The sequence below is a fragment of the Acidobacteriota bacterium genome (genome assembly GCA_028874215.1).
Lineage (GTDB): Bacteria > Acidobacteriota > UBA6911 > RPQK01 > JAJDTT01 > JAJDTT01.
In genome coordinates, this window is record JAPPLF010000016.1 from 1 (window position 1) to 104,684 (window position 104,684).

At 63.2% G+C, this 104,684-nt stretch carries 78 protein-coding genes, 1 tRNA gene and 1 rRNA gene; 43 read left to right on the forward strand and 37 right to left on the reverse strand.

What is annotated here, in order from left to right; genetic code table 11:
• Positions 1 to 358: ribosomal RNA gene (locus OXT71_02790) — 16S ribosomal RNA — on the reverse strand; the annotation flags it as partial.
• Between the two features lie 330 nt (positions 359 to 688).
• Between OXT71_02790 and OXT71_02795 the strand changes: the two genes are divergently transcribed.
• Entirely contained in the window at positions 689 to 1,000 is a 312-nt protein-coding gene (locus OXT71_02795) for a hypothetical protein (protein MDE2925305.1), read from the forward strand.
• A 97-nt stretch (positions 1,001 to 1,097) separates the two neighbouring features.
• On the opposite strand, the gene nadE is transcribed toward OXT71_02795, so the two are convergent.
• The gene (gene nadE, locus OXT71_02800; GenBank protein ID MDE2925306.1) at positions 1,098 to 2,867 is read right to left on the reverse strand and encodes an NAD(+) synthase; all 1,770 of its coding nucleotides are present in this window, start codon (positions 2,865 to 2,867) and stop codon (positions 1,098 to 1,100) included.
• 218 nt (positions 2,868 to 3,085) lie between these two features.
• On the opposite strand from nadE, the gene OXT71_02805 reads away from it, so the two are divergent.
• The 4 genes from OXT71_02805 to OXT71_02820 all read left to right on the forward strand — a co-directional run bounded on the left by OXT71_02805 (position 3,086) and on the right by OXT71_02820 (position 7,049).
• The gene (locus tag OXT71_02805; protein ID MDE2925307.1) at positions 3,086 to 4,762 is read left to right on the forward strand and encodes a family 10 glycosylhydrolase; all 1,677 of its coding nucleotides are present in this window, start codon (positions 3,086 to 3,088) and stop codon (positions 4,760 to 4,762) included.
• A 30-nt stretch (positions 4,763 to 4,792) separates the two neighbouring features.
• Positions 4,793 to 6,298 carry a sialidase family protein gene (locus OXT71_02810; GenBank protein MDE2925308.1) on the forward strand — a complete coding sequence of 502 codons (1,506 nt, stop codon included), beginning with the start codon at positions 4,793 to 4,795 and terminating at the stop codon, positions 6,296 to 6,298.
• Between the two features lie 81 nt (positions 6,299 to 6,379).
• A complete protein-coding gene (locus OXT71_02815; protein ID MDE2925309.1) occupies positions 6,380 to 6,916 on the forward strand; it encodes a cupin domain-containing protein in 537 nt (178 codons plus the stop codon).
• 59 nt (positions 6,917 to 6,975) lie between these two features.
• Positions 6,976 to 7,049: transfer RNA gene (locus OXT71_02820), tRNA-Arg, on the forward strand.
• 58 nt (positions 7,050 to 7,107) lie between these two features.
• On the opposite strand, the gene OXT71_02825 is transcribed toward OXT71_02820, so the two are convergent.
• Positions 7,108 to 8,682, reverse strand: coding sequence for a hypothetical protein (locus OXT71_02825; GenBank protein ID MDE2925310.1), 1,575 nt, complete (start codon positions 8,680 to 8,682; stop codon positions 7,108 to 7,110).
• A gap of 70 nt (positions 8,683 to 8,752) precedes the next feature.
• Between OXT71_02825 and OXT71_02830 the strand changes: the two genes are divergently transcribed.
• Positions 8,753 to 10,255, forward strand: a complete 1,503-nt coding sequence (locus OXT71_02830; GenBank protein MDE2925311.1) for an Nramp family divalent metal transporter — start codon at positions 8,753 to 8,755, stop codon at positions 10,253 to 10,255.
• On the opposite strand, the gene iolD is transcribed toward OXT71_02830, so the two are convergent.
• The gene (gene iolD, locus OXT71_02835) at positions 10,249 to 12,138 is read right to left on the reverse strand and encodes a 3D-(3,5/4)-trihydroxycyclohexane-1,2-dione acylhydrolase (decyclizing) (protein MDE2925312.1); all 1,890 of its coding nucleotides are present in this window, start codon (positions 12,136 to 12,138) and stop codon (positions 10,249 to 10,251) included. The genes OXT71_02830 and iolD overlap by 7 nt on opposite strands.
• Positions 12,139 to 12,250: 112 nt before the next feature.
• Here iolD and OXT71_02840 point away from each other — a divergent pair, with 112 nt between their 5' ends.
• Genes OXT71_02840 through OXT71_02850 form a run of 3 tightly spaced genes read left to right on the forward strand, consistent with a single transcriptional unit; the run spans position 12,251 to position 16,116 of the window.
• Positions 12,251 to 13,336 (forward strand): SGNH/GDSL hydrolase family protein, encoded by a 1,086-nt coding sequence (locus tag OXT71_02840; protein ID MDE2925313.1) that lies wholly within the window; start codon positions 12,251 to 12,253, stop codon positions 13,334 to 13,336.
• Positions 13,293 to 14,534, forward strand: coding sequence for an amidohydrolase family protein (locus OXT71_02845; protein ID MDE2925314.1), 1,242 nt, complete (start codon positions 13,293 to 13,295; stop codon positions 14,532 to 14,534). Before OXT71_02840 ends, OXT71_02845 begins: the two co-directional genes overlap by 44 nt.
• Before the next feature lie 13 nt (positions 14,535 to 14,547).
• Complete coding sequence (locus tag OXT71_02850; GenBank protein ID MDE2925315.1) at positions 14,548 to 16,116, forward strand: hypothetical protein; 1,569 nt, start codon at positions 14,548 to 14,550, stop codon at positions 16,114 to 16,116.
• A gap of 18 nt (positions 16,117 to 16,134) precedes the next feature.
• Here OXT71_02850 and OXT71_02855 read toward each other — a convergent pair whose 3' ends face one another.
• The 4 genes from OXT71_02855 to OXT71_02870 all read right to left on the reverse strand — a co-directional run bounded on the left by OXT71_02855 (position 16,135) and on the right by OXT71_02870 (position 22,167).
• Entirely contained in the window at positions 16,135 to 17,856 is a 1,722-nt protein-coding gene (locus tag OXT71_02855) for a hypothetical protein (GenBank protein MDE2925316.1), read from the reverse strand.
• Positions 17,857 to 17,934: 78 nt separating this feature from the next.
• Entirely contained in the window at positions 17,935 to 19,197 is a 1,263-nt protein-coding gene (locus tag OXT71_02860; GenBank protein MDE2925317.1) for a tetratricopeptide repeat protein, read from the reverse strand.
• A gap of 423 nt (positions 19,198 to 19,620) precedes the next feature.
• Positions 19,621 to 20,880 (reverse strand): TlpA disulfide reductase family protein, encoded by a 1,260-nt coding sequence (locus OXT71_02865; protein MDE2925318.1) that lies wholly within the window; start codon positions 20,878 to 20,880, stop codon positions 19,621 to 19,623.
• A gap of 21 nt (positions 20,881 to 20,901) precedes the next feature.
• Complete coding sequence (locus OXT71_02870; GenBank protein MDE2925319.1) at positions 20,902 to 22,167, reverse strand: sialidase family protein; 1,266 nt, start codon at positions 22,165 to 22,167, stop codon at positions 20,902 to 20,904.
• 159 nt (positions 22,168 to 22,326) lie between these two features.
• Here OXT71_02870 and OXT71_02875 point away from each other — a divergent pair, with 159 nt between their 5' ends.
• The 4 genes from OXT71_02875 to OXT71_02890 are packed head-to-tail and all read left to right on the forward strand — an operon-like array spanning position 22,327 to position 27,373.
• A complete protein-coding gene (locus tag OXT71_02875) occupies positions 22,327 to 23,724 on the forward strand; it encodes a DUF839 domain-containing protein (GenBank protein ID MDE2925320.1) in 1,398 nt (465 codons plus the stop codon).
• A gap of 12 nt (positions 23,725 to 23,736) precedes the next feature.
• Positions 23,737 to 24,963 carry a glycosyltransferase family 4 protein gene (locus OXT71_02880; protein ID MDE2925321.1) on the forward strand — a complete coding sequence of 409 codons (1,227 nt, stop codon included), beginning with the start codon at positions 23,737 to 23,739 and terminating at the stop codon, positions 24,961 to 24,963.
• Positions 24,960 to 26,177 carry a glycosyltransferase family 4 protein gene (locus OXT71_02885; protein ID MDE2925322.1) on the forward strand — a complete coding sequence of 406 codons (1,218 nt, stop codon included), beginning with the start codon at positions 24,960 to 24,962 and terminating at the stop codon, positions 26,175 to 26,177. The genes OXT71_02880 and OXT71_02885 overlap by 4 nt, the downstream gene beginning before the upstream one ends.
• 53 nt (positions 26,178 to 26,230) lie before the next feature.
• Entirely contained in the window at positions 26,231 to 27,373 is a 1,143-nt protein-coding gene (locus tag OXT71_02890; GenBank protein ID MDE2925323.1) for an MFS transporter, read from the forward strand.
• Positions 27,374 to 27,380: 7 nt separating this feature from the next.
• Here OXT71_02890 and OXT71_02895 read toward each other — a convergent pair whose 3' ends face one another.
• Positions 27,381 to 28,283 (reverse strand): class I SAM-dependent methyltransferase, encoded by a 903-nt coding sequence (locus OXT71_02895; protein MDE2925324.1) that lies wholly within the window; start codon positions 28,281 to 28,283, stop codon positions 27,381 to 27,383.
• Between the two features lie 285 nt (positions 28,284 to 28,568).
• Between OXT71_02895 and OXT71_02900 the strand changes: the two genes are divergently transcribed.
• The gene (locus tag OXT71_02900) at positions 28,569 to 29,354 is read left to right on the forward strand and encodes a 3-oxoacyl-ACP reductase FabG (protein ID MDE2925325.1); all 786 of its coding nucleotides are present in this window, start codon (positions 28,569 to 28,571) and stop codon (positions 29,352 to 29,354) included.
• A 13-nt stretch (positions 29,355 to 29,367) separates the two neighbouring features.
• Here OXT71_02900 and OXT71_02905 read toward each other — a convergent pair whose 3' ends face one another.
• Complete coding sequence (locus OXT71_02905) at positions 29,368 to 30,438, reverse strand: hypothetical protein (GenBank protein ID MDE2925326.1); 1,071 nt, start codon at positions 30,436 to 30,438, stop codon at positions 29,368 to 29,370.
• Between the two features lie 71 nt (positions 30,439 to 30,509).
• On the opposite strand from OXT71_02905, the gene OXT71_02910 reads away from it, so the two are divergent.
• Positions 30,510 to 30,767, forward strand: coding sequence for a DUF2191 domain-containing protein (locus OXT71_02910; GenBank protein ID MDE2925327.1), 258 nt, complete (start codon positions 30,510 to 30,512; stop codon positions 30,765 to 30,767).
• Positions 30,768 to 30,856: 89 nt separating this feature from the next.
• On the opposite strand, the gene OXT71_02915 is transcribed toward OXT71_02910, so the two are convergent.
• The 3 genes from OXT71_02915 to OXT71_02925 are packed head-to-tail and all read right to left on the reverse strand — an operon-like array spanning position 30,857 to position 33,946.
• Entirely contained in the window at positions 30,857 to 31,102 is a 246-nt protein-coding gene (locus tag OXT71_02915; GenBank protein ID MDE2925328.1) for a DUF433 domain-containing protein, read from the reverse strand.
• Between the two features lie 10 nt (positions 31,103 to 31,112).
• Positions 31,113 to 32,771 carry a CRTAC1 family protein gene (locus tag OXT71_02920; GenBank protein ID MDE2925329.1) on the reverse strand — a complete coding sequence of 553 codons (1,659 nt, stop codon included), beginning with the start codon at positions 32,769 to 32,771 and terminating at the stop codon, positions 31,113 to 31,115.
• Positions 32,768 to 33,946: a tetratricopeptide repeat protein gene (locus tag OXT71_02925; GenBank protein ID MDE2925330.1), complete on the reverse strand. Its 1,179-nt coding sequence runs from the start codon at positions 33,944 to 33,946 to the stop codon at positions 32,768 to 32,770. Before OXT71_02925 ends, OXT71_02920 begins: the two co-directional genes overlap by 4 nt.
• Before the next feature lie 352 nt (positions 33,947 to 34,298).
• Here OXT71_02925 and OXT71_02930 point away from each other — a divergent pair, with 352 nt between their 5' ends.
• On the forward strand, positions 34,299 to 36,389 hold the full coding sequence (locus tag OXT71_02930) for a hydantoinase/oxoprolinase family protein (protein ID MDE2925331.1): 2,091 nt from the start codon (positions 34,299 to 34,301) through the stop codon (positions 36,387 to 36,389).
• On the forward strand, positions 36,386 to 38,161 hold the full coding sequence (locus OXT71_02935; GenBank protein ID MDE2925332.1) for a hydantoinase B/oxoprolinase family protein: 1,776 nt from the start codon (positions 36,386 to 36,388) through the stop codon (positions 38,159 to 38,161). The genes OXT71_02930 and OXT71_02935 overlap by 4 nt, the downstream gene beginning before the upstream one ends.
• Positions 38,162 to 38,177: 16 nt before the next feature.
• Here OXT71_02935 and OXT71_02940 read toward each other — a convergent pair whose 3' ends face one another.
• The 14 genes from OXT71_02940 to OXT71_03005 all read right to left on the reverse strand — a co-directional run bounded on the left by OXT71_02940 (position 38,178) and on the right by OXT71_03005 (position 58,647).
• Positions 38,178 to 40,028 carry a right-handed parallel beta-helix repeat-containing protein gene (locus OXT71_02940; GenBank protein MDE2925333.1) on the reverse strand — a complete coding sequence of 617 codons (1,851 nt, stop codon included), beginning with the start codon at positions 40,026 to 40,028 and terminating at the stop codon, positions 38,178 to 38,180.
• Positions 40,029 to 40,074: 46 nt separating this feature from the next.
• Positions 40,075 to 41,205, reverse strand: a complete 1,131-nt coding sequence (locus OXT71_02945) for an aminotransferase class I/II-fold pyridoxal phosphate-dependent enzyme (protein ID MDE2925334.1) — start codon at positions 41,203 to 41,205, stop codon at positions 40,075 to 40,077.
• A gap of 98 nt (positions 41,206 to 41,303) precedes the next feature.
• Positions 41,304 to 42,557, reverse strand: coding sequence for a sialidase family protein (locus OXT71_02950; GenBank protein ID MDE2925335.1), 1,254 nt, complete (start codon positions 42,555 to 42,557; stop codon positions 41,304 to 41,306).
• Between the two features lie 54 nt (positions 42,558 to 42,611).
• On the reverse strand, positions 42,612 to 44,057 hold the full coding sequence (locus tag OXT71_02955) for a sodium:solute symporter family protein (GenBank protein ID MDE2925336.1): 1,446 nt from the start codon (positions 44,055 to 44,057) through the stop codon (positions 42,612 to 42,614).
• A 3-nt stretch (positions 44,058 to 44,060) separates the two neighbouring features.
• Positions 44,061 to 44,243 carry a hypothetical protein gene (locus tag OXT71_02960; protein ID MDE2925337.1) on the reverse strand — a complete coding sequence of 61 codons (183 nt, stop codon included), beginning with the start codon at positions 44,241 to 44,243 and terminating at the stop codon, positions 44,061 to 44,063.
• A 27-nt stretch (positions 44,244 to 44,270) separates the two neighbouring features.
• Positions 44,271 to 45,440 carry an FAD-binding oxidoreductase gene (locus tag OXT71_02965; protein ID MDE2925338.1) on the reverse strand — a complete coding sequence of 390 codons (1,170 nt, stop codon included), beginning with the start codon at positions 45,438 to 45,440 and terminating at the stop codon, positions 44,271 to 44,273.
• Positions 45,441 to 45,493: 53 nt separating this feature from the next.
• Positions 45,494 to 47,374: a CocE/NonD family hydrolase gene (locus tag OXT71_02970; GenBank protein ID MDE2925339.1), complete on the reverse strand. Its 1,881-nt coding sequence runs from the start codon at positions 47,372 to 47,374 to the stop codon at positions 45,494 to 45,496.
• A gap of 45 nt (positions 47,375 to 47,419) precedes the next feature.
• Positions 47,420 to 49,522 carry a CocE/NonD family hydrolase gene (locus OXT71_02975; GenBank protein ID MDE2925340.1) on the reverse strand — a complete coding sequence of 701 codons (2,103 nt, stop codon included), beginning with the start codon at positions 49,520 to 49,522 and terminating at the stop codon, positions 47,420 to 47,422.
• 72 nt (positions 49,523 to 49,594) lie between these two features.
• Entirely contained in the window at positions 49,595 to 51,616 is a 2,022-nt protein-coding gene (locus OXT71_02980) for a CocE/NonD family hydrolase (protein MDE2925341.1), read from the reverse strand.
• 165 nt (positions 51,617 to 51,781) lie between these two features.
• The gene (locus OXT71_02985) at positions 51,782 to 52,867 is read right to left on the reverse strand and encodes an SUMF1/EgtB/PvdO family nonheme iron enzyme (protein ID MDE2925342.1); all 1,086 of its coding nucleotides are present in this window, start codon (positions 52,865 to 52,867) and stop codon (positions 51,782 to 51,784) included.
• A gap of 71 nt (positions 52,868 to 52,938) precedes the next feature.
• Positions 52,939 to 56,133, reverse strand: coding sequence for a TonB-dependent receptor (locus OXT71_02990; GenBank protein MDE2925343.1), 3,195 nt, complete (start codon positions 56,131 to 56,133; stop codon positions 52,939 to 52,941).
• A 53-nt stretch (positions 56,134 to 56,186) separates the two neighbouring features.
• Positions 56,187 to 57,209 (reverse strand): serine hydrolase, encoded by a 1,023-nt coding sequence (locus OXT71_02995; GenBank protein ID MDE2925344.1) that lies wholly within the window; start codon positions 57,207 to 57,209, stop codon positions 56,187 to 56,189.
• 272 nt (positions 57,210 to 57,481) lie between these two features.
• A complete protein-coding gene (locus OXT71_03000; GenBank protein ID MDE2925345.1) occupies positions 57,482 to 58,183 on the reverse strand; it encodes a carbonic anhydrase family protein in 702 nt (233 codons plus the stop codon).
• Positions 58,184 to 58,335: 152 nt separating this feature from the next.
• A complete protein-coding gene (locus tag OXT71_03005; GenBank protein ID MDE2925346.1) occupies positions 58,336 to 58,647 on the reverse strand; it encodes a hypothetical protein in 312 nt (103 codons plus the stop codon).
• 39 nt (positions 58,648 to 58,686) lie between these two features.
• Between OXT71_03005 and OXT71_03010 the strand changes: the two genes are divergently transcribed.
• From OXT71_03010 to OXT71_03040, 7 genes are all read left to right on the forward strand, one after another.
• Positions 58,687 to 59,925: an FAD-binding oxidoreductase gene (locus OXT71_03010; GenBank protein MDE2925347.1), complete on the forward strand. Its 1,239-nt coding sequence runs from the start codon at positions 58,687 to 58,689 to the stop codon at positions 59,923 to 59,925.
• Positions 59,926 to 60,061: 136 nt separating this feature from the next.
• Positions 60,062 to 60,805 carry an acyltransferase gene (locus tag OXT71_03015; protein ID MDE2925348.1) on the forward strand — a complete coding sequence of 248 codons (744 nt, stop codon included), beginning with the start codon at positions 60,062 to 60,064 and terminating at the stop codon, positions 60,803 to 60,805.
• Between the two features lie 45 nt (positions 60,806 to 60,850).
• Positions 60,851 to 62,119 (forward strand): PQQ-binding-like beta-propeller repeat protein, encoded by a 1,269-nt coding sequence (locus tag OXT71_03020; GenBank protein MDE2925349.1) that lies wholly within the window; start codon positions 60,851 to 60,853, stop codon positions 62,117 to 62,119.
• Positions 62,120 to 62,214: 95 nt separating this feature from the next.
• The gene (locus OXT71_03025) at positions 62,215 to 63,483 is read left to right on the forward strand and encodes a PQQ-binding-like beta-propeller repeat protein (GenBank protein MDE2925350.1); all 1,269 of its coding nucleotides are present in this window, start codon (positions 62,215 to 62,217) and stop codon (positions 63,481 to 63,483) included.
• A gap of 154 nt (positions 63,484 to 63,637) precedes the next feature.
• Positions 63,638 to 65,041: an aminomethyl-transferring glycine dehydrogenase subunit GcvPA gene (gcvPA, locus tag OXT71_03030; protein MDE2925351.1), complete on the forward strand. Its 1,404-nt coding sequence runs from the start codon at positions 63,638 to 63,640 to the stop codon at positions 65,039 to 65,041.
• 51 nt (positions 65,042 to 65,092) lie between these two features.
• Positions 65,093 to 66,667: an aminomethyl-transferring glycine dehydrogenase subunit GcvPB gene (gene gcvPB, locus OXT71_03035; GenBank protein ID MDE2925352.1), complete on the forward strand. Its 1,575-nt coding sequence runs from the start codon at positions 65,093 to 65,095 to the stop codon at positions 66,665 to 66,667.
• Positions 66,667 to 67,791, forward strand: a complete 1,125-nt coding sequence (locus tag OXT71_03040; GenBank protein ID MDE2925353.1) for an ATP-NAD kinase family protein — start codon at positions 66,667 to 66,669, stop codon at positions 67,789 to 67,791. Before gcvPB ends, OXT71_03040 begins: the two co-directional genes overlap by 1 nt.
• 57 nt (positions 67,792 to 67,848) lie before the next feature.
• Here OXT71_03040 and OXT71_03045 read toward each other — a convergent pair whose 3' ends face one another.
• Positions 67,849 to 68,253: a hypothetical protein gene (locus OXT71_03045; protein MDE2925354.1), complete on the reverse strand. Its 405-nt coding sequence runs from the start codon at positions 68,251 to 68,253 to the stop codon at positions 67,849 to 67,851.
• Positions 68,254 to 68,563: 310 nt separating this feature from the next.
• Here OXT71_03045 and OXT71_03050 point away from each other — a divergent pair, with 310 nt between their 5' ends.
• From OXT71_03050 to OXT71_03085, 8 genes are all read left to right on the forward strand, one after another.
• On the forward strand, positions 68,564 to 70,261 hold the full coding sequence (locus tag OXT71_03050) for a hypothetical protein (GenBank protein MDE2925355.1): 1,698 nt from the start codon (positions 68,564 to 68,566) through the stop codon (positions 70,259 to 70,261).
• Positions 70,258 to 71,061, forward strand: coding sequence for an SDR family oxidoreductase (locus tag OXT71_03055; protein ID MDE2925356.1), 804 nt, complete (start codon positions 70,258 to 70,260; stop codon positions 71,059 to 71,061). Before OXT71_03050 ends, OXT71_03055 begins: the two co-directional genes overlap by 4 nt.
• A gap of 44 nt (positions 71,062 to 71,105) precedes the next feature.
• Positions 71,106 to 72,089, forward strand: a complete 984-nt coding sequence (locus OXT71_03060) for a thiamine pyrophosphate-dependent dehydrogenase E1 component subunit alpha (GenBank protein ID MDE2925357.1) — start codon at positions 71,106 to 71,108, stop codon at positions 72,087 to 72,089.
• 34 nt (positions 72,090 to 72,123) lie between these two features.
• Positions 72,124 to 73,095, forward strand: coding sequence for an alpha-ketoacid dehydrogenase subunit beta (locus tag OXT71_03065; GenBank protein ID MDE2925358.1), 972 nt, complete (start codon positions 72,124 to 72,126; stop codon positions 73,093 to 73,095).
• 12 nt (positions 73,096 to 73,107) lie between these two features.
• Complete coding sequence (locus tag OXT71_03070) at positions 73,108 to 74,340, forward strand: dihydrolipoamide acetyltransferase family protein (protein MDE2925359.1); 1,233 nt, start codon at positions 73,108 to 73,110, stop codon at positions 74,338 to 74,340.
• 81 nt (positions 74,341 to 74,421) lie between these two features.
• A complete protein-coding gene (locus OXT71_03075; protein ID MDE2925360.1) occupies positions 74,422 to 75,465 on the forward strand; it encodes a cobalamin-independent methionine synthase II family protein in 1,044 nt (347 codons plus the stop codon).
• 25 nt (positions 75,466 to 75,490) lie between these two features.
• Positions 75,491 to 75,898, forward strand: a complete 408-nt coding sequence (locus tag OXT71_03080; GenBank protein ID MDE2925361.1) for a thioesterase family protein — start codon at positions 75,491 to 75,493, stop codon at positions 75,896 to 75,898.
• A complete protein-coding gene (locus OXT71_03085) occupies positions 75,885 to 76,643 on the forward strand; it encodes an enoyl-CoA hydratase/isomerase family protein (protein MDE2925362.1) in 759 nt (252 codons plus the stop codon). The genes OXT71_03080 and OXT71_03085 overlap by 14 nt, the downstream gene beginning before the upstream one ends.
• 196 nt (positions 76,644 to 76,839) lie before the next feature.
• Here OXT71_03085 and OXT71_03090 read toward each other — a convergent pair whose 3' ends face one another.
• The 5 genes from OXT71_03090 to OXT71_03110 all read right to left on the reverse strand — a co-directional run bounded on the left by OXT71_03090 (position 76,840) and on the right by OXT71_03110 (position 83,792).
• Positions 76,840 to 77,979 (reverse strand): acyl-CoA dehydrogenase family protein, encoded by a 1,140-nt coding sequence (locus tag OXT71_03090; GenBank protein MDE2925363.1) that lies wholly within the window; start codon positions 77,977 to 77,979, stop codon positions 76,840 to 76,842.
• A gap of 31 nt (positions 77,980 to 78,010) precedes the next feature.
• Entirely contained in the window at positions 78,011 to 79,645 is a 1,635-nt protein-coding gene (locus tag OXT71_03095) for an AMP-binding protein (protein MDE2925364.1), read from the reverse strand.
• 247 nt (positions 79,646 to 79,892) lie between these two features.
• Complete coding sequence (locus OXT71_03100; GenBank protein MDE2925365.1) at positions 79,893 to 80,588, reverse strand: TIGR02466 family protein; 696 nt, start codon at positions 80,586 to 80,588, stop codon at positions 79,893 to 79,895.
• Positions 80,589 to 80,791: 203 nt separating this feature from the next.
• Positions 80,792 to 83,242 carry a fibronectin type III domain-containing protein gene (locus tag OXT71_03105; GenBank protein MDE2925366.1) on the reverse strand — a complete coding sequence of 817 codons (2,451 nt, stop codon included), beginning with the start codon at positions 83,240 to 83,242 and terminating at the stop codon, positions 80,792 to 80,794.
• A gap of 64 nt (positions 83,243 to 83,306) precedes the next feature.
• Positions 83,307 to 83,792 carry a ferritin gene (locus OXT71_03110; GenBank protein ID MDE2925367.1) on the reverse strand — a complete coding sequence of 162 codons (486 nt, stop codon included), beginning with the start codon at positions 83,790 to 83,792 and terminating at the stop codon, positions 83,307 to 83,309.
• Between the two features lie 248 nt (positions 83,793 to 84,040).
• Between OXT71_03110 and OXT71_03115 the strand changes: the two genes are divergently transcribed.
• The 4 genes from OXT71_03115 to OXT71_03130 are packed head-to-tail and all read left to right on the forward strand — an operon-like array spanning position 84,041 to position 90,037.
• Positions 84,041 to 84,721 (forward strand): ABC transporter ATP-binding protein, encoded by a 681-nt coding sequence (locus OXT71_03115; protein MDE2925368.1) that lies wholly within the window; start codon positions 84,041 to 84,043, stop codon positions 84,719 to 84,721.
• Entirely contained in the window at positions 84,718 to 87,240 is a 2,523-nt protein-coding gene (locus OXT71_03120) for an FtsX-like permease family protein (GenBank protein ID MDE2925369.1), read from the forward strand. Before OXT71_03115 ends, OXT71_03120 begins: the two co-directional genes overlap by 4 nt.
• 4 nt (positions 87,241 to 87,244) lie before the next feature.
• Complete coding sequence (locus OXT71_03125) at positions 87,245 to 88,357, forward strand: carotenoid 1,2-hydratase (protein MDE2925370.1); 1,113 nt, start codon at positions 87,245 to 87,247, stop codon at positions 88,355 to 88,357.
• Between the two features lie 39 nt (positions 88,358 to 88,396).
• Positions 88,397 to 90,037 carry a hypothetical protein gene (locus OXT71_03130; GenBank protein ID MDE2925371.1) on the forward strand — a complete coding sequence of 547 codons (1,641 nt, stop codon included), beginning with the start codon at positions 88,397 to 88,399 and terminating at the stop codon, positions 90,035 to 90,037.
• A 13-nt stretch (positions 90,038 to 90,050) separates the two neighbouring features.
• Here the strand turns inward: OXT71_03130 and OXT71_03135 are convergent, their stop codons facing one another.
• Positions 90,051 to 90,881 carry a phytanoyl-CoA dioxygenase family protein gene (locus OXT71_03135; GenBank protein MDE2925372.1) on the reverse strand — a complete coding sequence of 277 codons (831 nt, stop codon included), beginning with the start codon at positions 90,879 to 90,881 and terminating at the stop codon, positions 90,051 to 90,053.
• A gap of 215 nt (positions 90,882 to 91,096) precedes the next feature.
• On the opposite strand from OXT71_03135, the gene OXT71_03140 reads away from it, so the two are divergent.
• From OXT71_03140 to OXT71_03165, 6 genes are all read left to right on the forward strand, one after another.
• A complete protein-coding gene (locus OXT71_03140) occupies positions 91,097 to 91,651 on the forward strand; it encodes a hypothetical protein (GenBank protein ID MDE2925373.1) in 555 nt (184 codons plus the stop codon).
• A 324-nt stretch (positions 91,652 to 91,975) separates the two neighbouring features.
• Positions 91,976 to 92,494, forward strand: coding sequence for a hypothetical protein (locus OXT71_03145; GenBank protein ID MDE2925374.1), 519 nt, complete (start codon positions 91,976 to 91,978; stop codon positions 92,492 to 92,494).
• A gap of 180 nt (positions 92,495 to 92,674) precedes the next feature.
• A complete protein-coding gene (locus OXT71_03150) occupies positions 92,675 to 93,394 on the forward strand; it encodes an SDR family oxidoreductase (protein MDE2925375.1) in 720 nt (239 codons plus the stop codon).
• Between the two features lie 14 nt (positions 93,395 to 93,408).
• Positions 93,409 to 94,086, forward strand: a complete 678-nt coding sequence (locus OXT71_03155; protein ID MDE2925376.1) for a short chain dehydrogenase — start codon at positions 93,409 to 93,411, stop codon at positions 94,084 to 94,086.
• 111 nt (positions 94,087 to 94,197) lie between these two features.
• A complete protein-coding gene (locus OXT71_03160; GenBank protein ID MDE2925377.1) occupies positions 94,198 to 97,026 on the forward strand; it encodes a VCBS repeat-containing protein in 2,829 nt (942 codons plus the stop codon).
• Positions 97,027 to 97,164: 138 nt separating this feature from the next.
• Positions 97,165 to 98,478, forward strand: a complete 1,314-nt coding sequence (locus OXT71_03165) for an NCS2 family permease (protein MDE2925378.1) — start codon at positions 97,165 to 97,167, stop codon at positions 98,476 to 98,478.
• On the opposite strand, the gene OXT71_03170 is transcribed toward OXT71_03165, so the two are convergent.
• The 3 genes from OXT71_03170 to OXT71_03180 all read right to left on the reverse strand — a co-directional run bounded on the left by OXT71_03170 (position 98,468) and on the right by OXT71_03180 (position 104,392).
• Positions 98,468 to 101,593, reverse strand: a complete 3,126-nt coding sequence (locus OXT71_03170; protein ID MDE2925379.1) for an MFS transporter — start codon at positions 101,591 to 101,593, stop codon at positions 98,468 to 98,470. The two genes, OXT71_03165 and OXT71_03170, sit on opposite strands and share 11 nt — an antisense overlap.
• Positions 101,594 to 101,733: 140 nt before the next feature.
• Complete coding sequence (locus tag OXT71_03175; protein MDE2925380.1) at positions 101,734 to 103,311, reverse strand: hypothetical protein; 1,578 nt, start codon at positions 103,309 to 103,311, stop codon at positions 101,734 to 101,736.
• A 25-nt stretch (positions 103,312 to 103,336) separates the two neighbouring features.
• Positions 103,337 to 104,392, reverse strand: coding sequence for a cyclase family protein (locus tag OXT71_03180; GenBank protein ID MDE2925381.1), 1,056 nt, complete (start codon positions 104,390 to 104,392; stop codon positions 103,337 to 103,339).
• 144 nt (positions 104,393 to 104,536) lie between these two features.
• On the opposite strand from OXT71_03180, the gene OXT71_03185 reads away from it, so the two are divergent.
• On the forward strand, positions 104,537 to 104,684 hold a 148-nt coding region (locus OXT71_03185; GenBank protein MDE2925382.1), incomplete at its 3' end, for an AbrB/MazE/SpoVT family DNA-binding domain-containing protein.

Consider the following 104,684-nt stretch of genomic DNA (forward strand, 5'->3'; position numbering starts at 1 on the left):
TCCCCACTGCTGCCTCCCGTAGGAGTCTGGGCCGTGTCTCAGTCCCAGTGTGGCCGTTCATCCTCTCAGACCGGCTACCGATCGTAGCCTTGGTGAGCCCTTACCTCACCAACTAGCTAATCGGACGCGGGCTACTCCATCGGCGACCGAAGCCTTTCCCCGCAAGGCATCCCTTGCGGCCTTATGCGGTATTCCCCCGCGTTTCCACGAGTTATCCCCCACCAAAGGGCATATCACCCACGCGTTACTCACCCGTCCGCCACGTTACTCAGAGTCCGAAGACCCTGAGTCGTTCGACTTGCATGTGTTAGGCGCGCCGCCAGCGTTCATTCTGAGCCAGGATCAAACTCTCAGGTTTTTCTCCAAAGAGCCCTATCTACCTGGTTGTCAAAGATCACGGCCTCCCCAGTCGGGGTCGCCAGAGCGGCTCACTATACTCCTACACACCGACTCATGGCAACCCCTGCCGCCCGGGCAGGTCATAGAAATTTGTGCCCCAGCTGGAGAGAAATCGAATTGAGTCGACTTAAGATATTGAAAACATTAGACAAAGGAGGTACGGATGCATGGACCGTCCGAAAGAACCATGCAACGCGCACATCGGGGGGCTATCGCAAAAAACCCGCAGCGTGCGCAGATTCCCTCCAACATCGTGGCGGCTTCAACCCGAGGCTGCTAATCTGATACCATGGTGTTCGATGCTTCACGGACCAAGATCCGGCCAGGACAACTTCTCTATCAGGACCGTTACAGAGAAATCGAAATGGGCATCGCCTTCAAGAAGATCGTCTGCCGCCACTGCGATTTTCCTGGATTCTACAAGTACCGGGTCCAGCAGTTGAGACGGCGGCCCAGGATCCTGGTGGAGGAGGACCAAGAAGTTCGCCTGGACCATGAGGAGATCTGGGAAACGATTCCCCGCTTCGCTGAAATACCCCAAACCCTCAAGTGCAAGCGGTGCCGTGAAGTACTGGGGTCGTACGTGCTCTGCGTCTATTGAGAATCGTCGAGGCGGACCGCCCGGATTCCGTGTCGACGCGTCATCGGCCGGTTCCGTTTCCCGTAGCGGTGGGCCTTTCGAACCAAACCCGATCGGACTAGCCGTTCCCTCCCCTCCATCCGTTGATGATGGTCTCCCTCAGGTCGAAGCCGAACGCCCGTGCGGAGACGACGACGATGGGAGCGCCCTGGAGCCTTTTGTAGACCGATGAGTTCAAGCTCCGATAGATATTTCCTGAGAGCTTGCTGAATTCAGGTTCGCCGTATCTCTCATAGATCCCGCCTGCCTGCGTGGGATATCTGGCCGGGTCCAATTCCTGGTGCCGGAACCTGATATTCAACTCAGAGGGACTGCTGCCCCGCTCCACGAGATCGTTGACCAATGGTCCCACCACGTCGTAGTCGAACGGGTCCTCCTGATCCTCCTTCAACTCTGCGGAAGGAGCGATCGAGAAGATCTCCTCGGGAATCATGGTGCGGCCCCACCTTCGATTGACGTGTCTGGCCAGGGCGTAGACATCCGGCTTCGACAGGTCACCGATGACTGAGAGGCCTCCGACCATGTCGCCGTAAAGGGTTGCGTAGCCCAGGGCGATTTCTGTTTGGTTCCCGTTGGTGAGGAGCAGGGCCCTCCGGTCGTTGGACTCGGCCATCATGATCAATCCCCGAACCCTGGCCTGAAGGTTCTCGAGGGTCACCGACAGGTTCATGGGATGAAGGTGCTCTTCGAACGCTTCCGTGATGGTGTCCACCATCTTCTGTATAGGCACTTCGTGATAGTCCAACTCGAAGTTTCGGGCCAGCTTTCGGGCCGCTCCCAGAGTTGTTGCCGAGTTGTATCGAGAGGGAAGACTGTAAACCGACAGCAGGTCTCTTCCCATGGCCTCGTAGGCGATGGCGGCCCCCAACGCCGAATCGATGCCCCCGGAAATGGCCTCCAGGACTCGCGTGAAGATCCCGATCTTGTCGTAGTAATCGCGGACGCTCATGACCAGCGCCTGATAGATCTCCTCTTCCCGGCTGAAGGGCGGGACAGGCACCGGAGTGGATTCTCCGTCCTCGAAGACGACTTCCTCCTGAGCTTCCCTGAACTGCGGGAGAGCGCCCACGAGTTGTCCACTCCGGTCGTAGGCCACACTGAAACCATCGAAGGGAATGATGTTTTTCCCGTTGTCGCCGACTCCGACCGTATTGACGTAGATCACAGGCAGGGCGTGATGCCGGATCTGCTTTCGGATCACCGAATCTCGAATGAAACGCTTGCCGTCCCGGCTTCCCGGATTGCTGCCCACGAAGGGGCTCGCGTTGATGCAGAATAGGTAACGGGCCCCCTTTTCCCGATACAGGGCAGATGGCTTGAGAGCATAGGACTCGTCCCAAAGGTCCTCGCAGATCAGCACACCGATGGGAACGCTTCCCTGACCTGCGGGAATGGTCACCGGCTCTACTACCTCGCCCGGGACGAAATAGCGTTTGTCGTCGAAGTAACGATACGCGGGAAGCAGTCTTTTCCGGACGACCTGCAGAAGCCTTCCGTGGCTCAGTACAGCCGCCGCGTTGTGCCGAACGACTCTCCCGTCGGGGCCCAACTTCGCGTCGTCGAAATCGATGAAGCCGACGATGGCGGAAATGTCCTGGCACGCGGGCAGGATCTCTTCGATCAGGCACCTTTGGTTGGCCCGCAGGAACTCCAGGTTGATCAGGAGCTTCTCGTCGAGGCAGTAACCCGTGAGGCACATCTCCGGCAGCACGACCAGGTCCGCACCCCGCTCCCGGGCCGTCCGGATCGCCTCTAAGATCTTCCTGCTGTTGCCCCTGAGGTCACCGGTCTTCGGGTTGATCTGGGCCAGGGAAACCTTGAACCTCATGATCGTCAAGTCTCGGCAGGCTCGCACGCTGATCCTGACTCATCCATCCATGCGAGCTCAAGGCTCCTACAGCATATCGCCCTTTTTCAGCCAATGTGGAAACGGGAGGCATACGAATTGCTGTGATATTCTCCGCTCGGCCAATGGTCACCCAGCGTCCCCCCGAACACTCGTTTCGCGAATTCTGTAAGCAGGAGGAAAGATAAGTGCCACAAAGGATGAACAGGCGGAGTTTCGTTGCCACCACGGCTGCCGGAGTGGCTGCGGGAGGGGTCTCTGGCGGATCGGTAACCCGGCCCTCCAGTGCCGGCTCACCGTTGAAAGACTACGCACCCAGAGGTTCTCGACGGATCATCTATGTCAGCGATCCGTCCAGCGTCGCGATGAACTATCTTCCCGATCCGGCGCCGGAGGAGTCGATTCGGGCTTGGGTGGATCAGCTTTCCGAGGCCCGGGTCGATGTCTTTATTCAGGAAGCCTACACTCAAGGTTGGACCACCTATTGGCGGGAGGACGGGCTGGAATATGACGCCCGGCCTCAGCACCGCCGGTTCCTTCCCCTTCTGGAGCGTGGGGTTCAGCCCCTGGAGGTCCTGCTGGACCAGTGCCACAGGCGGGGAATGGAGTTTCTGGCGGGGATCCGGATCAACGACAACCATGGCCACATCTCCGTCGAGCAAGGCGTCGGCGCGGGATCCAGTTTTCTCGTCGACCACCCCGAATGGCAGATCCGGGAGCTGCCGCCAGGACCCTACTATAAGCTCAGCACTCCGTTGGACTTCACGTTTCCCCAGGTTCGGAACTACGTCGTCGACGTCATGGGCCGGTTGGTCGATCGCTTTCCCGTCGACGGATTGGAACTCTGCTTCCGGGACCATCGCTATTTCCCGCCGGGCAAGGGTCCCGAGCGAAAGCATCTGATGACCGACCTGGTAGCGCGGACCCGGGCCATTCTGGATGAAAGGGGACGGCTGAGGAGGAAGAAACTGCTCTTGGGGGCGCGCGTCTTCCAGACCCTGGACGAATGCCGGTCCCTCGGGTTGGATGTGGAGACCTGGATTTCGCGGGGACTCATCGACTTCGTCGCCCCCAACGACACCATGCACACCGAACCCAACGTGCAATACGAGGAGTTCCGCCGTTTGACTGACAACGGCAACTGCCTCCTCTATCCCGGAATGCTTCCCTGGACCAGCCAGCGCATGCGGAGGCGCCTGGGCAATAGACACATGTCCCTGGATCAGCAGCGGGCGGCGGCTGCCAATCTGTACGCGGCGGGAGGGGACGGGATCAGCTTCTACAATCACTTCGTTACCCTGACCTGGGCCCCCTTCTATCCCCAGCGGCTTCGGGAAATGGCCGCCGTGCGGCAACCCGAGTTGGTGATGACGGGTGACCGGCACTACGTCTTCGAGCCGTCATGGGGGGGCAGCCTCGGGTTCGGCAAGGACCGGGCCTCCACCGGCGCGGTCAAGGCGGATCGTCTTCTGCTCCAAAGGAAACCGGGGTCGACGGGCGCTTTCCGTTTTCGAGTCTGCGAACACCTCGGCCAGTCTCGAGGCGCAACACTCCTCTTCCGTGCCTATGGAGCTGATGAGGACGACCGGATGGAGATCCGAATCAACGGCAACCGAATCGACGACGGGTCGATCCGTGCTCGCTCCAATGAATCGCGGACCGACCTGCGAGGCGTAGTGGATCCATCCTCCACCAAGTCTTCCGGTCTACCGCCGGTGCCCGAACTGCCGGGTGACTGGCGGACCTTCTGGTTTGACCTGACGGAACCGCCCGCCGTATTCGGGGACAACCATTTGGAAGTGACGTTGACGGAGGTGTCGTCGTCCTCCGGCGAAGATATCCTCATCGATGAGTTGGAGGTGTTCGTCAAAGCGTAGATTCACCCTGTCCCCCGAAGGAGAGTCCCCATGACAAGACGCCACGAAGTCTCGGCTTGGATCAAACCGCTCAGTCTCGTCGTCCTATGGTCTCTGGCCGCTTGCGGCTCCCCGCCGCCGCCGGCAGAAACGCCGCCGCCTCCTGATAGTGGGATCATCGATGTGACGCGGAGTTTCCCGGATTTGCGTTTTCCCGTAAAAACCCCGGAAGGAGAGACCTGGATCTATCAGTTGGGATTGCCCATCCAGTTGGGCCCCAACACCGGCGGGTATATCTGCAACATCCGGGTTTCGGGATGGAAAGGAACCGACTTCGAAAACGGCTCCGATCTGATCCCGTTCGACGACATCACCGGCCTGAACCCGGAACGCGCCGTCCCCATTACCCGCAACCACAACGAGCTCAACCCCAATTCCAAGCCGCCCAACCAGGAAGCCATCATGGTGAAGTACCCGGTCATGGGAGGCTTCGTTCCCTTCGGCGCGAAACGGCCGGACGGCTCGCCCCATCCCCACGCCGGCACCGGCTTCGGCCTCAACCAGTCCATCGCCTGGAGGACCACCGTCGAAGGTCCCCCGCCCTATGGGGTGAACATGTTCGGCCGGAATCCCAAGACCTCGGTGTTCGAAGATTTGAGTCAGATGTACTCCTACCTGGAGCTTCATCAACTGGCCTATGACGGCGAGACCTTCAGTGTGGCCAATACCGAGCGGGTTTCGCAGGAATCCATGCTTGCAGGCTGGCGTCTGACCGCAAGCCTGATGACGGCGATTCCCGACGGCGACGATCTTCTCTTTGCCATGAAGGGCAACCGGCCGGGAATGACGGGCGGTTCGGGGTTGGCGCGGTGGAGGCGCGTGGACGGCTCATGGCGCCCCGTCTCCTTCGTTCCCGTCACCGGCCAGGACAACAGCTTCGAGGCCAGCGCGGTCCGCGATCAGGACGGGTCCATCCTCTTCTCTGCCCGCGGAAGCAGGAGTCCCGAGCACTTCGAAGCTTCCGAGACGCGGACGGCCGACCATGACATCCGAGTCTGGCGCTCCCGCGACAATGGTGAGACCTGGACCAAAATCATCCATGTCCGGGGCCTGATCTCATCGGCCCCCATCGTCCTGAATCAGGCCGCTGACGGCACCCCCTACGTGACGGCCAACCTCTACGAGGTCTTCATGGAGGGTCTGGACCGGATCAAGCTGGTCAAGGATTCCCGTGGGAGCCCTCTCTGGGGGGGACGCAGCCGCAAAACCCTCTGTTTCTGGCCTTTGAACGAGGAGAGGACCGGGTTGCTCCCGGCCCTGATCGCCCGGGACCTGAGGAAGGAATTCGGACCGGCTCCCGGCGGCACCGCCTGGAGGGTGGACCACCCCGTGGCCGTCACCCTGCGCCTGGCCGATGGAAGGTGGCGCAACGTCATCGCGCTGCGGATCCTGGAGTACGGAGAGTTGACCCATATGCAAGACCCGACGCCTCACACGGGAGCATACCTGGAGGAGGTGATCTCGGCCGGGGAACCGATTCCCGTGTGGAACTTCTAAACCAATTGCTCGGGCGCAAACGAGGGAAAAGAGCTCCGAGGAGGTCAAATGTGGAGATCCGAGAAGAAAAGGAGAGGTTTCTTGAAGACTTCGGCCGCCGGAGTTTCGGCGCTGGCCCTGATCCTGAAGGAAGCGGCGCTGGCGGGGGCGGCCGTGAGGACCGCCGAGGGCCACAAACAGCGGTCCCGGCGGGTTCGATGGGACTGGCTTCCGCCGGCGGGGACTCCGGGGAGCCCCATCAATGACCAGGACCACCCGTGGCCCAAGGCCGAAAACGGGGATCTTCGCGCCTACGATCCCCACTTGGAATGCGAGCACGTCGCATTCTCCATCGGTCACCTGAAGCCGGGCCAGTCGGTAGGACACCATACGCACGAACAGGCGGAAGAGACCTACATCCTGATGCAGGGCCGGAGCCAGATTCGAATCGACGACACCGTGGTCGAGGCAAAAGCCTTCGATGCCTTCCGATTCCCAGCCGACGTGCCGCGGTCGGTCTACAATCACACCCAGGAGGACTGCTGGTGGGTCTTCATCGGGACTCCGCCCGACGAATACTACCGGGAGGGCTCATTGCGCGACCAGGCCCGAAAGAACAAGTTGGGAGAGTCGTTGTAGATTGCTCTGAGCGCGCCTTCCTGGCACGGCTCGATTCTGCTAAACTCCCGGCACTTAAAGCGCCCGTAGCTCAGCTGGATAGAGCGTTGGTCTACGAAACCAAAGGCCGCAGGTTCGAGCCCTGCCGGGCGCGTTTCATCCCCCTGTTCCGGCGGATGCGGGTTTCTCGGTAGAGGCCTTGGTTCGTCTGATCATTCCTGATCGACCCAGAAGGAGAAGAGCTTGGCCTTGTCCAGGTGGAACCGCAGCCGCACCGCTTTTCCCCGCAGGGAGCTCAGATCCGACTTGCCCTGCCAGCTCGCCGTATATCCGATCTCGTCCCCGCCGAAGGCGTCCGAGTCCTCTTTTCCGAATCCGGTCACTGTTTTGCCCGTAGCGGCGTCCAGGACCTCGATCCTCACGGTGCCGTAGCCGGGACCCACGAACCTGTCCACTCCGGTGGCGTTGATCTTGAGACGGTTTCCCTCGAGCAAGAGGGGACGCGTGGTCAGGGCTCCCTTCCCGGTCACGCTCACGAAGCCGTCGAGCCTGAGGACGGCCAGGCCGACCTGTCCCAGTTGGGGCTCCTGGCGATGGTAGAACCAGTGGTGCCCGCGAAATCCCTCGTAGTAGATCCAGATCTCGCCCAGGTCTTCGCGGACGATCCCGTTGTGGACTGAATAGACCAGGTGCTCATCCCAGGTTCCCGGCGGCCCGTTGGGGATGAAGACCCGCCGGTCGCCGACCCGCTGGAATCGCTCCGCGTCCCGGCTCCAGAGCAGTTGCACGTCCATCTTCTCCATCCAGGGGGACTGGGCGTTGCCGGTATCCATGGCCGACGGCGCGGTCCCGAACATGGTGTGGTAGACGGAGGTGAATCCGACGTACCCCTCCTCGTAGGGGAGCACTTCCAAGGTGTAGAAATTTCGATCCCCGACCCGGTCCTTGTCGTCGGCGTGAAAGGCAATGAAGCGGTCCGGGGCGTCCCGCAGCGTCGGTTGGGCGTCCCAGTTGAGAAAGTCGGCACTCGTAGCGAAGGAAGCGGTGCGGACACGTGCATCTGCGGGATAGACCGGCTCCGGAGTCATCCACCGGCTCAGCTTGTTGAAACTCCTCAGGTAGAGGATGTACCGCTTCTTGTTGGGGTCCCAGAGCAGGTTGTTGTTGGTATCCGACCAGAAATTGACGACCGGCCGCTCCACTTCGTAGGCCTTCCAGTGCAGGCCGTCCCGGGAATAGGCGGGCATCATGACGCGCTTGCCGTCCCGCATCTGGAAGTAGATCATCTTGAACCGCTCGTCCTCGCTCTTGGCGGCCGGATCACGGAAGACGGTGTTGCTCGCCGCCTCCGTGTCGAAGGGCAGGGAGATGAAATTCGTGTCATAACCGAGGTACTCCACCTGTCCCAGGCGCGGCTTGACCCAATGGATGCCGTCCTCGGACTCGGCGTAGAAGATCCATTTTTGCGACCAGTCCCAGTTGACCATCAACCCGTAGAACCGGTAGAGCTTCCGGTCCGGATCGTAGAAGATCTGTCCACAGTCGCCCCCATGGGACAGTCCTCCCTTGTGTTCCCAATCCTTGTCCATCCGGATCACCGGATTGTCCCGGTATTTCAACGGCTGGTTCAGGTGCCGGTAGACCCGCGGCTCCATCGACTCGACGACGTGGTCGTCGATGAAGAGTTGCCGTTGCGAGCCGATCTTCAGCGGTTTGTGGGAGGCTGCTTCCGCGACCGCCGCAACGAGACCGATAGACAGAACGAGGGTTCCCACCCGGTATCTCATGATTCGTTCACTCCGTTGATTCCCAATACAGATTTCACCACGAGGCGCACACCACCTTATACTGACGCCCATGCCCGAAGAATCCAAACCAGGGCTTCCCCCGCCTCCGCCTTCGTTGCTTTCCCGGAGCCCCCTTCGCTGGCTGGCCTTCTTCGGTCCCGGCGCCATCATCGCTTCGGTCAACATCGGCAGCGGAGAAATCTTCTTCCCTTCCCGGACCGGCTCAGTCTTCGGATACCGGATCCTCTGGGTCCTGCTGCTCATCGCCCTGCTCAAGTGGATCCTGGTCTACACCAGCATGCGCCACATGATCCTGACCGGAGGCCATCCGTGCCGGCGTTGGAGTTCCATCCCCGGTCCTCCCGGATGGATGAACCTGTTCATGGTCGCGGTGGCGGTGGTTTGCTCGCCGCTCTGGTTGTGCTTCCTGGAGGGCGTGCTGGGGACCATCTGCACCTGGATCTTCGGCGTGGGAAGCCTCCACGCCTGGGCGAGTCTCTGGGTGGCGGTGGCCCTTCTGCTCCTGGCCGTCGGCCGCTACCAGTTCCTGGAAAAGGCGCAGATGTTGATTCTGGGCGTGACGGTGAGCTGCATCCTCGTCGCCGTCTTCCACGTTCGGCCCGACTGGTGGAAGGTGTTCGAAGGTTTCCTGGTGCCAGTCGCCTTGACCTATCCCGAGTGGCTTGCGCGGGAGTTGCCGGAAATGGCGGCCCGATCCCCTTGGCTGGAGATCATGGTCTATGCCGCTGCCCTCGGAGGCCAGAGTTACGACTACCTGGCGTACGTCTCCTTCCTGCGGGAGAAGAAGTGGGGTCACAGCGCATGCGGTCCGGTCACATCGGCCCGGTTGGCGAAGGCCGCGGCTCGTCCCGATGATCCCGCGCGTCTCTGGGTTCGGGCAGCGGTCATCGATACCGTGGTCAGCTTCGCCATGATCGTGTTGGTCGCCGCCTGCTTCTCGATTCTGGGAACCGTTCTCCTGCAGCCTCACTACCTGGTTCCGGACGGAGTCAACCTCCTCAATTACCAAGCCACCTTCCTCACCACATTGAGTCCGTGGCTGCTGCCTCTCTACAAGATCGGCGTCTTTTTCGCCTTCTTCGGAATCCTCTACGGTGGCCCGGAGGTGACGTACCGGCTCTTGTACGAGTTCGGGTTGACCCTGGGGAAGACCCGCTCGGAGCTGGACAATTCGAGACTGCGATGGGCCACCATTCTCTGGATCCTGCTGGGAGGCCTGGGCATCCTCTGGTTGACGCGGCTCTTCCCCCAGGTGGATCTCCTGGACATCGTGACCCCCGCCGGCATCTACACGGGTGTACTGCTCTGCGGCTTCTATTGCCTGGCCAACATCTGGTCGGATTGGAAGTTTCTGCCGGAGGAATTGAGGATGCCCCGTTTCCTGGCGGCCGCCAACCTGGTGGCCGGGCTTGCCTTCACCGCCATGGGACTCAAGGCCATCTGGGACTACGATCAGATCCGCGGATTCGTGATCCTGGCGGTGCTGCTCTCGGGATCCATGTTGGTCGCATCCCGGTGGAAACGGATCCGTCCGATTTCTGATGCTCAGTAGTGGAACCGCTGGAACCGGCGTTCTTCGTCGTATTGCCTGCGCAGTTCCCGCGTCAGCGGATCGTTGCTGACCTCAGCCACCATGAAGTCCCAGAAGAGTCCTGAGGGGGGCGAGGTGGCATCCCGGGCGGTCCGGACCACGATGACACAGGTTCCGGTTTCCTCCCTCGCTTGGCGAAGGGCCCGTTGCAGCTCCTCTCTGGTCGACACGTTGAACGTCCTGGCCCCCATGGACGCCGCATTCCCGGCGTAGTCGATCTTCAGGTAGTCCCCGTCGAGCCGTCCCGTTTCGGGATTGCGCCGGCGAAATTCATTGCCGAACGCCTGTCCGGAGCGGAGTTCCTGCAGCCCGCGGATGCATTGATAACCCCGGTTCTCGCTGACGACGACCGTCAGCTTGAGGCCTTCCTGGACTGCGGTGACCAGCTCGGTGGGGTTCATCAGGTAGGTTCCGTCGCCGATGAAGACGACCACCTCTCCTTCGGGATGAGCCATCCGGACGCCGAGGCCGGCCGGCATCTCATAGCCCATGCACGAGTAGCCGAATTCCAGGTGGCAATGGCGCGCGCCGGTGGCGTCCCAGAATTTGAGGATGTCGCCAGGCGGGCTGCCGGCGGCGGCGATGACCGTGTCTCCGGGCCGTGATTCTTCCTGCAAGGTCCGCACCAGTTGTGTCTGGAGCATCACTTCGCCCTGGTGCCCGTCGACCTCGCGCCGGCACACTCCCTCCCAGTCCCGGCAGATCTCGGCCACCTCCCGTCGATAGCACGGTTCGGTCTCGATCCCGGCCTCCTGAGCGGCACCGGCGAGCGCCTCGAGCGCCTCCTTCGCATCGGCCAGGAGAGGCAAGGCTCCCTGCTTGCAGGCGTCGCGGCCGCAGACGTTGATGTTGATAAAGCGAACGTCCGGATGCTGAAAACCCGATTGGGAGCCGGTGTCGAAATCGGAAAGACGGGTTCCGACGCACAGGATCAAGTCCGCTGCGGCGGCCAGCTTGGTCGCGGACGGGTTCCCGGTGGTGCCCAGACCGCCGGCCAGCAGGTCCGACGGCCGGCCGTGGGCCCCCTTGCCGGCGTGGGTCTCCACCACGGGAAGACCGCAGCGGCGGGAGAAGCGCTCCAACTGAGCTGAGGCATCGGAATAGATGACGCCTCCGCCGGCGATGATGAGGGGCCGCCGGGCCACCCTCAACATCTCCAAGGCCTCCCGGATCCGCTGGGCGTCGGGCAGGCGCCGCTCGATCCGCCATTCTCTCTCTTCGAAGAAATGGACCGGAAAATCGAACGCCTCCGGCTGGACGTCCTGGCACAGACTAAGGGTGACCGCACCGGTTTCCGCCGGGTCCGTCAACACCCGCATGGCTTCCGGAAGAGCGGTGAGAATCTGCTCCGGCCGGGTGATGCGGTCGAAAAAGCGGCTCACGGGGCGGAAGCAGTCGTTCACGCTCACGTCTGCGCCGGAAGGGTGCTCCAGTTGCTGCAGCACCGGGCCCTGCTTCCGATTGGCATAGATGTCCGAGGGAAAGAGGAGCACGGGCAAACGGTTGATGGTGGCCGCCGCGGCGCCCGTGATCATGTTGGTGGCGCCGGGTCCGATGGAGGTGGTACAGGCCAGGGTGGCCAGACGGCGCTTGGCCCGGGCAAAACCGGCCGCCGTATGCACCATGGACTGCTCGTTGCACGGCTGGAAATAGGGCAGCTCCGAACCGTACTCCTCCAACGCCTGTCCCATGCCGGTGACGTTGCCGTGGCCGAAGATGCCGAACATGGCCGGCACCAGCCGTTGCCGGATGCCATCCCGCTCGCTGTACTGCGCTTGCAGGAATTTGACGATGGCCTGAGCGGCGGTCAGCCGAGTGGTTCGTTGGTTTGCTGGAGTCATCATCGGTTCGTGTCCTTTCCGGCCGGTCACCGGCAGGGTCGTCCTGCGGTCGGGTCAATCCTATGATAGATTCCGAGTCGCCACCAAGATGGGCCGACAGCCGGAGGCCGTTCACATGATTCGCAAGCTGGGTACCGGAATCGGGTTCGCGTTGGGCCTCCTTTTTCTCGTGGAGGGCGTGGCGTGGCTGCTGCTTTCCCTGGGCTCCGGCCCGGCCTCGGGCTTCCTGGTGTCTCGCGGCGGCGAGTTTCACCGGCGCTTGGCCAAGGTGTTCGTGGGGACCTCCCGGGGCACGCTGGCCGTGGACCCGCATCTGGGCTACGCTGCCGAGCCCGCATTTCAGGTCTTCGGAGCCGGAGAAGGAGAGGGTGTACTGCGCATCGTGGCCCTGGGAGGCTCCACCACCGATCCCTACAACCAGGGACACTGGTCGGGAGCTCTCTCGGAGCTCCTGGTCAATGAGGGAATCCCCGCGCGCATCTACAACGGGGGCGTGGGCAGCTACTCCACCAACCAGGAGGTGATCAAGCTGATCCGGGACGCCTTGGCGCTGAACCCTCACGTGGTGATCTCGGTGGACGGGGTCAACGATCTGGGGTTGGTCAAGTCCATCACCCCGTTCACTCCCATGGTGAACCATCCGCAGCAGGCGATCATGGAATACGTGGTCGGTTCCGCATCGCAGAGCCTGTTTCTGCCCAATTTGGCCCGTTTGCTGGGATCCGGCGAGAACATCCTGCAGCCACCTCATTGGGGTCATCCGAACGAAATGAAAGCGGAGGAGGTGTGGGAGAAGCACCTGCGCATCATGAACGCCGTCTCCGGGGAGTTCGGCATACGGTACATGGCAGTGCTGCAGCCCATTATGGGTTTCGGAAGCTATGATCCGTCTCCCCGCGAAGAAGAGATGTGGGAGGAGCGGAAGCAGCGGCCGCGTCCGGATGAGACGCCCTACCACGTGGCGCTGACCCGATACTACGAGGCGGCCCAGGTTCGCTGCCACCAGATTCCCTACTGCGCCGATCTGACCGGGATCTACGCCGGGAAGACGGATCTCTACAACGATCCCCGGCATCCCAACCCCGAGGGCTATCGACTGTTGGGAGAGGCCATCTTCAAGGAACTTCGGGACCGCGGCCTGCTGTCTCCGACCCAGGATGCTGAATCCGATCCGCAAGGAGGCGACGCAGATACACGCTAAACGCGGCTCCAGACCTAAATCCGAGCCAGACAGCCGGAACGTCGGCCGGAGGCGGTTCCTGTCCACGGGCGCCGGTGTCCTGGCGGCCACCCGGCTGAAGCGGACCGTTTCCGCCCGCCCCCAGGAAGGAACCCCGGCCCGAAAACCTTCCATCCGGACCCGTGAAGGAGAAAACCCTCCCCGGACGCTGGAAGGCCTGGACCTGCAAATCTGGGAAGAGGAGCTCGCGGACTTCGTTCCCACCCGGATCTTCGACGCTCATTGCCATATCTACCGGGCCGGCTTCGACCTGAACTACCGGGCGGCGCTTTCCGGAATAGAGGATTTCAAGACCGAAACCGTCTGGACCGACTGCGGTATCGACACGGTGCGCCAAGTCGAAAGCGTCCTGATGCCGGGCCGCAAGATCACGCACCTGGCGTTTCCGTTTCCCTTCTACCGGTGTGATTTCCGGAAGTCGAACGAATTCACCGGCCAAGAGGTCCGGAAGGAGCCCGGGTCCGCCGGGCTGATGCTGGTGGAGCCGTCCATTTCCGCACATGAGGTGGAGGAAACGATCCTGAAGCATCGGCTCTTGGGCCTGAAACCCTATCCCCGGTATTGCCCGCCCCGGGATTCTGGATGCCGGATCACTGACTTCCTGCCCGAGCACCAGATCGCAGTGGCCGACCGCTACGGGCTGCTCATCATGCTCCACGTGGGCATGAAGAAGTCTTTCGCCGATCCCAGAAACGTGAGCGACATGCTCCGATTGGCCGACCGCTATCCCCGGGCCCGTTGGATTCTGGCTCACAGCGCGCGCAGCTTCTCACCGTACCCCATCGAAAGGGCCGCCCCCGCTTTCCGCGGGCTTCCCAACATCTGGTACGAAGTCTCTGCCGTCTGCTGCATGGAGTCCTTCGACGTGCTCTTCTCTCAGGTGGACACGGACCGGATCCTGTATGGGGCCGACTCGGGCGACGTGGCCTTCTCCCGGGGGAAGATCGTCTTCTATGGGTCGAGCTGGGGAGACCTGACTCCCTCCACCAACAAACTGGGGGGAGAATTGACGTATTTGCTCTACGAGCAGTTGCGGGCCATGCGGCGGGCGGCGATCCGGCTGGGCCTGACCGGAGAACAGCTCCAGGACATCTTCTTCAACACGGGAGACCGCCTGGTCCGGTCCGTTGCCGCGTCGATGCGGGACAAATTCCAATAAGGGGAACCATCCGATGAAAACGAGCTGCATGGCTTGTCCCCGGGCGGCGACAACCACGGTCATCATTTTGAGTGTTGTACTGAACCTCTCCGCCTCGCAACACGAGCACCAGTGGACCATTCGGGGCTCCTACTCGATTCTTCCCACCGAGCCGCTGGAGATCGGTCACGAACGCCAGCTCCTGATGGACAACCACGTGGTCGAGGATGTGCGGGCCCTTCGCCGTAAGGTCCATCAACCGGAAAAACACCCCTCCAATCCGCTCTTCTCGACCGGATCGAAGGACCTCAATCCGGACACGACGGTCACCTATGTGAGCGTTCTCCGAGACCCGGACAGCGGTCTCTACCGCCTGTGGGATTCCAGTAGCGTATTGATCGAGATCCCCACTCCACCCGGCTTCTACTGGTTGAGCCGCGCCCGCTACTACGAGTCCAAAGATGGCCTCCAGTGGACCGCCCCCAAGCTGGGACTGGTTGAGGTCGACGGTTCCAAGGCCAACAACGTCTTCAAAGGGGGCGACAAGATCAGTTTCGACAGCGTGGGCGTGATCCCGACCCCTCCCAAATGGCGGGATCAGGGTCGGTACCTGATGATCTACAACCTGAGTCCCGCCGGACGCGATCCCCATCCTGAATTGATCGCGGGTGGCCAGGAACTCCGGGTGGCCTTCAGTGACGACGGCTACCGCTGGACCGACCAGAAGGAGAACCCTATCTTCCGGGGCCAGAGCGACACCGCCAACAACCTGACCTACAACCCCGAGCGCGGCGTCGTCATGTATTACCGCCGACCGCCCATCAACGCCGGCGAGATCCGGCGCATCGCCTATTCCGAAAGCGCCGACCTGCTCAACTGGAGCCAGCCCGAGCATGTCGTGGTTCCCGACGAACTGGATCCCTACTCTCTCTATTGCATGCCGGTCGTGCGGTACCAGGGGGTCTACCTCGGGTTTCTCCACATGTTCTACCTGCGGCCCCCATTCCAGCGGGAGGGAGACATCGAGAAGAAGCTGAAGATCGACGTCCAGCTCGCCTGGAGCCGGGACGGCAGGAACTGGGAACGCCATCCGGAACGTCCCATCTTCCTGGAGACGGGGCCTGACGGCTCCTACGACCGGGGCCGAGTCTACGTCGCCAAGGGACTCGTCGAACGCGAGGACCGGGTCGACCTCTATTACTCCGGACACGAGAGCCTGCACATTTCCCGCGACGTCCGGCCCGGGGACGGCCACATCTGCCTGGCGTCGCTACGCCGCGACGGATTCGTTTCGTTGAAGGCTGCCGATCAGGGGAGCATGTTGACGCGGCCCCTCCGGCACCCGGGCGGCCGTCTGCGAATCAACGCCCGGACGGAAGATGGGGGCTCCGTCCGAGTGGAGGTCCGCCGCGGTGACGGAGAGCATGACGGGCTGCGGTTCAAGGAATGGTCGGGCGACCGGTGCCGGCCCTTCAGCGGAGACTCCACGAACCACACGGTCGCCTGGGAGGGTTCCGCCGGCCCCGCCCCCCTCAAGGACCAGGCGATCCGGCTGGAATTCCACTTGGAGAAAGCGGAGCTCTTTTCCTTCTGGTTCGAGTAACCGGCTTGGACGTTGCCGTCAGGCGCTGTCTTCGGACCGGAACCGCACCCAAAGCTGGGCATTCACCAGTTGGAGCGGGCCCCCGGTCTTGAATGGATCGTCGCTGGACGCCACCAGCAACTCCAGTTCGTTATCCCCCAGATTCAGTGGAGGGGCGGCCAGGAGATAAGTCACCTGGTGGGCCTTGAAGTGATAGTGGCCGTGGGGAGACACGGTTCCGTCCGCCTCGTGGCGATGCTCGTGCGAATGGGCATACCCGATCCGGACGGCCTCTCCCGCTCCTGCGGAATGCCCGTTGACGGTCAACTCCAACCCGCCTTCCTGCAGATGTCCGTGCACCGTCAGCTCCAGCCGTAGTTCCTGGAGCGTGCCGTCTTTCGCGGCCGCCTGGACGTCGTCTCCCAACGGAAGTGGAAGATTTGCTGTGCGGCCGGGTGTCAGGTGCAGCGGCAGGGGAGGCTCGGCCGTAACGTGCCTGTAGTGGATGAACACCGAACTGTCGACACAGTAAAGCTTGTCCCTGCCTTCCAACGTATCAACCTCGCCCACGTCGTTCAGACAGGCATAGACACGATTACGGGTCGCGGCGAGCTCCTCCGGGGTATCCACGGAGTAGGGGTCGAAGGGTGTGGCCAGATTCCAGAAGTGGATGCCGTCGGCTCCGGCGCGGTGCCAACGGGCCGCCAGCGCCCGGTTCCCTTCCCGGCACCAGGCCGGGGCGCAGCTCCATGGCTTCTGATTGATGCAGGGGTAGACCCGCACGTCGTGTTCGTGGGCCGTTTGGACGAAGTGTTCGACGTCCAACGTGCTCGACGCATAACCGCCGCCGGCGATGATCAGGTCCACCAGGTCGTTGGCCATCCAGGCCTCCACGTCCATGCCCAGGTGGATCGCCTGCTCGAAGGTATCGGGGACCCGGGCCGACAGCAGCAGGGGTCTCCCGCGCCGCGCCGCGGCTGCATCGGCCATCTTTCGAATCCGGGCCATGAAGCCGGTCATGATCGCCGTCTCTTCCGGAGTCGCCGGTTCGCCGCGCATGCAGCGGCTGAAGAACATGGGATGCCGGAAGTAGTCCATCTCGAAGCCGTCCACGTCGAACCCCTCGCAGACCTCCCGGACGATGGTGAACTGGCGGTCCCGCGCGGCCTCATGCGAGAAGTCGTACGCTGTCACGTACAACTGCAGGTGGGAAAGTGTCCCCTGCGTGTCCACCAGCAGCTCGGGGTGCTGGCTCTTGAAGGGGTGCATGAGGTTTCTCATGATGCTGTCGTGGCAGTCGTTCATGCTCATGTGGGCGAAGGCTTCCATCCCGTTTTCGTGGGCGAAGTCGATGACCAACTGCAGCGGGTCGTGTCCCGCGTCCACCAGCGCCTTGTGATTCTTGGCCCAGGCCTGATCGGTGACCGAAGTCCCGCCGGCCGCGGCGTAGAGCCTTTTCCGAGCCTTGCTGATGTAGGCCGGACTGTGAGCGTAGACGGCGTAGGTGATGGCGTCGACCTGCGTCCCGACCAGCGGCTTGAGCCGGGGCGCCAGGAATCCCTCGGGCGTGTCGCTTCCTGCGTGGGAAAGACCGTAGTTGTCATCCACGAAGATGATTCGCCGGCGCCGGCGGGCTGCCTCCAACCGGTCCAGCTTGGCTTGGGACGGGCCGGGAATCTCCTCGCCTCCCCTGCACCCGGCCGCCCACCCGGCCGCTCCGCCGATCGTGGCCGCAATGGCTTCCCTTCGCGTGAGACTCATCTCATCCTCCCTGAGATTGAAGATGGCCGGAGAATATCCGCCAATACTCGATTCAGTCCATACCTGGTGGCTTCCCGACTACTCGGGATTGGAGAGTCGACCCCATATCTTTTGCATTGCTTGATGGAAGACGGTCGCGTCCAGTTCGCCAATGGAACCGACTCTTTCCGTCATGTTGAACAGTGAAGCGTAAGTTTCTTCACGCATCCGCTCCCGCCGAGTCCGGAGGACGTCCAACACCTCTTCCTTCCTGGTCGAATCCAGATCCAGATCTTCGGATCGCCTCAATTCCTCTTCCAGATTGGACAACTTTCGCTGTCGACAAAAGGCATTGTTCATGAAGTTGACCAGGATGTCTCGTCCGGGCCGGGATTGATTGATGACGCCCAGTTGATAGTACGCATCGCACAACTCGGTGCCGCCGTCCACGACTTTGAGAAATTCGGGGCGGGCGGAGGCGAGATCCCCCTTCTCCAGGTGTAGAAGGCCCGACAGGTATAAGGCCGCTTCGGAGCGGGGCATGTCGGCCAAGGCTCGGTCGACCCATTCCCGCGCCTTTTCCGATGACCCGGCCGCGTAATAATTATTGGCTTTCCAGTAGCAGGTGCGGGCGCGAAAACTTATTCGTGACTCCTGGGGGATGCCGTTCCACACCGCCGGCGCGAGTTCCAGCAGGCGGTCCAGGGAGTGCTGGGATGGCTCGTGCCGTCCCAGCAAATGAAGAACAACGCCGTGGCCGAACAAGGCGGAAATGTTTTGCGGATCCCAGGTCAGGGCATCCTCGAAATAACGAAGCGCCCGCCGGTAGAGATGCAGAGATCGAAGGTGGAACTCGCCCAATCCAACCATGGCCTTCGTGTACTCGGGCACGAGGCGAATGGCTTCCGTCATCGAGTCGATGGCTTCCGCATATCTGGACTCCTCCAGCAGCCGGCTTCCCCGGTAGAGCAACAGCTCGGCGAAACCGGGATGCCTCTCGACATGATCCGCGATCTGGTCAAGCCGCTTGTTCTTCCAGGACAGGTAAAGCGTCAGTGGAGAGGACCTGTCCGGATCCAGAACTTCGAGAGGATTCTTGACGGACTGTTCGGAGTCTTGGTTCTGGTCGGTGAGGAGAAATCGGAGATAGGCCGCAAGCAATGGGTTCTCGACCGGTATCTCCCGGTCCCAATATGAACTTGGGATGCGGGCCTTGCCGGTGGGCGTGGAACGGCGCTGTCGCAACCGCTCTTGCGCCGATCGGCAAAGGATCTCATGAAACGACGTGGTTCCCCGGGAGCAGAGCGAAGAGAGCCGTTCGGCCTGGAAGGGACCGTAGATTCCCTCCTCCGCCTGGCGCATCAGGATGAGGAATTGGGTGGTGAGCAGCTTTTGCAGGATTATTGGGTCTGCCGATTCCCCATAGGCTTGCCCGCAGACCGCTTCGGTCCTTTGCCAACCGTGAAGATGTTGCTCGGAGTCGGGAGCCGATTCGGCTGCGGGAACTTCACGTCGCTGCGCCGAGGGACCGGACGGATCCGATTGGGTCGGAATCGGCCGCTTGGAACTGCAGGCTGTCAGAAAAATCGGAAGAAGAACGGAGCCAATGAACACAGTCCGGAAGCGAGGCCGTAGGGATTGGCCACGACGAAATTCCGGTCGCTCGCGAAACTCCACTGAATTCCTCAACACGGTCAGAAAAGCAACGAACGGCCGGAATCGGGTTCGAAGTCCGGATTCCTCGTCAAGTCGCTGAATATCAGACGATAATGAAGCGACCGTCGTTCATCTTTGAGTGTCTTGTCGAACCAGAACGGACTCGATTTTCGAGGCAAGATCTTCCAGCTTCCAACCCCCGTTTCCCGCATATTGAATGTCGCCCAGAGGGTCCACCAGCACGTACATGGGAATCGCCATCCGGATCCCCTCCATGCTGCCGAATGTCCTCCAGAGGGGATCCGAATCGCCTCTTCCGCTCATGATGTGAGTCCATTTCAGATCGTATTTCTTGATGATCTTGCCCGCGTTTGCCGCACTTGTCTCTTGGTCGACGTTGACGCCGATCACCTTCCACCTGCCGTCGTATCTCCGGTCGAGTTCCCGGAGTCTCGGAAAACCTGCCAAACAGGGTTTGCACCACGATGCCCAGAAATTCATCAAGTAGGTCTCTCCCTTCAGCTCATCCGAAGTGACCGTGCCACCAGCCGTGGTCCGGGCCTTGAATGAAGGCACTTGCGCGCCGACCTTCGGGATTCGAACCGGTGTCTTCACGAGCTTGACGAAGGACGCATCTGGTGAGAGTTCGCTGATCCAGAACGTTTCTCCACAGATTTCAATGACATGATCAGATCCCGACCTCTCGTCTTGTCTCCAGATTCTCCCATCCCCGTTCAGTTCGGGTTGGATCGTTGTGCCGCGGGCAGAATCAGCTAAATCGAAGTCGCCGTCTCCATCGAAGTCCGCAACCGCAAAGAGTCCCTCACAGCTCTTGAATCGGAATCGACCCTCCGCGCGATAACGTGGTTTCCACCAGAACAAATGTGCAGCCTGCCCGTTCCGATCAGTCCAGACCTGATAGGACAAGATGTATTGCAGTTTCCGCGATCCGCGCGGCCAACGGCGCAAGACTTGTACCCGAGCCGGTGTTTCCGGATCGAGGGCCTGCTCCGATTCTTCCAACAGATTTCCATCTCCGTCCGAGTCGACCCGAACCAGATACCGGGATTCTTGTTCGGGCGACTTGCGGAGTGTAACGATCGTATTGCCCGGCGCGAGGCCGACCATGTCGGCGAAGACATACCGGGGCTTCAGCTTTTTTCCGCTCTCCAGATCCAAGTACCCCACCGACGGCGGTTCTTCATAGTCCGAGTTCATTTCCAAAGAGATGGTGATTTCGGTCTGACCAGCGAAGGGGGCCGTCAACAGTTCCTTGCCCTGCACGGCTTCTGCGGCCTGCGGTGCTTCCGCCAGTACGGAACCTCCCACGAAAGCGCTCAGAAGGAGCAGGAAGACGCCGGCCGCTGATTTGCATGCCCCGGCCTGCATGGTTTCGACCTCTCCGGGTGCCTACCGGGAACCCTTTTCCAGCTCGCCGATGTCGAAACGGTGGAAGCTGATCTCGCCGTATCGGACGCCCTCTTCCTGGAAGGTCTCCGCCAGGAGGCCGATGGTTCCGTCCGACAGCCGCTGCAGAACCGAATAGGCGGCGAACCCATCGTTGAATTTGACCGGATTGACGAAGGTCTCTCCCTCGTCGTAGCTGGTCCAGACGGTGATCCTCGTCCGGTTGAGACCGTCTCGGCCTTGGGGAGCCGAGAACAGGATCCGGTCCTTGTCATGGCCGGCCCGGGTGGCCGAATAGCGGACCATGGAACCGTCCACCCGCGTGAGGGCTATGGTGTCCGACAGGTCGGGGCCCCATGTGAGGCCGCCGTCGGCGCTGATGTGGCGCCGGCGAAAAGCCCCGCGGGTCTGCCGCGCGTCCAGCAGCAACCGGCCGTCGGTCAGCTCCACGACCTCGTCCTCGTTGGCTGCGGGTCCACCGGTGGCGCGTCCTACCTTCCAGGTTCTTCCGTGGTCGTCCGAATAGTAGACGAACGGCTCCGCCGTGGCCCGTCCGTCCGGCGTCCGGGAACGGTACCGCTTGGCCGGCACCACGAGACGGCCGTTGGGGGCTACCTGTGGATCCTGCCATTGGAGCTGGATTCCATGGCCGGGACCCGGTTCGGCTTGCCTCCAATAGAATCCATCGTTGGTTTCGGACGGCTCATCCGGATAGTCGATCTGACGGCGCGGGGACCAGGTCCGGCCGTGGTCGTTGCTGGAGCGGACCCAGGTCACGTGATTGACGGCGCCGGCGGCCGGGTTCTGACCCGGCTTCATCACCAGCGGGCCCCGGTCGGGCCACTGTCCGTACAACAGGTGCACGGTCTGGGTCACGGCGTCGAGAACGGGAGTCGGGTCGGCGAAATCGACCAGGCTCCCGTCCGGCCGGAAACCGGAATCGATGACCTGCATCGGTTCCCAGGTCCTGCCTTGATCGGTGCTCCGGCGCAGGACCATATCGAGAGGGGCGTTCTCGTCGATTGTGGGATCTCTTCCCCGGCCCCGGCGGCCTTCCGCGAAGGCCAGAATCGACCCGTCGCCGGCGACGACCATCCCCGGGATCCGGAAGGTATGGTATCGGTCCTGCCGGGTGACGTAATCTCCCTTGGGGGACCGATAGGGGAACGTCACTCCCAGGACCTCAGCCCGGCATTGGGAGATGCCGGTCCAGATGAACAGGCTGATGAGAATTGAAAGACGGCGAAGGCCTCTGTGGGTAAGGAACATTCGACCTCGTGAAAGACGGCCGCAAACGCTGTTGTGGAACCGATTATAGACCAGATCGCCGGTCGCGGCCGAAGCCGGGCGCTTGTGGAACCAACGAGTCGCTGGCAGACTTGGGGAGTACACGGCGCAGCCGCGCCGATTAAAGCAGGAGAAGACAAAATGCTCGATCGCCGCCATTTCCTGATTGCGGGAGGCTTGGTTCCCGCCGGTTTCCTGGGCCTGCGTCACTTGATGAGTGACCGTCCCCTCTACAAAGATGCCGACCTGGTGGATCCCGGGTACGGACCGTTGCAACGCGACCCCAGGGGCATCCTGGATCTCCCGGAGGGGTTCCGGTACCGCATCGTGTCCTGGGCCGGGCAGACCATGTCGGACGGCCTGTTCCTGCCCGGGGCGCCCGACGGCATGGCTGCCTTTCCGGGACCGGACGGTCTCGCCGTCGTGATCCGCAATCATGAACTGACGACTCAATCGGACCGCGGCCCGTTCGGCAGGGACAACCGCCGGCTGGAGCTGCTGGATCGCGGCAAGATCTACGACTTCGGTGAAGGCAAGACCCCGTCGTGCGGGGGCACCAGCACGTTTCTCTTCGATACGGGCCGCCAGGAGATCGTCTCCCAGTTCCTGAGTCTGGCGGGAACCATACGCAACTGCGCCGGGGGAGCCACGCCCTGGAACAGTTGGATCAGTTGCGAGGAGACCGTGCGGACGGCCGGACACGACGAAGAGGCTGGAATCTGGGCCGATCAGGACCATGGCTACAACTTCGAGGTTCCCGCCACGACCGGAATGGAGGTTGTGGACCCCGTCCCCCTGCGCGCCATGGGCCGTTTCAATCACGAAGCCGTCGCCGTGGCCGAGGAGACCGGAATCGTCTACCAGACGGAAGATCGAGGCGACGGCCTCCTCTACCGGTTTCTCCCCAAGTCCCCCGGCAACTTGCAGGCGGGAGGACGGCTTCAGGTCCTCAAGATCCGGGACCGGAGCAGTGCGGACACTCGCAACTGGAATCTCTGGAGAACCATCCCCGTTGGAGAACCGGTGGCCGTCGAGTGGATCGATATGGAGGACCCGGACCCCCGGGAGGACAACCTGCGATACCGGGGATTTGAGGCCGGCGCCGCTCGCTTCGCCCGGGGAGAAGGCATGTGGTACGGCAACCAAACGGTCTATTTCGCCTGCACCAACGGCGGGTACCGCAGAAACGGCCAGATCTTTAAGTACCGGCCAAGCCCGGGGGAAGGCACGCCGGAGGAGAGTCAAGCGCCCGGTACCCTGGAGCTCTTCATCGAACCGGACGACGTGGACCTGCTCAAGAGCGCCGACAACCTGACACTGAGCCCCTGGGGCGACCTGGTCCTTTGCGAGGATCGATCCACCGAGGTCGTGCGTCTCATCGGAGTCACTCCGGAGGGCCGGTGCTACGTTCTGGCCAACAACCGGCTGCGGACCGAATTCGCCGGCGCCTGCTTCACCCCAGACGGGTCGACACTCCTGGTCAACATCCAGCAGAAGGGCCTGACGGTGGCCATCACCGGCCCCTGGTCGAGGGCCTGACGCCGCTCCCCGGTGAAGGTCCTCCGCTTCTCCCACGACTACCTGGTCAACACCGGCGGCCTCATGGGCCACCTGCGCGCGCTGAACCGGGCGCTGGCCGGGACCGGCCGTGCCGAGGTGCTCCAGACCTTCCTGGTGGGAGAGTCGCAGATGGAGGCGCTGGAGGCCGCGGGAAAGGTCAGGCGCCGGGATGGCCACTGGTATGAGGCGCGTACCCCGATCCGAGTCTTTCCCTGCCTCGTACCCATGCGTACTCCCGGACGCACCGACATGGACTCCGACACGGCCTGCACCGCGTTCCGGCGCCACCTGGACGGGTTGCTGCGGCGGGAACGGCCCCATCTGCTGCACGTCCACCTGGTTCGGCATCGAATCCAGGTCGTGGCCCTGGAGGCCGCCGGGGCCGCAGGCACACCCGCCGTCATCACCCACCATGAAGGAAGGCCCGCGACACCGAAGATGGCCGAAATCCTCCGGGAGTCCTGCCGGTTGGCGGATCGCGTCTGTGCCGTGACCCGTTTCTCGGCTGCCGCTTTCGGCGGTCCCCGTGTCGACTATCGTGGATTCTTCGTCGACCGCGACTTCTGGAATCCGGGCGCCGTCGCGAACCGTGATCGCGATGCCTGGCGGCGACGGCTTGCGCCGGGAGCGACGGATCGCCTTATGGTCTACCCGGCGCGATTCATACCGCGGAAAAACCACGAGTTTCTGATCCGCGGCCTGCACCGGGTGGTTCGGAGCCGGGCGGTCCGGGACGCGGGCCTGGGGGTGAGGCTGGCTCTACCGGGGCCGACTCTACCGGAAGGACTTCCCTTCAAGTCCCGCTTGGAGAAGCTGGTCTCCAACCTGGATCTGGACGGCCACGTCACCTTCCTGGAAACGCTTTCTCCGGCCGATCTGCGCGCTCTCTATTCCGCCGCGCAGATCGTCGTCTACCCGGCTCGGAACGAGGGAGCGGGACGCAGCCATCTGGAAGGGATGCTCCTGGGCTGTTGCCCCGCCGTATCCGGTGACGGAGGCCTCGTGGAATATGTTCGCCATAGGGTCAACGGAATCGTTTTTTCCCCGAATCACGTCGACGATCTGGTGCGGGGACTCGAGTCCATTTTGCTCTCGGACGACCTGCGCCGGAGCTTGGCCGCTGCGGCCCGGGAGACCGCTGCCGGCTTGACGCTGGACCGGTACGCAAGCGACCATTTGACCCTGTATCGACGTCTGATGGACGAGAAACGGGCATGAGCAAACCGCTGGTCATCATCTCCCGCAATCCCGATTCCTATCTGTCGGGACACAGCATTTTCTCGTGGCAACTGTCGGAATTCCTGGCGGGAAACGCCGGAATTCCCGTAGTCCACGTCACCCATTCCTCCCGGGAAGGTTCCCGGCACAGCGTTCGGATCACCCCTCCCGTGGCGGCCCGCCGCTACCGGCGCATCGAGGTTCAATACGAGCCAATGGCCAAAGTGCCCCACAGCTTGAGCTCCTGTGTGGTGGCCGACTCCATCGACGGCATCCTTCGGGAGTACCCAAACGGGGTTCGTGGAGTTCTGGCCGTCTCCCCTCTGAGCTATCTGGCCGATGTCCTCAATGTCTGCCGGAAGCCGTCGATTCCGGTGGTGAGCCTGCTGCGGGGAACCGATACGCTGCAGTTGGCCAGGCCTTGGGGAGAGACCTGGTCGGGACGTCGATACCGCCGGGCGCTGGAACGATGTGACGGCATCTTCACCGTTTCCAGTTGGCTGAAAGATCTGGCGCGGAAAATCGATCTGCCGGTGAATGGGGTGGTGGCGCCCGTGACCTTTCATCCTTTCTCCAGTGAGACTCTCGAGTCGGAGGCCCGGAGTCTGGAGGAGAAAATGTTTCCCGGGAATCGCCCGAACCGAGGGCGGCTGGTGGCGTTCGCCGGGCGAATGGCGGTGGAGAAAGGGGCTCTCAAGGTCGCCCACGTCCTGGACGCACTGTTGAAACGGGAACCGTCGGTCCGCGCGGTCATGGCGGGGTCGGGTTCCGAACGGGACCGGGTCGGCCAGGTCCTGGCTCATTGGATCTCGGCAGGCCGTGCCTGGGCCGGTCCCCTCTCCTTTCCCGAAGTCCTGGCCCTCTCCAGCCGGACCGACCTCATGCTCATGGGCTCGGGACTGGAAGAGGAGGACAACTTTACCGAGGCCATCAGCAGCTCCTCCGTCACCTTCGCCTCCAGAGGCACGCCGGTGCTGTACCGGGGCGGACCCCGCTCGGGGGGCATTCGCGAAGCGGTCGGAGAGGAAAACCGGGTCTGGTGCGAATCCCTGGCCAGCCACGAGTGCTGGTCGGAGGCCATCCGGGACCTGTTTCGGGATGAAGCCCGCTACCGGAGGATCTCCTCCCAGAACCGTGCCGCGGGAAAGGCGTTCGAGATTCATACCGTCCTCTCTCCCCTGCTCACCTGTTTCGGAATCCGGCTTGCCTGTTGAAACAGGCAGCCCACGTGCCGGGCGACAGCCACTGCGACCGTAAGAAGGGATCAATGAGTTCGTTCGGCCGTCTTTTGACCGCCCGTGTCTGTTTCTCCGGCTGTTACGCCCTGCTGCTGATCGGGCTCCCTTTGGTCCTGGCCGGCCGGAACGTGGAGGTGAGCCGGATCGGGTTCGTGATGGGAAGCTACGCCGCCGGCGTCCTGGCGGGACGTCCGTTGGCGACGTGGCTTCTGGGAAGCCGTTCCCGCAAACGGGTCGCCACCTACGGTGCGGTGCTCATTGGCGGATCCGTTCTTCTCTACTGGTGGGTGCCCCACGTCTCGTCGTACGTGATCTTTCGAGTGCTCCAAGGCGTGGGTTCGTCCCTGCTGATCACGGCCACCACCACCATGGCCATCGATCAGACCCCCAAGCACCGGAGGGGCCGATCCCTGTCCTACCTGGGAATGAGCCACACGGCGGTGCTGTCGGCGGGACCATTGTTGGCCGTCCTCCTGTTGGAGCAGGCCGGACCGAACCTCCTTTTTTCCGGTACCGCCGGTGTGACGTTGATCGGCCTGGTGTTGCTCTCGAGAGTGAAGGAGGAGGTCCACCCTGAAAATCTTCAACCGCCGGGGGAACGGGACCCCCATCGCAGGATCGGCCGTCCCATTCTCCTGGCGACGCTCCTGCTCTTTCTGAACGCCGTGGTGCACGGCGGAGTCTTCTACTTTCTGCCGCTCCAAGTGAATCAGGCCCTCGGTGGCAACGGGGGCGTTTTCTTTACCTGCTTTGCTATCGCCGCGCTTTCGGGACGACTGGTCTCGGGACGAGTCGCCGACAGCCTGGGGCGGCTACCGGCCGGGTTCCTGGCCCAATTGCTGCTGGTCGCCGGTGTTTACCTCATCGGAGGAATCGAATCCATGACCGGGCTGGGTGCCGCGGGACTCGTCTACGGAGCGGGTTTCGGCGCCTACATGACGGCCATGACCACCTTCGTCTCCGACCACACCAACCACGAGAATCGCCCCCGGATCATCGCCCTCTACTTCAGCGCTCTGGATCTCGGAAACTCGGTGGCGGGATGGCTGTTGGGACCGGTGGCGGAGAATATCGGGATACCGGCCATGCTCCATGCCTGTCTTGGAATCAGCCTGGTGGCCGGAGTCCTGTTCCTGGTGGGATTGGGACGTGGCCTTGTTCGCCCGCGGTGAACGTGGGTCAAGGGTTTTCGTCCGCCATCCATCTCAGGTCCAACTCCAGGTCCAGACGATGGACCAGAGCCCTGAGTTCGTTGTCCAGGGCCTGAGCCGGACCAACCACGAAGGCCGTTTCTCCAAATGGGCGGGACCGGATCAGATCTTCCAGCAGTGTCCTCTCCTCAGCGGAGAGATCAACCGGCGTCCCATCGTCGCGACGCCGAAGTTCCCGGGTTTCCCAGGCATACGCATAGTCCCCCAGGACGGTCAGGTACGGGTCGGCCAGGGCCGGCCCTTCCTTCTTTCGGACGATGGCCTGGTAGTCGAGGTGCACCAGTTCCAGATAGTTTCGATAGGCGGTGATGAAGGCCTGGATGCTCACACCGGGCCGGACCTCCGCCGGGTATTCCTCCATCTTCCACCGGTAGTCGTCGAAGATCAGGAGGCCCCCGACCTTCAGCAGGTCCCACGACAACACCGCATCCGCCAGGACCATGTCCCCCGTGTGGCCGCCGTCGATATAGATGATGTCGTAGGAATCGGGCTTCAGGCCGCGGAGCTTGACCTGGGAACGGCCGGTGATGGTGATGGCCTTGTGAGCAGCCCCCGAGAGTTCGAGGTTGGCGAGATACCGTTCCTTCAAGTCTCCTGGAAAAAGGTCTATTCCAGTGAGAGTTGACGTTGGATGGGTGAGAATATTATTCAACATCCAGACAGCGGATCGGCCCTCGAAGACCCCCACTTCCAGGTAGTGGGTGTCGGGCCGGCCCGCGTAGGGCTCCAAGACCCGCGTCCAGACCGGAACGGCGCTGGTGAACCAGTCGTAGGTGAACTCGTAGGGTTCCGGGGTCTCAGGTGGCGGCGCTTCACCGCACCCCAAAATCAGCCCCAGACCCATGACAAAAAGGAATCGACGGCAACGCATGGACCAACCCTGTCGAATGAGCGGTCAAGGGTAGTCCGCAGCCGCCGCCGCTGGCAAGGACCGGTCTCAACGCCGAGCCTTGGGAATCCATTATTCCTGCGTGGTTAGCCCTTCCCAGGGCAGGAATCGGCTGAACGCCGGGTCATGGGATTTCATAGCGACTTCGGCCGTGTCCTGCTACGCTGCAACCCGAACTGAGCTTGAGGAGAGACTCCGGCGGGACCGGGAAGTACGGTCGTCCGAACCCGCCCCCCTGGGGACTTGAGAATTCAGGAGGCGCCAGAGATGCGACTCGAGGGAAAGGTGGCCATCGTCACCGGCGGCGGCACTGGATTGGGCCGCGCCATCGCACTCCGCTTTGCTGCCGAGGGGGCCAGCGTCGCCATTGGCGAGATTCGACCCGACGCGGGTGAAAGCACCTGCCGCGAGATCTCGGCTCAAGGGGGAGAGGCGGTCTCCATTCCCACCGACGTCACCGTTCCGGAACAGGTGAACACCCTGGTCGAAGCCTGCGACGAGCAGTTCGGCCGAATCGATGTCCTGGTCAACAACGCCGGGGTGACCGCGGTGCACCATCCCCAGCTCTTCGCCCACTGCCTCGATCTCGATCTGGAGAACTGGAACCGGGTCATCGACATCAACCTCACCAGCCTCTTCATCTGCAGCCAGAAGGTGGCGCGCTACATGGTTCGCCGGAACATCCGGGGACGGATCATCAACATCGCGTCCACTGCCAGCTTCGGCGCCGACCTGGGGGGCGCCAACTACGTCGCGGCCAAGCACGGCGTCATGGGCCTGACCCGGTCCATGGCCGTGGAATTGGGATCGCACAAGATCATCGTCAACGCCATCGCGCCGGGAATGACGGAGACGGAAGGAGCGAGGCCCATCTTCCGGGAGGAGCGCAGACGAACCGGAATCGAGAAGTCGGTGCCGCTGAACCGGGCGGGCACGCCGGCAGAGGTGGCCTCGGCGGCGGTCTTTCTGGCGTCGGACGAGTGCACCTACGTCAACGGGTCGGCCATCGTCGTCGACGGGGGCTTCCTGGCCTACGAGCGGTGGTGGTATTGATCCCCGCGGAGAGTCACTCTCCGAGCTGAGACTTGAACCACTCCACCGTCCATTCGAAGTACTCGATGCGAAAGTTGTGCTCGTCGTCAGGACGGTGGACGACGAACCGCTCCGCCAAACCCTTTTCCTCGTACACCGGCCGAACCACCTCGATGAGCCGGTCCACGCCCGAACGGGGCATGTCCTGGTCGCGCAAGGGCGCCAGCATCATCAGAGGCCGGGGAGCGATGGTGGCGGCGACGATCTCCGGGTGGTCGAAATACCGCAGCATGTGGGGGATGTAGCAGTAGGAACTGGACCGGTCCGGATCCCCTTCATGGATTACGGCGGCCAGAGTCCCCAGGCCGCCGCAGAGGACCGCTACTGCGGGAATCGAGGGATCGCAGGCGGCGGCCATCCAGGTCGCGTAGCTGCCCAGCGAGAATCCCGTCAGGCCGACCCGCGCCGGGTCGACCGCCGGCTCGGCCTCCAGCACCCGCGCCGCTTTCAGGGCCTCCTCCACCAGGACCCCCATCTGGGTCCGGCCATAGGGGATCAGCATCTTGGCCTCTCTTTCCCAGTCCTCGAACACCCGGCGCCGGATCACGGTTCCCTTCAAGTTGATGGCGAGCGTGGCGAAGCCCCGTCGGGCCAACTCCCGGGCCCAACCCCTCAACGGCCCCTGACCATCCCTCTCCCGGTAAAGGCGCTCGTCGCTGATCTGGTCCACGCTGCCGCTGGTGCCGGGCATGCAGACGATGCCGGGAAGTGTCTGGGGTGCGGCGCCCCGGGGAACCATCAAGAGACCGGGCACCGTCTCGCCCAGCGAATTGAGGAAGCTGATGCGGGTCGAATCGATGCCGTCGTCACTGGAAACCGTCGCTTCGCGAGTGACCTCCACTCTGGTGGGAAGGCTCTCCAGTCCCAACAGTTCCATGAGTTTGGGCCGGACGCCCCCTCCGCGAATCGGTTGCGGGGCGAAGGCCTGGATGTCTTGCGGAATCCTGTAGTAGGGCAACTCTGGCGCCGGTTCCTCAGCTTGGCAGCCAAATAGCCAGACAACCGAAGAGATCAATACGATGACCAGAAAAATATTGACTCGCATTCCAGACCCCCAAATCCAAACCCGCACCGCAAGCGAGCGATGGCGTTAACATAGCAGAAGGACAAGCTGAAATGGGCAATGTGAAGACGACCGTAGAGATCTCCGACCGCTTGCTGGCGCGGGCGAACCGCCAAGCCAGGAAATCGGGCCGCTCATTGAGCGCGCTGATCGAAGAAGGACTTCGTCAAGATCTGGACACTCCCGTTCCCCGTATTCGTTACCGGCTCACCGAAGTGAGTGCGGGGAATCCGTCCGGTACCGACCCGCTTGAGGCGTACTCGTGGCAGGAGTTGCGCGCTATGATCTACGGACATCCGGGAAAGCGGTGACCGCTGCATGGACTGTTACGCCACGACACGGTAGATGCGCCATTGCAATTCCCCGGTGACGATATCGACCACTTCCGGAACAAGGGGTTTCAACTCTTGTTCGCGTGTCCGAGACCAGCAGCTTCACCCGAATTCCCGGTGAGCATCGTCTTTGCCCGTTGGAGCACCTTGATCGCTTGGCTTCGTGACACCGTCGGGTAGCTGTCCAGGAACTCGTCGAGCCGATCGCCGGCTTCCAGGTGCTCTATCAAGATGCGTATCGGGACCCTGGTCCCGGAAAATACCGGGGTTCCGCCAAGGACGTCGGTGTCTTTGTTGATCAGCGGGTCCGTCATTGTTCAATCCTCAGAGGCCAATTCGAACTCGAGGTTCCGTCACCAGGTTGTAGGCGTCGAGCTTCCAATCCTTCAGAATCTGCTTCCTCCCGTTGGGCCAGCGGATCGTCACTTCTTCGACCTCTTGATTCCCGGTTCCAAAGAGCAGCCGTTGATCGTTTTGGGAGAGGTAGCTGGAGCCGCTCCGCACGACGGCCACTTGCCGTAGGCCCCCCGCGGAAACCGTCACTCGGGCACCGACCGCATCGCGGTTGGAGATCGATCCAACCAGTTCGAATCCGATCCAGCGCCGCCCGTTTGTCGGACTCTCGTTCCAGTACAGGCTGGCGGACGAGTCCATGTGATTCACGACCATGTCCGGCCTGCCGTCGTTGTTCAGATCCCCCACCGCCGCCCCGCGGGTGTTCTCCAATTGGACCAGACCCGCCTGTCGCCCCACCTCGACCAGCCGCCCTCCCTCTTCGTTTCGGAAGAGGAGATCGCGCTGCCGGAAAGATGTCCCGATCTGAACCTTGTCCACCTGGGGGTAGACGTGCCCGTTGGCGATGAAGAGGTCGAGCCATCCGTCCAGGTCCGCATCGAAGAAGAAGGTCCCCCAGCCCAGATACTGCCAAGTGGATTCCCCGAGTCCCCAACGGTAGCTGGAGTCGGTGAAGAAGGATCCCCGGTTCAGGTACAGCGTGTTGTTGTCCTCCGAGAAGTTGGTCTGCACCAGGTCGAGCCGTCCGTCCCGGTTCACGTCTCCCACCGCGATCCCCATGCCGTCCTGTTCGTTTCCGTTCTCGCCCAGCGCAACTCCGGTCTCCATCGCCACCTCGACGAACCGGCCTTTCTCATTTCTAAACAGGAAGTTGGGACAGGAATCGTTGGCCACGAAGATGTCCTGGTCGCCGTCTTCGTCGTAGTCGAACCAGATGCATCCCAGGCCGTAGTAGGTGGAGCCGTTCAAAATGCCGGACTCCCGGCTCACGTCCCGGAACCGGCCGCCACCCAGGTTTTTGTAGAGCGAGTCTTCGGCCCCCGGCATGCCGCGGGGTCCGCATTGGACCGGGATCCCCCGGTAGCTGCAGAACTTGGGTGTGGAAGGGGGAGGATGGCGTGGATCGAACTGGACGTAGCGGGCCACGTACAGGTCGAGCAGTCCGTCCGCGTCGTAGTCGCCGAAAGCGGCGCCGGCTCCCCACCGCTTGTCGGCCAGACCTGACGAGGCCGTGATGTCGCGGAAGGTTCCGTCGCCGTTGTTTCGGAACAGGGTGTTTCGATCGAACCCGGTGAGGAAGAGATCCTGGAATCCGTCGTTGTCCACGTCGGCCGCCACCGCTCCCATGTCCCACGGGCCGCCGGGGACGCCGGCCTGCAGCGTGACGTCTCGAAACGTGCCGTTTCCCTGGTTCCGGTAGAGCGCGTTCCGGACCGAACGTTTGCCTGCCAGGAACTCCTCGACGGTATTCCCGTTGACGAGATAGACGTCGAGCCACCCGTCGTTGTCGTAGTCAAACAGGGCCACTCCGCCGCTGATCGACTCGATGATGTACGGTTTGTCCGCCGAACCACTCACGAAACGGAATTCGATCCCCGCCTCGGCCGCACCCTCCCTGAATTGGATGGAGCCTGATTCACCTGAAACCTGGACCACGGACAGCGCCAGGAGGAGGACCGCCTTGCTCATGGTGCGGGAGCGCCCTCTCTCCGTCCGTCCATCAGCTTTCGGGAGAACTCGAAAGCGCTTCCCGCCTCCTGGTCCCGTCCCATGGCCTGCAGGACCCTGCCCCGGAGGTAATGGGCGCGGCCGGAGTTGGGATCCGAATCGACGGCCGCGCCGACCTGTGCTTCGGCTTCTTCCAGCCGGCCGGCCGAGAGGGCGATCTCCGTGGCCAGAAGATGAAAGTCGGCCGTCCCCGGTTGGAGCTCGATGGCCCGTTTGATCAATTCCCCGCTCCGGCGAGTCTGGTTCCTGCGAAAGAGAATCTCCGCCAGATGGAAATGCGCCGCCGGATGATCGCTGCCGGAGGCGATCTGCGACTCGAGCTTCATGATCGCCTTGTCATAGTCCCCTTGCAGCTTGTAGAGCAGTCCGAGGCTGTAGGCCAGATTGGGAATCCCGGGTTGCAGCCGGTCCGCCCGCTGCAGTGCCGCCAAGGCGTCGTCGCGGAGGTTCATGTTGTGCAGGATCTGCCCCAGGTAGAAATGGGCCAAGGCCAGATTGGGCTCCAGCACGAGGGTTCTGCGAAGTTCCTGCACCGCGCGCTCCAGATCGCCGCTCTCGCCCAGGGCAAGGGCAAATTGGAAACGATAGGTGGCAACGTCCGGCTGTTTTTCGACCGCCTTCGCCAGGTGGGCGACGGACTGTTCCAGGTCTCCCTGGCGTCCATGGGAGAGCGCCAGCAGAAAATGCGCCTCGCCGGTGGCCTCGGGTGACCCTGCCAGGGGTTGGAGCGTCTCGACGACAGCCTGCGGATTTCCGGCGCGGTACTCGGATTGCGCCAATCGGATCAGAAGGTCGGAACCGTGAGGAAACGCCATCGCGCGCCGGTACGCTCGGGCGGCTTCCCTCCACTGCTGCTTCCGGTCATGGATCTCTCCCAGCAACAACAGGTGTGGTCCCGACGCGGTTTGGCTCCCGACCACCGGTTGCAGCGTCCTCTCCGCATCGGCCAGGTCTCCCGAGGCGAAGGCGATGGCCGCTTTCCAGTACAGCCACGCAGAGCTGGACGGATCTTCCGCCAGTTTCTGCCGGACCAGTTCCCGGGCTTCCAGGAGCCGGCCGGTTTCGATCAGTTTGCGGATCTCTCCCTGGCCACGGATCAATGCGAAGGTGGCCCAGATCGCTGCCAACAGAAGCAAGGAGCAGGTCCGCCAGGTGATTCGCGGCGGCGAGGCCAAGCGAGAGGGTTGGAGACGAGAGGCACGGGCGCTCCTTCGTTGAGCAGGTTCCCGACGGTTCCCTCTTCTCGTAGGTCACCTCCTTCCTGGCGCCGATCTCTAAAATCCAGTTGATTGTAGGGAACGGATCCGGCCGATGACAAGATTCTCAGTGGCCTGGTGCAGTGCCATCGGAGAGGATTCCGAACCCCGAAACAGCGCTGGAGACTCGGTATGACGGGATCAGCGGGTTCGATTGCGGTATCGTAACGTGCCGGCTGGGAAAGCGCCGATACGGGCCCCGGAAGGGTGACGCCGGCTCAGAGTCAAGGACATGGACAGCTATCGAATCGGTGTGGACATCGGGGGAACGTTCACGGACCTGGTCATGATGAACGAGTCCACCGGAGAGTTGCGGCTCGTGAAAATGGCCAGCACTCCCAGCGATCCCTCGGTGGGATTTCTGAACACGGTGGAACGTGCCTTGAAAGAATCCAAGGTGGCCGCCGCGGACGTCTCCTACAACGTCCATGGGACCACTGTGGCGACCAATACACTCATTGAGGGGAAGGGCGCCCGGACAGCCTTGGTCGCCACCGAGGGGTTTCGGGACGTCCTGGAAATCGCCCGGCAGATCCGGCCCAGACTCTACGACATCTTTTGCGAGAAGCCGAAGCCGGTGATTCCGCGGAACCGATGCTACGGAGTGCCGGGGCGCCTGGACTACGCCGGCCAGGTCCTCACTCCCCTGGATGAGGAATCGGCGCGGGAAGTGGCCCGCCGCATGAAGGAGGCCGCCGTCGAGTCGGTGGCCGTCTGCCTGCTGCATTCGTACGTCAACCCGTCGCACGAGAAACGGGTTCGCGACCTCCTTCGGGAGGAATTGCCGGGAGTGTTTCTGTCCATCTCGTCCGATCTCTGTCCGGAGATGAGGGAGTACTTTCGCGCCAGCACCACCGCCATCAACGCCGTGGTGATGCCCATCGTGACCCGCTACCTGGAGAACCTGGAGAACCGGTTGGCCCGTTTGGGTGTCGGCGTGGGGTTGCACCTCATGACCTCGGCCGGCGGGGTCATGGCCTCGGACGTGGCCAAGCGGGAACCGGTCCACCTGATCGAATCGGGACCGGCGGCCGGGGTCATCGCGACGCGTTACCTGGGAGAACTGGTGGGGACCCGGGACGTCATCAGTTTCGACATGGGAGGCACCACCGCCAAGCTCGGGCTGGTGGAAGGGGGAAACGTCAAGATCGCGCCCCATTTCGAAGTCGGCAGCGCCGCCGTGGCGGAGAGCAAGGGAGCCGGATACCCGGTCAGGACTCCCGTGGTCGACCTGGTGGAGATCGGCGCCGGCGGCGGGAGCATCGCCTGGATCGATCCCGGAGGCGCGTTGCGGGTCGGGCCGCGAAGCGGCGGCGCCGATCCGGGCCCCGCCTGCTACGGAAAGGGCCAGAAGGAACCGTGCATCACCGACGCCAACCTGGTGCTGGGACGTCTCAACCCGGACTATTTCATCGGGGGAGAACAGACGCTCGATCCGGAGCTGGCGGAAGCGGCGGTCCGACAACTGGCCGGCCGGTTGGGACTGGGCGTGGTGGAGACGGCCAACGGGATCATCGAGATCGCCAACGCCAACATGATCGGCGCGGTCCGGACCATCTCGGTTCAAAGGGGCTTCGATCCACGGGACTTCGTATTGGTCGCCTTCGGGGGCGCCGGACCCATGCACGCCAACGGGTTGGCCCGGGAGTTGGGGATTCCCAAGGTGCTCATTCCCATGAGCCCGGGGGTGACCTCCGCCCTGGGATTGCTGGTGAGCGACATCAAGCACGATTATGTCCGCGCCTTTCATCAGCAGATCGATTCACTCGATCTCGAGCTTCTCAACCGGTCCTTCTCCGAATTGGCCGAACGTGGCCGGGATGTCCTGTTCTCCGAGGGCATTTCCGGGGAAGACGTCACCTTTGCCCACTATCTGGACATGAGGTACGTGGGTCAGGGATACGAATTGAAGATCGAGATTCCTGGTCGAGACCTGACGGAGGGCGACAAAAGAACCGTGAACGAGGCCTTCTACAAGGAACACGAGCGGGCTTACGGCTATGCCGACGACACGGAACCGACGGAAGCGGTGGCACTGAGGCTGACCGCCGTCGGGAGGATCCGGCAGCCGCGCCTGCGCCGGCTCGAGACCGGTACGGGTGACGCCGGCGATGCCGTCAAGAATGAACGGCCCGTCCACTTTGCCGAGCGTGGTGGTGCGGTCCCGTGCAAGGTCTACGATCGCTATCGCCTGAAGTCAGGAGACCGCATCATGGGGCCGGCCATCGTGGAGGAGGTGGATTCGACCGTGGTCCTCCATCCGGACTACCAGGCGGACGTCGACCTCCACGGCAACATTCTGATCCAGGACGGACAGCCATGAGCAAGAGCCATGAGACGGGAAAAAAGGCTGCGGCACTCAGGATGGACCCCATCCGGTTCGAAGTCATTCGCAGCGCCTTCGAAGCCGCCGCCGACGAGATGGGCGCCGCCCTGAGAAAGGCGGCCTACTCCACCAACATCAAGACCCGTTCCGACTTCTCCTGTGCGCTGTTCGACTCCAAGCTCCGCATCATCGCCCAGTCCTTCTCCCAGCCGGTGCATCTGGCCTCCATGTCCAGAATGATCCCCAACACCATCCGGCAATACGGGATCGAGAAACTTCGTCCAGGCGACGCCCTGGTCATGAACCACCCCTATCGGGGCGGCGTCCACCTCAACGACGTGGCCATCATGGCCCCCTTCTTCAGCGGCGGGCAGATCCACGGGTACGCGGCCACCATCGCGCACCATGTGGACATCGGCGGTTATGCGCCGGGTGGCTACTGCATTTCCACGGAGCTCTACCAGGAAGGGATCATCATTCCCCCGGCCAAGCTGGTTTCCGAGGGGGAGATCGTCGACGACGTCTTCCGCCTCATCCTGGCCAACATCCGCTCGCCACGGCAGTCCACAGGGGATTTTCGGGCCCAGATCGCCGCCTCGCTGCTGGGACAGAAACGGATGGCCGAGATTCTCTCCAGGTTCGGCGCGGAGTCGATGGAGATCTTCGTCGATGAGCTGATCGAGTACACCGAGCGCTGGGCCCGGGCCGAGATCTCGAAACTCCCGGATGGAGTCTACGAAACCGAAACCCTGCTGGACGATGACGGGGTGACGGACCGGCCGATCCGGCTGGCGCTGAAGGTGGAGATCAAGAAGGGGCGGGTCTCGTTCGATCTCACCGGATCGGACGACCAGCGCAGCTCTCCCATGAACGCCACCTTGACCCAGACCTATTCGCCCCTGGCCTACGTCGTCAAGTGCCTGATCGATTCCGATATTCCCACCAACGAAGGCTTCTACCGGCTCATCGACGTGAAGGCGCCTCCGGGAACGGTGGTGAATGCAACTCCCCCGGTGGGCGTGGTCGGCGGCTGGGAAGTGGTCATGCGGCTGTGCTGTCTGGGTTTCCAGGCCCTTTCGGACGCGATGCCGAACAAGGTCATGGCCAGCACCAAGAGCATCAACTGCCACATGGCCTGCGGGGGAACCGATCCCCGCACCGGTGAGTACTACACCTTCATCGAGACCATGGCCGGCGGATGGGGAGGCCTTCCCACCAAGGACGGAATGGACGCCGTCCAGTCCCATATCCAGAACACGGAGAACTCAGCCATCGAGGAGACTGAGAACAATCTGCCCTTCCTGATCACCCGCTACGAGCTGATTCCGGACTCGGAAGGGGCCGGCCGCTACCGGGGAGGATTGGGTCTGCGCCGCGACTGGAAGTTCCCCGGCCACGAGGCCACGCTGACGGTCTTCTCCGACAACCGGAAATTTGCGCCCTGGGGGCTGTTCGGAGGGGGGAGCGGATCTCCCTCCAGGTACATTCTCAACCCGGACGGAGAAGCGAAGGAACTCCCATCCAAGGTCACATTGCAGCTCCAGCCCGGCTCCGTCATCAGCTACCGGACGCCGGGCGGCGGTGGCTACGGGACTCCACTGGAGCGGGACCCCGAGCGAGTGCTGGAAGACGTGGCCCAAGGCAAGGTGACGCGGGATCGGGCCCGGGACGTCTACGGCGTCGTCCTGGATGCGTCCGGAACGGCAGTGGATCTCCAGTCCACGCGAAGCCGGCGTGGCCGTCTTGCCGGGTCCCGCCAGCGGCGGTGACGCTGCCCGGTGGTTCTCATTTGATGAGAACGAGTTTCAACCGGCGGTGGGCCGGACTCCAACCTTCAATGAAGGGTCCCACTGCGATCACACCGCCGGGGTATTTGCGGCCGAAGTAGTCGAAACCCATCCGTTCGTCGCGGGTCACCTTCAGGACCTCGTCTTTCCGAGCCGACCAGGACAGGATCCCGTCCTCGGGTCCGATGGCAATGTCGAGGTTTGCCGTTCGGCTGTGGGAGTCCAGGCCGGTCGACTGCCATTCGGCCAAGCTGAAGTTCTGTCCTGCCCCCGAGACGATGTTGTAATCCGACACGTTCTCCGTATTGGCGTATTCGAACGGCACCGGGCACTCGGCGACGACATTGTTGATCACGCGGTTGTGCTTGGAGACGCCTACCCGGTCCCGGGTTTTGGTCTTCGTCATGCGGATGCCGTACGGCGCGCAGTTCACCAGCAGGTTGTGGGTCACCAGGAGCCGGTCGGAGTCGTGCAGGTAGAAACCGGAGCCCTGGACGTTGTAGACGACATTGTGATCGATCAGGTTGATGACGTTGGAGGCCTCGAAGAAGAGCCCCCCGGCGTAACTGGAGATGTCGTGAATCAGGTTCCGGGTGACCCGCGTGTTCCGGTTCGCGAAATCGATCCAGATTCCCGACGAGGCATAGCAATCGTGAACGTGATTCCGGGTGACGACGGAATCCAGCATGATCAGGAGCTTGATGCCCGCCACCTCCCAGTAGCGCTCGACGTCCTGCCAACCGCAGTCGTGGACGTGATTGTCGGAAACGAGGCTGCGGGAGACGACGGTTCCTTGAATGCCGCCGGTGCCGCAGTCGTACACGTGGTTGCGGCGCACCAGGTGGTCTCCCGTCGTCTTCGCCAGCTCGTTCCGGTTCCCCGCGTTGGGGCCCTCTTCGGTGAACGCGCCGATCTCGATGCCCACCGCGTTGACGTGCCGGACGGTGTTTTCCTCGATGATCCAATGGCGGCCGCCCCAGGTCGTGATGGCGCCGTTTCCGGAGCGGATGAATCCGTTGCCGGCATGCTCGAACGTGAGCCCCTTGATCCGGATGTATTCCATCCCCTTCACCAGGGGGTTGATCAGGAACTGCCGTGTGGTCACCTCGATCTGCCGGGTGTTGGGGTCCCTGCGGTCGAACGGGTTGAGGTGCAGTTGCCGGTTCTCGCCGTCGATCCAGAACGTGCCGGCGACCCGGTGCAACTCCTCGATCCGGGCCAACTGGGTCAGGCGCCGCCCGTCTTGAAACACCATGGCTCGCGGCAGGGTGTGGGGGATCCGTCCCCGCTCCGCCCGGGCCCAGCGCATGACCGCGAAGTCGGCGTCTGAAGTGTTGACGGCGGCAAACGGGTGGTTGTCGCCGAAGAACTCGGGGGGCAGATCCGCCTTCCAGACGTTGGCCGACTTGGACCGTCCCGAGTTGCTCCACACGGCCCTCAGCACCTCGGACCCGCTGATGACGGCCTCCGCGCCCGGCGCCGCCTCGAAGCTGACCATGCCGTCCGGGCCCGTGCCCCCCCGCCGCGGCCGGACCCACTCACGGTAGAGGCCCGATTTGATCAAGACCTTTTCTGCGGGCCGGACCACGTCCGCCGCACGTTGGATCGTCAGAAAAGGGGCCTCTTCGGTGCCAGGGTTGTCGTCCGCCGCCACGGGGTGCCGCTGGTCCACGTAGTAGACCCGCCGGTACTCGGTCACATCTTCCCAGGTCTGGAACTCCGTCCCGTCGGGAAGCAGGACCGGTGGATCCGGCACACCCGAAGTTCCGGCCGTCAGGATCCCGGCTCCCGCCGAAAACAAGCCCACGAGCGCGAAAACCGCAATCGGCGTCCTGAGACGTGTGATCATGGGTGATCCTCCTGGGATCTCGAGGCCATGGCTTTTCCCGCTCCTTTCATCGAACCTTCAGTTCCTCGATCATATCGTGAATTCGGTCCAGAGCAGGGCTCAGGTAACCGTGCGGCAGACCGAAACTCACGCGCAGGAAGTGATCGATGCCAAAGTGATCTCCCGGCATGATCAGGACACTCTTTTCCAAGGCGAGCCGCCGGGCCAGCCGGGTCGAGTTGATCTCCAAATGGTAACGAATGAAGGCGATCGCCCCGGCGTCCGGCGGCCTCAGGCTGAAGGTGCCCGGATGCCGGTCCATCCAGCTTCGGAGTATGGGATAACCTCGACGGATGTAGGAACGGGTGCGGCGCACCAGCCAGGGGCGGACTTCGGGAGACAGGGCCAGGGCCGCCAGCCGGTTGGAAAGCATGGTCGCGCTGATGGTCGTGTATTCATGCCGTGCCCAGAATTCGTCCACGATGCCGCCCGGCGCCACGACCCAGCCGATCCTCAGGCCCGGAAGCCCGTAGGCCTTGCTCAGGCTCCCCGTTGCCAGGACCTTGTCGTACCTTCCATAGAAGGTCGGCGTCTCCTGGTCGGTGACGCGCTCGGCCCCGGCATAGACTTCATCGGCCAGGATCCAGCTTCCGGACCGGTCAGCGATCTCGATGACGGCTTCCATTTCGGATTCGGTCAGAACGCGCCCGGTCGGGTTGTTGGGATTGCATACCGCGATCAGCCGGGTGTTGGCCGTCGCCATTGACTCCAGTTCGGCCAGATCCGGCGCCCAACCCGTTTCCTCCCGCAGATGAAAGGTCTTCAATGCAAGGCCGTGGTTCTTCGCCAGTCCCCAGATCTGCATGTAGTTCGGGAGCATGACGACGATCTCGTCGCCGGGGTCCAGAAGGGTTCTGATCACGAGGTAGTTGGCCTCGATGGCACCGACCGTCACCAGGACGTTCTCAGGCGTTGCGCCCGGATAGAGCCGCGCAATGTTCCGCCGAAGCTCAGGTATTCCGTTGGTGTGGGGATAGTTCAGATCGGTGTCCAGCAAGCCCTCAAGAGTGCCGTTCTCCCGATCGACGAGCTCCCGGAGCAGGACCGGATGGGCGCCGCTCTCTGAGAGATTGAATTTCACCTCCTTCTCGAACCGGGACATCATCCGTTCCATTTGGAATGGCTGAAACACCCGCATGGTTGCTACCTCCTCTGTTCGCCGAAAGGCGCCGTCACGTCTCACGCAAATCCTGTGGCCGGCACGGGGAGAGGCATCTGACCTCCGTTGAGCAGACGTCAATCGCCGGCGTCGCGGCGGCCGGGAAGATCCAGGGCCAGCGACCGGAAGCCCCGGACGCGGTGAAACGTGATGTGCGTACTCTTGGCCTGCGAATGCCGGCCTCCCAGCGCCGTCCGCACCGCCAGCAGCAGGTCATCCCCTTCCGGCAGCAGAGACGCGTAGTTGTAAGCTTCGCGAGGCTTCCTGGTCATGGCCACGCAGCCGGCCTGGAACCAGTTGTGGGCGTCGACACTGTACATCAGGATCAGAATCCGCCGATCGTCGCCCCCCGGGGCGCCGCCCAGCGAATCGACGGGGATGTTGCCCGCCATCCAATACAACCCGGAAGGTTCGTCGCGGATGATGTGAAATTTGTTCTGCGCCCCAGGCATCGGGAAGAACTGCCCGAAGGTGTGTCTCAAGGTCGTCCCGTCATCCGCGAGGTCGGTGACCGCTGCCAGTCCGGCGGTGGATTGATGCGTCAGACCTTGAGCGGCTCCGCCGGGAACGCGGAGCCGATGGAAACCTCGGATCTCACCCTTCACCTCCACCAGGTTTGATTCGAGCCAGTGGTCCGGGCGTCGTCCGGCAGCCGGCACGCGGGTCAAGAGCGGCGGGGTGCCCGGGTAGTCCAGCCGGTCGGACATTCGCCAGGCGGACCTGTCCAGCAGATTCCGTGAGAGGTCCCCGGCAATGACCACGCACCCCTGGTAATTTCGCAGATTCGGCGTGCCGTCGGCGTCCTGGTGCAGGTTGAAGGACCGGTAGAGGCGCCGGTCCTTGATCAGGACCCCGGTGGGCGCGTTCCAGTAGCTTCCCTCGAACAACGTGACCGGCTCCGTCCAGGATCGTCCTTCGTTGTTGGAGCGCAGGATCACGATGTTCCGGCGGATGGCCAGATTTCCAAGAAGATACAACTTGGATTCATGCACGAACGGCTGCGCGGAGTGCAGATCGAGCGGAGGAAGCTGCCGCCAGGTCCGGCCTCCGTCGTCACTGACGGCCAGCCGAAACCGGCGAGGCACCTGGGCGTTCGCGTCAATCAGGGTGTGTTCGAAGGTCACCAAGAGCCGGCCGCTGGGAAGCTTCACCAGCGCCGGTTCGTAGACGAACAGCCTCCCCGGATCGGGCGACTCGGCGACCACGGTTTTTTCGGTGTGGAGCATGGGGCCGGGCCTGCCGCCTGCGGCCTGCTGTGTCCAAGACGATGCCCCGAGCGTCATCATCCACCATGGCATGGCGAGAACAAGAAACTTGGTCTTGACGGTCACTGGCGAATTCCTTGTTTGAGGTTGCTGAATCCGGACCCGGACCTGGTCCGCCGGTTACGGCTCTGACGAGTCCGGTCGGATCGGACGCGCATCGCGCGTCTCCCACCAGGTTCCGAGCGCCAGCAGCGAGACAGTGATGGGCACCCCGATCAGAATGGGATCGATGGTCCAGACGACCACGATGGTGCCCACCTCCTGGACGCTTCCCAGGACCTGGTAGAGGATGATCACGCTGGCTCCGGTCAGCATGGAGGTGAGAACGGTTCTGGGAGCCCGCCGGACTCGGGGAAACAGGACCATCGCCGCCACCACGGGCGCCACCGAAGCTCCCATGATCCGTCCGCCCAGCCAGAACAGTTCGATCATCAAGGGAAAAACGTAGTAAATGGCGGCGGCCAGCGCGCCGACCAGAATGACGTTCAGGCGGTAGAGCCAGAGCTGAGCCCTGGGACTGGCGTTGGGATTGAGGAACCGGTTGTAGATGTCGATGGTGAAGTTGGAGGCGATGGTGTTGATGGTGGAGTCGAGAGTGGACATGCTGGCGGCCAGGATCCCCACGATGATTATGCTGCCCAATTGCCCCCCGGCCACGCCGAAGGTCATTTGGAGGAATACGTCGTCGCCGGAGATGTCCGCTCCGTAGAGGGCCCGCCCCAAGACGCCGATCAGCGGCGGAACCATGTACCAGATCGTCGAGATGATCCCGCCGTAGAGGAATCCCTTGTGGGCGGCGGCCGTGCTGGAGGCTGCCAACCCCCGCTGAATCACGCTCTGATAGCCGAAGGTGATGGATATGCCGATGATGACCCAGGCGATGACCTGGCTGGGACCGCCGGTGCCGAAGCTGCCGAGAAAGTCCGGGTCCTCGATGGACCGCAGTACGGAAAAACCTCCGGCGCCCAGAAAACCGAAAACCACGAGCGCGACGGATCCGATGGAGACGATGAAGAACTGGATCGCGTCCGTCACCAGGATGGCCCACATCCCACCCAGGAAGACGTAGACCAGGGTCAAGGCCCCGACCAGCGCCAGGGACTGCAGCAGCGAGATCTGCAGGATGCTGGAAGTGACCACGGCCAGGGAACCCATGACTCCCGCGGTGGCGCCCAAGTCCCGAAGGATGATGAGGGAAAGGGAAACGAGGCGGTGACGGGGGCCGTAGAAGCGCTCGAAGAGCTGGGGAACGGTGATGATTCGGGTGGCCCGAAGGCGCGGGACCACGTAGTAGGACATCCAGATGGTGGCGAGGACGAATGAACCGCCGGTCCAGTAGGCGCTCAAGCCGAAGTCCTTGGCCACTCCCGAGATCCCGATCAGGGTGGTCCCGTTGATCCAGGTTGCGGCCACCGAGAAGGCGATCAACCAGGGTCCGGAGCTGCGGCCGGCGACGGCCATGTCCTCCATCCGGCCGACCCGCGTCCGGGCGGCCCAGATGCCGATCCCGAACATCAGGAGCAGGTAGGTTGCGATCAGCCACCAGGAGGGCTGGAACTCTTCCATCGCTTATCCTCGCAGGAGAACTCCCCAGATCCAGACGTAGGCGAAACCGGCCAGGACCAGCAGGGCCAGGCTCAACCAGGGGTTCAGCCGCGGCAACTCGACCCGGTCCATCAGGTCGAGCTCATGGCTGGCGTACCGATAGGATTCTCCCCTGTCGTCCCGGGTTTCGGTCTTATCGGGTTCCATCGTTCCCCCTTGGAAATTTCGTTCCCTTCAACCCCGGTTTCCGCCTCCCCAGGCCGAGGAGAAGGTCTCCCCTTCCAGGAAGCGGGACGGCCGAAACTGGTGAATGTCGATCTCGGGTTCGTCACCCGCGATGATGTCCGCCAGCGCCTCACCCAGCGGCGGGCCGATCTTGAAGCCATGGCCGCTGCCTCCGAAGAAGGCGTAGTAGCCCTCGATGTGGGGCTCCGGTCCCACGACCGGGTGCCAGTCGTCCATGATCGTATAGATGGACGCGTATCCGTGGTGGTATTCCATCTCCCGAAGCACGGGAATCCGCTTGAACAGGCAGGCCTCGATCCGCCCGCGCTGATCCGCGTCCAGGTCCTCGTTGTACGAATCGATGTTCAGCGGCTCCACCTCTTTGGGGTAGCCGAGTCCGGCCAGCATCGTGTTGTCCGCGTGAGGCTTGTAGTAGGCGCGTTGCGGGGGATCGGAAATGACGGGAAGAGGGCCGAAATCACCCGGCTGAGTCACGATCAGGTCCGTCTCCCGGCTCCAGCGGACAGAGTAGTTGAGGCCGGCCCAAAGGCCCACCTGCCGCCCCCAGGGCCCGGCTGCGTTCACCACCACGGGGGTGTCGATGGTTCCCTGCTCCGTCTCCACGGAGCGGACGCGGCCGCCGTCGAGGTTGATGCCGGTGGCCGCCACTCCCACGTGCGCCGTCAGACCCCACTGATGGGCTCCGTTCACCAAGCTCTCGGTCGTCCGGATCGGATCCGCGCAGCCGGAGCGAGGCTCGAAGATGGCGCGGACGATCCCCTCCAGGTTCAGCGGCGGCGCGAGTTCCCGGATGTCTTCCCGCGACAGTTCCCGGACCTCGACGCCGTGGGTGCTCTCCATCTCCAGTATCTGGTCACCGGCCATCTTCCATCCCTCATCCAAGAGGAGGAGAAATCCGATCTGCCGAAACCCGGAATCGCCTCCCAGCGCCTCCCGGTCGTTCTCGAACATCTGCACCGCGCGCCACGCCAGTTTCACGGTGATGGGGTTGGAGTAGTAGGTCCGGACCACGGCGGCCGACCGGCCCGTGCTCACGCCGGCCAGACGGCCCTTCTCAAGCAAGACGACCTTTTTGAATCCCTTTCGGGCCAGAAAATGGGCCACGCTTGCGCCCGCGATTCCCCCTCCGATCACTACCGCATCCGCTGTCTTATGCATCTCGCCGACCTCCTTGACTCGGGAAGAATATAGCTCCTCTCGGAATCGATTTCTCAGGGAATCACCGGAAGCACGATGTGCGACGGGTAGGCGGCATCGTGATGAACCGTCTGCGTCGCCTTTCTCAGTTCCGCGTCTTCACCAAACTTTTGGCCGGTGTTGGGATTGCGGTCGTACTTCGGAAAGTTGCTGCTCGAAATCTCCAGTTGAATCCGGTGCCCACGCTTGAAGACGTGGCTGATGGACCACAGATCGATGGTGTATTCGTAGACTTTGCCCGGTTCCAGCAGCGTCTGCTTCTTGAACGAATCCCGATAGCGGGCCCGTATGATCCCCTCCGCCAGCAATTGAGCGTAGCCGTTGGGGTGGACGTCCACCAGCTTGGCGGTGAAGTCGGTGTCGGTCGCGCTGGAGGCGGCATGGAGCAGGGTCAGGACCCGACCCGTCACCTCGATCTCCTCTGCCAGGATCTCGCCGGTGTAGACGAGCACATCGTCCCGCCGCTGGATGGCCCTCTGATCCCGGGGCCCCCCGGTGGAGGGGTACATGCTCACGTTGCCGCCGTAGGTCGGAACCGGATCGTCCGGATCGTAGGCGAAGACATCGGCCGGTTCTTGGGACGGCGGCCGGGTGCTCAGAGTGCCGTTGCCGAAGCGGCTGTTGGCCTGCCCGCCGCTGTGGAGGTAGTACTTCGTGATCCGGGCACGTTTGAGGGGCCATTCGTGCTCAGTGCGCCACTCGTTCTCCCCCATCACGAAGATGTCGACGGGCGGCTCGTCCATCATCCCGTTGTCGATGCCCTTGAGCCAGTAGTCGTACCAGCGAAGCTCGATGGGACGAAAGTCCACGTCCGCCTCCGGACCATAGTCGAGATCGCCCACCTCCCGGGGTCCCACCCCATGCCTCCAGGGACCGACGAGCAGGCGATGCTGGCCGCGAATCTTCTCGGGGCCGTACTGGACCATGCCCAGGTAACCGTTGATGGTGGCCTGGGAAACCTGGTCGTACCAGCCGGTGATGTTGAGGGTCGGCACCTGGACCTTGTGGTACTGTCCCGCGCCCATCTCTCCGGCCCGGGGACGGTCTCCCACGCTGAACCGCCAGTAGTGGTCGTTGTCCGGATGATCCACCAGGTCCTGCCACAGGATGTCGGTTTGCCCGAACATGGCCTGGTCCATGGTCCGGATGGGAAGGTGACGGTACAGCTTGTCCCAGTCCAGGAAATCGTTCCGGAGGCCGTCGTTGTTGTTGGCCGTCAGGTTGCCGAGCAATGCCAGCAGGTTGAGGCTGTTGGAGAGTTGGAACGCGCCATTGGGGTACACGTTGTCCCAATGGTCGTCGGGAGTCACATACGGGATCAGGGCCGTGAGGTAGCGGTTCGCTTCGGTGGCGCCCATCCACTGCACGAATCCCAGATACGAACCGCCGCACATCCCGATTTTTCCCGTGGACCAGGGCTGTTCTCCGAGCCAGGTCTGACAGTCGTAGACATCCTGTCCGTCGAACTTTCCTTCCCGCCACTTCGGGTCCCAGTAGAGGTAGGATTCCCCTTCGGAATCGTAACGCCCCCTGACGTCGATACAGGCGAAGACGTATCCCCGGGGTACGAAGTATTGGGCGCGGCCGATGATGTCCCCCTGAAAGAACTCCGACTTCCGGGTGTTGTCATAAGGCATGTAGACGAAGATCACCGGGAACTTCCCATCCGCCTTGGGCCGCCAGATGTTGGCCGACAGCCGGACGCCGTCCCGCATGCGGACCTTGACGTCATGTTCGAAGTGGATGCCGTATCGGGGTTGCGAGAGCTTGTCCACCCAGGAGGGATCGTTGCTGACGAACCAGGGACCCGACGCCAGTCCGGTTGCCGTCATGAAGATCAGAACCTGGAGGACAACGGGTACGGACGGGATGGGAATCCTGGGATAACACGACATGGAACACCTCTCCCTCTGGCTGCGGAACACAGGATCTGCGGCACGCTAGTTCAGTCTTCGTGGAATGGTGACCGACCAACTCCGGTTGAAGTGTCTCCTCCCGTTGACGGTGATCTCGATCTCCACCAGGTGACGGAATGCCGCCTTGTTGCTGGAGGTCAACTCGTTCGCTTCGATCTTGACTTCCGATTCCGGCCGCGTGATCGACAGCGTGGCCTCTGCCTTCAGCGCCGCGTTGGCCGGGTTCTTTTCGGACACGGTGAAACTCGAGAAAAGCTTCATGTATTGCTCGGCGTCGCCCCGTTTACCCTTTCTTTCCTTGCCGAGCCGGACCGTCGTGGTTTCCGCAACGAGGTCCTGGGTAATGGAGTACGCCATCGGTTTCTCTTGATCCAGCGCCACCTTGGGGTCGGCGTTGGGCAGGTTCACGAACTCGGGCTCCGGCAGTTTGGGATTCTGTTCCGGGATCACCGGCAGGACGATGTGAGACGGGTAACGGCCGTTGCGGTACACGGTGTTCACCGCCGGCAGGGCCGTGGGCCAGGCGTTCTGGATGTCGGCGTTGGCGATGGCCACCCGGACCCGGTGCCCGGGAGCGAACACGTAGGTCATCACCTTCACTTCCACCGGCACCTCGTGCACCTCTCCGGGCCGGAGCGGTTCGGGATCGAAATGAGACTTCCGGTGCGCGGCGTTCAGGCCGCCGTAACGGACCAGCTTGGAGGTCCCGTCCGGCGCCACGTCGATGAGCTTCACGCGGAAATAGGCAACCTCGGCCGTGGAGGAGATGTGCAGCATGGCGCGTGGCGTGCCCGAAACCTCCAGCGGTTCCTCCAATGGTTCCGTGGTGTAGGTCAGGGAGTAGGCTTCGTCGGCCCGCTGGTCGATGGGGTTGCCCCAGGGGAGAATCCCTCCCCCCCAGTGGATTCCCGAGGTGACCCCCACGGTGGGCTTGTACTCAAGGCGGTCTCCTTCCTCATCCGATCCCCCGGGAGCCGTCCGGCTCAGCTTGCCGTCCGGGTGAAAGTACATCCTGGTGGGCTGCTCCCGAGCAATGGGCCATTCCAGTTCGGAGCGCCAGAAACCGGGCTCCTCGATGGGCATGACGGGAGAGGGAGGATCGTATTCCCGGACGAAGACCGTCACCGGAGGCTCCTCCAGCACCCCGTTGTCGATCCCCTTGAGCCAATAGTCGAACCACTTCAACATGATGGGCCGGCCGTCGATCCGGGGACCGGGCACCGTCTTCTTGTTCTCGGCCCAGATGTGCCGCCAGGGTCCCACCAGGGCTTTCTTGTGCTTGACTTCCAGCTTGGAAAAGGCCCGCAGCAGGGCCGTCGGATAGACGTCGGCCCAGCCGGCGATGACGAAGACCGGACACTTGACCCGGCTGTAGTCGGCCGACAATGACCGGTCCTGCCAGTACGGCCCTTCCTGCTGGTGAGAGATGTATCCGATTCCCCAGGGCTGGTTGTTGTCCAGGTGCGTCTGCCAGATTTTGCTCCACTTCTCACCGACGATTTCGGGATCGGGGGGCGCGAAGTTGTAGGCCGTCATGAGGGGTGAATAGGTGTCGAACATGTATGGGCGAAGAGAGCCGCCGGGATAGGTCCACTCGGTGTAGACGCTGTCGTTGGCCGAGCGCACGATAATGGTCTTGAGGCTGGGCGGATTCTGGACCGCCACCTGCCACTGCACCACGCCGCCGTAGGAAATGCCGGTCATCCCCACGTTGCCGTTGGACCACGGTTGACGAGCGATCCACTCCACCATCTCGTAGCCGTCCCGCCTCTCGTCGTCGGAGTAGATGTCCTTGCTCCATCCGCCGGAGTTGCCCGTGCCGCGGACGTCGTACTGGACGATGGCGTAGCCCCGTTCCGCCAGATACGGCACCAGCATGGGCCTTTCGTCCCGATAGTCGGGCAAGGGTTCCCTCACCCCGCGGTAGGGGTGGTACATCATGACGGCGGGAAAACGGCCTTCCGCGTCCGGCATGGTGATTTTGGTCGCCAGCTCCACCCCGTCCCGCATGGCGACGCGGGGATAGATGATCTTGACCTTCCCCTCGTAGATCGGCTTCGAGAGCCCGTGGGACTCTGCGAGCAGCGTCGCGGGCAGGATCGTGAGCAGGAAAAACAGGATCCGCATGATGACTCTCCTTCTGTTGCCCGATTCTCTTGGCATCGGTCGTTCCAGCCGGACGCCGGACGAGGCCGCGTTTCAGTTCAATTGTCGGGGCACGCTGACTCTCCAACTCTTGTGGAAGTGACGCTTCCCGTTCATCGTCACCTCCACCTGGCTCACGAAATGGAACGCCTCCAGATCGCTGATCAGAAATTCATTGGCTTCCACGGTCATTCCCGACCCCGCGGGCGGGACCTGGTAAACGTAACGGGCCTTGAGAACCGTTTCCGCGGGATCCCGTCTCGACACCGTATAGGTGGAATGCGCCAGTCCTGGCGCCGGACCCGTCTCGGAGACTCTCTCCAGAGTGGCCGTCACCGATTCGTTCACCAGGTCGTGCCTGATCTCGTGCCGGGTGCTGCTGCTGATGTCCGCCATTGTCGCGGGCGGCCTCGGAGAAGGCCTGAATTCCGGTCGGCCTATGGATGGAGCCTGAGCAGGCGTCACCGGCAAGACGACATGAGAAGGATGCCGCCCGTCCCGGTGGATGGCGTTGACGGCGGGCTTGGCAGTGGGCCAAGCATTCTGAAAATCCGAACTGGCAATGCTGACCCGGATGCGGTGGCCTTTCTCGAACAGGTAGGAGACATATTTCAGGTCGATTTCCAGCTCGTAGATCTGTCCGGGATTCATGGGTTCCGGATTCGAGTGGGAATCGCGGTGCGTGGCGAGCAATCCGCCGTCGGTCAGCCATTTCGAGGTGCCGTCGGGCGCCACATCCGTGAGCTTCACGTGGAAGTAGGCCGCGTCGGCCGTGGAGGCGGCATAAAGCACGGCCTTCGGATTCCCCGTGACCTCCAGGTCCTGCTCCAGCGGTGAAGTGGTGTAGGTCATGGAGCAGGCGTCGTCGAGCCGCTGGTCCACCGGCATGGCCCAGGGCATGATTCCCCCGCCCCAGTAGATCCCCGCGCTGATCCCGACCGACGGGTCGTACGCGTACTCGTCGGACGCGCTCTCGCCGGGGGGTCTCATTCGATTCAGCCGTCCGTCAGGTTGGAGGTAAAATGGAGTGTCCTGATTCCGGGCCGGCGGCCACTCGTTTTCATGTCTCCAGAATCCGGCGTCCTCCAGGTACATATGAGCCGCGGGCCGCTTGTAGCGGCGAATGAAGAGAGTCACGGCGGGCTCTTCCATGACGCCGGTGTCTTCCCCTTTGAGCCACTGGTCGAACCACTTGAGCATCTCGTGCCTGAAATCGATCCTGGGACCGGGCAGGGCTTCTTCCGGCCAGTAGTGTCCCCAAGGACCCAACAGGATCTTCTTGGGGACTTCCAGCTTGGAGAAGGCCCGCAGGATGGGGGTGGGATAAGGGTCGGCCCAACCGCACCAGAACATGACGGGAACCTTGATCCGGCTGTAGTCCGGCTGCAGTGAGCGATCACGCCAGTAGGGCCCCTGGAGCAGATTCGAAATGAAGCCGATCCCCCAGGGAACGTTCTTCTCCAGCCGCTCTTCCCACAGTCGGCTCCACTCGGGCCCAACGATATCTGCGTCGGGCGGCGCCGCGTTGAAGGCGGTCATCATGGGGGCGAAGCTGTCGAACATGTAGGGACGGATGCTGCCGCCCGGATTCGTCCAATCCAGGTAGACGTCGTCGTTGGAGGATCCGATCACCAGGGTCTTCAGCGCGGGAGGATTCTGCACCCCCACCTGCCACTGAACCACACCGCCGTAGGACATGCCCCACATCCCGACGTTGCCGCTGCACCAGGGTTGGGCGGCGATCCATTCCACCATGTCGCAGGCGTCCCGGCGCTCCTCGTCGGAATAGACGTCCTGCGTCGTCCCTCCGGAATTTCCGGTGCCGCGGACATCGAAGTAGATGACGGCGTAGCCCCGTTGGGCAAAGTAGGGAGGCCCGTCCCAGCGGTGGTTGTAGGTCGATTCTGAGCTCGTATCTTTGACCTGCCTCAGCCAACGATAGGGGTTGTAGGCCATGATGGCCGGAAACCTGCCCTCCGCTTTCGGCCGAACGACGACGGCCGCCAGCTCGACTCCGTCTCTCATCGGGACCCGGACCCGACGGTCCAGTTGCACATCGTACTCAGACCGGGACATGGGAAATCCTCCGGTCAGCCGATTTCGTCTCTTGGATACTCCTGCCCGAAATCTCGGAATGGTTCGGACGGTAAGTCCTCGATTCCTTCTGAAGGAGCGACGATTGAAAGTGAAGATCTGGAGGAATCGGGAACCGGAGACACGGGAGGTCTCGATTCGAAGAGGTCACTCTTCCACCAGGACACGCATTCCCCGGGTGCTGGTCCGCCCGCCGGGCTCGATTTCCGGCCGGAATGAAGGCCGATAGGCGTCCGGGCTGTTGAGCCAACTTCCTCCCCGCATGCTGCGGACTCCCTCGGCCTCCGGTCCTCGTGGATCGGTTCGGGCCGGGTCTTCCCCCGCCCAGTCCAGGGTGTATTCCCAGACGTTGCCGATGGCGTCGAAGAGGCCTCGCGGGTTGGGATAGAACTTTCCCACGGGAGCCGTGCCCTCGTATCCGTCGTCCCTTCCCTCGGGGATGAGACTGCGCATTTCGGTCCCCGTCAGGAACAGGTCGGCGTCGGAAACGTCCGCCATGGCGGCATCCGCCACGTTGGCCCAGTAGCCGCTGGGAAGCCGGGGATCCCGCACGTAGTCGGCCGGCCTCTTGCCCCAGTAGTAGCGGGTGACGGTCAGGGCCCGCTGGCCGTATTCCAGCTCACCCTCGGTTGGTAGACGAACCGTTCGTCCGGTCTCGGCGCTCAGCCAGCGGCAGAACTCGGCGGCGTCGAACCAACTGATGCAGGTCACGGGATGGTCCGAGTCTTGGGGAAAACCGGGATTTCGCCAGGAGGCGCCGGATTTGGGACCCCAGCTCCCTCCGCCCATGGTGTAGCAGCCTTTCCCCAGTTCCCGCCAGGATCGGCGACCCGTTTCGGCGTCCGTTTCGTAGCCGCTGTCCTCCACGAAGCGCTGGAACTGCCCGACGGTGACCTCGTACTTCCCGAGATGGAAGGCTTTGGTAATGGTCACCTGGCGGGCGCGCAGATCATGGGGAGCGAAGAGACCGATCAAGGCACGAGACCAGTCGGTCTCCCCCATCATGAACTCGCCGGGCGGGATCCGGACCAGTTCCAGTTTTACCCCCGATCCGAGATCCAGCGTGACCTCCTCATGCCCGGCAGCCGGGCGCGCCGACGCCCGGTCGAGACCGCTAGAGCCAAGCAGGACGGAGAGGACGATCAGCGCCACGGAACGGCGAGTTTTAATCGCCCGTGCATGGTGCCGCATGTGCAGGCGAATGCCAATGGGGCGCGTTTCGCACTCGTTCATGCTCACTCCGCAATTCGGCGGTTGGAAACCGCCGCTCCCGCTCCTACCGGCGGTAGGAAAACCGCCGCTCCTTAGAACGTGTACTTCAGCGAGAACTGGATTTCCCGCGCCTCGAACGCACCGCCGATCACGCCGAAGGCCGGGGTGCCGAAGGTATTGGCCGGCTGCAGGAAGTTGGCCCGGTTGAGGACGTTGAACACCTCCCCTCGAAATTCGAGCACATGGTCTTCGGTGATCGGGAACCTGCGATGCAGCCCGAAGTCGACGTTGGCGAACCCCGGACCGCGGGTCACGTTTCGGCCCAGATTCCCATAAGTGAACGGCTGTGGATTCTGGAAGGCCCTGATGTTGAAGAACTGCTGCACGGTCTTGGGGCCGGCGTTGGGGTCCTGACCCGACACCCAATCCGGAGTGTCCGTTCCGAGTCCGGTGTTGCTGTTGTCGTAGGGCAGTCCGATGTGGAACGGCTGGCCGCCCTCCAGCGTCACGATCCCTTGAATCCGCCAGTTCCGGAGCAACATTCCGCCGAGGCCCCCCATTCCCTTGCCGAAGGGAAGCTGATAGACCCAGTTCGCTGCGAAGCGGTGCGGAACGTCATATTGACAGGGTCCCCAATCCTCTTCGAAGTTGCGCGGGTCCCGTGTCCCCCGGGGAGAACCGTCCCCGTTGACCTGGACACTCCCGGTATCCATGCACCTGGACCAGACATAGGAGACAAGGAAGCCCAGGCCGCCGGAGAATCGCTGCTCCGCCCTCAACTCCAGCCCGTTGTAGCTCGACCAGCCCTGGTTGTCGGTCCGGGTGTCGTTCACGATGGAAGGGATAATTCGGCGCGAGGCAACGGATCCCGGTCCCGGTCTCAGCGGTGAGTTGGCATTGAAAACGGTGAGGAGGTTGCTCCCCCGGTTGCCGATATAGGAGGCGGAAATGGCGGTATTCCCGATCTGCCGCTGCAGGGTCAGGTTCCAGACCTGGTTGTAGGGGTCCGTCCATCCGGGATCGTTGGAGTAGAAGTTCAAGCTGGGAAGCCCAACCCCGGGAAACGGGGCGCTGAAGGACAACTGGGGTGTCCTGGTGTCCGAGATGAAGGTCTCCGGACTGACGTAGGGAGGCGACATGGCGGCGAAGAACGAGAAGACCATGTTGGGGGACATGTAGAAAAGCCCGTAGCCGCCGCGAAGAACGGTCTGGTCGTTGATCCGGTATGCAAAACCCAGCCGGGGGGCGAAGTTGTTCTTGTCCGCCTTGTAGACTCCCCGCGGGATGTCCTCTCCGGCGTGCGCCAGAACCAGCTCGGGTGCACTGGAGTAATCCGGCTGGGCGTAGCGCCCGTGTTTCTCATAGGGGGGCTGGAACAGCTCGTACCGCACCCCCAGGTTCAAGGTCAGATCAGGCGACACCTTCCAGTCGTCGTTGATGTAGATGCCGAAGTCCTTCTTGCGGAAGTTGCGGAAACCGTCATTGACCGTGCAACACCGGGAGGTCCGGTTGGGTACGCCCAGAATGTAGTCCGCCACGGGGTTCCCCGTCCCCGGCTGAGTCCCGGTTTCGGTCAACTGCGACGTGAAAATTCCGTTGAAGGTGAACAAGCCGTGGGCAAACAGGGCATGGCCGCCGTTCATCTGGTACCAGTCGACGGAGGCGCCCGTGGAAATGTTGTGGTTGCCGGTGATGTAGGAGAAGTTCTCCCTCACCGCGAACTGGTTGTCGGAGCGATTGTTGGGCGCATTGGCGATGGCCCCGGTGCCGCCCAGACCGGCGATGTTGATGTTGGGGTTGCCCAGAAAACGGGGACTCAATCCGTGGATCCCCAACTCCTCGTTGACCGCCACTTCCTGTTCCGAGTCCTCCAGGACCTGCGTGTGCCGGTTGAAGCCGACCCGGAGGTCGTTCACCGCACTGGCTCCGAACGTGTGGGTATGACCCAGCACGGCATTCTGAGCCGGGGACTTCCAGACGGTGGTGAAATTGGGGAGCGAAGCGAAGACGAAGGGCCAAAGGCGGTCGTACTTCACCAGCGTATAGCGGCCGAAGATGGTGTCTTCCTCTCCGATCCTCTGGTCGATCCGAATGTTCAACTGGTCGCTGATGACCTCCTGGATTGACGAATCGACGAGATTACTGACCACACCGGGACGATTCGCCGTGGGAAACAACCGCGTGAAGGCCTTGACCGAGGCCGGATGCCACATGTTCTCGGGGATCACCTTGTTCGCAAAAGGCGCGCGCAGACCGGTGTCGGGGTCGACGTCGAAGGGGTTGAAGATGGGATTGCCCTCGCTGAAGTCTCCCCGCCGTTGCAGATCGGTGGGTACGCTGACGGCGCGGGTCACTTCCTTGTCCGACCGGATCGCCTCGTAGGTGACGAAGAAAAAGGTCTGGTCTTCCACGATCGGTCCGCCGATGGCCACACCCATATTCTGCTGCGAGAAGGGCTCCTTCTCCGCGGCGAAGAAGGTGCGGGCGTCAAAGGCGTCGTTCCGGAAAAAGCCCCAGGCGGAACCGTGGTAATCGTTCACCCCTGCGCGGGAAGCGATATTGACCACACCTCCCGAAGCCCGTCCGAACGCGGCCGAGTAGTTCCCGGCCTGGAACTTGAACTCCTGGATGGCGTCGACGGTCATGCGGAATCCGACTCGGGTATCGACCGCGTCCTTCATGTCGATCCCGTCCAGCAGGAAGACCGTGCCTTCAGCCGGCGCCCCGTGCACCGAGAAGTTGCCGCCGAAAATGCTGCTGTGAAAGCTGATCCCCCCTCCGGGGAGCTTGTGGGTGGAGACGGCTCCGGGCTGCAATTCCACCAACTGGATGAAATTGCGGCCGTTCAAAGGGAGGTTGACGATCGTCTCATGATCGACCACGTCTCCGATTTCGCCCGACTCGGTCTGCAGGGGCGGGGGTGTCCCCAGGACCTCCACGACCTCCTGGATCTCACTCGGCGAGAGAGTGATGTCCACGGCGACGGTTTCATTGACCCGGACCACGATGTCCCGCCGGAGCACGGGTTGAAATCCCGCCAACTCCGCCCGAATCGAGTAGTCGCCCGGCTGCAGGAAAACGAACTTGTAGGCCCCCGTGTCGCCGGTGACGGCGCCAAAGGTCCGGGCCGTTCCCACGTTGGTCAGGAGGACGTCGACGCCCGGGATGATGCCGCCCGTCTCGTCCGTGACCCGGCCGCTGATCCCGCCCGTGGTGATCTGGGCCGACAGGGGCGCTGCCAGCATGGCAACGCTCAGGAAAAGGATTGAAATCTGGATTCTTCGCATCGGTTACGCTCCTTCGGTCAATTAAGTTCCCTGCGGTTCGCAGTTCGAATGTCTCACTTCACGATGGTCTTCAAGAGCCGGAAGACCCAATCCCGGTCGCCCTGATACTGGGATCCGAAATAGGTGGATCCGACGACTTTACGGGCTACGTAGTTGGTCCGGATGGTGGCCACCACCAGATCGTACTCGGGGACCACCGAGATCCGGGAGACGGCCTGCCAGTTGATGTTGCCGCCCCGCGCTTCCTGCACGCCCTGTCCCGGCAACCACCAGTTCAGGCTGTAGTCCTCGCCCCCGTGGCCGGCATGCCGGCGGCTTTGCGGTTTGCGCGTCTGCTCCACCCACTCCTTGCTGACTAGTTGCTGGTCCCGCCAGCGCCCGTTGCGCAGGAAGAGATAGCCGAAGCGGGCGGCGTCGTCCGAATTGATGACCACCCAGCCCGGTCCGGCCCGGACGGCGTGTCCGCCGATCTCCCACGGCGGATCCAGGTAGCGTCCGTAGCCCGGCCAGAAGGGGTACATGAGGTTTTCCTGAATCACACGCGCGGGCATCCAGTCCCAACGCCCGGCGGGCACTTGGAGATGCCGGAAGATCTTCTCGTCCAGCACGTCCTTGAGATCCTTGCCCCAAAGCGCCGTCAAGGCCTGGGCGAACCGCCACATCCCCCCGTCGCTGTAGATGTATTCGCCCCCCGGCGCCCGGTGGGCATAGTTGTAGGTGGAATCCCCCATCTCGCCGTCGGACCGGCTCAGGTCAATGTCCGGAAAGCCCGACACCATGTTGGCGAAATGCCTCCAGGTGATTTTTCGATGGTGGCCTTCGTTGAGGTATTTGTAAGAATGGGACAGCTCTCCCTCGCCCGTCCAGGTCTTCCAGACCAGGTCGTCCAACTCGACCAGGCCGGCATCGACGGCCAGGCCCAGGCAGGTCGCGTTAAACGTCTTGCCCATGGACGCGGTCTGGACGGCAGTCCTCTGGTTGCCCCAGGTGGCCACCACGTATCCGTGGCGGACAATGGTCCCCCCGATCCCGACCCGCGGCAGGATCCTCCTCAGGGCATCCTCGTCGAAGCCCACGTCCGCAGGACGCCTGGTTTCCCACTCCTTGCCCGGAAAACGATCGAGTGCGTCGGCCGGAACGTCAGTCGCTTGGGCGGTCCCGGCGGAAATCCCCAGGGCAAGGATCGTGCAGGCCGCCAGGAAACGATTTATCGCTCTCTCCTCAAGCTGAAGGTCGGAAACGAACGCTCATTGCGTGAGCGTTTTTCCAATGAGGCACACCATATCGGTAGCCCGGAATGCAAGTCAAGAGGCAATGGGCCTCTACGGGGAGGACAGCGCCGCGGCGGTCATTCGCGCAGCAGAACGCGGTCGCCGAGGGGCTGCACAGGGCGAAAGTTGTGTGGATGAATGGCGCCGAATGCGGCAATTTGCGTCTTCGACATCGATAGCGGCTCGGTCAGGACGACCCAGTCGACACCTTCGGTGCAGGGTGGAGTGGTGAGGGAACCCCGGTACCTCCATGTCGTTCGGACGGCAGGCAGGAGCAATGCCAAATCGAGTTCGCCCGGCACCATTTGCGACTCGGACTTTTCGGGTGGAAGATGCTTCCAGACTGGAGCCAGGGCCTCACTCGCCGGTCCTTCCTTGAACAGAATTCCAAGCACCGTAAGCGACCCGAAATCACTTCGATGCACCAGGTGCATCTCCAGCGCCAGTCGACTGCCGTCAAATGTATGTTCGCTGGGATGGTGGAAGTGAAACTGCACCAAGGCGGAGCGTACTCCGTTGAGGACGATGCCGCTGCCGGAGTTCGGGTTCACCTGGATCGTATGCCCGGTGTTCTCGATGGCGAATCGGGTCCTGCGGTAGTCGAACTCGATCGGCGCCAGCTCGGCGGACTGGCCCGCCGTCAGATCGATGGGCGACTGTTCGTCGCCCGAGGCGCAGGAGATAAACGCGGAATCGAGCGCCCCCCAGACTTCCGGGCCGTTGTGCGGCCCGTAGCCCCAACACGGAACGGCAGGATGCTGGTTTCGTCCGGGTCCCATGGATATCGACTCTGCCTCACTTACGTCCATTACCCGCACAGCGGACTGTCCGGGTGGAAACTTGTTGATAATAGGAGTATCTGGCCGTTCGCGGGCGCAGGACACGATGACCGGTGCCGACCGCCCTCTTTCACAAGCATCAGAACCAGGAGTCAGTCCTGTTTCGGTGACGGCGCGGCGCGCCCGGGTTGGCCCGCCGCGGTAGCGGAGATTTTAGTCTCGGTGAAGAGCCGGCGGCCGGTATGCCCTTGATTCCGGTGGCGCCACCAACGGAGTCCCGCAAACGCTGCCAAGCCTCCCACGACTCCCAGAATCAGGAAACCGCGGACAGGCGGGACTCCTGCCCAGAAAATGAACATGACGCCGAAGACGAAGATGAGCCCGGCGGCGCCTCTGACCGGAATCTTCTCGATCCGGATCCCGGGATGGGGTTTCAATGGCTTGGGAGGTGGCGACTGTGGCATGAATTCAGCGTACCATAGCCTCCGATTGGAGGACGAAGCATGGCAAACACGTCACAGTCGGTGATCGTCGTCGGCGCCGGGATCGCCGGATTAAGCACCTCGTTCCATCTGGCCGACAAGGGAGTTCGGAAGGTCCTGCTCCTGGACAAGGGCCGGGTGGGGGACGGGTCCAGCAGCCGGTCGGGGGCCATCAACACCATGATGATGGCCACCGAGGGAGCCAGCCGGGCGCGAGGCATCACCTTCGACATCTTCGAGCGGTTCGACAAGATCCTTGAAAACTACGACTTTCACCAGGTCGGGTGCCTGAATCTCCTGGACTCCCGGCAGTTCGAGCGGGCCCGCCGCCTGCATCCCATGCACCGTCGCGCTGGAGCTCGATTTCAGGTGTTGCGGCGGCGTGAGATCGAGGAACGATTCCCCGATCTACGGATCGGCGGCGACGAGTACGGTGTGCTGGACCTGCGCGGCGGTTACAGTGAGCCGGACCGCTACCTGCCCGCTCTCAGCGCCAAGGTCCGGGAGATGGGAGTGGAACTCCGGGAAGGCGTGACCATCGACGATTTCCTGATCGAAGGCGGACGGGTCACGGGCGTCCGGACCCGGGAATCGGGGAAATTGCGGGCGGACTCGGTGGTCTGCACCGTCAATGCCTGGGCCAACTCCCTGATGGCGCAGGCGGGTCAACCGCTGCCGGTGCGCAACTTCGTTCACGAACGGTGGGTCACCATGCCCTTGGAACATCCGCCCCGGCTCCCGGCCACCAACGACGATGCCAAGGGCGTCTATTACCGTCCCACGGAGGATGATCGTGTTCTTTTGGGCACCGGCGCCCACGAAGCGGTTCAGATCGAGAGGCCCGGACCCGACTTCCGTCTCACCGAACTGGTGCCCGATCCCCGTTCCCTGCCCTTCATTCAGGTGGCGGTTCGGGACCGCCTGCCCCTGATTCAAGGCGTCGGGATCGACTACCACCGCGTGGGCCTGGTGAGCTACGCCTTGGACTTTCTGCCCAATATCGGTCCCGTGGACGCCCTGCCGGGGCTCTATCTTGCCGTCACCTTCAACTCGGGCGGCTTCGGCTACCATCCCGTGGCCGGTTTCCTCCTGGCGGAATACATGGTGGACGGACAGACCAGCATCGATGCGTCCGAATTCTCCCCGGACCGTTTTCCGGACTTCGACACCGAAGGTTACTTGGCAAAAACCGTCACTCACGGGCAGATGATCCGGGACCACGAGGCCCGGACGGCGCTTCCGGTGCGCAAGCGGCATTGATCCGGTTCCGAGTTTAGTGAACAAACGCCTCGCGGGATTCCGGCCCGGGTCTCCTCGTTGCGTCCTTCCGCCGAGCAGGACAGAATGTCCGGAACCGACAGGACCTGCAAGAATACGCCCGGAGGGAGGAACCCGAATGAGTGACGGTCAGACCCATCACCAGCGCACCGGCCGGGAGACCCGGATGGAGAATGCCGTCATCGGTGAGGGCACTTTCATCGAGCCCGACGTCACGCTCGGATACCGGTATCACCGGGACTGCGGCCCGGCCCGAATCGGCCGCCACGGGATCTTGCGGCAAGGGACCGTCATCTACGGCGACACTCGGATCGGCGACTATTTCCAGACCGGTCTCTACGCGGTCATCCGGGCCAAAGTCCGGATCGGGGACTACTGCACCATCTTCAACCATTCAGTGGTGGAAGGGATCGTCCGGATGGGAGACGGGGTGCGGGTCATGGCTCACACCTACATCCCGACACGGACCTGGTTCGGCGACCATGTCTTCGTGGGACCGGGGGTCATCTTCCTGAACGACCGGGAGCCTTGCCGTTACGAAGTCATGCCGACGCCCAGCGGAGCCACCATCGAAGACGAGGTCGTCATCGGCGGCGGTTGCACCATCCTTCCGGGGATCACCATCGGAGAGGGAAGCTTCATTGCCGCGGGGGCGGTGGTGCACCGCGACGTTCCCAGGAAGAGCTTCGTCAAGGGGGTTCCCGGACGCGTGGAGCCGCTTCCGGACAAGTTCGACATGCCCAACAACCTGGGAGTGATGAGACAGAAGGTCGATCTGTGGCATCCTCTCACCGCCGATCTGGCCGCCGTCGATTGGCCGGATCGGTGGGGTCCGGCCCCCAACTGGGCCGCGTCCGATTGAGGATCCGTCCAGGTCCGGCGTTCCGGTCCAGGAGGCGATGGAGACATGAAGAAAATTCCGGTCCTACTCCTGGCCGTCTGCTTTTCCGGCGTCTCCCTGTCCGCCAACTGGCCGGACTACCGGGGCCCCCGCCGGGACGGTGTGTCCGAGGTCGCGAACCTGCCGCTGCGCTGGAGCGAGACGCTCAACGTTCGCTGGAAGACGCCCATTCATGGCCGTGCCTGGTCCTCGCCCGTGATCTGGGGGAAACAGGTCTGGCTCACCACCGCCACTGAGGACGGCAAGAAGCTCTCCGTTCTGTGCATCGATCGCGACAGTGGCAAGATCCTCGTCGACCGCAAGCTCTTCGACGTCGCCAAACCTCGTCCCCTGAGCAACGCCGTCAACACCTATGCCAGCCCCTCGCCCACCATCGAGGAGGGCCGGGTGTATGTCCATTTCGGGAGTTACGGGACCGCCTGCCTGGACACGGATACGTTCCAGGTCATCTGGGAACGAAGGGACCTCCCCTGTGACCATTGGCGCGGCCCGGCCTCGTCGCCCGTGCTCTGGGAGGACCTCCTCTTCCTCCACATGGACGGCGCCGACGTCCAGTACGTGGCCGCTCTGGACAAGGCCACGGGCTTCAACCGGTGGGTGACCTTCCGCTCGGTCGACTACGGAGACCTGGAAGAGAACGGCCGGCCCCGCATGTCCGGAGACTTCCGCAAGGCCTACAACACGCCGCTGGTGATCGAGTTCCAGGGAGAACCGCAACTCATCAGCCCCAGCGCCAAGGGAGCCTACGGCTACGATCCCCGCACCGGACGCGAGATCTGGCAGATTCGCCACGGGGGTCACTCGTCGGCGCCGAGGACCCTCTACTCCGACGGCCAGGTCGGAATCGGCACCGGATACATCGGGAACGCGGCCCAGCTTTGGGCGATCCGACTCGGCGGCCGGGGCGACGTGACCGGAACCCACGTGGCGTGGAAGTACGCGCGCGGCGCTCCGAAGCACTCCTCTCCGGTGCTGTCCGGAGGGCGGGTCTACATGGTGAGCAACGACGGGGTCGCCACCTGCCTCGACTTCAGGAACGGACAGGAGATCTGGAAGAAACGAATCGGCGGTCTCCACTCCGCCTCGGTCCTCTACGCCGCCGGCCGGATTCACTATTTCGACGAGGACGGCCGAACCACCATTCTCCAACCCGGGGAGACACCGGAAATCCTGGCCAGGAACAAGCTGGACGACGGTTTCATGGCCTCGCCCGCCGTGGCCGACGGAGCCCTCTTCCTGCGCACGAAGACACACCTCTACCGGATCCAGGAGTAGTGGAACGGCGATTTCCAGTCGCCGATTCCCTTGGTCTGCGACTGACTTCGAGCTCGACCGGCTTTGGTATTACTTTCAAGTCGGCAAAGGAGACTATGAAGAGAATTCCGATCCTGCTTCTGGCCGCGTGCATTTCGAGCGCGGCCCTGTTCGGAAACTGGCCCGACTATCGAGGTCCCGGCCGGAACGGCATCTCCGACGCCGCGAACCTCCCTCTTCGCTGGGGCGAAACGCTCAACGTTCGATGGAAGACGCCGATTCACGGCCGCGGCTGGTCTTCGCCGGTGATTCGCGACAAACAGGTCTGGCTCACCACCGCCACGGAGGACGGAAAAGAGCTCTCCGTCTTGTGCGTCGACCGGGACAGCGGACGCATCCTGCTGGATCGGAAGCTCTTCGACGTCGCCAGACCTCGTCCCCTGAGCAACCCCGACAATTCCTACGCCAGTCCTTCTCCGACCATCGAGGAAGGCCGCGTCTACATCAATTTCGGGAGCTATGGGACCGCCTGCCTGGACACGGGGACTTTCGAGGTGCTCTGGCAACGCCGGGACCTCCCCTGCGACCACTGGCGCGGCCCGGCCTCTTCCCCCTATCTCTGGGAGGACCTCCTCTTCCTGAACATGGACGGCGCCGACGTCCAGTACGTGGTGGCTCTGGACAAGGCGACCGGCGCCAACCGGTGGGTGACGTTTCGATCGGTGGACTACGGAGACCTGGAGGAGGACGGCCGCCCACGCGCGTCCGGAGACTTCCGCAAGGCCTACAATACGCCGCTGGTGGTCGATTTCCAGGGAGAGCCACAACTCATCAGTCCCGGCGCCAAAGGGGCCTATGGATACGATCCCAGAACCGGACGCGAGATCTGGCAGATTCGCCACACCGGTCACTCATCGGCGCCCAGGACCCTTTACGCCGACGGGCAGGTGGGCATCGCCACGGGGCATATCGGCGGAACGGCGCAACTTTGGGCGGTCCGGCTCGGCGGCCGGGGCGACGTGACCGGATCCCATGTCGCCTGGAAACACGCCCGGGGCGCTCCCAAGCGCTCCTCCCCGGTTCTGGTCGGGGGGCGGGTCTACATGGTGAGCAACGACGGGATCGCCACTTGCATCGACTTCAAGAGTGGAGAGGAAATCTGGAAGGAACGAATCGGGGGTCTCCACTCTTCCTCGGTGCTTTATGCCAGCCGCCGGATCCACTTCTTCGACGAGGACGGCGTCGCCACCATCATCCAACCGGGCGATGCGCTGGAGATCCTGGCCCGAAACAAGCTGGACGACGGCTTCATGGCATCGCCCGCCGTGGCCGACGGAGCGCTCTTCCTGCGCACGAAGACTCATCTCTACCGGATCCAGGAGTAGCGGCGTTCCGTCGTTTACCGGCGCCCAGAAAATCGGCGGTTCGGAAACCCCGCTCCGCCTTGTCTTTTCCCGTCTTGCTCGTAGTAGACTGAGCGCCACCGGCGCCGGGTCGTCTTTCCCCAACGGCGCCGAGTCGAGCAGACGGAGGAGCAACGTGAGTCAAAAGCGGATCGTCTACCCCTACATCCCCAATTCGGTCCCGGAAATCAAGGCCCGGATGCTCAAGGAAGTGGGCGCCCGGGACATCATGGATCTCTACGCCGAGATCCCCGACGATCTGATCCTGAAGCGGAAGATGGACCTCCCCGAGCCGATCCTGGACGAGTACTCCCTGAAACGGCACCTGGAGGAGATCCTGGACCGGAACCGGAACTGCGATGACCACCTGAATTTTCTGGGTGCCGGCTGCGCCCAGCACCACGTCCCAGCGGTCTGCGACGAGATCAGCAGCCGGGGCGAGTTCGTGACGGCGTACGTGGGCGAGCCTTACGCCGATCATGGGAAGTGGCAGGCCCTCTTCGAGTACGCCAGCCTCATGGGGGAACTGCTGGACATGGACGTCCTGAGCTGCCCCCTCTACGACGGTCCGGCCGCCGCGGCCACCTCGTTGCGGATGGCCTCCCGGACCACCGGCAGGAGCGAGGTCCTGGTTCCCGGTTCCGCGAGTCCGGACCTGATGGCCGTGGTCCGAAACTACCTGGGCGGTATCGGCGAACCGCAGGTTTCCATCCGAACCATCGGCTTCGATCCCGGCTCCGGCCTGCTGGACCTGGATCAACTCCGGTCCTCCGTCTCCTCGAACACGGCGGCGGTCCTCATCGAGAATCCCGGTTACCTGGGCAACATCGAGACTCAGGCCGAGGAGATCGGGGAGATCGCCCGGAATGCCGGGGCCGAGTTCGTGGTCTACACCGATCCCATTTCCCTGGGAGTCCTGGCTCCTCCCGCCCACTACGGCGGGACCTTCGCCTGTGGAGACTTCCAGCCCCTGGGAATGCACATCCAGTGCGGCGGCGGACAGGGCGGCTTCATCGCCACCCACGACGACATGCGGTACGTGGCCGAGTTCAAGGACCTCATGTTCGGGATCACCGAGACCGTGCGGAAGGGCGAATGGGGATTCGGCGAGGTGCTCTTCGACCGGACCTCCTACGGTTCCCGGGAACAGGGCAAGGAGTACACGGGAACCACCACGGGACTCTGGGCCATTACGGCCGGCGTCTACCTGGCGCTGATGGGTCCCCAGGGCATGGAGGAGATCGGACGGACCATCCTCCAGAAGTCCCAGTACGCCGCCCGGGAGATGGCCCGGATCCCGGGGGTCCGGGTCGCGTCGGAGACCCCGTTCTTCAAGGAGTTCGTCGTGAACTTCGACGGGACCGGCAAGAGCGTCGGTGAGATCAACGCCGCGCTCCTGGATCGTAAGATCTTCGGAGGCAAGGACCTGTCGCGGGAGTTTCCCGAGTTGGGCCAGAGCGCCCTCTATTGCGTGACCGAGAGAATCACCCAGGACGACATCCACACGCTGGCCCAGGTCCTGGGTGAGTGCTGTAGCTGAATCAGGATCCGGCGAACCGAGGATTCCGGAACCGGGAAGGAGATCGGGACCATGGGCAGAGACCGGGAGACGTTGCTCAGGAAATACCACCAGGCTCGATGGGACGAAGAGATCATCTGCGAAATGCACGTACCCGGGGAACGGGGAATCCTGGTTCCCGAGGCCGAGCCCGGCATCCGGGAAGCGGTGGGAGACGGAACCTCCCGGATTCCGGAGAACCTGAGACGGAAACAGCCGCCGGCCCTGCCGGAAATCAACCAGATGCGGGTGAACCGCCACTACATGCGCCTCTCCCAGGAGACCCTGGGGACCGACGTCAACATCGACATCAGCCAGGGCACCTGTACCATGAAGTACAGCCCCAAGATCCAGGAGCACGTCGCGACCCGAAACCCGGGCATGGCCGAGGTCCATCCCCTGCAGGACGAGAGCACGATTCAGGGGATCCTGCATGTCTACTACCAGTTCGAGCAGTTCCTGAAGGAGATCTCGGGCTTGGACCGGTTCAGCTTCCAGCCGGGAGGGGGCGCCCAGGGGGTCTTCACCAACGCCTCCATGGTGCGCGCCTACCACGCCTCCCGAGGCGATCACCAGCGCGACGAGGTGATCACCACCATGTTCTCCCACCCTTGCGACGCGGCCACCGGCGCCACCGCGGGTTACAAGGTCGTCACCCTGATGCCGGACGAGACCGGATACCCCCACGTCGACGCCATGAGGGCGGCCGTCTCCGAGCGGACGGCAGGCATCTTCATCACCAACCCCGAGGACACGGGCCTCTACAACCCGCAGATCAAGGAATTCGTCGACATCGCCCACGGCGCGGGCGCCCTCTGCAGCTACGACCAGGCCAACGCCAACGGCCTCCTGGGGGTGACGCGAGCGAAAGAGGCGGGCTTCGATCTCTGCCACTTCAACGTCCACAAGACCTTCTCCATGCCGCACGCCTGCATGGGACCCGCCATCGGCGCCGTCGGCGTGGTGGACGAGTTGAAGCGTTATCTTCCCCTGCCCCGGGTCGAGTTCGACGGCGAGCGCTACTCGTTGGACTACCAGGGCGAACCGGAGAGCATCGGCCGGGTCCGTTCCTTTCTGGGGAACGCGCAGGGAGTCCTCAAGGCTTATGCCTGGATCATGCAGCTCGGCGCCGACGGGTTGCGGGAAGTGGCCGAGTGCTCCGTCCTCAACAACAACTACATGTTGAAGAAGCTGAGCCAGGTGCCCGGGGTCGTCATCCAGTACTCGGAAGAAAAGCGGCGCCTGGAGCAGGTGCGCTACAGTTGGGGCAAGCTGAACCGGGATACGGGCGTCGGAACCGACGACATCAACCGCAGAATCGCCGACTACGGGATCCAGCACTACTGGCCCAGCCATCACCCCTGGATCGTCCCCGAGCCCTTCACCCTGGAGCCGTGCGAGTCCTACTCCAAGGACGACATCGACGAGTATGTGGCCGTATTGCGCCAGATCTCCAAGGAAGCCTACGAAAACCCGGAACTGGTCAAGAGCGCGCCGCATAATTCGGCGATTCACAAGGTCCCGGCGCCCAGCATCGACGAGCCCGAGCGGATCGCGGTGACCTGGCGCCAGTACGTGAAGAAACAGGCCGCCAAGAACTCCGATTAATGCCTCGGCGCACGCTCGGCGTCATCGTCAATCCCGTCGCCGGCATGGGCGGCCGGGTGGGGCTCAAGGGGAGCGACGGAGTCGAGATCCTGCGCCGCGCCCGCGAGTTGGGGGCCCGGCCCGAGGCCCCGGGACGGATGGCCCAAGCGCTGAAGGCCGTCTCCGAATTCCAGGACCAGGCCCGGGTTTTCACCTACCCCCGCCAGATGGGCGAGGAGTCCTGTGCTCTGTCGGGTCTCCCAGCCACCGTCATCGGACGCACCGCGGGCGAACAGACGACTCCCGAAGACACCCGGCGGGCGGCCCGCCGGATGGCCGCTGCCGGCGCCGACCTGATCCTCTTTGCCGGCGGGGATGGAACCGCCCGCGACCTCTACCAAGCCGTCGGGGAGGAAGTGCCGGTTCTGGGAGTTCCCGCCGGCGTCAAGATTCACTCGGCCGTCTATGCCGTGACCCCCCGGAGCGCCGGCGAGCTGGTGGTCCTCTGGCTGCAGCGCCGTCTGCTGCGAATGCGTTCCGCCGAGGTTATGGACATCGACGAGGAGGCCTTCCGGGCGGGCGTGGTCCGGGCCAAGCTCTACGGATACCTGCGGGTCCCGGAAGAGAACCGGTTCGTCCAGAGCGTGAAGGCGGGAGGGGTCGTCCACGAAGCGGAAGCTCTCCAGGGAATCTGCGCGGAGGTTCTTCGAGCCATGGAGGATCCGGACTGTGTCTTCGCCGTGGGACCGGGAACCACCACGCGGGGCATTCTCCAGGCGTTGGAGCTCGAGAACACGCTGCTGGGGGTGGACGTGGTGCGGAACAGGAAGCTGCTGGCCAACGACGTCACTGCGCACCAACTCCTGGACCTGATCGACGGACAAAGGGCCAAGGTCGTGGTGACGGCCATCGGAGGCCAGGGGCACATCCTGGGCCGGGGCAATCAGCAGATCAGTCCGGAGATCATCCGCATGGTGGGCCGGGAGAATCTCCTGATCATCGCCACCAAGGAGAAGCTCGTCTCCCTGGGCGGACGGCCGTTGCTGGTGGATACGGGCGATGCGGCCCTGGACCAGGAACTCTCCGGCTACACGCGGATCATCACCGGGTACGGGGACTACGTCATCTACAAGGTGGGTTACTGACGGATAAAGGGAGTCCGCAAGGGCCGCGCCGACGGATGAAGAAGAATGCCTGTCCCGCTACCCCGCTACGGCCCGCCGGACGATGGCTTCTCGCAATCCCGTCAGCAATCCTTCCAGGGCCGCCGTGCGTTCTCGGAGTTCGCCGATATGGGTTCGGAGTTCGCCGATATGGGAATCGATCCGTCCCATCTGTCCGCGCATGTCCTGCACTTCCTGACGCAACTCCTGCCGCAGGTCCTGGATCTCCTGCCGCGTTTCCTGGCGCATCTCCTGGATCTCCTGCCGCGTCTCCTGGCGGGTCGCTCTCATCTCGAGGCGCAGGTCCTGGATCTCTTCCCGTGTCTCGTGCCGCAGGTCGCGCATCTCGTGCCGCAGCCCTCGGCCGCTGGCCAGAATCAATCCGGCCAAGCCGATTCCCACCGCCACCACCGCCGCCAGGACGCTCATCAGTTCGACATTCATATTTCCTTCTCCGTTGACGTCCCCGTCACGGCGGATCCGAATTGCGGCGGACAGGAACTGAGCCCGATTGTCCAATCAAGGGCCCTCGTTCCGATCGGTGCGAATCATTCTTCTGCTGACCGCCGCCGGTTGTCAACTTCCATAGAGTAGAACGACGAGCCGGAGGAATATGCGATTGAAGAAAGTGCTTTGGCAAAGCCCGCCAGGTTCCAGTTGGCCTGTTGGTCGGGTATGATCCGGGGACGGCGCCCGGGGGTGCCCACACTTAAAAATACTTTCAAATCGCTGTATTCGAAGGGCCTGAAGGACCATGAATTCTCCTGCCGACCCCCGATCCCACGTTCCGGTCCGAATCCCGAGGCGCGCCGCTGCCAGGGCCGGCGTCTACGCACTGGTGCTCCTGGTGGGTTTCCTCACCGGCTGCGCCGTCGAGCCGCCTCAGGAGGGAGAGAACGGCCAGCGGAAACGACGGATTATCTTCAACGGCGACTCGGCCGTCCTCATGCACCCCGGAGCCTCCACCGTGGAAGGATTCCTGACGCCGCGGCTCGAAGCCCTTCCCGGGACCCCCGTGACTACCATCAGTTGGTCGATCCTGGCCGGCGACGCTCCCTCCTACGACAGCCGCGTGCAACCCATCTACGGCGACGGTCAGCAATTGGACCGGCCCGACTACATGAACACTTACGCGGCGAACCTCAGGGCCCTCGTCGATGCCGGCACCTGCCCGCTGAAGATCGTCAACGACTTCGCCCATGAACATGGCATGGAGGCCTTCGCCTCGGTGCGCATGAACGACGTCCACGACAGCTTTGTCGAGGGGCACCTCTCCCGCTGGAAGCTGGACCACCGCGAGTTCCTGGTGAGCACCCGCGGGCTGCAGACGGCCATCGCCGAACCGGCCTTTCCCGGTTCCCGCGTGGCCAACCTCTACGCCACGGCCCTGGACTTCACCCACCAGGTGGTCCGGGACCGCAAGTTCGAGATCATCGAGGAGGTCTGCCTCCGGTACGACCTGGACGGTGTCGAGTTGGACTTCATCCGCCACCCCGTCCTCTTCAAGAGCATCTTCGAAGGAGGGACCATCACCCCGGAGCAGGTCTCCCTCATGACTGCCTTCATCCGGAGGGTTCGCGGGCGCATGGACGAGATCGGCAAGGAGCGGGGCCGGCCCTTTCTGCTGGCGGTCCGGACTCCGGACAACCTGGAGCTCTCCCTCGGGATCGGCCTGGATCTGGAGTCCTGGATGCGGGAGGGCCTGGTGGACATGCTGATCCTGGGTGGGGGTTACGCCCATTTTTCCCTCCCCGTGGCGAAGATGGCCGAGGCCGCCCATGCCTACGGCGTGCCGCTCTATCCCTGCATCAACAATCCCGGCCAACTGATGGATGGCAAGGGAGTCGAAATGACCCGGGCCCTGGCCACCAAGTGGTACGCCGGCGGCGCCGACGGAATCTACTTCTGGAATCTGACGGCTCCCTGGGAGCAGATTCGCGACGAGGCCCGGTGGCGGGCGCTCAGGAAACGAGTCTATGCCTGTCTGGACGACATCGACGACCCCAAGGCGTTGGAGGGCACGGAGAAGGTCTACTCGGCCGCCGAAGAGGTGTGGTTCCCCTATGCCTTCATCTCCAGCGGGGGCCATCTGCCGGCGCGTTTGGAGCCGGGAGGCCAAACCCGGTTTCCCATCGTGATCGGCGACGATGTCCCGCGCCTGGAAGAGGAAGGACGCCTGGGCGGCGCCGAACTCACCCTTGAGTTGGAAGGCGCCCCGCAGGCATTGGAACAGTTGGCCGTGCGCGTCAATGGAAGTGCTCTGGGGGGCGGAAGGTTGCTGGCGCCGGAGGCGGAAACGGACCCGATTCGCATCGCTTTTGCGCTTCCTGCCTCCGCGTTGGAACAATGTGAGAACCTGGTGGAGGCCGGTCTCGGAGAGTCCTCTCCGGATCGGGAGCTGACCCTGACCAAGGCCAGACTGCGACTGGTTTCCGGTGAGCCTTCACCATGACCGGGGGCAACCCTTCAGCTTCCGTCCCGGCGGTCGACGGGCTTTTTCGCCTGGACGGCCGGGTGGCAGTGGTCACCGGCGGCGGCGGCAGCATCGGGCGCACCGCGTCCCATGTCCTGGCCCAGGCCGGAGCCGCGGTGGTGGTGGCCGACCGTGACCGCCAGGCGGCGGAGCGGGTCGCGGGGGAGATTTCCGGCGATGGAAGGCGGGCCGCGGTCCGGGAGTGGGACGTGACCCGGGAGCGGGAGGTGACGGCCGGGTTCGGACAGGTCCTGGAGGAGTACGGGCGTCTGGACGTGCTGGTCCACAGCGTGGGCGGCGGAAAGCACGTCGCGGCCATGGAGATGAGCCTGGAGGATTGGAACGAGGTGCTCACCAGGAACCTGACCTCCACCTTCCTTTGCTGCCGGGAAGCGGGCCGCCGGATGGCCGCCCGGGGAGGGGGAAGCATCGTCAACATCTCGTCGATCCTGGGCCACAGCGGAGGCGGCATGTATCCCAACTCGGCCTACCATGCCGCCAAGGGGGCGGTGGTGAACCTGACCCGGGCGCTGGCGGCGGAATGGGGTCCCCAGGGAGTCCGGGTCAACGAAATCGCTCCCACCTTCACCGACACGCCGCTGGCCGCGTCCATTCTCGACATTTCCGAGATGCGGGCCGCCATCGAGGAGTACACTCCCCTGCGGCGCGTGGCCCAGACGGGAGACCTGGCCGGCGCCATCCTCTACCTGTCCAGCGCCGCGTCCGCCATGGTCACGGGACACAGCCTGTTCGTGGATGGAGGTTGGCTGGCTCGCTGAACCGGGCCTGCGGAGTCGCGAGAAACGAAGGAGAGACCAAAGCCATGGGAATCAACGGTCCGACGACGGGAAAACTGCTGGACATGTACACCGCCATGTGGCGGATCCGTCTCTTCGAAGAACAGGCGGAATACCAGTCCGGCCAGGGCAAGGTCCTGGGGGCGCTGCACACCTACATCGGGCAGGAGGCGGTGGGAGTCGGGATCTGCGCCCATCTCACCGATGCCGACTACATCACCTCCACCCACCGGGGCCACGGTCACTGCATCTCCAAGGGAGCCGACGTCCGGCGCATGATGGCCGAGCTCTTCGGACGCATCACCGGCTACTGCAAGGGCAAGGGCGGCTCCATGCACATCGCGGATTTCTCCGTGGGGATGCTGGGAGCCAACGGCATCGTGGCGGGAGGATTCGGCCTGGCCACGGGAGCCGGCCTGGCCGCCCAGATGCGCGAGAGCGGGCAGGTCGCCGTCTGTTTCTTCGGGGACGGCGCCGTCAATCGCGGACCCTTCCACGAGAACATCAACCTGGGAGCCGTCTGGCGGTTGCCGGTCGTCTACGTCTGCGAGAACAACCAGTACGCTCAGTGGACGCCCCAGGAGGAGATCACCCTGGTGACCGACGTGGCCTCCATGTCCTCCGCTTACGGCATCCCGGGCGCCCAGGTGAATGGCATGGACGTCCTGTCCGTCTACGAGGTGGCCGGAGAGGCCGTCGACCGGGCCCGCCGGGGCGAGGGGCCCACCCTGCTGGAGTGCAAGACCTACCGCTTCCACGGCCACAATTTCGGCGATCCGCAACAGTATCGAACCAAGGAGGAGATTGCGGATTGGTCCCGCCGGCACGATCCTATCCAGGGCCTCGGCGACCATCTCCAGCGGGAGGGAGTACTGACGGCTGAGGAGGCCGAGTCGATCCGGAGGTCGGTGGAGGAGGAGATCGCAGCAGCGGTGCGATTCGCCGATGAGAGTCCCTTCCCCGGCCCGGAGGAGTTGACCCGAGACGTCTTCTCCACTCCGGTTGCGTGAGAAACAGACCGTCCAGAAGGAGGACCAGCCCGTCATGCCCTCGATACCCATGAACCAGGCGATTCGAGAAGCCCTGCACGAGGAGATGGCCCGGGATTCGAGCATTTTCGTCCTGGGAGAGGACGTGATCGCCCACGGCGGACCCTACGCGGTCACCCGGGGCATCGCCGAAAAGTACCCGGACCGGATCCGCCAGACCCCCATCTCCGAAGCCGCCATCGTCGGTACCGCCGTCGGAGCCGCCCTGTGCGGAATGCGTCCGGTGGCGGAGATCATGTACGTCGATTTCATCACCTGCGCCATGGATGAAGTCGTGAATCAGATGGCCAAGGTCCGCTACATGTTCGGGGGCCAGACCGACGTCCCGGTGGTCTTGCGGCTCCCTTCGGGTTCGGCCCGGCTCATAGCCGCCCAGCATTCCCAGAGCCTGGAGGCCTGGTTCATGCACGTGCCCGGCCTGCAGGTGGCGGTTCCCTCCACCCCCCGTGACGCCAAGGGGCTCATGAAGTCGGCCCTGCGGGGCCGGGACCCGGTCATGTTCATCGAGTACAAACGCCTCTACTCGGTCAAGGGGGAGGTTCCGGACACGGAATACTCCATCCCATTCGGCCAAGCCGACGTCAAGCGCCAGGGGGACGACATCACGGTCGTGGCGTCGGGGCCCATGGTGGGAAAGGCCTTGGAGGCGGCGGGGATCCTGAGCGCGGAAGGGATCGAGTTGGAGATCATCGATCCCCGGACCCTGGTCCCGCTGGACACGGACACGATTTTCTCCTCGGTGGAGAAGACCAACCGGGCCATCGTCACCGACGAAGAGGTTCGCCGGGGAGGTTCGAGCGCGGAGTTGGCTTCCCGGATTGCCGAGGAGTGCTTCGACTACCTGGACGCCCCCGTCCGCCGGGTCGCCGCCGCTGACGTGCCCATGCCCTTCAGCCCCGTCTTGGAGAAGCTGGCGGTGCCCAGCGTCGAGAAACTGCTCGCCGCGGCGCGAGACCTGGTCGCGTAAAGGACGAACCCCATGGCGGTGAAATTCGGAATGCCCAGCCTGGGCCACACCATGGAATCGGGGACGGTTCTGGAGTGGCTGAAGCAGGAGGGGGACCGCCTGGCCAAGGGGGATCCGCTGCTGATGGTGGAGACCGACAAGGTGACCACCGAAGTGGAGGCTCCCATGGACGGAGTCCTTCACAAGATCGTCGTCCCCGCCGGGCAGGAGCGGCCCATCGGAGCCATTCTGGCGATTCTGTTGGCTCCCGGTGAGAGCCCCGATCCGGCGGAGACCGCGCGCCTATTGGCGCCGGCGGGAGCACCCGCGGCCCGGAAGGAGAGGCCCGGAGCCGTGGCGGGTCCCTCCCCACGGCGCAAGCGGCCCGCCAGGTCCCGACGATTGAGAATCTCTCCCGTGGCCCGGAAACTGGCCTCCCGGCACGGCGTGGATCCGGCCACCGTGACCGGTTCCGGCCCCGGCGGAAGGATCACCAAGGACGACATCCTGCGGGCGGCTGCTGCGGCCGCTTCCCCGACCCAGGCGGCGCGAAAGCCGGAATCCACTCTCGGAGTGGTCCGGACGATTCCCCTGACCGGCACACGGGGCCGAGTGGCGCAGCGCCTCTCCCAGAGCTGGCGCGACATCCCCCGGGTGACGGAAGTGATGCACGTGGACATGAGCCGGACGGTGGAGTTCCGCGAGTCGAATCTCCCCCGCTGGCAGTCCAGCCACGGTTTGCGGATCTCCTTGAACGATTTGGTGACCCAGGCGGTCACCGTGGCCCTGGGCCGGCATCCCCTGCTCAACGCCACCCTGGTGGATAAACAGGTGCGCGTCCACGACCGGATCAACATGGGATTGGCGGTCCACCTGGACCAGGGTTTGGTAGTGCCGGTTCTGAAGGATGCCGGCCGCAAGGACCTGGTCCAACTGGCACAAGAGAGCCGCGCTCTGGCCGGACGGGCGCGGGAAGGAACGCTGGATCTGGCGGACGTCAGCGACGGCACCTTCACCATCACCAACCTGGGCGGCGCCCACGTGGACCTGTTCACCCCCATCATCAATCCACCCCAGGTGGCAATTCTGGGAATCGGCCGGATCCAGCACAGGCCGTTGGCCGTCGAAGGGCGGCTGGAAGTCGTTCCCACAGCCTACCTTTGCCTGGTCTTCGATCACCGGGCCGTCGACGGATATCCGGCGGGCCTCTTCCTGAAGGAACTGCGGGACCTGTTCGCCCACCCGGAAAAATTTGCGGGAGCGTGATATTCGAGGCCGGCGCGAACCTTTGGGCGCCTGCGGTCCCTGTGTTACGATTTTGCACTTCTGCTCGGAGGTAAGAGAAACATGAAGGAAAATCTTCCGTTGCTTCCCACGTCGGTCATTGGCAGCCATGCCATCCCGAGTTGGTTCTATACCGCGTTGGAGGCCATCGAGGCGGGAAAATACGGTAAGACCGACAAACGGGAACTCTACGACGACGCCGTGAGCATCGCCATCCGGGACATGGAACGGGCCGGCGTGGACGTCATCTCCGACGGTGAAATGAAGCGCTGGCACTTCGTCCAGAGCTTCTACGAGAAGATGGAGGGCATCGAATCGGAAGAGCCGTTGCGCAGGGTGGGTTTGTACGCGTACGACTCGGTGCCGCGTTACCGTCTCCGGGAGAAGGTGACCGTACCCCGTGGACTCGGCGTAGTCGAGGAGTTCAAGCATCTGAAGACCCAGACCGACAAGCCGGTCAAGGCCACCTGTCCGGGCCCGTTGACCGTCACCATTCACCTCAGGGACTCGTCGGTTCGCGAGTACTACCGGGACCGTCTGGAACTGTTCTGGGAGTTTGCCGAGGTGGTCAACCAGGAGCTCAAGGACCTGGTCAAGGCGGGAGCCGACTACATCCAGTTGGACGAGCCCTCCTTTGCCATCATCCCCGGAGAACTGAAGGAGTACCTGGACCTTTACAATCGGTGCGTGGAAGGGGTTGACGCCAGGATCGCCTTCCATATCTGCTTCGGCAACCTGGGATCCCGTCCCCGCGGCAAGCGGGAGTATGGACCCATGATTTCCTACCTGCTGGAGGCCAAGTGCGACGAGTACGTCCTGGAGTTTGCAAACCGGGAGATGCACGAGTTGGAAATCTGCCGGGAACTCTCCAAGGAACGGGACATCGGCGTCGGGGTCATCGATATCAAGTCCTTCTACCGGGAGACGCCGAATGACGTGGCGGACCGGATTCGCGCCGCGCTGCAATATATACCCCCCGAAAAACTCTGGGTCGTGCCCGACTGCGGTTTCTTCCAACTCCCCCGCTGGATCACGGTCATGAAGCTGCGCAACATGGTGGCGGGCACCCGCATCGTCCGGCAGGAACTGACCGGGTCTCCAGACTGATGGCGAGCCGGGAAGGAGGGTTGAAATGACCGACGTTCTCAAAGTGGGCCGGAACCTGACGACGGAGCACACGGTCGGCGACGATCTGACCGCGGACCGTTTCGGAAACCCCGGTGTCCGGGTGCTGGCCACGCCGGCACTGGTGGCCCTCATCGAAGCCTGCGCCATCCGTTGCGCCGCGCCCACGCTGGACGAGGGTCAGGGCACGGTGGGAACCCGGGTGAACATGCAGCACCTGGCGCCGACGCCGGTGGGCATGAAGGTGACGATCCGGGTGGAACTCGTGGAGCTGGAGGGAAAGCGGCTCGGATTCCGGTTCGAGGCCTATGACGAGCAGGATCTCATCGCCCGCGGGACTCACGAACGATTCATCCTCGGATCCATGGAGCGGTTTCTGACCCGAGCCGGCGAGAAGGCCAGTGCCGGCGACTGATTCCGTCCAACTTTCCATCCGTGACGGAGTGGCCTGGCTCACCCTGAACCGGCCCCAGGTGCTCAACGCGCTGGACCAGGAGATGGTCGGGCGTTACGTGCAATTCCTGAACCAGATCCGCGAAGACGACTCTGTCCGGGTCGTGGTGACCCGGGGGGCGGGCCGGGCCTTCTGCTCCGGCAGCGATCTGCGCGAATTGGCGCCGCTCTCGGGGGCCGAGGCCACGTCGTTGGAGCGGGGTTACGGGGAGGCGTTCGGACTGCTCGATTCCCTGCCCCAGCCGACGTTGGCGCTGATCCATGGGTATGCCTTGGGGGGCGGACTTCAGGTCACGCTCTACCACGACTTCCGGATCGCGTCCGTGTCCGCTGTTTTCGGACTTCCGGAGGTGGAGCTGGGATGGACGCCGCCCTGGTCGTTGGGGAGGACGGTCGATCTGTTGGGGGGCGCCGCCGCCCGGTGGTTGCTTCTGTCCTGCGAGAAAATCGACGCGACTCGGGCCCACGAGATCGGCCTGGTCAATGAAGTGGTTCCGGAATCGGAGCTTCTGGGCCGGGGCGAAGCGCTGGCGCGGCGGCTGGCCTCCTTTCCGGCGGAGGGTTTGGCCCGGACCAAGGCGTTGCTGCACCGGATGTCGGAACTCAGGAGCGACCACTGGGAGGGCGTGGCCTCGGCCGATTTCCTGGCGTGTTTTGAAGACCGCGAGAGCCGGAGAAATGTCCAGGACTTCGTGAGGCGTCGGTAGGAGGGGGGACTGTTAGTCCCCCGTATTTTTCTTTGTTTCCGAACAGTTCGGCGGCCCGGAAAGTGTAGAGTGGGGACTCCGTCCTCCCTGCCCCTCATCGGCGGTTGGAAACCGTCGCTCTCGGCGACAGGAAAGTCGCCGGTCCAATCGGCGGTAAGAAAACCGCCGCTCCTTTGGCGACAGGAAAGTCGCTCCACTACCTCAACAAGTCCCGGGAGATGATCTCGCGCATGATCTCGGAGGTGCCCGAGGCGATGGGCCAGAGCCGGTAGTCCCGGGCGAAGCGCTCCACGGCGTACTCCCGCATGTAGCCGTAGCCGCCGTGCATCTGGACGGCGTGGTAGGCCACCCGGTTGGCCATCTCGGTGGCGTAGAGCTTGGCCATCGACACGACGCGGGTGCACTCCTGCCCCGATGCGAAGAGGGCGGCGGCGTGGTAAGTCAGTTGCCTGGCCGCTTCCGCTTCCGTCGCCATGTCGGCGAGCCGGTGGGCCAGGGCCTGGAACCGGGAGAGGGGCCGGCCGAAGGCGTGGCGCTGGTTCAGGTACTCGGCGCAGTCCTCCAGAGCCTGCCGGGCGGCGGAGACGCACAACACGGCCGCCATGAGCCGTTCCCGTTGCAACCCCGAGACCAGTTGGGCAAACCCTTGTCCCTCCACTCCCAGGAGGTTTTCTCCGGGGACGCGGACCTCGTCGAAGACCAGCTCGGCCGTGTCCGAAGCCAACATGCCGGTCTTCTTCAGCTTGCGCCCGACGCTGAAGCCGGGAGTGTCCCGCTCCACCAGGAACTGGGAGAGGCGCTCACGGCGGGGACCGTCGTCCCGGGTCCGGGCGGCCACGAAGTAGAGGTCGCCGTTCACGCCGTTGGTGATGAAGGTTTTGGCGCCCGTCAGGACCCAGTCGCCGCCGGCGCGGACCGCCCGGGTGGAGAGGGCCGCCATGTCCGATCCGGTGTCCGGCTCGGTGATGGCCAGGGCGCAGATCTTCCGGCCCCGGATGATGTCCGGCAGGTAACGCCGTTTCTGGTGCTCGGTTCCGAAATGGACCAGCCAGGGGGAGGACATGTCCGTGTGGACGATGACGCCGAACGCCACGCCGCCGGAGCGGCAGCGCGCCAGCTCTTCGGCCAGGACCACCGACATCCAGAAGTCGGCGCCGCCGCCGCCGTATTCGGGCGGGTACTCGGCCCCGAGGAAACCCAGTTCCCCCATTTGCTCGAACAGCGAACGGGGCGTCTCCTCCTTCTCTTCCCACTTCTCCACGTGAGGCAGGATCTCTTCCTGCACGAAGCGTCTCAGAGACTCTCGAAAGAGTTCGTGGTCTTCGGAAAAGGGCATGAGAGGTCAGTTCCCGGAGATCGGGGGAGAGTCAGCGGCTCTTCTTCTCCAGCTCCCGCCGCCGAAGTTCGTTGCGCCGAATCTTTCCGCTGATGGTCTTGGGCAGTTCTTGGATGAACTCCACCTCGCGAGGGTACTTGTAGGGAGCGGTGACGCCGCGCACGTGGGCCTGGAGTTCCCGGACCAGTTCGTCCGAGGGGCGGGCAGTCTGACCGAGCACGACGAACGCCTTGATGATCTCTCCCCGCAACGGGTCAGGACTTCCCACCACCGCCACCTCCGCCACCGCCGCATGCTCCAGCAACGCCGACTCCACCTCGAAGGGCCCCACGCGATACGCCGAGGTGTTGATGACGTCGTCGGCTCGGCTGACGAAGTAGAAGTAGCCCTCCTCGTCCCGGGTTGCCCGGTCGCCGGTCATGTACCAGTCGCCGACGTAACAGTTCGTGGTCGCTTCCGGGTTCCGGTAGTAGCCGCAGAACAGGCCCAGAGGCCGTTCGGGACGCACCCGGATGGCGATCTCTCCCTCCTCTCCGGGACCGAGTTCATTTCCCGAGTCGTCCACCACGCCCATTCGGAACCCGGGCGAGGCGACTCCCATGGACCCGGGCCGGTACTCCATACCGGGAAACGTGGCCACGCAGAGGACGGTCTCGGTCTGGCCGTAGCCCTCCCAGATGTGATGACCCATGGCCCCCTTCCAGGTGGCGATGACCTCGGGGTTGACCGCTTCCCCGGCTCCCAGACAGTGGCGCAGAGTCTTCGCCGGCCAGCGGGTCAGATCTTCCTGGACCATCATCCGATAGGCCGTGGGAGGAGCGAAGAAGGTCGTTATGGGGTGGTCGTGAAGCATCCGCAGCGTCCGCTCCGCATCGAACCGTCCCCGGTGGTCCCAGATAAAAATGGCCGCGCCCATGTTCCAGGGAGCGAACAGGCAGGTCCACGCGGCCTGGGCCCATCCCGTGTCCGAAAGCGTCCAGTGGAGGTCCGTGGGGCGGTTGTCGAGCCAGAATTTGCCGGTGATGATGTGCGCCTTCGGATAGCTGGCGTGGTCGTTCAGGACCATCTTGGGAGGTCCGGTGGTCCCCGACGTGAAGTAGACCATGAGGGGATCGGTGGAGGGGTTCCGGGGATGGTCCATGCTGGGAGAACTCTTGGCCAGCAGGTCCTCATATCCGATACAGCCGGCGCCCCCGCCTACGACGATGACATGCCGCAGCCCGGGGCAGTCCTGGCGAACGGCCTCGATTCTGTCGGCGTTTGCGGCATCCGTTACGGCCACCGAAGCACCCGAGGCGTTGATCCGGTAGACGATGTCCTTGTGCCTCAGCAAGGTGGTGCCGGGGACGGTGACGGCCCGGGACCGGATTCCGCCCAGGAGGACCTCCCACCATTCGACGATCCGGGGGAGCATGACGAAGATCCGGTCTCCCGGCTCCACGCCCAGTCCGGCCAGAGCGTTGGCGAAACGAATCGAGGACCGGGAGAACTCCCGGAACGTCACTTCGCGGACGTCCCCGCCGTCGCTGACCCAACGCATGGCCACCTTTTCCGGATCGGCAGCCCACCGGTCGAACACGTCGAAGGCCCAGTTGTAGCGCTCGGGCCGGGTGAGGCGAAAACTGGCGTAGGTCTGCCGGTAATTGCCGATCTGGTAGGTGCTCATGAGGCGCCCGAAGCTACCAAGGCACCTCCAAGACTGTCAAGATTCGACCTGCGAGTTCGTTCGGGCCTTGAACCGTCGGTTCGTCCGTGCTGTGCTGTCGCTGTTCGGACTTCGTTCCTCCGTCTAATGATCCAATGCCCTCCACGAAGGGGAACAGGCACTTCGGATCGATGTAGCGGCCCTCGATGCAGCCGTTGCTGACGGTATCAGCGTGTTTGCTTTCGCCGTTCCCGTTGATTCCGCGCGGCTATCTGTGCTTTTTCTGAGACAGGTTGAAGCTCACGATGATCCGATCGGCGTTCTTCCCGTTAGCCCTGGATCGATTCGGATTCACGCTGTGGTACAGCCAACTGGGAAAGATCAGCATTCTGCCGGCCACGGGCTTGTGTTGGACCCTGGTCCAGCAATTCCGTGGGCGCTTGGCTCCGGGGATGTATTTGACAACAGTCATCATGTTCTGGGTTCGTGGATCGATGAACACGATTCGACCCGAATTCCTGGGTGCCTGGACGTAGTAGACGCCGCTCCAGATGCAGCCGGGATGGATATGGGCCCGGTTCGAGCTGCCTGGTGGATTGATGATCGACCACATGGTGCCGATTCTCAGACGATAGGACGTGTGATATCCGAGCTTGCGGCACAGCATTGCCGAGACCGCGTCGACGTGTTGAACCAATCCTGCAAACGTGACGTCCTTGTGCAGCTTAACGGTGCTGTGCCACCCCCCCAACTCCGGGTAGTTCGACTTGCGCACTCCTGTCCCGTCGCGTTCTCGTTCGGCGTAGATCACCTCGATCAGGTGGGCGTTCAGAGTCTCGCTGTTCGGGATATCCAGAGAAAAAATGAGCGTCGGAAAGTAGCGTGCCATCTTGAGCGCGTCTTCGGACAGACGAGCCACCGCGCCGCAGTCGGAGGCTACACGGTCGGGAGTTTCGCGCGTCACTTCATTTCCTATCGTCTTTGTTTCGGAACCTTGCCGACTGACATCGCGGTTCGCGGCCCACCATGGCGGGAGCACCCGAAACCGCAATGGACCTCTTCACGACCGCGGCCGATAAGCCACGGGAATGCGTCAACTGTTCGCACTAGGTTCGTGCTTTGTATCCCAAGTATGCGCCAGCATGAGGACACCCTGCCCCTGACCAACTAGTCCTCATCGTCGTCATCCTCGTCGTCATCCTTGTCGTCGTCCTCGTCCCCTTCATCGCCCTCATCGCCCTCGTCGTCCTCGTCCCCTTCGTCGTCCTCGTCCCCTTCATCGCCCTCGTCGTTCTCATCGCCCTCGTCCCCCTCGTCACCATCGCCGTCACGCGGAGGCACCCCTGGTGTTGTCGGGGGTCGCCCTGGTGTCGGTGGCTCATGGTCGGAACTTGAGGGAGGGGTTTGGTCCGAAACCGTTTGGCTCTTCCCAACACCCCCACTCGACAGATTTGCAATCCACTTGCCGTCGGCGCGGCCTTCGGGAATCAGCGTGCCATCCGGACCCGAATTGCCTGCACGATACAGGTCGAAACTCTGGCGGTTCATCAAATAGGCACGGATCTCATAGTCCTTCCCGGGCTCCAAATCCGGAATCGTCAAAACCGTATCCGGGGTTACGCCGGAAACGACACGGAATGTGGGCCGACCGCTGCCGGTTCTCCATCCAAGCCGGACGTAATAGGGCGAAGCACCAGACTCAACGCGGACCTTTAATTCCCGTTCGCCGACGGACTCCACAATCAAGGCGCCTGGCGCCAAGGGAGGCGGGGTAGCAGCAGAAACTGTATGCAGGTAGAAGTGCAGGTCTTGAGAAACACCGTCGGTGCCGGTCCCGGTCACGGTACACAGCGTCTCGGTCTCCGAGTTGATCCCGTGGATGTGGCCCAAAGTGTTGGATGTCAAGAACAGCTTGCCGCTCTCGACACGGACCTGGTCGTAGTAGTCGGCTCGCGTGGCGTCGCAGGACCTCAGAGTGAACGTTGCCTCGGTGACTCCCTCATCCAAGTAGCTGGACAAGTCAATCTCCGTGTCCTGGCCGTAGTAGGTCAGGATTCTGTAGCGTGAGTCCGAGCCGGAAAGGGTGCCGTCGGTCACGCTCCTGTAGCCCTGCGCCACCACGGGGAGCGTGGTGAAGATCCGATTGCCGGCATCCATTTCCAACGCCACTCCGGTGAACCGGCCTGGCGAGGTGCAGCGAACCGATCCCAGGAAATCGGACGTATCGATGTGGGTAAACATCTCATCGATGAACCGGGCCTGCTGCCCGTTGGCCTCGAGAGGGATCTCGACCTCCTCGAGCACGGCACCCGCTTTCATCAATTGGCAACTCACCGCCATTGCTTCATCTGTCAGGTTGTGGATCGCTGCTGCGGTGTTGATTCCTCCCGCCTGACGGCGAGCCGGGAAGAGGGCGTCCTGGAGGGGTTGGCTGGCCCCTACGCCGGCGACTCCGACCCCGGCGAGGTCAAATCGCAGGACCCCGCCGATGGGACCATCAGAGACCACTTTCACCGATCCGGTCACCAGATCTCCCCGACCATGGGTCGAAATCGTGAGTTCCCCCAGGGGATCGATCTCCGTCCCTACGGTCAGAGTTCCAGCCTCCCGGACTTCCAGATCGCCGGTGATTTCTACTACTGATTCCGCAGCAATGGGATCGCCTTCCTTGTCGAAAAAATAAAGGGTCGGCCGGACTGCGGTCGTAGCGACATTTACCAGCACCAGTTCGGAGTGGGTGCCGGACCCATTGGCGAAATGTGCAAAGTCCAGAGTGGCTTCCTTGTCGACATCTTCCGTCCGGTCCACAGGCACGACGGGCAGCGTGGTGAAGATCCGGTTCCCGGCATCCATCTCCACGGCCACTCCCGTGAACCGGTCTGGCGCGGCGCAGCGCACCGATCCCAGGAAATCGGATGTATCGGTGCCGGTGAACATCTCGTCAATGAACTGGGCCTGCTGCCCGTTGGCCTTCAGAGGGATCTCCAACTCCTCGAGCACGGCACCCGCTTTCATCAATTGGCAGTTCACCACCATCGCTTCCTCTGTCAGGTTGTGGATCGCTGCTGCGGTGTTGATTCCTCCTGCCTGCCGGCGAGCCGGGAAGAGAGCATCCTGGAGGGGTTGGCTGGCCCCCACGCCGGAAACCCCGACACCGGGGAGGTCAAATCGCAGGACCCCGCCGATGGGACCATCAGAGACCACTTTCACCGATCCGGTCACCAGATCTCCTTGTCCGTGGGTCGAGAACGCAAATTCCGCCAAGGGTTCCACCTTCATCCGACTCCTCACGGAGCCGTCCGCTCGGGCCTCCAGATCACTCGTCATTTTCACTACCGATTCCGCGGCAATGGGATGGCCCTCCTTGTCGTAAATATAGACGGCGGGACGGACCGCCTCGGTCGCCACGTTCACCAACATCAAATCGAATGCGACGGATTCCCCGTTTCCAAAATGCGCAAAGTCCAGGTTGTCGCCATCATCGTCGCGGTCGCCCAAGTCGCTACCGAACGACAACTCCGAAATTGACCTGTCCCTGGCATCGGCAGGACGCAATCCGGCGAAGGCACCCAGGCCCAGAACAGCCCCGCAAAGGGTTATCGTCCTCACGGATTTCATGACAACCTCCACTCCTTGCCTGCTCCTGCTTTGGCACCGCAGTCTCAGATGCATTCGATCCAAGCTATTCTCGCCTGGCCAACTGGTGATCGATCATCAACAGCCCCAAGGGCTCGTCGCCAACGAGGCGGAGTTGAGCAGCGACATCGGCAGCTGCCTCTTCTTCTTCAACCTGCTCCTGGATAAACCAATGGAGCTCAACGCTGGTGGCGTGATCGCCATCTGACAAGGCGCTTTCGTACAGTCGGTGTATGGCCCGGGTCACAGACCTCTCATGTTCGAGTACCTGGTCGAACGCCTTCACGGGAGAGGTGAACCTGTAGGCGGGTTTACCGAGGGCATCCAGATCGACCGTTGCCCGCCGGGTCAGGAGGTGGTCGAACAACCTCATGGCGTGCCCATACTCTTCCCGGCTCTGCTCTCTCATCCAGTGGGCGAAACCGGGAAGATCCTTGGAATCGTAGTAGGCCGACAGGGCCAGATAAAGGTAAGAGGATTCCAGCTCCATGTGAATCTGATCATTCAAGGCCTGATTGATTTCCTTGTTCATATTGGTCTCCTTGTGTTCGAAATCAGTGTTCTACTGATCTACACAAATATAGATATAAATTTCCATATCGTCAACTATAAATTATTTCCAATAAAGGATTTTGTTGAAACGGGATGTCAATATCAATGATAATGAAACTCAGGTTCAACAATAATGATTATCACTTTCATAAAGCGACTATGTGATAATGATTTTCATTATCTTGAGTTGAATTCGTTCCGCCGTTACCCATAACCTGTTTTGTTGAGATGACTCCCGTACTGGCATTTTCACGCGTTTCGAAGGCCTACGGAGAATCCGCCGGAGGAAGTCTGACGGCGCTTCACGACGTCTCTTTCCAGGTGGCCTCAGGACGCCGGGTGGCCATCGTGGGACGGAGCGGCAGCGGCAAGTCCACCCTCCTGCATCTGGCCGCGGGCATCGACCTGCCCACCCGCGGCCGGGTCGAGGTTCTGGGAAAGGACCTCTCCCGTTTTTCGGACCGCGACCGGACCCTTTTGCGCAGAAACGAGATCGGCCTCGTCTTCCAGTTTTTCCATCTCCTGCCCCACCTGCCGGTCCGGGAGAATGTGGCGCTCCCGGCACTGGTCGCCGGCGGGAAACCCCGTGACTTCGAACCCCGGGTGCTGGAGTTGTTGGACCGGGTCGGCCTGGCCGATCGCGCCGACGATCCGGTGAGCAACCTGAGCGGCGGAGAGATGCAGCGGGTGGCCATCTGCCGGGCTCTCCTGCGGCGCCCCCGGCTGATCCTGGCGGACGAGCCCACGGGGAACCTGGACGACGAGAACTCCTGGCTGGTCCTGGAGCTGATGCTGGAGTTGGTGACCCGGGAGAAGGCCACGCTGCTCTACGTCACCCACAGCCGGGAGCTGGCGGGACTGGCCGACGAGACCTGGCGGATCCACAGCGGGGTCCTGGACGCCGCATGAGGCGCTACCTGCTTCACACCCTGAAGACCCGTCTCCGGGCGGGCCGGTCGCTCTATCTTCTGACGATCTTCGGAGTCGCCCTGGGCGTCGCCTCGGTCCTCTCGGTGCAGATCATCAACCTGAGCGCCGTGGCCGCATTCCGGGGAGCTCTCCGGGCCGTGGGATCGGACGCGGATCTCACCGTTCGTGGCTTGAACCGGACTCTCCCGGAGAGCCTCTTTCCGGAAGTGCTCGCCACCCGCGGCGTCCGGGGAGCCTGGCCGGTCTACCGGCTGGACGTGGCGGTGAAGGGATCGGATTCATTGCTCCTGGAGGTGATGGGAATCGATCTCATTTCTCCGGCTTCGCGGGAGAGTCTGGAACTGCTGGGCCGGGAGAAGGCGTCGGAAGGCTTGACTCAACCCGGCTGGATGGCCGTGACTCCCGAGCTGGCCCGTGTCCAAGGCTGGTCCGTGGGAGATTCCATCGAAGTTTCCTGCGGCCCGCGGGAGGCCCGTCTGGTCATCGGCGCCCTGGTGGACTTCGCCCGGGTCACGACGTTGGCCGGGGCCAAGCTGGCGGTCATGGACATCTCCCAGGTCCAGGGCCTGCTGGGCCGGCCGGGCGACCTGCACGAGATTCATGTCGAGGCGGCGGCTGAAGATCGCGCGGATCTCAAAGCGCTTCTGGAACGACGCCTGGGTCCTTCGGTGGAAGTGCTGACTCCGACGCAGAGGGAGGACGAGGCGGCCGGTCTTCTGAGCGCGTTCCGCCTGAACCTGACGGCGCTGAGCCTGATCAGCCTCTTCGTGGGCAGCTTCGTCGTCTATACCAGCTCCCAGGCGCTGCTGGTGCGCCGGAGGCGCGAGTTCGGAGTGCTCCGGGCCGTGGGGGCGACCCGGGCGCAGCTCTTGGGACTCATTCTCTTCGAGGCCGCCTTGGTGGGGGCGCTGGGGGTGGTCCTGGGAACCGGCCTGGGTTACTGGGCCGCCCGAGCCAACGTGGACGCCGTCAGCGCCACCCTGACCCAGGTCTATCTCCTGAACGAGATCACCTCCCTCCAGGTTCCCCCGTGGGTCTACCTGGCGGGCGCCGCGGCCGGCATGGGCGCCGCGCTGGCCGGGACCCTCCTCCCCGCCCTGGACCTCTGTCTCTCTCCTCCCCGGTCGCTTCTCTCTTCCCGGCTCCTGCAGGAAAGGGTGAGGACCTCGGCGATTCCCCTGGCCCTGGCCGGGACCGGGATTCTGGCGATGGCGGCAGCCTGGTACCGTTTCGCCGCGGACTGGCGTCCGGCCGGCTTCGTTCTGGGCATCGCTCTGCTGATGGCCATCCCGTTGTTCACTCCCATCCTGGTCCGGGCGGCGTCGCTGCTGCCCCTGTCCGGACTCGGCGTCCGATACGGGTTCCGTTCCCTGGCCGGACGCTGGACCACCACCGTCTTCACGGCCTCCTCCCTGGCCATTGCGGTCAGCATGATGGTCGGCGTCACCCTCAAGACCAGCAGCTTCCGGGAGACGCTGGAAGTCTGGTTGCGGACCTCGGTCCAGGCCGACATCTACGTCAAGACCGAGTCCTGGAGGGGACGAGGCGACGAGACCGCCCTGAGCCCGGAGCTGATTTCCCGATTGTCCCGGACCAGGGACGTCGTGGCCCTGGACCGCTACCGGAGGCTGACGGTCCGCTCCGGCGGCGAGCGCATCTTTCTGGCCGGGGTCGAGACCGGCCTTCCCGGGGGCGAGGCCCGGTTTCCGCTGACGGGAGGAGATCCGGACGCCGCCTACCGGCAGTTCCGGGAAGAGGGCGCAACTCTGGTTGGGGAGACTCTGGCGCGGCGGCGCGGTCTGGAGCCGGGGGCCCACCTCCCTCTGGTCACTCCAGACGGTGAGCGGCGGGTTCCCATTGCCGGCATCTACTACGACTATCAGCCGGGAACGGGGCTGGCCGTGGTGGGCCTGGAGACCATGGAACGGCTCTTCGGCCCGGGGCCCGTCCACAGCGTGGCCCTTTACCTGAAGCCCGGAGCCGACACCGGCGAGACCGTCGACCGCCTCCGGGCGGCGCACGCGGGTGATTCGCTCCTCTTTCGAAGCAACCGGAAGCTGCGCCAGGAGGTGATGGAGATCTTCGACCAGACCTTTGCCGTCACGCGGCTCCTGCAGGGGACGAGCCTGCTGATCGCCGTCGCGGGCATCATATTGACGCTGTTGGTGCTGGCTCGGGAGGAGTCGGCCGAGCTCGCTCTCTACCGGTCCCTCGGCGCCCGGCGGTCGCAGCTCTTCCGGATCTTTGTGGGCAAGGGGCTGGGCATGGGGGTCGCCGGGCTCGCGCTGGGTCTGGCGGGTGGAGTGCTCCTGGCGGGCATCCTGGTCTTCGTCATCAATCGGGCCTACTTCGGGTGGACCATCCAGGTCTACTGGCCCTGGGGAACGGTCCTGGTCCAGTCGGCGACCATCCTGGCGGCGGCAGTGCTGGCAAGCCTGTATCCGGCGCTGGCGGCCAGCCGGACGCCGGCGACCCAACTCAGCCGAGAGGACCTTTAGCCAAATGCCATTCCTTGCCGGAACTCTGATTGTTCTGAGTCTGTTGGGGACGACCTTGGATTGGAAACCGGCGCGCTCCGATTACACCTGGTCCTTCCCGCAGGATCACTGGGCCCGGAACGGCTATCGCACCGAATGGTGGTACTTCACGGGCCACCTGCGAACCCGCGGAGAGACTCCGCGCCGGTTCGGCTACCAGTTCACCTTCTTCCGGGTCGGGCTCCAGCCCACGGCTCCTCCCCTCGACTCCGCCTGGACGGCCCGGGACGCCATCATGGGGCACGCGGCGGTGACCGACCTGATGAACAAGCGGCACCTCTTCACCGAGATCCTCTATCGCGCCACACCGCTGCTGGGGCAATTCGGGGACGGATCGTCTTCGCTCATCGCCTGGAGCCGGCCTCCCGCCGGCAGTTCCGGCCGCTGGAGCCTGCATTGGAACGGCAAGGGCTTCGACCTTGCCGCCTCGGACGAGGGCCGGGACTTTTCCTTCCGTCTCACGACCCGCGGGACCAAGGGCCCGGTTTTCCAGGGGCCCAACGGCTACAGCATCAAGGGAGGAGACGAGGGCGCCGCGAGCCAGTACTACAGCTTCACCCGGATGGCGACCGGCGGCCGGGTTTCCATCGGAGGCGAGGAACACGCCGTGGAGGGCGTCTCCTGGATGGACAAGGAGTTCGGGTCCAATCAATTGGGAGCCCGTCAGATCGGATGGGACTGGTTCAGCCTGCAGTTGGACGACGGCCGCGACCTGATGCTCTATCTTCTGAGGGATCGCCGCAATCGGGTGGATTTTGCCAATGGGACGTTGATATCCAAGGAGGGTCGAACCCGGTACCTGGGACCGGAGGAGTGGTCGGTGCGGGCCACCGGAGCCTGGGCCAGTCCCCACAACGGCGCCCGCTATCCCGCCGGGTGGCGGCTGCAGGTCCCGGGCGAGGGTCTGGAGTTGATGGTGACTCCGGAGGTCCCCGACTCGGAGAACGTGAGCCGGCTCCTGCCGGGACTCGCCTACTGGGAGGGTCCGGTCCGGGTCGAAACGCCGTCGGGCGGCTCGATAGGACAGGGATACGTGGAACTGACCGGATACGCGGAGCGGAGCCGGCCGGCTCTCTGAAGCCGGCGGACGCCCGCGGCGATTAGGGGCTAACTCAAGATGTCGGCCATAGACTGGGTCATCGTCCTGGGTCTCAACCTGTTGGTCTTCGGCTACGGACTGGTGCGTTCACGCGAAACCAAGACCAACCTGGACTGGTTCCTGGGCGGCCGCAGCCTGCCGTTCTGGATCGTGGCCATCTCGCTTTTCGCCACCTCCGTCGACAGCGGCGACATCGTGGGTGTCAACGGGATGACCTATCTCGAGGGCATGTCCGTCTTGACGACCTGGTGGCTGGGGGTGGTGACGGGATACGTCATCGCCGCCTTCTACGTGTTGCCTCCCATGTACCGGGCCGGGTTGTTCACCAATGCCGAGTACCTGGAATATCGTTTCGGTCCGGCGGCTCGCGTGGTCAGCGCCCTGGTGCAGTTCCAGTACCGGACCAACATCCTGGCGGGAATCGCCATCTCCCTCCAGTTGACGCTCACGCTGGTCATGGGGCTCGATGAGATCTCGGCCTGGATCGCCGTAGCCGCATTCGCCGGAATGGCCACCCTGTACTCGGCCCGGGGCGGACTCAAGACCATCGCCTGGGTCGACGCTCTCCTGACCGTCGCCATGATCACCGGAGTCCTGGTCCTGTGGTCCGTGCTCTGGAACGTCGCCGGCGGCTGGTCGGGCGCGATGGAGAAACTGGCCCTCAAAGGGGGAGCCGAACTGCCCCGCTACCTATTGCATATCGGTATTTCCCGCCCCGGCAGCCCCGACCCCCTCGTGGTGACCGCGGCATGGCTCATCCTGGGAGCGGCCTACCCCATCGTGAATCACAGCGAGACCATGAAACTGTTCGGCGCCCGCTCCCTCTGGGACGTGAAGATGTCGGTTCTCCTGGCCTCGGGCATGACCATGATCCTGATGTACTTCAACGGGACGTTGGGGATCCTGGGCCGGGCCATCTGGCCCGAGACGCTGCAGCGGCCGGACCAGATCTACCCCCTGCTGGTGAACGAGTTCCTGGGACCGGGGCTGAAGGGAATCGTCGTGGCCGGGGTGATCGCGGCGGCGATCACCACCTACGAAGGGATCGGCTCGGCCCTGGCGGCCCTCTGCACCCGGGACATCTATGCCCGGCTCTTCGTTCGGGACCGGGAAGACAGCCACTATTTCCGGGTCAGCCGCTGGGTGACCCCCTTTGTGGTGGCCGCTTCCTTTGCCTACATTCCCTTCATTCTCCGTTTCGAGAACATCGCCGGTTTCTTCATCAGGGTCACCAGCGTATTCGTCATTCCCCTCATGACCGTCTACCTGATGGGGGTCTTCACGCGAGTCCACCGAAAGAGCGGGAGCATCGGCCTGGCGGTCGGTTCGGGTTACGGCATCCTCGCCCTGGTGGGCGCCGGCCTGGATCTCTTTCCCGTCTGGTTCACCGACAAGTTTGCCGCCTACGTCTGGAGCATCGTCGCCACCTCGGGCGCCATGATTCTGACCTCGTTGTTTTTGGGCCGTGATCCGGCGTCCTCCCTGCCCCGGGGACAGGTGGGCGGCTGGCTCGACCGGTCCCGCCAGGGCGTGCCCGATCTGGTGAATTCGCCTTTCGAGTTGCACGGCCGCACGGTTCCGTTGTGGGCCCGGCCCAATCTCTGGGCCGGCCTGGTGATGGCGGCTTCGCTTCTGCTGGTCTTCTACGTCTTCTGGTAGGTCGAGGAACCCGCTACCCGCCCGGTTCCACCCAATGCCGGAGCAGAGGCTGAACCGTCCCGGGCAGAGACTCGAAAACCTCCCGCATGACCAGCGGCACCAGATAAGGCTTGCCGTTGGTCTCGGTCACGATCCGAGCGTGGTCGTCGGTGCCGAGCAGTATCGGATTCAGGTTGATCCACCACGGCGCGTAGCGGACCACGGCCGCCACCCGGGCGTCACGGCTGAGGACGGGAGCCGCCGAGTGCCAGATGCGGCTGTCGAACAGGAGCAGGCTTCCCGCTTCCCCGGTCACCTGGACCTCCGTGGGATGGGGCGCCCCGCGGTCGACGCCGTTGTCTCCCGTCGGGTTGTTGGAAGAGCGATGGCTCTTCGGCACCACGAAGGTGCCCCCCGTCTCGGCCGTGAAGGGCGTGAGCATGAAGATGCCGGTGAGGACCTGGACCGAGTCGGGATAGGGTGCGGGGATATGGGCGGCGTTGGTCTGGTTGAAGGGCCAGTCCGCGTGCCACACCCGGTCCCGGTGGCCCGGGTCGCTGATCAGTCCGCCGAGGGAGACGATCCGGGTGTAGTCTCCCCAGAGCCGCTCGATGATGGCCAGGACCCTCGGGTCGGCCAGATAGGGGGCGATGGACTGGTCCAGGTTGATGAGTCCCACCACGGCCCCGCCCCGGGTGGTGACCCGGGCGTCTTTGGCTACGAGCTTGGCTTCCTCGGTTTCCAGAGACCGGTCCCGGGCGGACAACACATTCCGCCGGACGTCGTCCACCTGGTCCGCGGGGATCACATCCTCCAGCAGGAGCCACCCGTCTTCATCCAAACTCTTCAGCAGAGACTCGACCATGAAAGCCACCCTTCGGCTGGGCGGTTCATTCTTCCAAACCGCGGCGCCCATGCGCAAGACGGCGGATGACGAGAGTCGGGTATGAGAAGAACCGGCCTGGCGCCACCGGTTGAACCTCGTCTTTTCCGGCATGCAATCGTTAACTCTAAATGGGGATTCAAACACAGGTTCGAGACCACGAGGGTGAGGGTTTCAGCCCCGGGAGAGGTGAAGGTATGAAAAACCAGGAACACCACAATCTTCTCTTCCAGGTCCGTATTTCGATTTGCTACCACGCCAGGCGACAGTTCTTCTTCCAGGTTCTCAGTCGGTGGAGCAACGTCCCGTTGTTGCTGCTCGGCGCCGGAACGGCTGTGCTGGCCCTCCAGGACGGTTCCTGGTGGATTCTCGGAGCGGGACTGGGGACTGCGCTCGTCTCCATTCTGAAGCTCATCATTCCTTCTGAAGACAAGGTGGCCCGGCATGCCGAGTTGCTCCGGGACTACACGGTGCTCGCCAATCGACTCTACGCCAGTTCCTCCCGGAAGACGGTCAAGGCCGTCTTCGAGGACAATATGGACTTGGATTTCCTGGCGCCCCAGGGGAAGTATGTGGTCTGGGCGCTCTGCTACAACACCCTGATCCGGACCATGGACCTTGCCGGCAAGAAAGATCCGATTGCCGTGGCTTGGTGGCAACGGCTGACGGCCCACTTTTTCGATTTGGGGACGAACCGCTTCGCCAAGAAAGATCAAGGGCCTGCCGCGGCCTCATGTTCTCGAACCGATTAGGGAGTCAGACACGGGTTCGGGTAGCGGAGGAGAACGGGTGCCGGGTCAGGCGGTGTGGATTTCTCCTGGCCTCCTCGAACATACTGGCGACCGACGCAGCCTTGTGAGCGCCGAAAAGACGACCTCGGCGGGGAGACCCAAACGGCGGGCGGGCAGGAAGGCAGCCGCCTCCGGGAAAAAGGCTCCCAACCGCCGTCAACCGGTCCCAGGACGTACCGGTCCACGACACCGTGTCTTCCCCGTCAGCGGACTAACCTGGAGGGAGCAAGGGCTCGGGAAAGGTCGGCTCCTGATCCCGAGGCCGGCATGAGGAGCCGTGAAGACATGAAGACCTACGAATACGATGTTCTCCTTTTCGGTGTCCGCCGCTCGATCCGCTACCATTCCAGACGCCAAGCGTTCTTCGAGGGCGTGAATCGATGGACCAATTTCCTGCTGCTGCTGTTCGGTTCCGGAACGGTCGCTCTGGCGGTCCAGGACCGTCCGTCGTGGATTCTGGGATTGGGACTAGGGGTTGCGCTCGTTTCCAGCCTCAAGCTCGTCTTCGCCTTTGCCGTCAAGGCGACCCAACATGCCCAGTTCGTCAGGGACTTCACACTGCTCGAAAAGCGGCTCCGCGCCGATGACTCCGAGGAGACGGTCATGGCCGTCACCCAGGAACGTCTGGATCTGGAGGCCTTGGAACCTCCCGTCATGCAAGTGCTCGACGTGCTCTGCCACAATGACCTTCTGCGAGCAATGGGTTACGCCGACGAGAAAGAGCAGGTAGCCGTGACCTGGTGGCAACGGCGAACAGCCCACTTTTTCAATTTCGGAACGCACCGCCTGGCCAAAGGAGGCTAGGCACCCGCCACGCCCGCAAGATCCCGTTCGCGGGTACGGCCTGCCACGATGTTCAGGCGAAAGCCGGTTCACGATACGCGGAGTCGGGAGTGAAGGCTCTCCTGCCGCCGTTACTTCGGGGTGTGGGGGACTACATGTCGCCCCTCCTGGGCCCCCCTCCAATCGGGTAAAAGAGAATTCATGAATGCAGAAATTGACAACAAAAGGAAAGTAGCGGTCGTCACCGCTGGCGGAACCGGCATGGGAGCCGCTGCGGCAAGGAAGTTTGCCGCTGACGGATTCGGCGTCTCCATCCTGTCTTCCTCGGGCAAAGGGGAAGCCCTGGCTACGGAACTCGGCGGCGTCGGTGTGACGGGCTCTAATCGATCCAACAACGACCTGAAGCGCCTCGTGGATCTCACCATGGAAAAGTGGGGCCGGATCGATGTATTGGTGAACAGCGCGGGACACGGTCCGAGAGCGCCGATCCTCGCGCTCTCTGATGACGACTGGCACTTGGGGATGGAGGTCTATTTCCTCAGTGCCGTTCGTCCGACACGCCTGGTGACTCCCATCATGCAGCGTCAGAAACGTGGTGCGATCCTCAACATCTCCACCTTCGCCGCATTCGAGCCCGAACCTGCCTTTCCGACCTCCGGGGTGTTCCGGGCCGGATTGGCGGCGTTTGCAAAACTGTTTTCAGACAAGTACGCCGCGGACAACATTCGTATGAACAATGTTCTTCCCGGGTTCATCAACAATTTCCCCGAGAATCCGGAGTATCGCGACCGCATCCCGCTGCGACGCTACGGAACGACGGAAGAGATTGCCGACGTCATCTTCTTTCTGGCCTCCGACGGCGGCGCCTACATCACGGGACAGAACATTCGGGTCGATGGAGGCATCACCCGATCCGTCTGATTGGGGAAGTTCAGATGAAAGTGATCCTCGTCGGAGCATCCGGCAAGATCGGTCGTGGCGTCGACAGGGCCGTATCCGCCAATCATCAAGTGGTTCGAGTCGGGCTGGTCGATGGCGACGTGCAGTGTGACTACACCGATCCGGAGTCGGTGCGCAGCATGTTCGCGACAGTGGGAAGCTACGATGCGCTCGTGTCAGCCGTGGGCGGCGACAGTCGATTCCTCCCGTATGAGGAATTGTCCGATGATGACTTTCGCTACGGCTTCGAACGGAAGTTCCTGTCCCAGATCCGGTTAATGACGTTGGGGCAACCGACGATTCGAGACGGCGGCTCGTTTACGTTGACCAGCGGATTCCTGAGCCACTACTCGAACCGGAAGGGCATCGCCACGGGACCGTTCAATGCAACGCTTGAAACCTATGTGGAACACACGGCCCGGTTTTGGCCTCGCGGCATTCGAATCAACGTCGTGAGCCCGGGCCCCGTGGTTGAGCCTGGACATGAACGACGGGGGGCGGTGACGGCGGAGCAGTGCGCGGAGGCTTATGTCCAGGCCATCGAGGGAACGATGTCTGGTCAGGTCTTGCGCGTTTGGGGAGGATTCCCGGTTCCAAAGTCGCGGGGAGCGGCGATTTACGGTCGGCGAATAGAAGCGGCGATTTCCGATCGGCGAACTCCAGAGGCACAATAGGGCAGCAAGCGGACGGGCGAAAGAAGAATGGGAGACTAACGGTCCCCCCTCCTCTCCGGTGTAGACTATCCGCCACAGGCATTCAGTTCCGGACAGAAAGGAAAAACCACCATGAGCCTTGGGAACTCGATCCAATCGGCTTCGATTCGGATGTTGGCCATACTGACGTTGACCTGGAGCGTCGCGCCTCTCGCCGCCGAAGAAAAGGTCTGGACGACATCCTCCTTCCTCGACTTTGCGGATGGGAGCTTCAGCGACGGGGGAGTCAACACCTACGTCACCGCTCAAGGAGAGGTGGTCCTGATCAAGCTGTTGGACCTGAATCAGGACGGACGCGTCGACATCATCTTCCCCAATGACCACGATCCCCACGAGCGGGCGGACCTGTTCATCTACTGGGGGGGAGGCGAGGGATACTCGACCCAGCGCCGCAGCCGCCTGCCCACCAATGGGGGCCATGACGGCGCCGTGGCCGACCTGGACGGGGACGGCCAAGCCGAGCTGATCGTCGCCAACAACTTCAACGGGACCCGCACCGACCTGGAATCGTTCATCTACCGCGGCGCCAAGGGAGGTCCCAAGGCCTCCGACCGCAGCGGCCTTCCCACGCGGGGCGCTCGCGCGGTGGCCGTGGAGGATCTGAATCGGGACGGACACCAGGACATCGTCTTCGCCAACAGCGGATTGGACTACCACGTGACGGTGGACCCGCACAATGAGTCCTTCGTCTACTGGGGATCGCCGGACGGTTATTCCGCCGAACGGCGGCAGGTCCTGCGGACCGTGAACGGGCGGGACGTGAAGGTGGCCGACCTGGACCGGGACGGACACCTGGACCTGGTCTTCGCCAACGAAGGGAACACGGACGCGGAGGGAGGGGCCCTACTCTACTGGGGTACGGCAGACGGAGACTACACCAGCCGCGCGGCGGTCCATCTGCCCGGCGACCGCTCTTCGGCGGTCGAGGCCGCCGATCTCAACGGGGACGGCTTTCCGGAGATCGTCCTGGCCAACTCCTACCGGCTCAAGACCCGGGAGATGGGCATGTACAACATCGTGGACACGGTGAGCGTGCCCTCGTTCATCTATTGGGGCTCGGCCGACGGCTATTCGGTCGATTCCAGGACGTTGCTGCCCACCGTGGGAGCGTCCGACGTCGCCGTGGGAGACCTGAACCGGGACGGCCACGCCGACCTGGTCTTCGCCAACAAGTCGGGTCTGGTCTCCTTCATCTATTGGGGAGCTCCTGATGGCTATCGCTCCCATCGGCGGACATCGATTCCCACGCTGGCGCCGACTCGCTGCTTGGTGGAGGACCTGGACGAGGACGGTTACCTCGAACTGGTCTTCTCGCAGCAAGGCGGGCAGCCTCACGGAAAACCCCCCGCGTACGTCTATTGGGGCAGCCCGGAGGGCTACTCGCCCGAGTGGCGAACCGAGCTGCCCACGTTCGAGGCCACCGGGGTCCAGGCGGGAGACCTGGACGGAGACGGCAGCAAGGACCTGGTCTTCGTCCATGCCGCCGACACCACCCACGGCATCCCGGCTTACATCTACTGGGGCGGACCCAAGGGGCGATTCGAGCCGTCTCGCCGGCAATTGCTGCCCACAGGCAACGGATACTGTTCCAGCGCAGACATCAACCGGGACGGCCATGTGGATCTCCTGTTTCCTGGCGTCTACGGGGAGAATCCGGGTCCGACCATCTACTGGGGATCGGCTTCCGGGTACTCCGGGTCCAATCGGGCCGTTCTGGCGACCGGCAACAGCTTTTCTTCACGGCTCGCCGACTTCGACCGGGACGGGTACCTGGACGCCGTCTTCACCCAGTGGCGCCCGGGTACCGAGGCCACCAGGCTCTACTGGGGCGGCCCGGAGGGATTCTCGAACGGTAACCGCTTCATCTTCCGGATCGGCAGCATCCGGGAGCACACCATCGGCGACCTGAATCGTGACGGCTGGATCGATGTGATCTTCAGCGGGACCCTGAACAAGGTGGTGGTCTACTGGAACAGTCCGCTGGGATTCGACAATGAGCGCAGGACCGAATTGCCCTCCCGGGTTTCGGTCGGCGTGGAAGTGGCCGATCTGGATGGAAACGGCTTTCTGGACGTGATCGCCAGCAACCTCTACGACCGGGATCCGGCGCCGGGCAAATCCCGGTCCTTCGGCGGCTCTGCGGAGGGGGACACCTTCATCTACTGGGGCGGTTCCGATGGCTATTCCGAAACGAACCGGACCATCCTGCCTTCAGTGGGCAATTCCTCGGCCGCGGTGGCCGACCTGAACGGGAACGGATTCCTGGACCTGGTCCTGAGCAGCTACCATGCCGGATATACCCGCAGCCACCCCTCCAGGATCTACTGGAACGGCCCCTCCGGGTTCGACCCTTCGCGCAAGATGGAGATTCCCAGCAACTCCGCTTCGGGGGTCCTCGCCAACGACTTCGACCTGGACGGCCACGTGGACATCCTTTTCGCCTGCCACTCCAAGCAGGGCAACCACAGGAACGACGCCTTTCTCTACTGGGGAGGGCCGAAGGGGTTCTCCACCGAGCGCCGGACCTCCCTGCCGGTCCTGGGGCCCCACCACCTTGCCTCCGATCCGGGTCACGCCTATGATCGGGGCCATCGTTACGACTATATTTCTCCGCCCTTCGACGCCGGTTCCGTGGAGCGTTTGGGAACCCTCACCTGGGACGGGGAGACCCCGTTCCGGACCGGCCTGGAATTCCAGGTGCGTTGGGCCGCCACCCGGGAGGGCCTGGAGTCAGCCTCCTGGATGGGACCGGCCGGCCCGGAGAACTACTACAAACAGTCCGGCGCCCAGCTTCCGAACCCCGGCGACGGCGCCCGTTGGATCCAATACAAGGCCAGCCTCCTCAGTCCCGGCGCCGCCAATTCCCCGGTCCTGGACTCGGTCTCCATCACCTACCAATGAGCCAATAGGAGGGGGGACTTTTAGTCCCCCCGTACTCCGGTTTCCAATCGGCGACGAAGCGGGAGGCAAGACTGTCCCCCCTGGAAAATCACCCTATTCCATAGGTATCTATCTATTATTCCTTGATATAAGACTCCAATGAACAAAATCGCTGAATTCTTCAAGTTCGAGCAGGAAAACACGAACTGGCGGATCGAAGTGACCGGCGGCGCGACCACGTTCATGACCATGGCCTACATCGTGGTCGTGAATCCCGCCATCCTGTCCGATGCCCTGGGCAAGGACATGCTCGGGGAGCTCTTGTTCGCAACCTGTGCGGCCGCCGCCCTGGCCACGCTCCTGATGGGCCTCCTGGCCAACTACCCCTTCGCCCTGGCTCCCGGAATGGGCCTCAACGCATTTTTCGCCTACACCATCGTCCTGGGCATGGGGGTGGACTGGAAGCTGGCCCTGGGCGTGGTCCTGGCTTCGGGGCTGCTGTTTCTGCTGCTGACCGTCTTGCGGGTCCGCGAGGCGATCATCAACGCGGTTCCGGACACCCTGAAAAGAGCGGTGGCGGCCGGGATCGGTCTGTTCATCGCGTTCATCGGACTGAAGAACGCGGGACTCATCGTCGACAATCAAGCCACTCTGGTGAGCCTGGGCGACGTCCGTTCCTGGTCCGTCGGATTGGCCCTTCTGGGGCTCCTGGCGATCGGCGTGATGATGGCGCGAGGAATCCGGGGAGCGATCCTGCTCGGGATGATGGGAGTGACCCTGCTGGCCATGATCTTCGGGGCAACGCCGTGGCCCACCGGTCTGGTCAGCATGCCGGTCTGGCCCGTCAATCTCTTCGGCGAAGCCGTGCGTTACCTGCCCCAGACGCTGAACCCGGCGTTCATCGAGCTGATCCTCGCCCTGCTCTTCGTGGACCTCTTCGACACCATGGGGACGCTGTTGGGGTTATCCGAGCGGTCCGGTTTCCTGGACGAGCGGGGACGGCTTCCGCGAGCCAACCGCGCGCTGCTTTCCGATTCGGTGGGAACCGTCTGCGGCAGCGTCATCGGGACGTCGACGGTGACCACCTACATCGAGAGCGCCGCCGGCATCTCCTCCGGCGCCCGCACCGGTTTTTCCAGCGTCGTGGTCAGTGGTCTGTTCGCTGCTGCGTTGTTCCTGACGCCGTTGGTTCAGTCGGTGCCCACGTTCGCCGCCGCCCCGGCGCTGGTGGTGACCGGCGTACTGATGATGGGCGCCGCCGCGCGGATCCGGTGGAATGACGTCTCGGAGTCGGTGCCGGCCTTCCTCACGCTGATCGCCATCCCGCTGACCTTCAGCATCGCCGACGGATTGGCTCTGGGGTTCATCTCCTATCCCATCGTCAAGCGGTTGAGCGGCCGAGGCGACGAGGTGCATTGGCTGGTCGACGTCCTGGCGGTGATCTTTGTCGCCAAGTACGTCTTTATCGGATAGCAGCCTGCTCCTGCTCCCGGTGGGTGCGGCGTTCGGTGATCTTCACGAAGCCGTCCTCGCTCACCAGGCCGATGTCGCCGGTCACGTACCATCCGTTCCGGATCGCCTTCCGCGTCAGGTCGTCCCGTCCGAGGTAACCGCGCATCAGGTTGGGTCCCTTGACCAGCAACATTCCGGGAGTCCCCGGCGGCAGGAGCTCGAAGCTCTCCGGGTCCACGACCCGCACCGCCACGCCGGGCAGCGGCTGGCCCACGTGACCCGGCCGGGAGCCGAGCTGGAAGAAGCCGGGCGCCCGGTAGTCGGGGACGCCTACGGAGACCACTGGGGCGCATTCGGCGGTCCCGTAACCCTCCAGCGGCCGCAGTCCGAACTGTTCCTGGAAGGCCGCCGCCAGCTCTTGCGGCAGCTTCTCGGCGCCGGTCAACAACAACCGCAGCGAACCGAGCTGCCCGGGAGAACACAAACGCATGTAGATCCGCAGGGAGGCCGGAGCGGCCAGCAAGATGCTCACCCGGTAGCGCTCCACCAGCCGCCCCACGGCCGGACCGTCCAGCGGGTCGGGGTGCAGGGGCAGAGCCAGGCCGTTTTTAGCCGCGAACCAGAAGGCCATGGCGCCGAAGGACTGGAAGAGGGGCAGGATGCCCAGGACCCGGTCCGACGGTCTCGTCCGCAGGACCTGTTCCAACGCCGTGATGTTGGAATCCAGGTTGAACTGGGTGAGCATCACGCCCTTGGGGTCTCCCGCGCCGCTGCTGCTGAAGATGATGGTCATGAGGTCGTGGGCGCCGGGGACACGGGTGGCGCCGCACAGCTTCTCCAGCCAGAGGGAAGGAAGAAGCAGGGCGGCCGCCAAGCTGGTGGCCCGAAGTCCGGCGCCGATGCGTTCGGTCAAATCCTCCAGGTAGATGAGGCGGACGTTTCCGGGCGGGGTCAGGTTCGCCTCTTGCAAGAAGTCGCGGCTGGTAACGACGGTCTTGAGCCCCGCTTGATCCACGGCCGACTCCATCCGCTGGGCGCCCGCGGTGTAGTTCAGGTTCACGGTCACCCGGCAGGCCAGGGCGGAGGCCAGATTCATCAGGGCGGCGTCGACGCTCGGCGGCAGGAGGATCCCCACTCGCTCCTGTCCCGTCCATTCCGACTTGAGAGCCCGGGCCCGGGCCACGGCGCCGGACAGGGACTTGATGCGGTTCAGGCGGGGCCGGCTCTCGTCGGCGTAGGCAAGAGCCAGTGGACGCGTCCTGGCCCGGTGCACGAAGGCCCGGTGCAAAGGCCGGGCGCCCTCCTGACGGCGGTTCCACGCGGCGCAGGACAGCTCCTGTACGGCTTGGCGAATCATTCCCACGTCGGTCCCGGAAGGCAGAGGGGCGCCGAAGGCCAGAGTGACGTGGTACGGGATCTCCCGCGGAATCTTGAGGACGAACCGGTTCCGCTCGTAGCTGAAGATGCTGCCCCAGATCCGGTCCAGGTAGACGGGAATGATGGGCGCCTGCCGGTTCCGGACAATCCGTTCCAGGCCCCGGTTGAAGGGGAGAAGAGTGCCGGTCCGGGAGATCTGCCCCTCGGGGAAGATGCAGACCAGCTCACCCTGGTCCAGGCGTTTTCCGGCATCCCTCAGTGCTCTCAGAATCTCCCGCGGCCCCCCGGACGAGGAGATGGGAATACACCCCAATGACTTCATAAATGGCTTGAAGTAGAAACGTTCATAGTATTTTCGATGAACGATAAATCGGATCGGTCGGTCGATTACGGCGAGGAGCAGGAGGAAATCGACGAAGGAGATGTGGTTGGGGACCAGCAGCGCTCCTCCCTTCTCCGGAACCTGGTCCCTGCCCACGACCCGGAGCCGGTAGAGGGAGTGCGTCGCCAGGACCAGGAGCAGGCGAAGCAGGACATCGGGAAGCAGTGAGACGGACCAGAACATCCCCGCCGAGAGCGCCAATGCCGCCACCAGCAGAATGGATACCGGCGAGAGTCCCAGAGCGGCAAGGCCTGCCGCTCCCAGCGATCCCACCGTGATTCCTCCGAAGATCCAGACGTTGGCCAGCGCGATGACGGCTCCCCGGTGTTGATCCGGAGCCCGCCATTGGAGCAGGGAGTTCAGCGGCACGATGATCATGCCGCTGGCCACACCCAGCCCGGTCGAAAAGGCCAGGAGCCCATAGAATCCGGGCACGGCCAGGGCCAACAGTACGCAATTCCCTGCCATCAGGATGGCGCCCAGCGGGATCACGCCGTACTCGACCTTGCCTCGGGAGAGCCGGGCGGTGATCAGGCTTCCGCCTCCCACACCCAGCCCGAACAGGGCGAGAGGGATTCCGGCATGGGTGTCCGAGAGGCCCAGGACCGACTTGACGTAGACCAGAATGTCCTGGCCCAGAAGACTCGCGATGGTCCAGTAGACGACGGACCCGGCCACGGCCAGACCCAGAACCCGTTCCCGACGGATGGCTCGCCAAGCGGTGCGGACGGTCTCGCCCAGGTCTCCTTCGGAACGGGCCGCCGGCACCGGGGGAAGACGCAAGGAGATGAGAAGCCCTGCTATCGCCGCGGGAACCAGGACCGCCGCGGCCAACCAGGCTGCCTCTCCCGACAGGTCAAGCAGCAGGCCGCCTGATGCCGTCCCCAGGATGATGGCCAGAAAGGTCCAGGTCTCAAGGTGCGCGTTCCCGGCGGTCAGCCTGTCGTGGGACAGCATCTCGGGAAGGATCCCGTACTTGGCGGGGCTGAAGAGAGCGCTCTGCAGGCCCATGAAGCCCAGGATCACCAGCGGAAACAGCGTCGATCCGGGCGCCGCGTAGAGGCAGAGCGCCGCACTGCCCATGAGCAGGACTTCCGCCATCTTCATGGCCACGATAACGGTCTTCTTGCTGACCCGGTCGGCCAGGAGGCCGGCCGGGAGCGAGAAGACCATGAGGGGAATGGTCAGGACGCAGAAGGCGATGGCGGTCTGGAGTTGCGCCGCCGACTGGTATTCGGGGCCTCCGGGCGTCAGGTGCGCCGTGGCGGCCTTGATCGCCAGGAAGGTGACGATCAACTTCCAGGCGTTGTCGTTGAAGGCCCCGAAGAACTGGGCGGTCAGCAGGTGCTTGAGACCGGCCCTTCCGTCCTTTGCCATGTTGGGAGGGGGGACTTTCTTGTCCCCCCATGCTCCTCGTTTCCCAGCTTCACCGGAGTCCGGCGCCTAGAAAGGACGCGGCTCGTGTCCGGCGGCAAGGATGCCGCCGCTCCCGGTCGGCGACAAGAATGCCGCCGATCCTAGGGCTGGAACTGGAAGGAGAAGAGCTTGGCGTTCTTGAAGTGGAACCTGAGCTGTACGGGCGTACCTTCCAGTCCTCCCACGTCTTTCCTTCCCTGCCAGCTCATGCGGTGACGGCCGCTGGTCCGGATCGGATCGGAGTCCTCCATGGTGAAGCCCGGAATCGGGTGCTGGTTCGAATCCAGGATCTCCAACCGGAGTTCGGGAACGCCGGAGCCCCAGTTGTGCTTGGCCGCCTCCATTCTCACGTAGAGGCCGTCCCCCTGGAAGCTGACGGGCCGGGTCACCAGGCGTCCGGGGTGGAGCTTGCCCGCATCCACGGAGACGAACCCGTCCCGGGGAACGGTGGCCAGGCCGATGGCGAAGATGCCCTTGTCTCCCTTCTCGTGCAGGGCGTCGGCGCCGCGCCAGTTCCCGCCGTAGTAGTAGACCAGGACCTTGTCCTTGTGGACGATGGGGGCCTGAAAGACGTAGACGGTGGATTCGTCGAAATCCCCGAAGTCTCCCAGCCGGATGAAGGGCTCCCGGTAGTTGCGCTCGTAGTGGAGTCCGTCGCGGCTCATGGCCAGCTCGGGATAGTGCCAGGTCTTGGTGGTCCGGAAGATCTCGATGATGGACAGGTAGATCCCGTCGTAGTCGAAGGCGGCCATGGCGTAGAACTCGGTGTCGGGCGAGTCGTGCTCATCGGGCAGGACGATGAACTGGTCCCGGGTCCAATGGATCAGGTCGGGACTCTCGGCCCGGCCGATGAGCCGTTTCCCCAGCGGACACGCGCGGTGGATGCAGCTCTCGATGTGGGCGGCGTACACCTTCCGGATGGGATCCCATCCCATGAATACGGTGGGTCCCCACACTCCCGGCACCGGAGACGTGTCCACGACCGGATTGTTCTCGTAGGGCGTCCAGTTGAACCCGTCGGGCGAGTGGTACAGGTCCAGCATGAATCCCGGTTTCCCACGGGTACCGCGCCGGTGTCCGAGGGAGACGTACCGCTTGGCCGGGTCGGTGGCATTGGGGTCGCGGAAGGTGGGAACCCGGCTCTCCTCAGGCAGGATGTTGTTGCGGGTCGAGCCGTTGAATTCCACCTTCCCGAGACTCGGCTTCTCCCAAATCACGCCGTCCCGCGAGGTGGCGAAAAGGGGCAGCCACACGTCGCCGTTGGAGTTGCCTACAAAGCTGTAGCTCTCAGGCGACCAGACCTTTTCGCGAACCACGCCGTTCTCGGTCCACTTGTAGTCGGTGATGTCGGCGCCCTTCTTGACTTTGAAGTCGTTGTTGCTCCGGTACCACATCTTGAATACGCCCTCCTCCTCGTCGTAGAAGACGCGGCTGAGGCCGAGGTAGTGTCCCTCCCATGGACGGTCGGTGGCGATGAGGGGATTGTTCGGGTGCTTTTGTGCCGGATTGAGCACCTGCTTGGCATGGGACAGGTGCTGGATCATGTAGTCGTCCACGAAAAGCTGGGTCCGGGAGCCGATTTTGGCGAGACCCCCACCCCCGTCCCCACCGGACGCGGCCGTTCCGGCCAGCAGCATCAGAGCCATTCCGACGATCCATGTTGTTCCTTGATGTCTCATTTCTTTCTCCTTGTCCCGAAAAGGCTCAGACAATGGCGATGGGGCGAAGGGCAAACCCCGCCACGGTGCCCCGGATCTTGTTCACGGTGCAGACGTAGGTGAACTCGTAGACGCCGTCGCGAGAGAGTTCCTCCAGGGCGTGAAACTCCGCGATGTGGACGCCCTGTTCGATCAACAGGTAGTTGTGGACCGGCATGAAGGAGCCGTATTTCTCACGGTAAGCCTTGTTGTCCGCCGCCGTGGGCTTGTATTCCACGCCGCTGGTGTCTCCGCCGACCATGATGGCCCCTTTCTGCTCCACCAGCCAGCGGGCCGAGTCCAGATTGATGCCGGCCGAGTCATGCCGGTCGATGGTCTCATGGTCCGATCCGGAGGTGCCCCAGAACTGGGTGGTCCCGGTCCGGACCAGAACCACGTCACCGAACTGCAGCTTGGTTCCCTGCTTCTTGAGCGCGCCCTGAAGGTCCGCCGGAGTGATCTCGTAGTTGGGGGGCAACGCCTTCATCCCCTTGTACGCGGCCACGTCGATCATGACCCCGCGGGCCACGATAGGGGGAATGGTGGTGGCGTCGCATTTGCGGATGCCCCAGTCGCCCGAGGCGTCCGACTCCTTGAATCCGTTGTACCAGTGGTTGTCCTTCCCCTGAACGGCGTGGCCCAGCCCGTCGATCTGGGTCGCCACGTTGTCGTTGATGAACAGGGCACAACTGTGCCAAGCGGTCAACGAGGGATTGTCCTGGATCACGCCCGGAATGTCCTTCTGGCTTTTCACGCCGCTGGGAGACCGGAACATGATGATCTCGCCCGGACTGTGCCCGGGCCACTTGTAGGAGGTCCGGTCATAACTCAATCCCAGATCGAAGACCCTTCCCTGCCGGACCATCTTCAGGGCCGCGAGGCGGGAGGCGTCGGTCATCTCGTTGAGCGCCCCCACTTCGTCGTCCTTGCCCCAGACCCAACCCCAGCCCTTTCCCGCCTGCCACTTCTTGGCGTGCGACGAGGGCAGCATAACGGCGGCAACCACAACAGCCGCCGCAACAAGCCCGATCAGAATGGTGAGGACGAATGGCTTCTTCTTCATGCTGGATCTCCCTTACCTCGAATCAGCCGATATCGGCGACGCCCAGTCTACTACCAGGAAGGGGGACATTCCTGTCCCCCAGTCTTCCACTTTCCTGCCAAGACGCCCCTTGACGCGAAGTACCATTATTCCCACCATGATGCCATGATTATTACCATCGACCGCGCTGGGAGAGTGGTCGTCCCGAAGTCGTTTCGTGATCGCTTCAATCTGGTAGCCGGGACGGAATTGGAGATCGAAGCCACTGCGAACGGCCTGAGGCTGCGCAAGATCGGCAACGCGCCGGCATTAG

What these genes read in the sequence shown, in the direction of transcription:
- OXT71_02795 (MDE2925305.1), top strand. Translation starts at nt 689, where the DNA reads ATGGTGTTCGATGCTTCACGGACCAAGATCCGGCCAGGACAACTTCTC.
- nadE (MDE2925306.1), bottom strand. Translation starts at nt 2,867, where the DNA reads ATGAGGTTCAAGGTTTCCCTGGCCCAGATCAACCCGAAGACCGGTGAC.
- OXT71_02805 (MDE2925307.1), top strand. Translation starts at nt 3,086, where the DNA reads ATGAACAGGCGGAGTTTCGTTGCCACCACGGCTGCCGGAGTGGCTGCG.
- OXT71_02810 (MDE2925308.1), top strand. Translation starts at nt 4,793, where the DNA reads ATGACAAGACGCCACGAAGTCTCGGCTTGGATCAAACCGCTCAGTCTC.
- OXT71_02825 (MDE2925310.1), bottom strand. Translation starts at nt 8,682, where the DNA reads ATGAGATACCGGGTGGGAACCCTCGTTCTGTCTATCGGTCTCGTTGCG.
- OXT71_02830 (MDE2925311.1), top strand. Translation starts at nt 8,753, where the DNA reads ATGCCCGAAGAATCCAAACCAGGGCTTCCCCCGCCTCCGCCTTCGTTG.
- iolD (MDE2925312.1), bottom strand. Translation starts at nt 12,138, where the DNA reads ATGATGACTCCAGCAAACCAACGAACCACTCGGCTGACCGCCGCTCAG.
- OXT71_02840 (MDE2925313.1), top strand. Translation starts at nt 12,251, where the DNA reads ATGATTCGCAAGCTGGGTACCGGAATCGGGTTCGCGTTGGGCCTCCTT.
- OXT71_02845 (MDE2925314.1), top strand. Translation starts at nt 13,293, where the DNA reads ATGCTGAATCCGATCCGCAAGGAGGCGACGCAGATACACGCTAAACGC.
- OXT71_02850 (MDE2925315.1), top strand. Translation starts at nt 14,548, where the DNA reads ATGAAAACGAGCTGCATGGCTTGTCCCCGGGCGGCGACAACCACGGTC.
- OXT71_02855 (MDE2925316.1), bottom strand. Translation starts at nt 17,856, where the DNA reads ATGAGTCTCACGCGAAGGGAAGCCATTGCGGCCACGATCGGCGGAGCG.
- OXT71_02860 (MDE2925317.1), bottom strand. Translation starts at nt 19,197, where the DNA reads ATGCGCCAGGCGGAGGAGGGAATCTACGGTCCCTTCCAGGCCGAACGG.
- OXT71_02865 (MDE2925318.1), bottom strand. Translation starts at nt 20,880, where the DNA reads ATGCAGGCCGGGGCATGCAAATCAGCGGCCGGCGTCTTCCTGCTCCTT.
- OXT71_02870 (MDE2925319.1), bottom strand. Translation starts at nt 22,167, where the DNA reads ATGTTCCTTACCCACAGAGGCCTTCGCCGTCTTTCAATTCTCATCAGC.
- OXT71_02875 (MDE2925320.1), top strand. Translation starts at nt 22,327, where the DNA reads ATGCTCGATCGCCGCCATTTCCTGATTGCGGGAGGCTTGGTTCCCGCC.
- OXT71_02885 (MDE2925322.1), top strand. Translation starts at nt 24,960, where the DNA reads ATGAGCAAACCGCTGGTCATCATCTCCCGCAATCCCGATTCCTATCTG.
- OXT71_02890 (MDE2925323.1), top strand. Translation starts at nt 26,231, where the DNA reads ATGAGTTCGTTCGGCCGTCTTTTGACCGCCCGTGTCTGTTTCTCCGGC.
- OXT71_02895 (MDE2925324.1), bottom strand. Translation starts at nt 28,283, where the DNA reads ATGCGTTGCCGTCGATTCCTTTTTGTCATGGGTCTGGGGCTGATTTTG.
- OXT71_02900 (MDE2925325.1), top strand. Translation starts at nt 28,569, where the DNA reads ATGCGACTCGAGGGAAAGGTGGCCATCGTCACCGGCGGCGGCACTGGA.
- OXT71_02905 (MDE2925326.1), bottom strand. Translation starts at nt 30,438, where the DNA reads ATGCGAGTCAATATTTTTCTGGTCATCGTATTGATCTCTTCGGTTGTC.
- OXT71_02910 (MDE2925327.1), top strand. Translation starts at nt 30,510, where the DNA reads ATGGGCAATGTGAAGACGACCGTAGAGATCTCCGACCGCTTGCTGGCG.
- OXT71_02915 (MDE2925328.1), bottom strand. Translation starts at nt 31,102, where the DNA reads ATGACGGACCCGCTGATCAACAAAGACACCGACGTCCTTGGCGGAACC.
- OXT71_02920 (MDE2925329.1), bottom strand. Translation starts at nt 32,771, where the DNA reads ATGAGCAAGGCGGTCCTCCTCCTGGCGCTGTCCGTGGTCCAGGTTTCA.
- OXT71_02930 (MDE2925331.1), top strand. Translation starts at nt 34,299, where the DNA reads ATGGACAGCTATCGAATCGGTGTGGACATCGGGGGAACGTTCACGGAC.
- OXT71_02935 (MDE2925332.1), top strand. Translation starts at nt 36,386, where the DNA reads ATGAGCAAGAGCCATGAGACGGGAAAAAAGGCTGCGGCACTCAGGATG.
- OXT71_02940 (MDE2925333.1), bottom strand. Translation starts at nt 40,028, where the DNA reads ATGATCACACGTCTCAGGACGCCGATTGCGGTTTTCGCGCTCGTGGGC.
- OXT71_02945 (MDE2925334.1), bottom strand. Translation starts at nt 41,205, where the DNA reads ATGCGGGTGTTTCAGCCATTCCAAATGGAACGGATGATGTCCCGGTTC.
- OXT71_02955 (MDE2925336.1), bottom strand. Translation starts at nt 44,057, where the DNA reads ATGGAAGAGTTCCAGCCCTCCTGGTGGCTGATCGCAACCTACCTGCTC.
- OXT71_02960 (MDE2925337.1), bottom strand. Translation starts at nt 44,243, where the DNA reads ATGGAACCCGATAAGACCGAAACCCGGGACGACAGGGGAGAATCCTAT.
- OXT71_02965 (MDE2925338.1), bottom strand. Translation starts at nt 45,440, where the DNA reads ATGCATAAGACAGCGGATGCGGTAGTGATCGGAGGGGGAATCGCGGGC.
- OXT71_02970 (MDE2925339.1), bottom strand. Translation starts at nt 47,374, where the DNA reads ATGTCGTGTTATCCCAGGATTCCCATCCCGTCCGTACCCGTTGTCCTC.
- OXT71_02975 (MDE2925340.1), bottom strand. Translation starts at nt 49,522, where the DNA reads ATGCGGATCCTGTTTTTCCTGCTCACGATCCTGCCCGCGACGCTGCTC.
- OXT71_02980 (MDE2925341.1), bottom strand. Translation starts at nt 51,616, where the DNA reads ATGTCCCGGTCTGAGTACGATGTGCAACTGGACCGTCGGGTCCGGGTC.
- OXT71_02985 (MDE2925342.1), bottom strand. Translation starts at nt 52,867, where the DNA reads ATGAACGAGTGCGAAACGCGCCCCATTGGCATTCGCCTGCACATGCGG.
- OXT71_02990 (MDE2925343.1), bottom strand. Translation starts at nt 56,133, where the DNA reads ATGCGAAGAATCCAGATTTCAATCCTTTTCCTGAGCGTTGCCATGCTG.
- OXT71_03000 (MDE2925345.1), bottom strand. Translation starts at nt 58,183, where the DNA reads ATGGGACCCGGACGAAACCAGCATCCTGCCGTTCCGTGTTGGGGCTAC.
- OXT71_03005 (MDE2925346.1), bottom strand. Translation starts at nt 58,647, where the DNA reads ATGCCACAGTCGCCACCTCCCAAGCCATTGAAACCCCATCCCGGGATC.
- OXT71_03010 (MDE2925347.1), top strand. Translation starts at nt 58,687, where the DNA reads ATGGCAAACACGTCACAGTCGGTGATCGTCGTCGGCGCCGGGATCGCC.
- OXT71_03015 (MDE2925348.1), top strand. Translation starts at nt 60,062, where the DNA reads ATGAGTGACGGTCAGACCCATCACCAGCGCACCGGCCGGGAGACCCGG.
- OXT71_03020 (MDE2925349.1), top strand. Translation starts at nt 60,851, where the DNA reads ATGAAGAAAATTCCGGTCCTACTCCTGGCCGTCTGCTTTTCCGGCGTC.
- OXT71_03025 (MDE2925350.1), top strand. Translation starts at nt 62,215, where the DNA reads ATGAAGAGAATTCCGATCCTGCTTCTGGCCGCGTGCATTTCGAGCGCG.
- gcvPB (MDE2925352.1), top strand. Translation starts at nt 65,093, where the DNA reads ATGGGCAGAGACCGGGAGACGTTGCTCAGGAAATACCACCAGGCTCGA.
- OXT71_03040 (MDE2925353.1), top strand. Translation starts at nt 66,667, where the DNA reads ATGCCTCGGCGCACGCTCGGCGTCATCGTCAATCCCGTCGCCGGCATG.
- OXT71_03045 (MDE2925354.1), bottom strand. Translation starts at nt 68,253, where the DNA reads ATGAATGTCGAACTGATGAGCGTCCTGGCGGCGGTGGTGGCGGTGGGA.
- OXT71_03050 (MDE2925355.1), top strand. Translation starts at nt 68,564, where the DNA reads ATGAATTCTCCTGCCGACCCCCGATCCCACGTTCCGGTCCGAATCCCG.
- OXT71_03055 (MDE2925356.1), top strand. Translation starts at nt 70,258, where the DNA reads ATGACCGGGGGCAACCCTTCAGCTTCCGTCCCGGCGGTCGACGGGCTT.
- OXT71_03060 (MDE2925357.1), top strand. Translation starts at nt 71,106, where the DNA reads ATGGGAATCAACGGTCCGACGACGGGAAAACTGCTGGACATGTACACC.
- OXT71_03065 (MDE2925358.1), top strand. Translation starts at nt 72,124, where the DNA reads ATGCCCTCGATACCCATGAACCAGGCGATTCGAGAAGCCCTGCACGAG.
- OXT71_03070 (MDE2925359.1), top strand. Translation starts at nt 73,108, where the DNA reads ATGGCGGTGAAATTCGGAATGCCCAGCCTGGGCCACACCATGGAATCG.
- OXT71_03075 (MDE2925360.1), top strand. Translation starts at nt 74,422, where the DNA reads ATGAAGGAAAATCTTCCGTTGCTTCCCACGTCGGTCATTGGCAGCCAT.
- OXT71_03080 (MDE2925361.1), top strand. Translation starts at nt 75,491, where the DNA reads ATGACCGACGTTCTCAAAGTGGGCCGGAACCTGACGACGGAGCACACG.
- OXT71_03090 (MDE2925363.1), bottom strand. Translation starts at nt 77,979, where the DNA reads ATGCCCTTTTCCGAAGACCACGAACTCTTTCGAGAGTCTCTGAGACGC.
- OXT71_03095 (MDE2925364.1), bottom strand. Translation starts at nt 79,645, where the DNA reads ATGAGCACCTACCAGATCGGCAATTACCGGCAGACCTACGCCAGTTTT.
- OXT71_03105 (MDE2925366.1), bottom strand. Translation starts at nt 83,242, where the DNA reads ATGAAATCCGTGAGGACGATAACCCTTTGCGGGGCTGTTCTGGGCCTG.
- OXT71_03110 (MDE2925367.1), bottom strand. Translation starts at nt 83,792, where the DNA reads ATGAACAAGGAAATCAATCAGGCCTTGAATGATCAGATTCACATGGAG.
- OXT71_03115 (MDE2925368.1), top strand. Translation starts at nt 84,041, where the DNA reads ATGACTCCCGTACTGGCATTTTCACGCGTTTCGAAGGCCTACGGAGAA.
- OXT71_03120 (MDE2925369.1), top strand. Translation starts at nt 84,718, where the DNA reads ATGAGGCGCTACCTGCTTCACACCCTGAAGACCCGTCTCCGGGCGGGC.
- OXT71_03125 (MDE2925370.1), top strand. Translation starts at nt 87,245, where the DNA reads ATGCCATTCCTTGCCGGAACTCTGATTGTTCTGAGTCTGTTGGGGACG.
- OXT71_03130 (MDE2925371.1), top strand. Translation starts at nt 88,397, where the DNA reads ATGTCGGCCATAGACTGGGTCATCGTCCTGGGTCTCAACCTGTTGGTC.
- OXT71_03135 (MDE2925372.1), bottom strand. Translation starts at nt 90,881, where the DNA reads ATGGTCGAGTCTCTGCTGAAGAGTTTGGATGAAGACGGGTGGCTCCTG.
- OXT71_03140 (MDE2925373.1), top strand. Translation starts at nt 91,097, where the DNA reads ATGAAAAACCAGGAACACCACAATCTTCTCTTCCAGGTCCGTATTTCG.
- OXT71_03145 (MDE2925374.1), top strand. Translation starts at nt 91,976, where the DNA reads ATGAAGACCTACGAATACGATGTTCTCCTTTTCGGTGTCCGCCGCTCG.
- OXT71_03150 (MDE2925375.1), top strand. Translation starts at nt 92,675, where the DNA reads ATGAATGCAGAAATTGACAACAAAAGGAAAGTAGCGGTCGTCACCGCT.
- OXT71_03155 (MDE2925376.1), top strand. Translation starts at nt 93,409, where the DNA reads ATGAAAGTGATCCTCGTCGGAGCATCCGGCAAGATCGGTCGTGGCGTC.
- OXT71_03160 (MDE2925377.1), top strand. Translation starts at nt 94,198, where the DNA reads ATGAGCCTTGGGAACTCGATCCAATCGGCTTCGATTCGGATGTTGGCC.
- OXT71_03165 (MDE2925378.1), top strand. Translation starts at nt 97,165, where the DNA reads ATGAACAAAATCGCTGAATTCTTCAAGTTCGAGCAGGAAAACACGAAC.
- OXT71_03170 (MDE2925379.1), bottom strand. Translation starts at nt 101,593, where the DNA reads ATGGCAAAGGACGGAAGGGCCGGTCTCAAGCACCTGCTGACCGCCCAG.
- OXT71_03175 (MDE2925380.1), bottom strand. Translation starts at nt 103,311, where the DNA reads ATGAGACATCAAGGAACAACATGGATCGTCGGAATGGCTCTGATGCTG.
- OXT71_03180 (MDE2925381.1), bottom strand. Translation starts at nt 104,392, where the DNA reads ATGAAGAAGAAGCCATTCGTCCTCACCATTCTGATCGGGCTTGTTGCG.